Origin of the sequence: Paenibacillus sp. OK003 (genome assembly GCF_900109515.1) — a bacterium.
In the GTDB taxonomy this organism is placed as follows: Bacteria; Bacillota; Bacilli; order Paenibacillales; family Paenibacillaceae; genus Paenibacillus; species Paenibacillus marchantiae.
Genome location: NZ_FOBD01000003.1, coordinates 346,029 through 461,371 on the forward strand (window position 1 = coordinate 346,029; position 115,343 = coordinate 461,371).

General features: G+C 47.3%; 98 protein-coding genes, 1 pseudogene and 1 riboswitch (1 of these 100 only partly in view). Of the genes and pseudogenes, 21 read left to right on the top strand and 78 right to left on the bottom strand.

From position 1 onward, the window contains the following. The 6 genes from BMW94_RS06355 to BMW94_RS06380 form a co-directional block, all read right to left on the bottom strand. A protein-coding gene (locus BMW94_RS06355; protein ID WP_090995902.1) for a pyrimidine-nucleoside phosphorylase crosses the window boundary here: on the bottom strand, positions 1 to 492 show its 5' end (the start). The gene continues 810 nt to the left of window position 1, outside the view; the window shows 492 of its 1,302 coding nt (coding positions 1-492); its start codon is at positions 490 to 492; the stop codon falls past the left edge of the window. A gap of 242 nt (positions 493 to 734) precedes the next feature. After that, positions 735 to 1,442: a purine-nucleoside phosphorylase gene (gene deoD, locus BMW94_RS06360; protein ID WP_090995905.1), complete on the bottom strand. Its 708-nt coding sequence runs from the start codon at positions 1,440 to 1,442 to the stop codon at positions 735 to 737. 144 nt (positions 1,443 to 1,586) lie between these two features. Next, positions 1,587 to 2,765 (bottom strand): phosphopentomutase, encoded by a 1,179-nt coding sequence (gene deoB, locus BMW94_RS06365; protein ID WP_090995907.1) that lies wholly within the window; start codon positions 2,763 to 2,765, stop codon positions 1,587 to 1,589. A gap of 30 nt (positions 2,766 to 2,795) precedes the next feature. Continuing rightward, positions 2,796 to 3,986 (bottom strand): NupC/NupG family nucleoside CNT transporter, encoded by a 1,191-nt coding sequence (locus BMW94_RS06370; RefSeq protein ID WP_090995911.1) that lies wholly within the window; start codon positions 3,984 to 3,986, stop codon positions 2,796 to 2,798. A gap of 273 nt (positions 3,987 to 4,259) precedes the next feature. After that, the gene (deoC, locus tag BMW94_RS06375) at positions 4,260 to 4,910 is read right to left on the bottom strand and encodes a deoxyribose-phosphate aldolase (protein WP_090996294.1); all 651 of its coding nucleotides are present in this window, start codon (positions 4,908 to 4,910) and stop codon (positions 4,260 to 4,262) included. A 253-nt stretch (positions 4,911 to 5,163) separates the two neighbouring features. Further along, positions 5,164 to 6,102: a sugar-binding transcriptional regulator gene (locus BMW94_RS06380; RefSeq protein WP_090996297.1), complete on the bottom strand. Its 939-nt coding sequence runs from the start codon at positions 6,100 to 6,102 to the stop codon at positions 5,164 to 5,166. 184 nt (positions 6,103 to 6,286) lie between these two features. Here BMW94_RS06380 and BMW94_RS06385 point away from each other — a divergent pair, with 184 nt between their 5' ends. After that, positions 6,287 to 6,913: an FMN-dependent NADH-azoreductase gene (locus BMW94_RS06385; protein ID WP_090995914.1), complete on the top strand. Its 627-nt coding sequence runs from the start codon at positions 6,287 to 6,289 to the stop codon at positions 6,911 to 6,913. Between the two features lie 110 nt (positions 6,914 to 7,023). On the opposite strand, the gene BMW94_RS06390 is transcribed toward BMW94_RS06385, so the two are convergent. The 13 genes from BMW94_RS06390 to BMW94_RS06450 all read right to left on the bottom strand — a co-directional run bounded on the left by BMW94_RS06390 (position 7,024) and on the right by BMW94_RS06450 (position 23,286). Further along, positions 7,024 to 7,374, bottom strand: a complete 351-nt coding sequence (locus BMW94_RS06390) for a hypothetical protein (protein WP_063563897.1) — start codon at positions 7,372 to 7,374, stop codon at positions 7,024 to 7,026. 165 nt (positions 7,375 to 7,539) lie between these two features. Continuing rightward, on the bottom strand, positions 7,540 to 8,736 hold the full coding sequence (locus BMW94_RS06395; protein ID WP_090996300.1) for an MFS transporter: 1,197 nt from the start codon (positions 8,734 to 8,736) through the stop codon (positions 7,540 to 7,542). Positions 8,737 to 8,814: 78 nt separating this feature from the next. Then, positions 8,815 to 10,032 carry a M24 family metallopeptidase gene (locus tag BMW94_RS06400; RefSeq protein ID WP_090995917.1) on the bottom strand — a complete coding sequence of 406 codons (1,218 nt, stop codon included), beginning with the start codon at positions 10,030 to 10,032 and terminating at the stop codon, positions 8,815 to 8,817. After that, the gene (locus tag BMW94_RS06405; protein ID WP_090995921.1) at positions 10,029 to 10,868 is read right to left on the bottom strand and encodes an ABC transporter permease; all 840 of its coding nucleotides are present in this window, start codon (positions 10,866 to 10,868) and stop codon (positions 10,029 to 10,031) included. The genes BMW94_RS06400 and BMW94_RS06405 overlap by 4 nt, the downstream gene beginning before the upstream one ends. Then, positions 10,861 to 11,778, bottom strand: a complete 918-nt coding sequence (locus BMW94_RS06410; protein WP_090995925.1) for an ABC transporter permease — start codon at positions 11,776 to 11,778, stop codon at positions 10,861 to 10,863. The genes BMW94_RS06405 and BMW94_RS06410 overlap by 8 nt, the downstream gene beginning before the upstream one ends. After that, complete coding sequence (locus tag BMW94_RS06415; protein WP_090995928.1) at positions 11,775 to 12,908, bottom strand: ABC transporter ATP-binding protein; 1,134 nt, start codon at positions 12,906 to 12,908, stop codon at positions 11,775 to 11,777. Before BMW94_RS06415 ends, BMW94_RS06410 begins: the two co-directional genes overlap by 4 nt. A gap of 70 nt (positions 12,909 to 12,978) precedes the next feature. Beyond that, on the bottom strand, positions 12,979 to 14,115 hold the full coding sequence (locus tag BMW94_RS06420) for an ABC transporter substrate-binding protein (RefSeq protein WP_090995931.1): 1,137 nt from the start codon (positions 14,113 to 14,115) through the stop codon (positions 12,979 to 12,981). 75 nt (positions 14,116 to 14,190) lie between these two features. Next, the gene (locus tag BMW94_RS06425; protein ID WP_090995934.1) at positions 14,191 to 16,164 is read right to left on the bottom strand and encodes a hydantoinase B/oxoprolinase family protein; all 1,974 of its coding nucleotides are present in this window, start codon (positions 16,162 to 16,164) and stop codon (positions 14,191 to 14,193) included. Beyond that, positions 16,161 to 18,206: a hydantoinase/oxoprolinase family protein gene (locus BMW94_RS06430; RefSeq protein WP_090995937.1), complete on the bottom strand. Its 2,046-nt coding sequence runs from the start codon at positions 18,204 to 18,206 to the stop codon at positions 16,161 to 16,163. The genes BMW94_RS06425 and BMW94_RS06430 overlap by 4 nt, the downstream gene beginning before the upstream one ends. A 16-nt stretch (positions 18,207 to 18,222) precedes the next feature. After that, a complete protein-coding gene (locus tag BMW94_RS06435) occupies positions 18,223 to 18,975 on the bottom strand; it encodes a FadR/GntR family transcriptional regulator (RefSeq protein WP_090995941.1) in 753 nt (250 codons plus the stop codon). A gap of 260 nt (positions 18,976 to 19,235) precedes the next feature. Then, on the bottom strand, positions 19,236 to 19,898 hold the full coding sequence (locus BMW94_RS06440) for a class II aldolase/adducin family protein (protein WP_090995944.1): 663 nt from the start codon (positions 19,896 to 19,898) through the stop codon (positions 19,236 to 19,238). Positions 19,899 to 19,951: 53 nt separating this feature from the next. Further along, complete coding sequence (locus tag BMW94_RS06445; RefSeq protein WP_090995947.1) at positions 19,952 to 21,454, bottom strand: rhamnulokinase; 1,503 nt, start codon at positions 21,452 to 21,454, stop codon at positions 19,952 to 19,954. A gap of 41 nt (positions 21,455 to 21,495) precedes the next feature. Beyond that, positions 21,496 to 23,286 carry an L-fucose isomerase gene (locus BMW94_RS06450; RefSeq protein ID WP_090995950.1) on the bottom strand — a complete coding sequence of 597 codons (1,791 nt, stop codon included), beginning with the start codon at positions 23,284 to 23,286 and terminating at the stop codon, positions 21,496 to 21,498. A gap of 409 nt (positions 23,287 to 23,695) precedes the next feature. On the opposite strand from BMW94_RS06450, the gene BMW94_RS06455 reads away from it, so the two are divergent. Then, positions 23,696 to 24,706 (top strand): LacI family DNA-binding transcriptional regulator, encoded by a 1,011-nt coding sequence (locus BMW94_RS06455; protein ID WP_090995954.1) that lies wholly within the window; start codon positions 23,696 to 23,698, stop codon positions 24,704 to 24,706. Between the two features lie 138 nt (positions 24,707 to 24,844). On the opposite strand, the gene BMW94_RS06460 is transcribed toward BMW94_RS06455, so the two are convergent. The 3 genes from BMW94_RS06460 to BMW94_RS06470 form a co-directional block, all read right to left on the bottom strand. Then, positions 24,845 to 25,738, bottom strand: coding sequence for an NAD-dependent epimerase/dehydratase family protein (locus BMW94_RS06460; protein ID WP_090995957.1), 894 nt, complete (start codon positions 25,736 to 25,738; stop codon positions 24,845 to 24,847). Between the two features lie 95 nt (positions 25,739 to 25,833). Next, on the bottom strand, positions 25,834 to 26,550 hold the full coding sequence (locus BMW94_RS06465; RefSeq protein ID WP_090995959.1) for an SAM-dependent methyltransferase: 717 nt from the start codon (positions 26,548 to 26,550) through the stop codon (positions 25,834 to 25,836). A gap of 24 nt (positions 26,551 to 26,574) precedes the next feature. Further along, entirely contained in the window at positions 26,575 to 27,555 is a 981-nt protein-coding gene (locus BMW94_RS06470) for a Gfo/Idh/MocA family protein (RefSeq protein WP_090995962.1), read from the bottom strand. A gap of 174 nt (positions 27,556 to 27,729) precedes the next feature. Here BMW94_RS06470 and BMW94_RS06475 point away from each other — a divergent pair, with 174 nt between their 5' ends. Then, positions 27,730 to 28,326, top strand: a complete 597-nt coding sequence (locus BMW94_RS06475; RefSeq protein ID WP_368086898.1) for a bifunctional transcriptional activator/DNA repair enzyme AdaA — start codon at positions 27,730 to 27,732, stop codon at positions 28,324 to 28,326. Further along, positions 28,323 to 29,141 (top strand): SPL family radical SAM protein, encoded by an 819-nt coding sequence (locus tag BMW94_RS06480; protein ID WP_090995967.1) that lies wholly within the window; start codon positions 28,323 to 28,325, stop codon positions 29,139 to 29,141. The genes BMW94_RS06475 and BMW94_RS06480 overlap by 4 nt, the downstream gene beginning before the upstream one ends. 77 nt (positions 29,142 to 29,218) lie before the next feature. Here the strand turns inward: BMW94_RS06480 and BMW94_RS06485 are convergent, their stop codons facing one another. The 24 genes from BMW94_RS06485 to BMW94_RS06595 all read right to left on the bottom strand — a co-directional run bounded on the left by BMW94_RS06485 (position 29,219) and on the right by BMW94_RS06595 (position 60,416). Beyond that, on the bottom strand, positions 29,219 to 30,325 hold the full coding sequence (locus BMW94_RS06485) for a Gfo/Idh/MocA family protein (protein WP_090995970.1): 1,107 nt from the start codon (positions 30,323 to 30,325) through the stop codon (positions 29,219 to 29,221). A 114-nt stretch (positions 30,326 to 30,439) separates the two neighbouring features. Continuing rightward, the gene (locus BMW94_RS06490) at positions 30,440 to 31,168 is read right to left on the bottom strand and encodes a ThuA domain-containing protein (RefSeq protein WP_090995973.1); all 729 of its coding nucleotides are present in this window, start codon (positions 31,166 to 31,168) and stop codon (positions 30,440 to 30,442) included. 102 nt (positions 31,169 to 31,270) lie between these two features. Then, positions 31,271 to 32,443 carry a Gfo/Idh/MocA family protein gene (locus BMW94_RS06495; protein WP_090995975.1) on the bottom strand — a complete coding sequence of 391 codons (1,173 nt, stop codon included), beginning with the start codon at positions 32,441 to 32,443 and terminating at the stop codon, positions 31,271 to 31,273. A gap of 265 nt (positions 32,444 to 32,708) precedes the next feature. Further along, the gene (locus BMW94_RS06500) at positions 32,709 to 33,755 is read right to left on the bottom strand and encodes a LacI family DNA-binding transcriptional regulator (RefSeq protein WP_090995978.1); all 1,047 of its coding nucleotides are present in this window, start codon (positions 33,753 to 33,755) and stop codon (positions 32,709 to 32,711) included. A gap of 440 nt (positions 33,756 to 34,195) precedes the next feature. Continuing rightward, positions 34,196 to 35,272 carry a class II fructose-bisphosphatase gene (glpX, locus tag BMW94_RS06505; RefSeq protein ID WP_090995980.1) on the bottom strand — a complete coding sequence of 359 codons (1,077 nt, stop codon included), beginning with the start codon at positions 35,270 to 35,272 and terminating at the stop codon, positions 34,196 to 34,198. Between the two features lie 653 nt (positions 35,273 to 35,925). Further along, on the bottom strand, positions 35,926 to 36,090 hold the full coding sequence (locus tag BMW94_RS30395) for a hypothetical protein (RefSeq protein WP_175480599.1): 165 nt from the start codon (positions 36,088 to 36,090) through the stop codon (positions 35,926 to 35,928). A gap of 166 nt (positions 36,091 to 36,256) precedes the next feature. Next, the gene (locus BMW94_RS06510) at positions 36,257 to 36,787 is read right to left on the bottom strand and encodes a (2Fe-2S)-binding protein (protein ID WP_090995983.1); all 531 of its coding nucleotides are present in this window, start codon (positions 36,785 to 36,787) and stop codon (positions 36,257 to 36,259) included. After that, complete coding sequence (gene pucD / locus BMW94_RS06515) at positions 36,784 to 39,117, bottom strand: xanthine dehydrogenase subunit D (protein WP_090995986.1); 2,334 nt, start codon at positions 39,115 to 39,117, stop codon at positions 36,784 to 36,786. Before pucD ends, BMW94_RS06510 begins: the two co-directional genes overlap by 4 nt. Positions 39,118 to 39,185: 68 nt before the next feature. Next, positions 39,186 to 40,100 carry an FAD binding domain-containing protein gene (locus BMW94_RS06520; protein WP_090995988.1) on the bottom strand — a complete coding sequence of 305 codons (915 nt, stop codon included), beginning with the start codon at positions 40,098 to 40,100 and terminating at the stop codon, positions 39,186 to 39,188. A gap of 308 nt (positions 40,101 to 40,408) precedes the next feature. After that, positions 40,409 to 41,053, bottom strand: a complete 645-nt coding sequence (locus BMW94_RS06525; RefSeq protein ID WP_090995992.1) for a nucleotidyltransferase family protein — start codon at positions 41,051 to 41,053, stop codon at positions 40,409 to 40,411. Next, positions 41,019 to 42,194: an XdhC family protein gene (locus tag BMW94_RS06530; RefSeq protein ID WP_090995995.1), complete on the bottom strand. Its 1,176-nt coding sequence runs from the start codon at positions 42,192 to 42,194 to the stop codon at positions 41,019 to 41,021. Before BMW94_RS06530 ends, BMW94_RS06525 begins: the two co-directional genes overlap by 35 nt. A 128-nt stretch (positions 42,195 to 42,322) precedes the next feature. After that, entirely contained in the window at positions 42,323 to 43,645 is a 1,323-nt protein-coding gene (locus BMW94_RS06535; RefSeq protein WP_090995998.1) for a 5'-deoxyadenosine deaminase, read from the bottom strand. 107 nt (positions 43,646 to 43,752) lie between these two features. Continuing rightward, a complete protein-coding gene (gene ggt / locus BMW94_RS06540) occupies positions 43,753 to 45,351 on the bottom strand; it encodes a gamma-glutamyltransferase (protein WP_090996000.1) in 1,599 nt (532 codons plus the stop codon). After that, complete coding sequence (locus BMW94_RS06545; RefSeq protein ID WP_090996002.1) at positions 45,345 to 46,586, bottom strand: pyridoxal-phosphate-dependent aminotransferase family protein; 1,242 nt, start codon at positions 46,584 to 46,586, stop codon at positions 45,345 to 45,347. Before BMW94_RS06545 ends, ggt begins: the two co-directional genes overlap by 7 nt. A gap of 6 nt (positions 46,587 to 46,592) precedes the next feature. Next, a complete protein-coding gene (locus BMW94_RS06550) occupies positions 46,593 to 47,894 on the bottom strand; it encodes a Zn-dependent hydrolase (RefSeq protein WP_090996005.1) in 1,302 nt (433 codons plus the stop codon). After that, positions 47,891 to 49,297 (bottom strand): allantoinase AllB, encoded by a 1,407-nt coding sequence (gene allB, locus BMW94_RS06555; RefSeq protein ID WP_090996008.1) that lies wholly within the window; start codon positions 49,295 to 49,297, stop codon positions 47,891 to 47,893. The genes BMW94_RS06550 and allB overlap by 4 nt, the downstream gene beginning before the upstream one ends. A gap of 40 nt (positions 49,298 to 49,337) precedes the next feature. Next, positions 49,338 to 49,718 (bottom strand): hydroxyisourate hydrolase, encoded by a 381-nt coding sequence (gene uraH / locus BMW94_RS06560; RefSeq protein WP_368086895.1) that lies wholly within the window; start codon positions 49,716 to 49,718, stop codon positions 49,338 to 49,340. Continuing rightward, the gene (pucL, locus tag BMW94_RS06565; protein WP_090996015.1) at positions 49,715 to 51,220 is read right to left on the bottom strand and encodes a factor-independent urate hydroxylase; all 1,506 of its coding nucleotides are present in this window, start codon (positions 51,218 to 51,220) and stop codon (positions 49,715 to 49,717) included. The genes uraH and pucL overlap by 4 nt, the downstream gene beginning before the upstream one ends. A gap of 296 nt (positions 51,221 to 51,516) precedes the next feature. Beyond that, positions 51,517 to 53,139 carry a PucR family transcriptional regulator gene (locus BMW94_RS06570; RefSeq protein WP_090996021.1) on the bottom strand — a complete coding sequence of 541 codons (1,623 nt, stop codon included), beginning with the start codon at positions 53,137 to 53,139 and terminating at the stop codon, positions 51,517 to 51,519. Between the two features lie 256 nt (positions 53,140 to 53,395). Beyond that, entirely contained in the window at positions 53,396 to 56,140 is a 2,745-nt protein-coding gene (locus tag BMW94_RS06575) for a CHASE3 domain-containing protein (RefSeq protein ID WP_090996024.1), read from the bottom strand. A 176-nt stretch (positions 56,141 to 56,316) separates the two neighbouring features. Further along, positions 56,317 to 57,705 (bottom strand): class II fumarate hydratase, encoded by a 1,389-nt coding sequence (fumC, locus tag BMW94_RS06580; protein ID WP_090996027.1) that lies wholly within the window; start codon positions 57,703 to 57,705, stop codon positions 56,317 to 56,319. A gap of 226 nt (positions 57,706 to 57,931) precedes the next feature. Beyond that, the gene (locus BMW94_RS06585) at positions 57,932 to 58,942 is read right to left on the bottom strand and encodes an aldose 1-epimerase (RefSeq protein WP_090996030.1); all 1,011 of its coding nucleotides are present in this window, start codon (positions 58,940 to 58,942) and stop codon (positions 57,932 to 57,934) included. 213 nt (positions 58,943 to 59,155) lie between these two features. Further along, positions 59,156 to 59,965 carry an MBL fold metallo-hydrolase gene (locus BMW94_RS06590; RefSeq protein WP_090996033.1) on the bottom strand — a complete coding sequence of 270 codons (810 nt, stop codon included), beginning with the start codon at positions 59,963 to 59,965 and terminating at the stop codon, positions 59,156 to 59,158. A 184-nt stretch (positions 59,966 to 60,149) separates the two neighbouring features. Continuing rightward, positions 60,150 to 60,416 carry a hypothetical protein gene (locus BMW94_RS06595; protein WP_083678844.1) on the bottom strand — a complete coding sequence of 89 codons (267 nt, stop codon included), beginning with the start codon at positions 60,414 to 60,416 and terminating at the stop codon, positions 60,150 to 60,152. A 214-nt stretch (positions 60,417 to 60,630) separates the two neighbouring features. On the opposite strand from BMW94_RS06595, the gene BMW94_RS06600 reads away from it, so the two are divergent. The 4 genes from BMW94_RS06600 to BMW94_RS06615 all read left to right on the top strand — a co-directional run bounded on the left by BMW94_RS06600 (position 60,631) and on the right by BMW94_RS06615 (position 64,926). Continuing rightward, a complete protein-coding gene (locus BMW94_RS06600) occupies positions 60,631 to 61,863 on the top strand; it encodes an aminopeptidase (protein ID WP_079696003.1) in 1,233 nt (410 codons plus the stop codon). A gap of 83 nt (positions 61,864 to 61,946) precedes the next feature. Further along, the gene (locus BMW94_RS06605) at positions 61,947 to 63,179 is read left to right on the top strand and encodes an aminopeptidase (RefSeq protein ID WP_090996036.1); all 1,233 of its coding nucleotides are present in this window, start codon (positions 61,947 to 61,949) and stop codon (positions 63,177 to 63,179) included. Between the two features lie 210 nt (positions 63,180 to 63,389). Further along, entirely contained in the window at positions 63,390 to 63,980 is a 591-nt protein-coding gene (locus BMW94_RS06610; RefSeq protein WP_063563940.1) for an RNA polymerase sigma factor, read from the top strand. Beyond that, the gene (locus tag BMW94_RS06615) at positions 63,958 to 64,926 is read left to right on the top strand and encodes a hypothetical protein (protein ID WP_090996039.1); all 969 of its coding nucleotides are present in this window, start codon (positions 63,958 to 63,960) and stop codon (positions 64,924 to 64,926) included. Before BMW94_RS06610 ends, BMW94_RS06615 begins: the two co-directional genes overlap by 23 nt. A gap of 1 nt (position 64,927) precedes the next feature. Here BMW94_RS06615 and BMW94_RS06620 read toward each other — a convergent pair whose 3' ends face one another. Beyond that, complete coding sequence (locus tag BMW94_RS06620; protein WP_090996041.1) at positions 64,928 to 65,419, bottom strand: hypothetical protein; 492 nt, start codon at positions 65,417 to 65,419, stop codon at positions 64,928 to 64,930. Positions 65,420 to 65,709: 290 nt separating this feature from the next. On the opposite strand from BMW94_RS06620, the gene BMW94_RS31245 reads away from it, so the two are divergent. Together BMW94_RS31245 and BMW94_RS06630 are read left to right on the top strand one after the other, a co-directional pair. Further along, positions 65,710 to 66,117 carry a helix-turn-helix domain-containing protein gene (locus BMW94_RS31245; RefSeq protein WP_368086899.1) on the top strand — a complete coding sequence of 136 codons (408 nt, stop codon included), beginning with the start codon at positions 65,710 to 65,712 and terminating at the stop codon, positions 66,115 to 66,117. Next, on the top strand, positions 66,014 to 66,496 hold the full coding sequence (locus tag BMW94_RS06630) for an IS3 family transposase (RefSeq protein ID WP_175480601.1): 483 nt from the start codon (positions 66,014 to 66,016) through the stop codon (positions 66,494 to 66,496). The genes BMW94_RS31245 and BMW94_RS06630 overlap by 104 nt, the downstream gene beginning before the upstream one ends. 7 nt (positions 66,497 to 66,503) lie before the next feature. Here BMW94_RS06630 and BMW94_RS06635 read toward each other — a convergent pair whose 3' ends face one another. Continuing rightward, complete coding sequence (locus BMW94_RS06635) at positions 66,504 to 67,196, bottom strand: SDR family NAD(P)-dependent oxidoreductase (protein ID WP_090996050.1); 693 nt, start codon at positions 67,194 to 67,196, stop codon at positions 66,504 to 66,506. A 127-nt stretch (positions 67,197 to 67,323) separates the two neighbouring features. On the opposite strand from BMW94_RS06635, the gene BMW94_RS06640 reads away from it, so the two are divergent. After that, entirely contained in the window at positions 67,324 to 67,926 is a 603-nt protein-coding gene (locus BMW94_RS06640) for a TetR/AcrR family transcriptional regulator (RefSeq protein ID WP_090996053.1), read from the top strand. Between the two features lie 675 nt (positions 67,927 to 68,601). On the opposite strand, the gene BMW94_RS06645 is transcribed toward BMW94_RS06640, so the two are convergent. From BMW94_RS06645 to BMW94_RS06675, 7 genes are all read right to left on the bottom strand, one after another. Continuing rightward, entirely contained in the window at positions 68,602 to 69,567 is a 966-nt protein-coding gene (locus tag BMW94_RS06645; RefSeq protein WP_076288624.1) for an ABC transporter ATP-binding protein, read from the bottom strand. Continuing rightward, complete coding sequence (locus tag BMW94_RS06650) at positions 69,560 to 70,543, bottom strand: ABC transporter ATP-binding protein (protein ID WP_090996056.1); 984 nt, start codon at positions 70,541 to 70,543, stop codon at positions 69,560 to 69,562. The genes BMW94_RS06645 and BMW94_RS06650 overlap by 8 nt, the downstream gene beginning before the upstream one ends. Positions 70,544 to 70,552: 9 nt before the next feature. Next, positions 70,553 to 71,494 carry an oligopeptide ABC transporter permease gene (gene opp4C, locus BMW94_RS06655; protein ID WP_090996059.1) on the bottom strand — a complete coding sequence of 314 codons (942 nt, stop codon included), beginning with the start codon at positions 71,492 to 71,494 and terminating at the stop codon, positions 70,553 to 70,555. Between the two features lie 13 nt (positions 71,495 to 71,507). Next, a complete protein-coding gene (locus tag BMW94_RS06660) occupies positions 71,508 to 72,464 on the bottom strand; it encodes an ABC transporter permease (protein WP_063563946.1) in 957 nt (318 codons plus the stop codon). A 101-nt stretch (positions 72,465 to 72,565) separates the two neighbouring features. Continuing rightward, positions 72,566 to 74,290, bottom strand: a complete 1,725-nt coding sequence (locus tag BMW94_RS06665; RefSeq protein WP_090996062.1) for an ABC transporter substrate-binding protein — start codon at positions 74,288 to 74,290, stop codon at positions 72,566 to 72,568. A gap of 322 nt (positions 74,291 to 74,612) precedes the next feature. Then, positions 74,613 to 75,521, bottom strand: a complete 909-nt coding sequence (locus BMW94_RS06670) for an ArsR/SmtB family transcription factor (RefSeq protein WP_254790138.1) — start codon at positions 75,519 to 75,521, stop codon at positions 74,613 to 74,615. A 158-nt stretch (positions 75,522 to 75,679) separates the two neighbouring features. Continuing rightward, positions 75,680 to 76,996 (bottom strand): hemolysin family protein, encoded by a 1,317-nt coding sequence (locus BMW94_RS06675; RefSeq protein WP_090996065.1) that lies wholly within the window; start codon positions 76,994 to 76,996, stop codon positions 75,680 to 75,682. A 379-nt stretch (positions 76,997 to 77,375) separates the two neighbouring features. Here BMW94_RS06675 and BMW94_RS06680 point away from each other — a divergent pair, with 379 nt between their 5' ends. Then, the gene (locus BMW94_RS06680; RefSeq protein ID WP_090996068.1) at positions 77,376 to 79,232 is read left to right on the top strand and encodes an alkaline phosphatase; all 1,857 of its coding nucleotides are present in this window, start codon (positions 77,376 to 77,378) and stop codon (positions 79,230 to 79,232) included. A gap of 217 nt (positions 79,233 to 79,449) precedes the next feature. On the opposite strand, the gene BMW94_RS06685 is transcribed toward BMW94_RS06680, so the two are convergent. The 9 genes from BMW94_RS06685 to BMW94_RS06725 all read right to left on the bottom strand — a co-directional run bounded on the left by BMW94_RS06685 (position 79,450) and on the right by BMW94_RS06725 (position 88,890). Beyond that, entirely contained in the window at positions 79,450 to 81,021 is a 1,572-nt protein-coding gene (locus tag BMW94_RS06685) for a sigma-70 family RNA polymerase sigma factor (protein WP_090996071.1), read from the bottom strand. A gap of 215 nt (positions 81,022 to 81,236) precedes the next feature. Beyond that, a complete protein-coding gene (gene gerQ, locus BMW94_RS06690; protein WP_231952753.1) occupies positions 81,237 to 81,638 on the bottom strand; it encodes a spore coat protein GerQ in 402 nt (133 codons plus the stop codon). 108 nt (positions 81,639 to 81,746) lie between these two features. Continuing rightward, entirely contained in the window at positions 81,747 to 82,169 is a 423-nt protein-coding gene (locus tag BMW94_RS06695; RefSeq protein WP_090996074.1) for a cell wall hydrolase, read from the bottom strand. A gap of 159 nt (positions 82,170 to 82,328) precedes the next feature. Further along, complete coding sequence (locus BMW94_RS06700; RefSeq protein WP_254790139.1) at positions 82,329 to 84,014, bottom strand: hypothetical protein; 1,686 nt, start codon at positions 84,012 to 84,014, stop codon at positions 82,329 to 82,331. Positions 84,015 to 84,218: 204 nt separating this feature from the next. Then, a complete protein-coding gene (locus BMW94_RS06705; protein ID WP_090996080.1) occupies positions 84,219 to 84,968 on the bottom strand; it encodes an SDR family NAD(P)-dependent oxidoreductase in 750 nt (249 codons plus the stop codon). A 184-nt stretch (positions 84,969 to 85,152) separates the two neighbouring features. After that, positions 85,153 to 85,545, bottom strand: a complete 393-nt coding sequence (locus BMW94_RS06710; protein ID WP_062319566.1) for a DUF2500 domain-containing protein — start codon at positions 85,543 to 85,545, stop codon at positions 85,153 to 85,155. Between the two features lie 215 nt (positions 85,546 to 85,760). Next, positions 85,761 to 86,909: a collagen-like domain-containing protein gene (locus BMW94_RS31120; protein WP_090996083.1), complete on the bottom strand. Its 1,149-nt coding sequence runs from the start codon at positions 86,907 to 86,909 to the stop codon at positions 85,761 to 85,763. A 358-nt stretch (positions 86,910 to 87,267) separates the two neighbouring features. Further along, complete coding sequence (locus tag BMW94_RS06720; protein WP_090996086.1) at positions 87,268 to 87,477, bottom strand: hypothetical protein; 210 nt, start codon at positions 87,475 to 87,477, stop codon at positions 87,268 to 87,270. Positions 87,478 to 87,612: 135 nt separating this feature from the next. Beyond that, positions 87,613 to 88,890, bottom strand: coding sequence for a VPS10 domain-containing protein (locus BMW94_RS06725; protein WP_090996089.1), 1,278 nt, complete (start codon positions 88,888 to 88,890; stop codon positions 87,613 to 87,615). Between the two features lie 314 nt (positions 88,891 to 89,204). Between BMW94_RS06725 and BMW94_RS06730 the strand changes: the two genes are divergently transcribed. Beyond that, positions 89,205 to 90,134: an L-lactate dehydrogenase gene (locus BMW94_RS06730; RefSeq protein ID WP_090898036.1), complete on the top strand. Its 930-nt coding sequence runs from the start codon at positions 89,205 to 89,207 to the stop codon at positions 90,132 to 90,134. 321 nt (positions 90,135 to 90,455) lie between these two features. On the opposite strand, the gene BMW94_RS06735 is transcribed toward BMW94_RS06730, so the two are convergent. From BMW94_RS06735 to BMW94_RS06755, 5 genes are all read right to left on the bottom strand, one after another. Next, the gene (locus BMW94_RS06735) at positions 90,456 to 91,388 is read right to left on the bottom strand and encodes a tyrosine-type recombinase/integrase (protein ID WP_090996092.1); all 933 of its coding nucleotides are present in this window, start codon (positions 91,386 to 91,388) and stop codon (positions 90,456 to 90,458) included. Between the two features lie 27 nt (positions 91,389 to 91,415). Continuing rightward, positions 91,416 to 92,489: a hypothetical protein gene (locus BMW94_RS06740; protein WP_090996095.1), complete on the bottom strand. Its 1,074-nt coding sequence runs from the start codon at positions 92,487 to 92,489 to the stop codon at positions 91,416 to 91,418. Between the two features lie 311 nt (positions 92,490 to 92,800). Continuing rightward, a complete protein-coding gene (locus tag BMW94_RS06745; RefSeq protein ID WP_254790152.1) occupies positions 92,801 to 94,168 on the bottom strand; it encodes a branched-chain amino acid transporter BcaP in 1,368 nt (455 codons plus the stop codon). Between the two features lie 614 nt (positions 94,169 to 94,782). Next, on the bottom strand, positions 94,783 to 96,150 hold the full coding sequence (locus tag BMW94_RS06750) for an amidohydrolase family protein (protein WP_090996100.1): 1,368 nt from the start codon (positions 96,148 to 96,150) through the stop codon (positions 94,783 to 94,785). After that, positions 96,083 to 96,820: a CGNR zinc finger domain-containing protein gene (locus tag BMW94_RS06755; RefSeq protein ID WP_090996103.1), complete on the bottom strand. Its 738-nt coding sequence runs from the start codon at positions 96,818 to 96,820 to the stop codon at positions 96,083 to 96,085. Before BMW94_RS06755 ends, BMW94_RS06750 begins: the two co-directional genes overlap by 68 nt. A 141-nt stretch (positions 96,821 to 96,961) precedes the next feature. Between BMW94_RS06755 and BMW94_RS06760 the strand changes: the two genes are divergently transcribed. The 6 genes from BMW94_RS06760 (at position 96,962) to BMW94_RS06785 (ending at position 102,484) form a co-directional block, all read left to right on the top strand. Further along, positions 96,962 to 97,162 carry a hypothetical protein gene (locus tag BMW94_RS06760; protein WP_090996106.1) on the top strand — a complete coding sequence of 67 codons (201 nt, stop codon included), beginning with the start codon at positions 96,962 to 96,964 and terminating at the stop codon, positions 97,160 to 97,162. An 83-nt stretch (positions 97,163 to 97,245) separates the two neighbouring features. After that, positions 97,246 to 97,397, top strand: a riboswitch (FMN riboswitch). Positions 97,398 to 97,541: 144 nt separating this feature from the next. Then, positions 97,542 to 98,522, top strand: coding sequence for a DMT family transporter (locus BMW94_RS06765; protein WP_090996109.1), 981 nt, complete (start codon positions 97,542 to 97,544; stop codon positions 98,520 to 98,522). 136 nt (positions 98,523 to 98,658) lie between these two features. Continuing rightward, entirely contained in the window at positions 98,659 to 100,164 is a 1,506-nt protein-coding gene (locus tag BMW94_RS06770; RefSeq protein ID WP_090996112.1) for an amidase, read from the top strand. Positions 100,165 to 100,276: 112 nt separating this feature from the next. Beyond that, entirely contained in the window at positions 100,277 to 100,900 is a 624-nt protein-coding gene (locus BMW94_RS06775; RefSeq protein WP_244192882.1) for a DUF1989 domain-containing protein, read from the top strand. Between the two features lie 112 nt (positions 100,901 to 101,012). Then, positions 101,013 to 101,639: a LysE family transporter gene (locus tag BMW94_RS06780; RefSeq protein ID WP_090996115.1), complete on the top strand. Its 627-nt coding sequence runs from the start codon at positions 101,013 to 101,015 to the stop codon at positions 101,637 to 101,639. Positions 101,640 to 101,722: 83 nt separating this feature from the next. Beyond that, entirely contained in the window at positions 101,723 to 102,484 is a 762-nt protein-coding gene (locus BMW94_RS06785) for a YqcI/YcgG family protein (protein WP_090996117.1), read from the top strand. 18 nt (positions 102,485 to 102,502) lie between these two features. Here BMW94_RS06785 and BMW94_RS06790 read toward each other — a convergent pair whose 3' ends face one another. The 4 genes from BMW94_RS06790 to BMW94_RS06805 form a co-directional block, all read right to left on the bottom strand. After that, on the bottom strand, positions 102,503 to 103,855 hold the full coding sequence (locus BMW94_RS06790; protein WP_090996120.1) for an amino acid permease: 1,353 nt from the start codon (positions 103,853 to 103,855) through the stop codon (positions 102,503 to 102,505). 392 nt (positions 103,856 to 104,247) lie between these two features. After that, the gene (locus tag BMW94_RS30400) at positions 104,248 to 104,535 is read right to left on the bottom strand and encodes a hypothetical protein (protein ID WP_175480602.1); all 288 of its coding nucleotides are present in this window, start codon (positions 104,533 to 104,535) and stop codon (positions 104,248 to 104,250) included. Between the two features lie 285 nt (positions 104,536 to 104,820). Next, positions 104,821 to 107,250, bottom strand: a complete 2,430-nt coding sequence (helD, locus tag BMW94_RS06800) for an RNA polymerase recycling motor HelD (protein ID WP_090996123.1) — start codon at positions 107,248 to 107,250, stop codon at positions 104,821 to 104,823. Positions 107,251 to 107,567: 317 nt separating this feature from the next. After that, complete coding sequence (locus BMW94_RS06805; protein WP_090996125.1) at positions 107,568 to 109,007, bottom strand: MFS transporter; 1,440 nt, start codon at positions 109,005 to 109,007, stop codon at positions 107,568 to 107,570. Between the two features lie 136 nt (positions 109,008 to 109,143). On the opposite strand from BMW94_RS06805, the gene BMW94_RS06810 reads away from it, so the two are divergent. Further along, positions 109,144 to 109,947: an AraC family transcriptional regulator gene (locus tag BMW94_RS06810; protein WP_175480603.1), complete on the top strand. Its 804-nt coding sequence runs from the start codon at positions 109,144 to 109,146 to the stop codon at positions 109,945 to 109,947. Between the two features lie 71 nt (positions 109,948 to 110,018). Here the strand turns inward: BMW94_RS06810 and BMW94_RS06815 are convergent, their stop codons facing one another. The 5 genes and pseudogenes from BMW94_RS06815 to BMW94_RS30865 all read right to left on the bottom strand — a co-directional run. Next, complete coding sequence (locus BMW94_RS06815) at positions 110,019 to 110,864, bottom strand: AraC family transcriptional regulator (protein ID WP_090996131.1); 846 nt, start codon at positions 110,862 to 110,864, stop codon at positions 110,019 to 110,021. Between the two features lie 677 nt (positions 110,865 to 111,541). Further along, positions 111,542 to 112,732: a glycoside hydrolase family 5 protein gene (locus BMW94_RS06820; protein WP_090996135.1), complete on the bottom strand. Its 1,191-nt coding sequence runs from the start codon at positions 112,730 to 112,732 to the stop codon at positions 111,542 to 111,544. A gap of 192 nt (positions 112,733 to 112,924) precedes the next feature. Further along, positions 112,925 to 113,257 (bottom strand): chaperone CsaA, encoded by a 333-nt coding sequence (csaA, locus tag BMW94_RS06825; protein ID WP_090996138.1) that lies wholly within the window; start codon positions 113,255 to 113,257, stop codon positions 112,925 to 112,927. 57 nt (positions 113,258 to 113,314) lie between these two features. Next, on the bottom strand, positions 113,315 to 113,860 hold the full coding sequence (locus BMW94_RS30860) for a DMT family transporter (protein WP_254790153.1): 546 nt from the start codon (positions 113,858 to 113,860) through the stop codon (positions 113,315 to 113,317). A gap of 6 nt (positions 113,861 to 113,866) precedes the next feature. Continuing rightward, positions 113,867 to 114,226, bottom strand: a pseudogene (locus BMW94_RS30865) (DMT family transporter); the annotation flags it as partial. Between the two features lie 161 nt (positions 114,227 to 114,387). On the opposite strand from BMW94_RS30865, the gene BMW94_RS06835 reads away from it, so the two are divergent. After that, positions 114,388 to 115,293: an AraC family transcriptional regulator gene (locus BMW94_RS06835; RefSeq protein ID WP_090996144.1), complete on the top strand. Its 906-nt coding sequence runs from the start codon at positions 114,388 to 114,390 to the stop codon at positions 115,291 to 115,293. Positions 115,294 to 115,343: the final 50 nt, after the last annotated feature.

Genomic DNA, 115,343 nt, shown 5'->3' on the forward strand with positions numbered 1-115,343 from the left:
GAGCTTTTTGTCTGCCGGCGTGAGGTTGCCACTTTGACCGATAACGGCAACTTTATGTTCGTTAACGAGGCGGATGAACTCTTCTTTCTCAAGCTCCACGTGGAAACCTGCAACAGATTCCAGTTTGTCCGTTGTACCACCAGTGTGACCCAATCCACGTCCGGACATTTTGGCAACTGGAACATCCAGAGCAGCAACAAGCGGTGCCAGTACCAGTGTTGTAGTATCGCCAACGCCTCCTGTGGAGTGCTTGTCTACCTTGATACCTTCAATTGCGGACAGATCAATGGTTTCGCCCGAGTTCACCATGGACATCGTCAAATCTGCGCGTTCCTTATCGGTCATATCCTTGAAGAATACAGCCATCGCCCAAGCGCTGACTTGATAATCCGGGATTTCGCCTTTTGTGTATCCTTGAACAACAAAATCAATCTCGGCTGTTGTCAGTTCTTTTCCGTCGCGTTTCTTAGCAATAATGTCTACCATTCTCATGATGATCTCTCCTCGTGTAAGTGATTTGTATAGAACACTTTGTTGTTGGTCCGTTCCGGCTCCGGATCGTTCTTTCGATCGCTGTTGTCTCCAAGTTTTTTTGATCCATTTTGTAATGGAGAAAACTTGGAGACAAAGGCGAACGCTTCGCTTCTTCAGAATCGATTCCGTTTCCTTCACTACATGCTCAAAACAAAAGTTTCGATCAAAATCAATTGATTATTGAATATAAAATGCAACAATTACAGCGTAATTGCTGTTTCCAATGCTACTACCATCATGTCGTTGAACGTTTTTTGGCGCTCTTCGGCGGAAGTCTCTTCGCCTGTCAGCAAGTGGTCACTTACAGTCAGGATCGTCAGTGCGTTCACGCCAAATTTGGCTGCGAGTGTGTATAGTGCTGTTGTTTCCATCTCCACGCCCAGTACGCCGTGCTGCATCAATTTTTCAGTCACGGAACGGTCGTCACGATAGAAGGAATCGGAGCTGAATACGTTACCGACGTGAATTTTCATGCCTTTGGCAGTTGCGCGGTCATAAGCTTCTTTCAGCAGGGAGAACGTCGCAATTGGGGAGAAATCATATCCACCAAATACGAGCTTGTTCATGCTGGAATCGGTACATGAAGCTTGAGCAAGGATAACATCACGAACACGAACGTGTTCTTGCATACCTCCGCAAGTTCCTACACGAATCAGGTTTTTCACACCGTATTCGCTGATCAGTTCATTTGCATAGATGCTGAATGATGGAATCCCCATGCCCGAGCCTTGCACCGAGATACGGTGTCCTTGATATGTACCCGTGAATCCGAGCATTCCGCGAACTTCGTTGTAACAAACGACATCTTCAAGGTACGTATCTGCAATAAATTTTGCACGCAATGGATCTCCTGGCAAAAGGATTGTTTCTGCGATATCTCCGGGTTTGGCTCCAATATGTGTACTCATGATTAAATCTCCTCCAGTTATCCATATGATTGAATGAAGGCCAGTAACCGGAGCAGCCGAAGCTGCCCTTGTGGTTATCCTGTCCAACTTTGTGTTTCGAAAATAACAGCTTTCCCCAAGTTGAGTTAAAGATAAGAATGTTGACTATTTCAAATCCTTCAGGAAGCTTGTGCCATATTCCGGCAGTTTCACTCCGAAGTTCTCAGCTACTGTTGCTCCAACATCCGCAAACGTGCTGCGCAGTTCAAGCTTTTTGCCCCCACTGAAGCGTGGAGAGTACGCAAGCAGTGGCACATACTCACGTGTATGGTCGGTGCCACGGTAGGTTGGGTCATTACCATGGTCAGCTGTGATGAGCAGCAGATCATCGTCTGTCATTTTGCTGAAGATCTCCGGCAGACGAGCATCATACTCTTCAAGTGCCTGAGCATAACCTTGCGGATCACGACGGTGACCGTACAGGGCATCAAAATCAACCAGGTTCAGGAAGCTGAGTCCAGTGAACTCTTCATCCATTGTTTCGGACAACTTGTCCATACCATCCATGTTGGAGACGGTACGAACAGCCTTGGTTACACCTTCGCCATCATAGATATCTGCGATTTTACCCAAAGCAATCACATCAAATCCGCCATCTTGCAGTTCATTCATAACAGTACGACCAAAAGGTTTGAGCGCATAGTCATGACGATTCGCAGTACGCTTCCAGTCACCCGCTTCACCTACAAATGGACGTGCAATAATGCGGCCCAGCATATACGGATCTTCAAGTGTAATTTCACGGCAGAACTCACAGATCTCATACAGTTCCTTCAATGGTACAACGTCCTCATGTGCCGCAATTTGCAAAACCGAATCCGCGGATGTGTATACGATGAGCGCGCCAGTTTCAACATGCTCTGCACCCAGCTCATCCAGAATTTCCGTGCCGCTGGCCGGTTTGTTACCGATCACTTTACGGCCTGTTTTTTCCTCAATGCGTTGAATCAACTCATCCGGGAATCCGTCTGCGAACACGCGGAATGGGGTATCAATGTAAAGACCCATCAGCTCCCAGTGACCTGTCATCGTGTCTTTGCCTCTGGATGCTTCCTGCATCTTGGTGTAATACGCTTTAGGTGCATCCGCTACAGGAACACCTTCGATTTCTTTAATATTGGACAGTCCAAGACTGGCCATGTGAGGCATGTTCAGACCTCCGCGTTCACGTGCAATGTGACCAAAGGTGTCCACATCAAAATCATCGAATTCTGCTGCATCCGGCGCTTCGCCGATCCCTACAGAATCCATAACGATCAGATGTACTCTTTTGAATGTTGACATAACTTAAGCACTCCTTCCAATAATCCGGCTTTACAAGAACAGTCCGGCGATGATCGCAGACAGCACGCTGACAAGCGATGCACCGTAAAGCAGTTTCAGACCGAAGCGGGCCACCACATTACCTTGTTTCTCATGAAGTCCCTTCACCGCACCGGCAATAATACCGATCGAGGAGAAGTTGGCGAACGATACGAGGAAGACGGATACGATCCCAGTTGTTCTGGCAGACAATGTAGTCTGTTTGGTCAGATCAAGCATGGCAACGAATTCGTTGGATACCATTTTGGTAGCCATAATACTTCCCGCTTGAATCGCCTCTTTCCAAGGAACACCCATAATGAAGGCAAAGGGTGCAAACACATAACCAAGCAGTTCCTGGAACGAAATGCCGAGCACTGCACTGAAGATCCCGTTAACCAGTGCGATCAGAGCAACAAAACCGATTAACATTGCAGCTACCACGATGGCAACTTTGAAACCATCCATAATGTACTCGCCCAGCATTTCGAAGAAGGATTGTTTTTCCTCTTCCTGTACTTCCAATATATCTTCTTCCGGGGTAACCTCATAAGGATTCACGATGGAAGCGATGATAAAACCGCCAAACAGGTTCAGCACAAGTGCCGTAACCACATATTTCGGATCAATCATGGACATATAGGCACCGACAATCGACATCGATACCGTGGACATTGCCGAGGCACACAAGGTGTACAGCCGATGTTTAGGCAGCAACCCAATTTGTTTTTTCACAGAAATGAACACTTCAGATTGCCCCAATACAGCCGAAGCAACCGCGTTATATGATTCCAGTTTGCCCATTCCGTTGACTTTGCTTAATACCAGACCAATATATTTTATAACAAAAGGCAAGATTCGGATATACTGCAATATCCCAATGAGCGCTGAGATGACGACGATCGGCATCAATACAGTGAGGAAGAACGGCGCGCCCCCACTGTCTGCACCAACCGTAGTCAAGCTACCGAATACAAATGAGATACCGTCATTCGCATAGCCAAGCAAACTTTCAAATACGGTCGCGAAACCGCCAATCAAAAAGGTACCTATTTCTGTGTTCAACAAAGCGTATCCCAATATAAGTTGCAGAACAATCATGATGATTAGTGGACGATATCGGATCTTCTTCTTACCGTTGCTGACCAGATAAGCTAGTCCAAATACAACAAGTATACCAAGAAGGGCAATTAGGAATTTCATTCTATCTCTCCTTTGAAGGTAGTTAAGCCGGATGTTCATTCAGCTCAAAGGTTTCCCATATATGTGATGAATTAACCTTTCAGAAAACGGTTGAAGCGCTTACAATAAACTCGGTTTTTTATGATTTCGTTCTAATTAAAATATGGAAAAGATGGATCGGATTTGAAACTTGTTCTCCACATCCCTTTAGAGATATGAAGAACAAGTTAAACCCTTTTAAAGCATACAAGCATTCCATCTAGTGAAATTTATCGAGCTAAGTTACTCACGAAATTAATAATTAGATGCAGATTGTTCGCCTTGCATGATTTTCACACCAGAACTTGCGCCAATCCGAGTTGCTCCTGCATCGATCATTTTTTGCATATCTTCCAGACTGCGCACGCCGCCGGAAGCTTTAACGCCTACATCCGGACCTACGGTACGACGCATCAAAGCGATATCTTCTGGTGTTGCTCCACCCGTAGAGAAACCTGTGGACGTTTTGACAAAATCAGCTCCAGCTTTTACTGCTGCCTGACATGCACGTACTTTCTCTTCATCCGTCAACAGACAAGTTTCAATAATGACTTTCACCAAAGCTTTACCCGCTGCGGCTTCAACAACTGCACGGATATCCTGTTCAACAACGTCATCTTTGCCGTCTTTCAAAGCACTAATGTTGATGACCATATCTACCTCAGTAGCACCTTTAGCGATGGCGTCTTTCGTTTCGAACGCTTTGGTCTCGGAAGTGGAAGCTCCCAGAGGGAAACCAATTACAGTACAAATATCTACGCCAGTACCTTGAAGCTGTTCAGCAGCATAAGCAACCCAACCCGGGTTAACACATACAGAAGCAAACTGATATTGTTTCGCTTCTTCAGTCAATTTGGCCATTTCACTTTGTGTTGCATCTGCACGAAGCAAGGTATGATCGATCATTTTGGCTAATTGTGGTGTAGTCAATTAAATCTCCCCTTATCTGAACTCGTTATTTTCTATATCCCTACCCTATCATGAACATATGTAAAAATCAATATGAACTTTTGTTCAATCTTGAAATTTAAACACATTCCATAGAAACTTCATTAAACAAATGACTTCGCTCACTGGGATAAAATCGTATAATATAGCTTCTGCCTAACAAAGCAAAACATCCGCCCATGTCGCGTGGCAGATGTTGTCATCCATTGAATTATAATCGAAGCAAAGCCTGAGCTGTGTATTGATCTGTTACCAAAATGTTGGCGTAATGACCTTTGAGCGCAGCATGAATGGCTTCTATTTTACGTTTTCCCCCGGCCACGAGAATCGATTTTTCCTTATTTCGGAGCTCGGCCAGATCAATCCCGACGGTTCTGTTGTTAATTTCTTCACTGATCAATCGGCCCTCGGCATCAAAAAAACGTGAACAAATGTCACCCGCGCCTGAATGCATCAGCAATTGCTGTTCTTCTTCATTAAAGTACCCCAGTCTGAACAAAAGTGCATCTTCCTTCACTGTACCTACGGTAAACATGGCAATGTTCGCCTGTCGGCCAAGCTCCACAATCCTGCCAATATGTCGGTCTGCTTCTACCATTTTTTTGACTTCAATGTTGTCGAAGATCACGGGCAAAGGTAAATACCGGGGAACCGTATGGAAAGCTTCCGCAAATAAATGAACAATTTCTGCTGCATACGTATTTACATGGGAATGGCTTACGCCTCCCTTAAGTTGAACCACTTCCACGCCTTTGACTTGCTTGGGACGAAGCTGACGGGCGACGGCGTTCATGGTTGTGCCCCAGGTTACGCCAATAATGTCCGCATCCTGCACCGTATCTTGTAAGTAATCTGCTGCTCTTTTGCTAATATGTTTCAAAATTTCTTCGTCACTCTTCAACGGGGCAAAACATACAAGCGCAGTATCCAGATTATATTTGGCCTTCAGTTCCCCGGCGATAATATCGATATCCTCCAGTGGGTCCATAATTTCAATGCGAACGTAACCGCGATCTTTCGCATACTGAAGTAACCGAGATACCGTTGGACGTGACACACCCAGCCTGACCGCAATATCCTGCTGGCTGTAATCCGACTGATAATACAATTTCGCTGCTTCAATGCTTAATCGTTGCTTCTCCAGATCCATTCCCATATGCGCTCATCTCACTCATTCCTATTATCGTTCGATTCACCTTACACCATTGTATTATACATCATTGGGTACCAGGTCACTATCCAGGTATAAAACGTTACAAACGATGCATACTACATCGGTCGCTTATTAATGTCGGCCCTTTTTGGCAAAAAACATCATAGAGAGGAAGAACCGTATGTCTACATTATTGTATATTACTGCCCATCCTCATGATCATGAAACATCCTTCAGCATGGCTGCAGGTAAAGCGTTTGTGGATGCATATCGTGAAAGCCATTCCTCGGATGAGGTTATTCATCTGGATTTGTATCGCTCGGATATTCCTCATATTGATGCAGATGTATTCAGTGGTTGGGGGAAGCTTCAATCCGGAAGCCAATTGACTTCTGAAGAACAGGCTAAGGTCCAACGTTTGAATGATTTATCGGATCAATTCGCCTCTGCTGACAAATATGTTTTTGTGACACCGATGTGGAACTTCTCTTTTCCTCCAATTATGAAGGCTTATATCGACTCGATCTGCGTGGCTGGTAAAACGTTCCGTTATACGGAACAAGGCCCGGTTGGATTGCTTTCCAACAAAAAGGCACTGCATATTCAGGCTCGTGGCGGCATTTATTCCGAAGGGCCTGCGGCTCAGATGGAATCCGGCCATCGGTATTTGAGCATTATTATGTCTTTCCTGGGTGTTCCGAAGCTTGAAGGCATATTTGTGGAAGGACATAACCAGTATAAGGAACGTGCAGATGAGATCAAACAGCAAGCCATAGAAGAGGCACGTACACTCGCCAAACAGTTTTAATCTTCATGTACACAAATACTGCAACAAACACAAAACCCGCATGCCAACCCCTGGATAAATTTCACAGGGCGGCACGCGGGTTTTATTTTTTTATGTTAAACAATTGAACTTTATTGATGTCCAGCGCTGGCACGGCTCATCGTTTCAAGTTTGCGAGTAATGGCATGGCGGTCCACTTTCAATCCCCAAATGGCTTCAATAATCTGTTCTTTCTCTTCAGGACCCTCGGCATTTTTCAGTTGCATTAACAGGTCATGCATCTGTTCGTTAATACCTTCAAATTGACTCCAAAGATCCTGTCTGACCTCGGTTGAATCCAGATGATGATTAGCATCCACTTCTTCTTTCAGAGCTTGCAGAATGGCCTCTTTCCATTCCTCATCACCTAGCTGTTTCGCTATGTTCAGGAGATCCAGATAATCGTCAACAAGAAGTGAGTTCAGTTCAGCATGTGTTTTCATCGTTTATTGCATCCCCTTTGCATCTATTTACCCAGTATTATACTCGGTATTTCGGGATATGCAAGACTTGTCGAAAAAAGTTAGTTATTGTATTAGGGACTATTGGATGATTATGGGCCAAAATGAGTGCTTTTTTAACAAACTTTTGATCTATGTTTCATTACGTTAAAAAGTAAGCTTGCTATGTTCCTGTACCCTTTCTACAAGCAACCGACACAAAATAAAGCCGATGACCACATACACACCAATCATGCAGACAATGCCCATCCAGCCCAGGTGGCTGTAAAGTAGTCCCCCTCCAGTTCCGCTGACACTTGATCCCACGTAGTAGAAAAACAAATACAAGGCATTGGCCTGGGATTTGTGCTGATCCGCCACGAGTCCAACCCAGCTGCTTGCGATGGAATGTCCGCCAAAGAAACCAAAGGCAAACAGGGCAAGTCCAATGATTTTGACCCAAAGTTCGGGGTGAATGGTACAGACTGCACCGGCCAGTATAATACCCAGCGCAATTCCAAGGACATTTGATCTTCCATACCGATCTGCAAGCCTGCCCATCCAGGTACTGCTCAACGTACCCATAAGGTACACGATAAAAAGGCTGCCGACAACAGACTGGCTTAAATCATAAGGTTCTCCTGTCAATTCAAAGCCGATGTAGTTAAACAACGTCACGAAGCCCCCCATCAGAAGAAAGCCCAGTCCATATAGGCAAAGTAGCCTTGGATTCCGACACTGTGACCACAAAAGAGGAATGATCTTTTTGAATCCTGGAGTCGCTTTGACAAAATGGCGGGAGGGCGGGATGACAAGCCAGAAGATAACCGCCGCACATAAGCCAAGAATACCGATAAAACCAATTGCAGCACGCCAACTGAACCAGTCTGTGATTACGCCGCTGATAAAACGACCAGCCATACCTCCAATCGAATTTCCGCTGATATAAAGGCCCATCGCATAGCCTAGACTGGAAGGCTCAATCTCTTCCGACAGATATGTCATGGCTGTCGCGGGCAGCCCGGCAAGTGCAACTCCCTGGAGAATGCGAAGCAGAAGCAGCTCAGTAAATCCGAGGCTAAACGCGCTAATTATAGCAATAAGAGATGAGACAATTAAAGCTGCTGTCATAATAAAACGTCTTCCCAATGAATCGGACAAGGAACCGATGAACAACATGGTCAGTGCCATGGCAATCGTCGTAACTGAGAGGGTAAGACTGGAATGTGCAGGCGAGATCGCAAATGCTTCGCTAATCTCGGGCATCAGGGGTTGGAGGCTGTATAGTAATGCAAAAGTCACAAAACCTCCGGCAAACAGCGCAAGGCTAATGTTACGAAACGTCTTCGTTCCCTGCTGAATCATGATACTCCAACTTTCTCGGCAGGTAAGCTCCATGATCTGCTGCTGACTGATCGCTTGGCTGAAGCCTTCCATTAATCATTATTTGATGAACAGTTTACGCTCCATATGGGTCAAAAACTCATATCCATCTGGAGTTACAACAACCGTATCCTCGATTTGGAAGCCACCAGCGCCGAGCTCATAATAAGGTACCTCCACACAAAGTACCATGCCGGGCTCCAGTATGCGCTGGTCACCAGGAGAGAGGGTCATATCGTCGTACAGTTCCAAGCCAATCGCATGACCAACATGCTGACGTCGGTAATGCGGAATTCCTTCACGCTGCACGCGAGACACAGCCGCATGAAATACGTCGGAAGCCTTGACGCCAGGGCGCACGGTTTCAAGTGCCGTCTCCCATCCGCTTTTCACTGCATTAAAATGCTTTTTCATCCAGGGAGTGGGCTCTCCTGCCACAACGGTACGTCCTGTATCTCCCCAGTATCCTTCCAGTTGCAAGCACAGATCAAAGCGGATCTGATCCCCTGACTCAATGGTATGAAAATAATTTTCGATGAGCGGCAGCGCACTGCGCGGACCCGCCCCTACCGCAGTCATTGCAGGTGTCCCGCCTGCTCTCATCACAGATAGCCGATAATGGTCGGCAAGCTGTTTCTCATGAACACCGGCTGCGATCAGATCAATCAGCTCTTGTTCAATCCGTTCATTGACTTGGGCAGCCTGTCGGAGCTGCTCAATCTCGAAAGGTGTCTTGATCAGGCGGATCTGGCGAAATAGCTTATACGCGTGAACAACCGCTCCTTGAGGCGCATCCTCCGTGATCCGTGCCAAAAGCTCAGGAGCGAATCGCATCTCATCGATTCCAATCGGTCGATTCTCGATGTCGAGCTGTTTCAGTGCAGCCTTAAGTGCTTCGATCGGCCCTGGATGAATGACTGTCGTTTGTAGCAGAGAGTAGAACAGATCAATGTCATCCGTAGAAGGTTTGCCTTCGATCGAACCTTCCACGAAGAATTCACTGTAGGCAAATATATCTACTCCAGTGATACCGAATTGGGCCACAACGCCCAAACGATTCGTCGGAATGACGATACATGGTCGAGCGGATCGGTCGGCAGGTAGAATGGCGTAAATCTGCATTGTCCAGTTGCTTGCGCGTAGCTGGGAGCCGATGACATAGTGAATATTTTCCGGAGTTGTTGCGATCAGGGCACGAAGTCCCTGAGTTTTCATTACGTCTTCCGCCCGGTCCCGGTTGAGACCCGAGCTGTGGGATATATGATTTGAATTGTTCATGATTCAGACCTCCTTTTGTTTTTCCTGCCCCCAAACAAACTCTCAAGTCCAGGTACTGAGCGCAATACCAGCTTGATGATCATGCACAAGGCCAGTGCAAAAGCGATAAGTACGACAGATACAACAGCGATCGTCGGGTCCTGCCACTTTTCCATATAAAGAAACAGTTGTATCGGCAGAGTGTAGCTGTCCTGACGAAGCAGCAGTAGTGCAGCCTCTACCTGGTCAAAAGTGAAGACAAATGCGATTGACCCTGAAAGGAGCAGAGATAGTCTAAGCTGTGGCAATGTGATTGTAAAAAAGATACGCAGTGGCCCTGCTCCAAGGTCTGCTGCCGCCTCTCGATGTGCGGGCTGCAGATTGGCCAACGCACTGCCCACAAGCGTCAGTACGAATGGAAGCACGATGACCGCTTCACCCAAAATAAGAGCAAACAATCCGCCTGCAATATGCATTTTGGAGAACAGAATTAGATACGCAATACCAAGCGTAATTTTCGGCATAACCATTGGGGATACAAAAAAGGCTCTCAAGATGCCAGCACCCGGGAAAGGGTAATGCACGATAGCCAGCGCCGCAAGTGTTCCGGTAATCAGCGCCAGCAGTACTGCTCCTGTGGAGGCGATCAGACTGTTCTTGAATGCAACGAGAAATTGAGTCTGCTCTCCCAGATTTGCATACCACTTCAGGGTAAGACCTTCCGGCGGGAATGTACTGGCCGATCCGGAACCTACCGATGTCAATAGGATCATAAGCAGTGGCAGTAGCAGATAAACCGCTACAGCCCCTGCAAATATATAGAGCAGCAGCTTGGTGAGCCTGTTGGACTTAACCATAAGCCTGACCTCCCTTCCGGGAACGACGGAACATCAGCATTTCCGCTCCTTTATTGACCAAAAGTGAAACGATGATGGAAGAAACGAGCAAAAATATACTTGCTACCGCCGCCATCGGCCAGTTGGTATCCAGTGTTCGCTGGTAAATAAATACAGGCAGTGTCATGACTCTGCCTCCGCCAATCAGTTGAGGCGTTGTAAAGGCCGTGAGGCATAGCGTGAATACAATCTGTACCCCGCTAGCAACACCTCTCGCTGATAAAGGCAGGGTAATCGTGAGGAATGTCCGCCAGCTTCCTGCTCCCAGATCCTGTGCAGCCGCTTTTAGCGAAGCGTCACTTTGTGACAATACATTCAGGATCGGAAAGACCATGAACGGCAGAAAAATATGAACAAGAGCGACGACCACACCAGTCTCGTTATATATCATACTGAAGCCTTCATCCGTGATTCCAAGCCGTATGAACAGCCAGTTCATGAACCCCTGTTTGGATAGCAGCAGCTGCCAGCCATAGGATCGCACAACCGCGCTGACCAGCAGTGGAAGAAACGTAAGCAGCAGCAACAATTGCTTCATGCCCGGTTTCTTGAGGCCGGCAATACAATAAGCTAGCGGGTATGCAAGCAGCAGGCTCCATAGCGTAACCTTGAAGGCAACGCGAAACGTGGTGCCGATCAGCTTCCAATAGTACGGATCGGATAGAAAAGCGCGATAGGCATCCCACTCCCAGCCGCGGATGAGCTTGCCATGTTCATAGATATCAAAGCTGTACCTGCCAAAGATGAGCAGACCACCCAGATACACGATACCCATCAGGGCAAGAGCAGGCAGCAGAAGCAGCAACTGGGTAATCCACCGGCGGTTTTTGGATGAATACAGATTCACGATCCGATCCGCAATCCGATTCATATCCCTTCCTCCAGTACCGGATTATGCAGCAGAGGTTCGGACAACAAGAGCGCGTCCTCCGGATCAAAGCCAATCTGGATTGGCTCCCCCGGGCTAAAACGTGTGGCTCCCCGCTGATGCAGTACACTGGCCTGAACCAGAAACCCCTCAGCAATCTGGATCGTGTAACGAATATTTGCCCCGCCATATACTGCTTCTATGACGCGTCCATCCAGCTTGTTCAGGCAAGGGTTCGCATCCTCTCCAAGTCGAATATATTCATTGCGAATGGACAACGAGTGCCGGGTTCCTACTAGGGAAACCGGGGTGTCCTCACTTGTCTTCACCAGCAGCGAATACCCGAAGCATTCAACCCGGATTCCATTCGTATCCTGTCCAAGCACCGTTGTAGCCAGAAGATTGGTATCGCCGATGAACTTGGCCACGAAGTTGTCTGCCGGTCTTTCATAGATTTCATCAGGCGTAGCATATTGCAGCAGCTTGCCAGCGCGCATGACGCCGATTCGGTCTGACATGTTCAGGGCTTCATTCTGATCATGCGTTACAAAGATGAACGTACCGCCGAACTCTCGTTGTATGCGTTTCAGTTCGCGCTGCATATCCAGACGCAGCTGCATGTCCAGTGCGGAAAGTGGCTCATCGAGCAGCAAAACTTCGGGTCTGTTAATTAATGCGCGAGCAATCGCTACGCGTTGAGCTTGCCCCCCGGACAATTGGGAGACAGCTCGTCTGCCATAATCTCCGAGCTGTACCAGCTCTAGCATTTCGTGTACCTGCCTCCTGATATCGGCTTTTGGTAGCTTCTTCACCTTGAGTCCATAGGCGATGTTGTTGAATACGTCCATATGCGGGAATAGCGCAAGCTGTTGAAAAATCATGTTGCTGTTGCGACCATAGGCCGGGATGCCGGTTACATCCCGATCTCCCAGCATAATGCTCCCCTGATCCGGCTGCTCAAGTCCGCCAAGCATCCGCAGTAGTGTTGTTTTGCCGCAGCCACTCGGGCCTAAAAGGGAAACGAATTCTCCCTTCTTCACCTGCAATGACACATGGTTAACCGCGGCTCGCTCTCCGTAGGTCTTCGTAACTTCTCTTGTTTCAATGGAAATGGGTTGTTGTTCACTGCTCATCTCTGTTTCCCTCCCGTCCATAACGGGTTCGAAATAGAACCCGTTATCGTGGTTTGCCTGAGACCATCATTTATTGAAGTTTAGTTTTGACGAGTCGGTCCCATAGTTCCTTCCAGGAAGAGCTGTTCTGAGCAAGAACATCCCAGTCCGGATTGATCCCGTTACTCTGTGTTTCCACGGAGAAGGAAAGATCGTCCTTGTACTTATCCGGAACCGCAGCAGTTGTGCTGGTTACCGGTGTACCTGTAGCTTCAGCGTATTGTGACAGCGCCTCTGCGCTCAGCAGTTCATTGATAATTTCGTTGGCTGCACGTGTCTGCTCAGGTGTTGACCCCTTCACAACCTGAAGTGTGTACGGGAAGGAAATGGCTCCTTCGCTCGGATACGCTACAGCGAGTGGAGAACCGCCATCAATCCATGTCTGTGCAACCTGTGCACTGAAAGGTGCAATCAGAGCATCTCCCGACTCCAGTAGAGCCTTCAACTGGTCATTGGAAGTAACCAATGTGCCGATCTGGTCACTGTGATCTGCCCAGAACTGGAATGCTGGCTCCGAATTATCATACGATGCGCCAAGCTCCTGTCCTTTGACTGCAAGAAGTGGAGAGATATAGGAATAGAACATGTAGTCCCAGAGTGCGGTTTTCCCTTTGAATTCCTCATTATCCCACAGATCGTTCCAGCTTGTTGGTGGTGTTTTTACAAGGTCTTTGTTATAGACGAGCGCGAAGCTCGAAACTCCCCACACGACACCCTTATTGTCAGGCTTGTGGAACTGCTCCGGGATATCCTTGATATTGGTCACGATGCTTGTGTCTAGTGGCTCCCACATATCATCGTTCATGCCTTTTGCCGTCGCATCTGCGTTGAAGTAACCAAAGTTGACAACTGGATTGTTGGGATCTGCCTGCTTGCCAGCTACCATTTTTGGATACATGACTGCGTTGGATGATTCCTCAAAGGTAACTTCGACGTTTGGATGCTCTTTGACGTAATTTGCAACCACTTCTTTTGGAACGACATCCTGATTGGAGCCAGCCCAGATAAACATGGTCAGTTTGACCTTGTCTCCGCTTCCTCCGGAAGAATCGGACCCTCCTGCTGTATTGCTGGAGCTGCTTGCTCCACCGCATGCAGAGAGAACCAGTGTACCGGCCAGTGTCAGTGAGGCGAGACTGAGAAAGCGTTTCTTGTTTGATTTAAACATGAGAATTTCCCCCATCGATTTAGTTGGTTTTATGAATTTGACAAAAATTAATTCGTTTTTCCTTCATGTACCTTATCAATGCAATCCTATTTTCTGACGCAATCCTTCCATAATGCCTGATATCTCATGTGGAGATACGGATACGGTCGCAGTTTGCTTCTCCTCCACGGCTCCCATGGTCTGACGCTTCAGGTAGTCTCTGAGTGCCAGCGGAACATTCAGCAGCGCCTGATTCAGCGATACTTGCATCTCGTCAGTCCATATGGCCTCGAACTGTTTCCTTGTCCAGCCATAATCGAATTCTTCCTGCTGCCGTTCCCGCTTGGCCCGCAACTGTCTGGTCTCACTCTCGTTCAGGTTCCAGCCTTCAATGACAACACCATACAGTTCAAGAGCTTTTTCCGTGGATACAAGCCCTCTTCTAACATCCTCCAGAACCAGCAGTGGATCCCGATCAAATGGATCGCCATATCCACCTCCACCCTGTGACAGGAACGTCACCGTCTCTCCGGGTTGAAGCAGCAACTCATCAATTCTTCCCAGATGATGTTCACTTGCACGTCCAGCATTGAGAATCGCTTCCCCATGGGTACCTACACCTCCGCCAAGCCTGCCCCACGGATGAAACTCCATACGCTCCATATTTCTGGCGGTCATTACGGTATCTGGTGTAAGAATTTTGACACACAGGTCGATTCCGCTTCCACCTCGGAAGGTTCCCGCACCAGCGGAATCCGCACGAAGACCATAATGCTCTATGAGCACAGGCATCTCGGACTCTACTGTTTCCGCAGGAATATTTCGAAGATGACCGACTGCAAAATCCATGCCATCAATTCCGTCTTTCATCGGTCTTGCTCCTGAACCGCCGCATATCGGCTGGATCACGCCAACCTTTTTCTTGCCATCTGACGCATCTGTCATCGCCATCATTACGATGCATGCCTGTCCGGCTCCTGCGGCGGGAACCTTGCTTGCCTGAGCTTTTCCAAGAGCGCCTGTGATGACATCCATTAGCCGAATAAAGGTAGCTGCTCGTGCGCCAACCGCTGCCATCGGCTCCGGGTTGAGCACTGAAGCCGGTGGTGCGTAATTTCGCACCATGCGAACCATGCCCGAATTCCACGGAATCGTTGGATCGAGCGTACGGAAATAACGAATGAGTGCAGGAACCAGCATATAATGCCCCTGCTGATTGTGGGTAGGAATATTGAACGAAGCTCTGACCTGAGGGTCGGTGCCGCTAAAGTCCAGATGAATATCACTGTCCGTGATTGTCATCTTGCAGCGCAATCGGATGGGATAACCGCCAGGACCTTTCTCCAGATAGTCCCAGAACTCATACGAACCGTCCGGGATCTCCTGTACGATGGCGCGGGCCTTCAACTCAGCGTATTCCAGCAAATGCTCAATGCCCTGCTGAATCCGCTCTACACCGTAGCGGCTGATAAGCTCCTCTAGTCGCTGCTCCCCCCGATTCAAGGCCGCCATCAGTGCCTTGAGGTCACCGAGGTTTTGCTCCGGAATGCGGCTATTGTCCAAAAACATGCGAAGGATCTGCTCATTAAGAACGCCTGCTTCAACCAGCTTGACTGGCGCAATTCGAATGCCTTCCATATGAATATCGTAGGCGCTTGGAGATACGCTCCCCGGTACCTTACCACCTACATCGGAAGAATGAACGAAGCACATGCCGTATGCGATGATTTCCCCTTTGTGAAAATAGGGCTTGATCAGATGAACATCCGGCAGATGTGTCACCATGCCTTTGGTGGAATAAGGATCATTGCAGATGACCAGATCGCCTTCCTTCCAGTCTGTAATGCTGTTTATGGTCGCCGCAGCAGGGATGCCAAGGGAAAGATTGTAACCCGTCTCCAATGGCGACCCAAACGTTTCCCCGGATGGTGACAAGAGGTAGGTTCCAAAATCACCCGTTTCTTTAACAAAAGCGGTGAATCCCGTGCGCAGCACGACATTGGCCATTTCCTCCACCGCAGCCTGAATCCGGTTGTTGAAAATTTCAAGAAAAACCTTGTCGCCAATCATTGCTCCACCTCCCCAATCACATTACCGTTACCATCCCGGTATACCGTAAATCCAGGCGGGATGAAAATGGTTGTATCATATTCCTCCACAATAATGGGCCCAAGAATGGGCATATCCAGTGGGATCTGTCCCCTCGTAAGAACTTTTGCTGTTCGCTGCTCGTGGTCAAAAGTGATGATTCGTTCTTCTGCTTCACTTTCATCGAATGGCAACTCTACCGGAGACGCCGTGCTTTGGGTGGGCAGGATGCCAACAATGGTCGCTCTCAGACTAACGAACATGACTTCAGCTTCCTGCTGGCTGATGCCAAACACATTTTGGTAGTACATATGGAATTTGATCCTTGCTTTCTCAGGATCGGCGATTTCTTCGGATGTGAGCGTAACCTCCAAATCAAAGGCCTGACCTTCGTAACGCATGTCGGCGCTGTATAAGCAATAGATATGTTCCAGTTTCACTCCGCCGCGGGCTTCCTCTTCAACCCAACTACGACCTTGATTCTCCAGTCTGGTGTAAAGAGTCGATAACTCACCAGGCTCAAGCGTCTGACTGCTTTTGTGCAAGGTATGAACGAAATCATTGCGAAGGTTGGCAACCGTGCAGCCCATGGCACAAAGTGTTCCTGGAGATGGTGGGATCAGCACTCGGCGGATGCCCACTTCACGCGCCATGAGAAAAGCATGCATTGGCCCAGCTCCACCATAGGCGAGCAGCGTAAAGTCCCGGGGATCAACCCCCTTGCGTGCCATGAGCGGAGAGAACTGGGCATACATATTGGCGGTGGCCACATCAAGAATGGCCTGTGCAGTTTGCGTGGGACTTAGTCCAAGCCGTTCGCCAAGATTGCCCAGAGCACGTTCTGCAAGCTCGGGGTAAAGATTCATCTGTCCGCCAAGGAATCGATCAGCCTGCAAAATGCCCAGTTGCAGATAAGCATCCGTTGTTGTTGGCTCTTCTCCCCCACGATGATAGGAGGCTGGACCTGGATTGGCTCCTGCACTTCGTGGTCCCACCTTGAGTACCCCTACGGAATCGAGCCAGGCAATTGAGCCCCCACCCGCTCCGATCGCGGTTACATCCACAGCGGGAATGATGACTGGAAAATCCCCAACCTTATTCTCGGTAGAATAGGCAGGCTCTTTATCGATGAGGGCAACATCAACGCTTGTCCCGCCCATGTCAAACGTGATGACTTGATGAATGCCGGCCTGCTCGGCAATATGGGTTGCTGCGATTACGCCGGAAGCAGGTCCAGACAGAAGAGTACGCACAGGCTCTTGGGCCGCTCTGGCCGCCGTCATGATTCCACCATTGGACATCGTGGACAGCAAATTGGCTTTCAAACCGTAAGCGCCAATTCCTTCTTGCAGACGAAGAAAGTATGATCCCATGCGTTCCCCAACATATGCATTCATGGCCGTGGCGAGTGTGCGTTCGAATTCACGCTGCTGTGGCCAAATGGCGCTGCTTCTGCAGAGAAACAGGTCCGGATGACGTTCCCTGATTAACAATTCCGCGAGCTGTTCATGAGCAGGGTTGACGTAAGCGTGCAAGAAACTGATCGCCAAGGCTGTAATCCCCTCTTCCACCAGCTCGTCTACTGCTTGAAACAGTTGTTCCTGATTCAGTGGTTGAAGTATGCTTCCGCTCGCAAGCGCCCGTTCATCGACTTCCCTGACAAGATGTCTCGGAACAAGCGCATCGGTCTTATCACCATACAGATTGGTTGTATCTTCGAGTCGAAGCCTCCGAATCTCAAGAATATCCCGGAAACCTTTGGTGACCAACAGTCCTGTAACTGCACCGTTACGCTCGATTAGTGTGTTAACACCAAGCGTTGTTCCGTGCACAAACAGATCGATCTCATGAAGATCGACTCCGCTTTCCTTGAGCTGATCAAGTGCATTAAAAATCGCCTGTTCCGGAGCTGCTGCAATCGATGGCGTTTTCAGTGCCGCAATCACCCTGCCATGATTGTCCATAACCAGGGCATCCGTGAATGTGCCTCCGATATCTATCCCTAATCGATAAATTGTTTTCACAAGCTCAACTCCTTTATCACCGGGTCTCATCCGAAGTTATATTAAGGTTCTGCATGGCAAAATATCGTTTGACATCCTCAATCATCTGGTTAATATGATTCACCATTGCCGCTTCAGCCTGTTCCGGGGAGCCCGCTGCTACTGCCTCAAGAATCCGCTGGTGGTCCACGACCAGTTCGCTACCTACTCTTTGCCTAATATAAGCTGTTTCCAGGAAATCACGGCTTGTCTCCCAGACGAGTTCAACCGCATGCAGCAGAATCTGGTTTTGAGCCGCATAAGCCAGCAGCCTGTGAAATTCCCGGTCCTCCTCATAAGGAATAATATTCTGGGAAAGCAATTGATGCTGGGTAGCAATGGAGGCTTCCAGCAGCACTATGTATTCTTTGGAGGCTCGTTGTGCTGCCAGGGAAGCAATTTCCCGTTCCAGAGCCCTTCTAGCTACAAGGACATCGAGCAGAGCCTTTTCACCGGAATGGTTTAGCATCTGAATGAGCTGGGAATTCACACTCTTTTGCTGTAAATCCTTCTCCAGAATCTTGATTCGCTCCAGCCCCTGTTCGGTCAGAACCCTTCCCTTCCGTCCCTCCAGGATCGTGAAACCTTCAACGTCCATCTCCATAAGTCTTCTTCCGATTGTCGCCTGACTTAGACCGTACGTTTTGCCCAGGGTATGAACCAACGTGCTGGCCCCGATGGGAGCGCTCGCGTCCCGAAGCTGCTTGAGCAGTTCGTATTCCAACTCCAATTCGTTTAGTTCAGGACCCACTAAATTCACTCCTCATATATAAATATTTGTATTTCTTTTATTGTTACTCACTGATGATTAACGATAGTATACCTTCAATTGTCAATATTTTCAATAATTCTCACCCAATTACTATGTATTTTTTTCGACCATGTACTACCCGTTTGATCCAAAATAAAAAAAGAGCAATTCACATCCTGTATTCCAGATTTTTCTGGAGGACGTAATCTGCTCTTATTGAAATAACCTTCTATATACTTCGTTTAATTATAAATGTTCAATTATGACTTGAGTTGTTGCAGCAGCTGTACGCGGTAGGCTTCACTTTCAAGAGATTGGATCTCCTTGTATTCTTCCGCAGTAAGCACTTTAGGCTCCCCTGCTGCCTTGGCGATCATGTACACCTTGGCGCTTTCCTCCACCACCTGGGTGCGGTAGTAGGCTTCGCGCAGGTTTTTACCTGTCGTGACCAATCCGTGGTTAACCAGAATGAGCGCTGTGTGCTCTTCAACCTTGGCAGCTACCGCATCAGCAAGAAGTTTGGTTGTGGGCAGAACATAAGGGACAAAGCCAATATCGCCTACCAGTGCCGATTGATCAGGGAACAAATGAGGCAATTCATCGAAAACGAGACTCAGGGCGATGGTGTATGCCGGATGTGTATGCACAATGGCTTGAATGTCAGGATTGACCCGATAGCTATACAGATGCATCAACACCTCGGAGGAAGGGCGTGTTGATCCGGCACGTGTCTCTCCTTTCGCAATATCAATCGAGATCCATTCGTCAGGCTCCAGATCCTCTAGTGCGTAACCACTCGGCGAAAGAAGCATCGTTCCTTCAAAACGTGCGCTCAGATTTCCCCCAGGTCCAACCACCAGTCCTTGAGCAACCGCTCTGCGGGCATATTTGGTCAATTCTTCCCTTATATGTTGTTCAGACATGTTCTGCTCCACTCCTTTGACTTTTCTTTTTAAGCATTTTACAAAATGCTCATCTAATTGGATTTGCTCGCCAATGTTTGATTCAGGTGTTGGTATCTTACGTAGGCTTCCTGCCATCTTGCGGTGTCTTCTGGCTCATAGGTTTCGGGAGAAAAGGAAGAAGCCATAACTTCTCGCACCTCGGACAAGCTGCTCACTTCGCCATGTGCCAGGAATTGCAGCATGCAATTTCCGGCTGAAGTTGCCTCGGCAGGACCCGCTATCACCGGAATCCCTGCTGCATTCGCCGTAAATTGACACAATAAGCGATTATGCACACCACCACCGACCATATGAATTACCCGTGGTCGGGTGCCAGTAACTAGCTCCAGTTCATCCAGAGTTTGTCTGAACTCCAGCGCCAAACTTTCGAGAATACAACGCACAATGGCTCCGATCGTTTCGGGTATGGCTTGCCCGCTGGCACTGCACTGCTGCCGGATTCGCTCTGGCATATCGCCAGGTGCCAAATACACTCCATCACCGGGCGATACATAACATTGATGAGCGGTTGCTGAATCAGCGAGCTGGACCATTTCCTCATGGGTAAAACGTTGATTCTCCCGTTCCCACTGCCGTTTGCACTCCTGCAATAACCACAGGCCTGACCGATTCTTCAAAGTTCGCACTTTGCCATTTACCGTACCCTCATTAGTGAACCCTAGTTGACGGCTGCGGTTATCCAATACAGGGCTGTCGCGTTCCACGCCCATAAGTGACCAGGTGCCACAGCTAATAAACGCAAATTCCGAATCTGTTGCAGGAATGGCTGCCAATGCAGATGCTGTATCATGTGAACCTACAGATATTACTTGCATCGGTCCAGTCCGCAACTCTGCACACAAGTCATCCGTTAACTGCCCCAGCACCGTGCCTGGCTGTACGAGAGGTGGGAATAACGTCTCCGGGATACCCAGACGACCAATCAACTGTTCATTCCAACGGGCCTCTCCAGCATGCAGCAGTCCGCTTGTACTGGCAATGGTGTACTCGCAGGCCTGCTGACCAGTTAGATAATAGTTAAACAAATTCGGCATCAATAACATGCGCACATCTGGCCGCAGACCTTCCGAGTGCTCGCGCACACTTCCAAGCAGTTGAAATACGGTATTGATCTGTTGTGGCAGGACACCGGACATCGAATATAGCTCTTCTTCATTCACCATCCGCAGGGCTTCTTCCATCCACTTCGCATTACGCGATTCCCGGTAATGGCGGGGGTTGAAGCATAATCTTCCCTTCCCGTCCACTAATCCATAGTCGACTCCCCACGTATCTACAGCAATGGAACGGACCGGTTGGGAGATGCCTTGCATGCCCTTTACAATCCCTTGCTTCAGTTCGTGGAAAAGTCGCAGGAAATCCCAGTACAATCCATCTCCCAGGTGTACAGGATCGTTACTGAATCGATGCACTTCCTCTAACGAAAGCTTGCTCGCGTCAAAAGTCCCACGGACCACCCGGCCGCTTCCGGCGCCGTAATCGGCAGCAAGCACATGTGTTGCTTGAGTTCCCATCTCTCATGCCTCCTTCGCTTCCGCGACAAGCCGTTTGGATGTTAGCGATACAACGGTCCAAAGACGCTGCATGCCCGGTAATCGGCACTTTCCGGTTCACTTGTACCGAACAGTCCCCAGGCACGTGGACGGAAAATCTCGGATTCCGGTACATTATGCATACTCACCGGGATACGAAGCATGGAGGCCAGTGTCAGCAAATCCCCTCCGATATGTCCATAAGAGATGGAGCCATGGTTCGCGCCCCATTGATTCATTACTTCATAAACTGAAGTAAAAGACCCTGATCCCGTCAGAACAGGTGCAAACCAGGTGGATGGCCAAGTCGGATCTGTCCGCTGATCCAGCGTATCGTGCACATTCTCAGGCAAGTCGACGGTGTAGCCTTGAGCCACTTGCAGGACCGGACCAAGTCCTTTCACCAAATTGAGACGCGTCATCGTAACAGGCATGCCGCCTTTGGTCAGGAAATCAGCCGAATAGCCGCCGCCCCGGAAATATTCGACGGATGCCGGTCGCCATGAGGTCGCTTTTAGGCAGTCCTGAACCTCTTCGTCTGTAATTTCCCAGAAAGGCTTGAGCACAGGCTCACCCGCTCTTGATTGTTGCCCTGTACCATCCAATGCTGCTGAACCGGAGTTGATCAGATGCAGAATACCGTCCTTTGCGTTTCCTTCCAACTGGTGCCCTGTCACGCGTTTTACCGAATCCGGGCTCCAATAGGTGCGTACATCTGCGAAGATCTGCGCGGTATGTGTAAGCAGGGAACCAAATAACATCGACACACCATTCAAGCTGTCATTCTCTGTTGCCACCAGATAAGGCGAGCGTTTGCCATTCCAGTCAAAGGAAGAATTCAGGATGGATTCCAGAAAATCTCCGTTGGGTGAATGATCCGTCCACTGTCGTTGTCCCTGAAACCCGGAAACAATGGCATGGTGGCCCATGGATTCCTCCGTGAATCCCAGCTCCGCCAGCTTCGGATTGCCAGCCATCAGATCACGTACGATCTGCGTCATTTTCACAACTGTTTCCCATTCGTACTCTTTGCGTTTGCGGTCTGTCTGCAGGTGGGCGGGATTGTTATCCGGTCCTTCACTACAGTTCTCCTTCACCCAAGCCAGTGCTAACTTATACTCCTCAGGATCGTAGATTTCTTCTTCTATACGACGAGTCAGTTCACTCATATCCACATATTCGTTCCGCATGCCCAGATACTCCTGGAAAAAAGAATCGTTCACGATGGAGCCGGCAATACCCATGGATACCGAGCCGATCGACAGATAAGCGCGTCCCTTCATGGTTGCAGCAGCAAGACCCGCACGGCTGAAGCGAAGCAATTTCTCACGAACGTCTTCCGGAATCGTCGTATCTCCTCCATCCTGAACATCCTCGCCATAGATACCAAAAGCCGGAATCCCCTTCTGTGCATGGGCAGAGAGTACTGCTGCCAGATATACTGCGCCCGGACGTTCAGTCCCGTTAAAACCCCAGATCGCCGTGGGAATGGATGGAGACATATCCATCGTTTCTGTCCCATAACACCAGCAAGGTGTAACGGTAATGGTCACGCCCACGTTGGAGCGACTGAATAGTTCCGCTGCTGCCGCTGCCTCGTTCACGCCGCCAATACAGGACTCGGCAACCACGCATTCTACCGGAGAACCATCGGGATAACGAAGTTCTGCTGAGAGCAGCTCGGCAACGGACGTCGCCATGCGCATCGTCTGCTCTTCCAATGATTCACGAACACCCTTGCGTCTTCCGTCAATCGTGGGACGAATACCAATCTTGGGAAATGCCTGTTTATAACGATAATCCTGATGTGTCATACGAAAACGTCCTCCTTCAATGGTTTCATAGAATAGGTACGAATTACTTGTGACTTGTCCGTGTGTATTTTGTTGGGGCAAATTAGGGATTCTGTTCCTTCTCTTCACCGATACCCGAGGTAACACACTAGCATTGCATGCCAACGGTCAGTTCTTTTTCTCATTATGAATGCGTTTACAAATAATTAGTTTAATAAACCGCTCTATATTATTTACTCCGTTATGCTGTCCTATTATGGAGTGTGAAGGAAGCGATGTGAGCAAAATGAAGAGCGGTGAGACTGAAATAAATCAACTTTTTTTATGATTAGGGTTATCGGTAACCCTAAGATAGCATGAGCCTATCTTGCTGTCAATCGGCATTATCCTATAGAATGGAAAGACTATGTTGCGGAAAGGTTAGATCCTATTGATTACCATTTATGATATTGCCAAAAAAGCCAACGTCTCCGCGATGACCGTCTCCAAAGTCATTAATCAAACAGGTCGTATTAGCCCGGCGACACGCGAGCGTGTACAACAGGTCATCGAAGAACTTGGTTACATACCCAACTCGAATGCGCGCAGTCTTGTGCTGCAACGGACTCAGATGCTGTCATTGTTGATTACGGATATTACGAACCCTTTCTATACAACGCTGGCCCGGGGGGCTGAGGATGCTGCCAATCTGCGTGGTTACCGTCTCTTATTCAGCAATAGCGACGAGGATTACGACAAGGAAAAAAATTATGTGGAAACCATTCTGTCTACCCGCGTCGATGGTGTGCTGTTTGCACCTGCAGGGGACCGCTCGCTGAGTCACTTGAAGCAGCTGCAGGAACGCAACATTCCGTTTGTTATTTTGGACCGAACTGTTCCGGGAATCACATCTGACGTTATCGCTGGAGACAGCCGAGATGGGGCGCTTCAATTGATTCGATATTTGACGAATCTGGGACATCGCTGCATTGCTCTGGTTAATGGTTCTTCCGAGGTTTCGACTGCGCGGCTGCGAGAAGAAGGATACATGGAGGGACTCAGGGAAGCCGAGCTTCCTTTTGATGAAGGCTTAATCCTTCGAACAGGCTATCGGGATTTCAGCGATGAAGTGGGTATCGACAGTTTACTTGCGCATCAGCAAAAACCTACAGCCATATTTGCAGCAAACAACATGCTCGCCATAGGCGTCATTCGACTTTTACGTAAACGGGGGCTGCGTGTGCCTGAAGACATCTCGGTCGTCTGTTTTGATGACCTGGATTTGGCTTCTGCCTTTGATCCCTTTCTCACGGTTGCTGCACAGCCTGCCTATGATTTTGGTGCCATCGGCATGCAAATGCTGATCGATCGAATTGAAGGCAAAGCACCTGAGGAACCGCAGACCGTCATTATGCCATCTGAGCTGCGTATTCGCGCTTCGGCCTCTGTACCTTGCGAATAAAAGGAAAATCAGTCGTAGACCAACCCTGACTTGAGAGAAACTGTTTTGTTGAAGCAAATACAAACAGGACGCATCGGAGAATATCCTCTGAATTGCGTCCTGTTTTTTTATGAAATGTACCTCTTATATATATGGATTCTAGCCTTCAGATTGAAGTGCCAGAGCGACTTCTCGAACTAGACCCGGGAACCAATCCATCAATGCTTCGAACGTATATCCCGCCTGCTCTGCTTTGGATGTATCCATTGTCCAGGATTCCGAAATTCCAAAGGGTGACATGTCTTCTTCGATCGTTTCCGTCAGTACCTGGGATTGCATGCCTGTTACCGTTTCGATCAGATGCATCATGGCGGAAAGTGTGATCGTCCCTTTGGACGCTGCATTCACAGGTCCTGTAATGGATGAATGTCCGAGCCAAGCGAGAAATCTCGCAGCTTCCGTGGAATTGATAAAACCAATCTCGGCGTTCGGATTGGGCATGCCGATGGGTTTTCCTTTTTGCACATGTTCAATATGAAAATGAAGTCTTCGGGTGTAGTCATCAATTCCGAGTACAATTGGAATGCGCATCGCCGCCACCGGAAAATCCGCTTCTTGGAAAAACACAGCTTCCGCTAAACGTTTACCCTCGCCGTAGGAGAAATCTTCGTGGCTTCCGTATTGCACCGGGTAGGTGTACGGATCGAAATCGGATTCGGTAAATCCAGGCTTAGGATCTCCATATACCGAAAGTGTTGATGTCAAAATGTATCTTTGGGTACGTCCAGCAAAAGCTTCGCAAGCCGACTTCGCCGCATCCGGCGAGTAACAGATGTTGTCATAGACAATATCCCACATGTCGGTCTGCGCAACCTCGGCAAGAGATTTGGGGTCTTCACGATCCATTTTAATCCGGTTGACCTCAGGCCCAAAGTCTACATCCGTTTTGCCGCGAGTTGCGACTGTGATCTGAGACTTTCCTTCCCACAGCAAATGATCAACCAGACGTTTGCCGAAGAACCGTGTCCCACCAAGTATAAGTACTTTTTTCATCCGATAAAACCTCCTAACCTGTTCTGGTCATGCGTATCTTATTAAAACCTTCATATAAATGAAGTGCTGTCTGTGATGTTGCAATTCAGGTATGTTTACCGGGATTTCACAATATGGAGCATCGTATGTGCTCCCCGCTGGAATTCGTATGAAGTTTTCTCTTCAGAAGTAATATATCCGCGTTCTTCCAGTATAGCCTTTAGTTCATCCATGTGCTCATAACGTTTGCCAGACAAGTCTACTGTAGGAAAAATCCGCAGCTCCCGTTTGGTCACACGCAACAGCTCAAGGATCGTCTGTAGATGGAATTCGGCATTCAGGCGATCTGCATACGTAAACAGGAAATGCGCAGACAATGTCAGATCGAATTGTTCATCGGTAAAAGGTAACTCCGGCAGTACAGAAGCCACATAACGGTCAGGAAAACGTCTCATATCCGCTACACAGTCTGTGATTGCACGTCTACGTTCTTCTTTCAAGCCTTGAATAGAACCGAAATCATCCCATCTATATTTGTCTTGTACTTGTTCCATTTGTTTCATCGTATGTTCAATATCCTGAAGTCCCTTCACTTCCAGTTGGCTGATCTCATGTTCATAGGCGATATCCGCTGCCATGGGATCTGCACCCCACTCTCGCGCATGGCTACTGAATGAACAAGCCCCACCCGGACAATCGAGAATGGACTTACCTTTAATTTCTTCCACGGTCAGGTTGAACATCTTCATATATTCCTCGAAGGTTCGCCCGATAAAAATAATCTGTGCCAACTTCAGGCCGGCTACTCTGCTCTTCTGCTCATCTCTGCTCATCTCGTCTCAGCTCACTTTCCAGAATTAATCATTAGGAAAAACAAGACCAATCTGCTGCCGGATCTGATCCATCACCTGCATGGTAACGTAGGAACGTTCATACGTGTTCATATCCGATTCCTTTTTGCCCTGCTGAATCAGATTGACAAACTCCTCCACCTCATAATACATCGACGGGTAAATTTGCTCGGCAGTGAGTTTTTCCACCGTACCATTATTGTAGCGTATCTCCGCATGTTCCGGTGAACCAATTTTGTCAATGAGGATGCTGCCGCGTTCGCCCATAATTTCACTTGGAACGTGAGAATTGGAGATTTTGGAGTACGTCACTACCGCTTCCATCTCATCATAATTCAGAATCACACTGCCTTGTCCATCTACCCCTGATTCCAGCATCAATGCCTGGGACTGAACTTGTTTAGGCTCGCCAAACAGCGTAATCAATGGATAGAGACAATACACACCAAGATCCATTAACGCTCCATTAGCAAGATCGGGTTTGAACGCATTCAGGACGATTCCTTCCTTATACTTGTCGTACCGGGAAGAGTACTGGCAATAACTCGCCACATATTTACGTACCGGGCCAATTTTATGTAGGTGAGATTGTACCATTTTGAACGAGGGAACAAGGGTCGATTTCATGGCCTCCATGAGCAGAACTCCATGTTCTTGCGCTGTATCAATCATACGACGAACCTCTGCTCCATTGGCGGCCAAAGGCTTCTCGCACAGTACATGTTTGCCGTTTCTCAGAAACAACTCTGCCTGCTCCGCATGAAAGGTATTCGGTGTAGCAATGTACACGGCATCAAGACCATCACTCGTCGCCATCTCTTCCAGGTTGGTGAATCGAAGTGCAGCCTGATATTGATCTGCAAATGCATTCGCTTTATCTTCAATTCTTGAGTACACGGCGGTCAATTCGAATCCTTCGACTTGTGCAGCGGCCTCAAGAAGCCTCTCTGTAATCCAGTTGGTACCTACCACGCCAAAACGAACCATTCAATCTACCTCTTTCGTAAATAAATTTCACAATTAAACAGCTTGCCATCCTGTACATTGTAGCCTATATTTCAACCAGATTGAAGGGATGTCCATTTCCAACATATTGATATCTTGCTTTTTTGTTTGAAACTTCGTCGATCTCCATAAATCAGGGGTATAATGAGACTTGAGGTGATTCTTTTGGAAAGTCACAACCCCGATCAAACAGATTCAGTTCCTATAGATGACAAACGGTGGAATGCCATTATCCACAACGATAGCAACTTTGATGGTAAATTCTATTACGGTGTCAAAACAACAGGCATCTTTTGCCGACCTTCTTGCAAGTCGAAAGCACCCAAATATGAGAATGTCTCTATATTTAACAATCCTGAAGAAGCTTTGGCGCGACATTTCCGTCCATGCAAACGGTGCAAGCCAACAGGTGAGCGAGTCCCCGATCAGGAATGGATTTCCGTTGTAACAGACTATATTGAATCTCATTTTGCTGAGCCCCTTACACTAGATATTCTCGCAAATGTGAGTCACGGGAGTCCGTATCATCTGCATCGGGTGTTCAAACGGATTACCGGCCTAACTCCGGTGGAGTATATTCAGGAAAAAAGAGTCACTGCAGCCCGGAAATTGCTTGAAAGCACCCGGCTTACCGTCACAGATATCGGTCGACAGGTTGGCATAGCCAATCCGGCGTATTTTATTACTGTATTTCGAAAACATACAGGATGCACACCTGCCAATTATCGTGAACAAAGGCGTGATCAATTATGAAGACCAGCTTGGTATACAAAGTACCCAAAACGTTGCTGAACAAAGGAACTGGGTTCCTTAATGGTTATACGCATACGCTGAATCCATACACAGGCTGCGCCTTTGGCTGTTCCTACTGTTATGTAAGGCAAATGCCCGTATCTTTATTTCGCAAAGAGCCATGGGGCAGCTGGGTTGATGTGAAACAGGAAGCCGCCAATGTGTTTGCCAAGGAGCTGAAGCGTGCGAAATCGAAAGGTAAAGTCACTATTTTTATGTCATCCAGTACAGACCCGTATCAGCCCGTTGAATATAAGGAGCAAATCACGCGGTCTTTGCTAGAAGTCATGGCTGAGCATCCACCCGATTTTATATTGGTTCAAACCCGAAGTCCATTGGTGACCCGAGATATCGATCTGCTGCAAAAGTTGGGTGACCGGGTCCGGGTTAGCATGACCGTGGAAACGGATCTGGATGATATCCGCAAGCAGTTCAGTCCTTCAGCTCCGCCAATCTCGGGCAGATTGCGTGCCCTGGAACAACTGCGAGATGCCGGTATCCCCACACAGGCTGCTATTGCGCCAGTATTGCCCAGCAGTGAAAGCTTTGCAGCCATTCTGAGGCCGCTTGTTGATCGTATATGCGTTGATGATTACTTTATGGGAGATGGCAGTGAGGGCAAGCGAACCCGGAGACTTGGCATGAAGCCACTTTACGAACAAGTGGGCAAGGAAGATTGGTTCAGTCCTGAAGCATACAAAATGGTAGTCGAGCGAATGAAGGCGCATTTTGAGGAAGATGAAATTTGGATTAGCCAAGCCGGATTTGAACCCTGATTATGCCTTGATATAAAATGAAAATAGCCCTGCTTCCCTCGTATCGGGAGTCAGGGCTATAGTTCTAGCTTAATCGATTATTGATCAAGTGTGTAAAGTGGAAGATCTGCCGGCAGTGCAGCTGGGCGCTGACATGTGCTGTCCATTTTATAGAAATTCTGCTCATCCGAAGAATCATGGAACGCCCACATCGCTTCAAGCACATGGTAAGCCAGCTCTCCACTTGCTCGATGAGCACGTCCGCTAGCCACTGCATAAGCCATATCCGCAACACCGATGCCACGTGTATTTTCCTGATATCCTGGAAGAAGAGGCACCTCAGTCCACTCCTGATCACCCATCAACCGGTAACGAACCGGACCGCCGAATGTGTTTGGATCAGGAACCTGTAGGGTTCCATGGGTGCCGTATACTTCAATCGGTGGCAATACACTTCCGCCAAATACGTCAAAACTCGTAATCAGCGTGCCGATAGCTCCCTGCTCAAATTGCAGCAATCCCGCTACATGCGTCGGAATTTCAACAGGGATGCTCTGACCCCGCTTTTTCTCACTCGTGATCGTCCGCTGCTCCATCGCTTTGCCCGTCATGCCAGCAATGGACTTGATTGGCCCAAGTAATTGTACTAGCGCAGTCAGGTAGTAAGGCCCCATATCAAACATCGGCCCACCACCGGCTGCATAGTAGAACTCCGGATCGGGATGCCAGTGCTCATGCCCACGGCTCATCATAAATGCAGTGGCTGCCACAGGTTTGCCAATGACACCATCCTCTACCACTTTGAGTGCAGTCTGTATGCCTGAACCAAAGAACGTCTCTGGCGCACAGCCTACCAGCAGACCTTTGCGTTTGGCCGTTTCCAGAACCGTCTGACCTTCTTCGCGTGTAACGGCGAGTGGTTTTTCCACATATACATGTTTTCCTGCTTCGAGCGCTCTCAAGCATACATCCGCATGAACGGCAGGGATCGTCAGATTGATAATCAGGTCGATCTCAGGGTCTGCCAAAATTTCATCTACCGTATATACGTTAGGAACAGAATAAGCAGCTGCCTGTTCCTCTGCTCTGTTCCGGTCAAGATCCGCAACCGCAACAAGATCGAGCACCTCAAATCGGTGACAGTTCTCCATATAAATACCGCTGATTTTACCGCAGCCAATAATTCCTACTTTCATTGTTTTCATGCTTGGACTCCCTTTCTGTTCCCACTGGATATAGCGCTTCCAAAATAACTCTAGATGGCTGTGATGTGGGTCAATATATTTATCTCAGGCGGATGTGAATTAGATTGAATTTAATTAGTGACTTTGGTTATCAGCCATTCCTGTGTACACTTCAGTCACTGCGTCCTTGCGGCTTTGCGCAAGAGCTTTGCCTGCGGCAGTCCATTTGAAACCACTACGCATCATTTCAGTAACTTGTTTCATCTCCACGATATCTGCATGATGTCCGAGCGAATTGTAGAACACACGGCCTGCACCCCAGCGTTTGGTCCAAACGACTGGCATATCTACTGGGCCGTTCGCTGCATGCGGACCGTTAACAATGGGGAAACGTGTTGTTGCCAGCACTTCCACAGCAGGGTCCACGTGCAGGTAGTACTGTTCACTTTTTACCTGGAAATCTTCAATATGATCCAAGAGCGGACTGGAACCACGCTTCATATTTACCGTGTACTCCACGCCGTCGTTCCCCGGATGTGCAACCCACTGTCCACCCGTCATGAACTGCCAGTCGACGTTGTTGCGGAACGCATCACACATCCCGCCATGAAGACCCGCAAGACCCACGCCGCTCTGAACTGCCGCAGATACATTGTTGACCAGTTCCTGTTCAATCTGCCCCATCGTCCACAACGGAACGATCAGATCCAAACCCAACAGTTTCTCTGCATCCGCATATGCTTCCAGTGTATCTGAGACTTCAACCTCAAATTGTTCTTCCTTCAAAATGCGTTCAAAAATCGCTGCTACCTGCTCTGGTTCATGTCCATCCCAGCCGCCCCATACGATTAGTGCTTTGCTCATCACCCATCACTCGCTTTCCGGAAGTTAAGTTATTGTCAATTATTTATTTCAAAAGCGTGCCAACATGATGTCCACTTCGCAATTCAGTGAGTGGTTCAATGCTTACATTTCTTCTAGCGACACCCAGCGGCGCTCTGTAACGGAACGTTCAACGGCTTCCAATACCGCTTGACAGGCAACGCCATCATGGAAACTTGGCTCAGGCTGCCGTCCTTCGGAGATCGCGGTCACCATTTCCAGCATTTCATGTGTGAACGTATGCTCGAATCCAATCGTATGTCCCGCAGGCCACCACGCCTCAGCATATTTGTGTGCGGGATCGGTCGCCAGAACACGGCGGAAGCCCTGTACATCTTCATCGTCCTTCGTAAAATACACTTCCAGTTCATTCATCCGTTCAAAATCAAACCTTACGCTGCCGAGACTGCCGTTGATCTCAAACGAGTTGGTACTGCGATGACCTGCTGCAAAGCGTGTAGCCTCGAAGCTTCCGAGTGCACCATCTGCAAATCGTGCCAGGAACAACGTGGCATCATCTACCGTTACTTCGCCCTTCGGAGCATCTGCGTTCGAACTGCCTTTGGCACTAAGTCCGGTCATTTCCGAAGCCAGCGGCCGCTCTTTAATGAACGTTTCGCTCATCCCGATCACTTCCTTGAATTCACCCACCAGGAAACGTGCCAAATCAATTAGGTGTGCGCCAAGATCGCCATGTGAGCCGGAACCGGCTACTTCCTTTTGCAGACGCCACACCAGCGGGAACGATGGGTCCATAATCCAATCCTGAAGGAAAAACGCACGGAAATGATAGATTTTGCCCAGACGTCCGCTTTCCACCAATTCTTTAGCCAGCTGTACAGCCGGAGAGAAACGGTAGTTGAATCCGACCATGTGTGCAACCCCTGCTTCTTCCGCAGCCTGGAGCATTTCACGCGAATCAGCGAGCGACAGTGCCAGCGGTTTTTCACAGAACAGATGTTTACCTTGACGAGCGGCTTCCAGTGCAATCTCCTTATGGGCATCACTTGGAGCGTTAATATCGATCAGATCGATGTCATCACGTCGCACCAGCTCGCGCCAATCCGTTACACTTTCAGACCAGCCGAACTGGCTGGCAGCCTCTTGAACACCCTGCTCGTTACGTCCGCAAATTACCGACATCTCGGGCTGCAGCGGGGCAGACGGGAAAAACATCGGCAGACTGCGATAAGCATTGCTGTGGGCTTTCCCCATAAATTTGTATCCAACCATTCCGACACGAAGACGATTTGACATGGTCATTTCCTCCTTTGGAATAAAGCTATACAGGTTGAACTAAAGAGTATTTACACTTGCCACTCCGATAACAGAACAACCTTCCGATCGCTGTTACCCCCAGATTTTTTTGATATCCTTTTAGAAGGGAAAATCTGAGGATAAAGGCGAAGCGTATGCTTCCGATGCAGCTTTCTTTCAGAAAGCTTTTAGCTTCGCTTCTTCAGGTTTTTTCTGTCCTCTCCGTTCTCGTGTAAATGTTTAGTTCATTCTATATAGCCATGTATTAATTACGTATTGAAGAAGCACGGATGATCAGTTCCGTAGGCAATAACTGCCGTGCAGTTTCTGCGGGGAGTTCGGTATTCACTGATGAAGCTGCTGCCCCCAATGATGCATGAATAAGCTTGGATGCAGCCAATTCACCCATTTCATAAAAGGGAACCCTGACGCTGCTCAGCGGCGGAACCGCCATCTCGGCTGCATCGGAGTCATCGTAACCCACAAACGCGGGGAAATCCTGAACCTTGATCCCACGCTCACGTAAACCATGCATAACACCGATCGCCATCCGATCATTCGCAGCAAATACAGCGTCAATCTCGTCAAGTCGGGCTGCGATGGTGGCAGCTGCCTCCACGCCGCTTCGCCTGCCGTAATTCCCCTCCAGCAAAAGGCTGGAGTCCAGTTCCATTCCCGCTTCATTCATTCCAATCTGGACACCCTGAAGCCGCTCCTGACTGTTGGAATAACTATCCGGACCATTGAGAAAGGCAATATTCCGATAGCCCTGATCGGTAAGGTGACGGATTGCCTGCCTGCTGCCATCCACATGATCAGCATCCACTTCCATGAATGATTCGCCTGCAAAGTGCTGGCTCATAATGCAAAAGGGATGTCCTTCCTGCTGAAGCTGCTGAAAGGCAGCCAGTTCCCCATGATCATCTCGCGCGCCGAGAATGATGCAAGCATCCACTTTCTGACGGCGGAACAGATCCGTATAATTCATCACTTCACCCGGTGTCCTGAACATGACCAGCAGGTCCATGCCGTTGTCCCTGGCTTTGCTCCCAATGCCACTCAGCATTTCCGAGAAGAAATACGCCGAGAACAAGTGCGCCTTCGGAACATAGGGCAGCACCACGCCAAGGTTACCGCTTTTACTTCTCGCAAAGCTGCGGGCCAGTGCGCTGGGCACGTAACCCAACTGCTCGGAAGCTTCAATAACCTTGCGGCGGGTTTCCTCTTTAATAGGACCAACGCCATTAAGAACTCGGGATACTGTAGCTTCCGAAACACCGGCAAGATCAGCCACTTCTTTACGGGATGCCATGGATCTCACCTCCTTCATGTTTCCTGAACACCTGCCAAACCGATGCAGTGTATCAAATAATTATGTACGCGCGTACATCTTCTCATGTGTTGTAACCGTTGTCAATGCTTTTAACACAAAAAAAGGTGGGGATTTGTGTAAACAAATTCCCCACCTCTTGAATACTATATAAACTGAACCAAAGAACATTTACACTTGCAACTCCGATGACAGAACAACCTTTCGATCGCTGTTATCCCCAGATTTTTTGAATTCCCGTTTTCAAAGGGAAAATCCGGGGATAAAGGCGAACGCTACGCTTCTTCAGGTTATTTCTGCCCTCTACGTTCTCGTGTAAATGTTTAGTTCAATTTATATATTTTCTTGTAACTTGTCATATAGTACCTTCTGCTTTCACATGGGCTCATGTTGGGGCAGACCAACTACAGTGCAGACCTATATCAGGTCGTCACGCCGTTACCAACGGATGATTGACTGAACTCAGCCTGTTCCAAAATGGTAATATTAGCTGGAATGCGATCCGAAGGCTCAAGTGTAGATTGAAGCTGCCGCACTTTGTGCAACACTTCCTTATTCGGAAGGAAATGCTGAGAACGGATGAAACGAATCGTTTTGGTTTTGGCACGCATGACAATGGAATCGGTCTCTGCCCGGTCATCTGCGAGGTAACGCACTCCCCCAAGAATTTCACCAGGGGTAACACCAGTTGCTGCAAAAATAACGTCCTCCGTGCCGATCATATCCTGCATCGTTAATACTTTGTAAGGATTGTCGATTCCCATTTGCAAGCAGCGCTGGAATTCGTCTGCGTTCGCAGGCATTAGGCGACCTTGAATCTCGCCTCCCAGGCAGGACAAGGCTGCAGCAGCAAGCACACCTTCCGGTGCTCCGCCTGATCCGACATACAGATCAATTCCCGCCTCTGGAAACGCAGGCGCCATTGCACCAGCAACGTCACCATCACTGAGGAACTTGATCCGCACACCAACCTTGCGCAATGTCTTGATCGTACTTTCATGTCGTACACGGTCCAGAATCATGACAGTCAGATCTGAGATGTTTTTGTTCAATGCTTCAGCAGCTTTTTCCAATGTCACTTCCACCGGGTCTTCGATACTGACCTTGCCCACCAGAGCCGGCCCTACAGCCAGCTTCTCCATGTACATATCCGGTGCGTGGAGCAGGTTGCCTTTTCCCGCCACTGCAATAACCGATAAAGCGTTGTTCAGACCCTTGGCCACAATCTCTGTACCTTCCAAAGGATCTACAGCCACATCAACCTCGGGTCCCTCAGCGTTGCCGACTTCCTCGCCGATATACAACATGGGTGCTTCATCCATTTCTCCTTCACCGATTACCACCGTGCCGCGAATGGACACGGAATCGAACATGGCGCGCATAGCCAAAGTAGCCGCCTCATCTGCACTGTTCTTGTCGCCCCGCCCCATCCAGGGTGCAGAAGCTAACGCAGCCAATTCTGTTACTCGGACAATTTCCAACGCCAGTTCGCGTTCCATTTTTCCCACTTCCTTTCCAGTTTCCAAAAGCATACATTGAAAGCGGTACTAAATCCATCGCAAATGCATATGAAATTGATCTAAAACGGGCGAGATAGCCCGATTTTGAGAAATTAGTTCATTCTGTCCCTCGTCGATAAATGAACACATTTACACATCATTGAACATGCCATTTTACAAGTCTATTCCACCGGATAAAACAGGTTTGAAGCAGTCGATTCATCTTACATTTTCAGAAAATTTATATTCATCGCATTGAGAGTGAAGAAAGAAACAACTCAGAGCATTTAATTTCATATAACAAGCATTTTAAGATAGTAATATTACATTCACTAAGAGAAATATCATCCATTCTCATGCTGACCGAAAACGATTTACTATAAGGTCGTTACAATCAATCCTACACTGCCAAAGTAACAATTTGAAGACGTTATAAGAGGAGCATTTTATTCAAAGATTCAAACCGAAAATCCACTCAAATCCTGCTCTATCCGCCCCTTAGAGATCGTTAGCAATATAGATACAGCTTATAGAGGTCATCGAAAATAATAAGTTTACATAATAAATATTACGTTTAATAAATACTCCAATTTTCAATGTTGTGTCTCAAAAGGTCAATTCACCCCCCATCTTTATGTACCACATACACATAATCAGGTTGTTGATCCAAACTTTTTCCAATGACAGACAGATGATGCCTCCATTAATTGAATAGAAACTTTTGGCGCCTGATCTCCCTGTAGGGTCTGACAACCCGTTAGCAATAGGATAACAATTAGCAGCAATAAACGTGTGGCTGGTGGAAACCGTTTGGACATTTGAGTTTCTCCTTATCGATTCTTTTGTATAAAAGAGTTTGCTCTTACTACACCTTTCATTCTATTATAAGTTACTTTTCCAAAATGGAAATCATTAGAAAATAAAGACCGAGCGAAACGGAGATATGTCCTCCAGCGCCCGGTCTTCTTCAATTCCGTTGTTCAATTACAGGTCAATTACTTTCTTCTCTTCCGTTGCTAAAATAGATGATGATAAACAGGTTTCTCCAGCGGTACGAACTGCACGAAGAATGCCTCCATATCCGGTACAGCGGCACAGATTACCGCATAACCCTGTTTCAATCTGTTCCTGATTAGGCTGCGGATAGCGATCCAGTAATGCCTTGGTGGAAATGACCATCCCGGGCGTACAATACCCGCATTGGAAGCCGCCCTCCTCCACAAAAGCCTGTTGAATCGGATGCAGCTTGCCTTCCTCTTCACCGTGTAACCCTTCTATTGTCGTTATCTCGCTTCCAATACATTGATAAGCCATAACGAGACAGGAATTGACGGGCTCGCCATCCATCAGTACCATACATGCACCGCAGCGGCCGACTTCGCAGGAAACTTTTGTTCCGGTTAGATTCAAATGCGAGCGCAGTACATCCACAAGACGGGTCGTTTGTGCGATGTGCAATGGTTTCTTTTCCCCATTCACAACGGCTGTCCAGAAATTGCCCAAAGGTTCAGTCATGATGATCTCACTCCTTCCTGAAGCGAGACGCCCAGTGGTTTGATTAATTGATCGCGCGGAACCGGTAAACGATTAACCCACACACCTGTAGCCTGATGAATCGCAGCAGTAATGGCCGGAGCAAGCGCTACCGAACCAATTTCACCAATCCCCCGTGGCCCAAACGGATCGCCCTCTGGCAGGTCTTCAATTGCCTCCACCTCCAGGTTGGTGTGAATGTCGCGAATCGTCGGAATCAGATAGGTGTCCAGATTGGTTGTCATATAGCGACTGTCTTGCATCAGGGCGTCCTCGGTCAATGTAAAACCCAGAGCCATTACGCTCCCGCCTTCGATCTGTCCGATAAATCCCATTGGATTGATGACAGGGCCAGCAGCTACCACATGCCTCGTATCCAGCAATTTGGCTTCTCCGGTTAGCGTGTTTACCTCCACCTCTGCTGCTACTGCCGCATACGTATACAGATAATGCCCACCCACAACATGGTCCGGCGTGGTCGGATATTCAAATTGAGTATCAAAAATCCAATCTTCTGCTTCTCCATGCTTCGCTAGATCAACATAAGAAACAAGAACTTTGGAATTCATCGTCGGTTCATTCGCTGTAACTTCTGGAGAAAGCTGATCCTTGCGCCATACTCCCTCTATTCCAGTAATCAGTTCGTCAGCCGGAATTCCTGACAAAGCAGAGGCTGCCGACAAGATTTTGGAGCGGAATGGTGCCTGTAATCGCTGAAGAGCCATCCAGGCCATCGTCGTTGAACGCGAAGCGGTGCTTGAACCACTGTGCGGCACTCGATCGGTATCCCCAATGATGATGCTCAGATCGGAGGTTGAGCACTGGAACAGATCACAGAGAATCATTTCCAGCGTGGCAATGAGTCCCTGACCAAATTCTTCGTAGCTGAATGCCACTTCAATCTTACCTTCGGCATTCAGGGATAAACGGCCGCCCGCCGGATCGGGAATACCATAACCAAGCCCTGCTCCGTGCATGGCGATGGCTGCACCCACACCACGTTTAATCCAGGGAGGCAGAGTGGGATCTGCCGGGGGATGCTGATGTTTTTGCCATAACTCCGAACGCTCCATCGCCTCCCATACTTGCGACAGTCCATCCGTGACCAGAATACGTTGATTCAATGGTCCAAGAGCATGCTTTTCCCTCATATTGCGTCTCCGAAATTCCCAAGGGTCCATATCCATAATCTCGGCGAGTCGATCCATCTGACCCTCCATTGCAAAGATTGCCTGATTCCCGCCAAATCCACGAAACTCTCCCGACACCCCATTATTCGTATATACCGAGACGCCCTCCACATCTACGTGGGGAATAGAATAAGGCCCGAGACAGTGTTCTGTGCAAAAATTCAGGACAGGTGCCCCTAGCGTCGCATATGCTCCGGTGTCTGCGGTAATGCGGACTCGGTGAGCCTGAATCATGCCCTCACGGCTGATTCCGGTCTGCATTTCAATTTTCATCGGATGGCGCTTCAAGCCTGCACGTACGGATTCTTTGCGTGAATTGTGCATTTTCACAGGGCGCCCGGACCTTAATGCAAGAAGCGCCCCATAAGGCTGTACATTCAGCTCATCTTTCCCGCCAAAAGAACCGCCTATCGGAGACGAGACCACCCGGATATCCTCTTCGGAACACCCAATGATTCGGGCAAGCTGCATCCTGTCCTTGTAACCATGCTGTGTGGCCGCGTAGACATGAAGTCTCCCACGTTCATCAGGAACAAATAACCCGCCTTCCGTCTCCATATAAGCATGCATCTGGCGAGGGGTATAATAAGTCTCACTCACAATATGTTCGCATGCAGCAAAGCCCTCATCTACATTGCCTCGTTTGATTTCGGTACGGTGCAGAACATTGCCGGGACCATGTTCATGGAGCTCAGGTGCACCGGGCGCCAGTGCAGCCTCCGGGCTGTCCAGCGGAGTCCATTCTTCGTACTCAACCCGGATTGCATCCAGAGCGAGCGCTGCACGTTCCGGGGAGTCCGCAGCAACTGCGGCAATGGCATCACCGACATAACGAACGACATGCTCGCAAAATACAGGCTGATCCGGAGTTGCAATGCCAAACAGGTTCAAACCGGGCACATCTTTCGAGGTGAGTACGGCAAATACACCCTCTATAGCCTCCGCTCCGGTTATATCGATAGACAATATGCGGGCATAGGGGTGAGAGCTTCGAAGGACCCTTCCATGGATCATATCGGGCAGCGTCATGTCTGTCAGATATTGAAGCTGTCCTGTTACTTTGCCTACCCCATCTGGCCGCAGATGCCAGCGTTTCCCACTACTATCCCGATTCAACAGCATACTCTCTCTCCCCTTTCTCCCTAAAAAAACGTTAGGCTCACGCTTTACTTCTCCAAAATGGTTTTCATCTATGAGCAAAGCGCTTCCCAGAGTCCGGCACCGAGCATATTACCTGCCGTTTGCTTACGGTACTGTTCTGTAGCAAATGCATCGCTATAAGTCACGAATTCCGAAGCTGCCGAGGCAGCTAGCGATGAAGCTTGCATAACAGAAGCCTCCACGCCAAGAAGCAACTTTTCCGACTCCGTAAGTCGCATGGCCATGCCTGAACCTCCACCTGCAGCGATCGCTATTTTATTCCAGCGGCCATCTGCATCCACTTCTCCGTGAAATGCAATCGTCACCAGCGATGCTGTAAAGGTCTCCCGCCGACCCAGCTTGCGGTAAAATGAAATTTCACGCGTCGCAGATGCCCGCTCGCTGGTGACATCAGGGAAAGGCGTATGTTTCATCGGAATATGAATGGATATTAACACATCATTCGGATTGCGACTGCCGTCACGGCCGCCGTTCAGCCAGGACAAAAGACTGAACATCTCCATGCCGTTGTCCGTCATCCAGTACAGCTGAGCATCGTAGACAAGCAGTGCGGGGATGGAGTCGCCTACTCCCGATACAATATTGCCACCGATGGTCGCCACATTCCGAATAGACGGAGCGGCTATAGCATTCATTGCAGACTGTAACAAGGGTAGCTGTTGCAGAAGAACGTCGGTGGCACAATGACTTAACCGCGTCAGTGCTCCAATGACAAGTTCATCCCCATCCACATATACGCCGTTTGCACCTGGAATACGGGCAAGACTGATCATATGCTCAGGTACAGGAACAAGGCCGCCCTCCCACTGAGTACGCAATAATGTGGCCCCTGCTGCAAAACAATATTTCCCGGACAGTTCACTCTTTAAAGCTTGAAGCTCATCTAGATTAACGGGCTGCCAAACGGTTGGCTGCGCTCCAGATCCATATGCCGGCATGACCATCCTTCCATCTCCCTTCTCTACCTGGAATCTGTCTGCGGGGTGTTGGATATGATCGAATGATCCAAATAATTCTTCAAATCATATGTGACTGCAACACTAAGGTCAATTATCTTGCCATCATTTTGGATAAATGTATAAATACATTGTTTGATTTGTGCCTGATGCATTGTTTACTGCGACAAGCTAACACAAGCCATTTCATAACCAATTAGATCAAAACAATAAAGAGGCCAACCAGATGGTCTGGCTGACCTCATTACTTCGAGAAATAATGCACAAGGTATCGCTCCTTCTGCCTTGATTTTCATTCATCTTATGCCATTCACATAATCCAAAATACGTTCCAGCTCTGGTTCGGTATCCGCATCCCAAAAGCTAAAATCAGACAAATATACATGCGTACCTGTATACTTGGCATTGCGCATGATTTTTCGCGCCCCTTCATCTCCGCTGAGCGACAAAAGAGGCCCCAGCATATGCTCACGAAAGGCAACTGGAGGCTTGCCTCCACCGCCATCCGTAGCTGCTGCATAATCACACAGTTTGTTGGCAGCTAACGACTCCGCAACCCTGTTAATATCTTGTGCCTGCAATAGCGGCTGATCTGCCAAAATCATCATCACACCTTCTGGCTTGTATGCTATAGCAGACAGAAGGCCACAGTGAAGGGACATGGCCATACCGTATGCATAATCGGTACAGATTGCTATTTGAAGCCTCGTCCTCGTATCTGGAGTACAACCATATGATGCTGCATTGAGCCACATGGAGGGCATCCATGCCAATGAATCCTCTGGTTTGACCACACAAATGACTCTCTCCAAATCGGAATTCAAGGCGGCTTCCAATGTCCAAGCGGCCAAACATCTTCCGTCAGGCATGACGATAGACAGTTTATTCCGCCCCATTCGGGTGCTCTTACCTGCCGCTAGCACGATGCCCGTCAGTCGCATGTGCAATCCCCCTCTGTACGTTGCGACGCTCTGCGGTAACAGCTGCACGTTTACAGGCAATAAGTTCTGCTGTAATACTGATTGCGATCTCTTCCGGTCCGTCGGCACCAATGGTCAAGCCGACGGGTGAATGCAAATGTTTTAATGGAGGGAGATTGTTCAGCAAACGTGCTGTACGTGTTCTGGAGCCCATAATGCCAAGGTATGCATAATTCCGAGCCTCAAGTAATTCAAGAAACTCCCGTTCTCTAAGAAATTGATGACTCATCAATACGATATAATCCCCGCTTTGGATATCCAGTACAGGCATGATCTCACGAGGGAAACCGAGGACAAGCTCAACACCCGGAAAGCGTTCAGCGGTGCACAAAGTTTCTCTCCAATCAGCTACAACCACGCGAAAGCCTGCTGATTTGCCCAGACGGGCGACCGGGATCACATCATTTCCGGCTCCAATGATAATCAGACGGGGTTTGGGCACGTATTTTGCAGAGATCTGTAAAGGGATATCCCACTTCTCCACCTCAGTCAATCCATCCCTCTGAATATCACTCTCTCCAGAATTAGATGTGAGATCATCAGCTTCAGACGAATGAATAACGACCAATGATAGTCGCGGTGTGTCGTCAGTAATCATTGTATTTATTGGATTTAGAGAAGCTCCCTTGGCAGCTGGAGAAGGGTATAATACGGTCTGGCTTTCTGCATCCTCAGCAGGCTGAATCACATAATGAATCCGTGTGTATTGATTGTAGAATGAACGGGTTAGCTCCACAGCTGAGCCAGTTTGAAAATACGCATGCATATGAGACAAGATCGACCTGAGTTCACCACATACCGGCTCAAGCAGCACTATAATTAACCCGCCGCAGCCAATCGTTTCCCCCCAGGACAGATCATCTTCCGGACGCATATCATACTCCACGAATTCCAACTGCTGTGTATCCAGCACACGGTCCACTCTAGCCTGTAGATCACTCTCCAGACAACCTGGACTGATACTGCCATACATCACACCTTCTTCGGTCAAAAGCATAGAGACTCCCTGCTTACGGTAAGCATGACCTTCTACCTTAACCGCTGTTGCGAGAACACAGCGCGGTTCCCGCGCTGCAATTGCACACAGATCATGCATTTCCATCGTGTCTCCATCCTTTCAGGGATTTGAATCCGAATCCGAAGAAGCGACTCAGCACTTCTTAGCGAAGAGTGAATGTCCAACATCTGCTCAGACCGTTCATTGGATGAGTTTCATCCGCTTGCATTCGATTAGATACGTTTCATCAATCTTGCAATACTTTTATCCGATTCACGAAGCACGATGCTACGATCAATCGTTTGAATCTTCCGGTTTTGGAGCACGATGCTTCCATCGATAATAACGGTGTCTACACAGCTGCGTGTTGCGGAATAGACCACTCGGGAGTACACATCGGTCTCATAGGAAGGGTACGTATGAAAATCATCCAGATCCAGCAGTAACATATCTGCCTTTTTACCCACTTCCAGACTGCCGATTTCCTTGGACATTCCGAGCACTTCTGCTCCACCCATCGTCGCCATACGCAGCACCGTACGGGCGTCCATCACTGTTGGACCATGAGGTACCTTTTGAATGAGCGCGGTCAGGCGCATTTCCTGGAACATATCCAGATTGTTGTTGCACGGCGCACCATCGGCACCAATCCCTACCGCAATCTGGCGATTCAGCAGATCAGGAATATCCGCTATACCCGAGGAGAGTTTCATATTCGATCCAGGGCAGTGGGTGACTTTTACACCGCGTTTGCGAATAATCTCCTTCTCTTCCTCACTCAGCCACACACAGTGGGCAAGCACCAGTCTTGGAGTAGCCAGACCGATATGATCCAGATAGACAATGTTGCGCATGCCACGTTCGTGTTCTACCAGTTCGATCTCGCCACGATTCTCAGAGGCGTGGGTGTGCACTTTCACATGGTACTTATTCGACAGGTCACGCACCTCAACCAACAATTCCTCGGTGCACGAGACGACAAAGCGTGGACAAAACGCATACTGAATGCGGCCACCCCCGAATCCATTCCATTTCTCCAGCAAATCGACACTTTGTTGCAGCGAGGTAGCCGTATTTTCACGCAGCGGTTCAGGAACTTCATCCCCGTGATCCATCATCACTTTACCGGAAATCACCCGAATGCCGCTCTGTGCCATCGCCTGAAAAGCCGAATCGGTATGATGCACGGTCTCCATATCCAAAATGGTTGTTGTCCCGCTGGAAATCAATTCGCCCAAGCCGAGCATCGCCGAGTAATAGACAGACTCTTCATCATGCGCTGCCTCAAGCGGCCAGATGCGTTGACGAAGCCAATCCATCAGCTCCAGATCGTCCGCACGTCCACGGAACAAGGTCTGACATAGATGAATATGCGTTTGGATAAAACCTGGAAGCAGTACTTTGCCTCGAGCATCAATGACCTGATCTGCCTGAACATCGATATGCTCTGCAATTTCTTTGATTTTATTGTCCTCGATCAGCAAATCTCCCGTAAATACATCCTCTTCTGCATTCATTGTGACGAGCTGTGCACCTTTTAGCAGGATCGTTCCCATGATAATCTCCCCTATCCGTATCTATCTGCGTAAATTTACTTATTCTGATCCTGCATTTTAAGGATGATCTTCTTTGGATCCATGCATGATGCTTTACATAAATCACGCTACCACCCGATAGCCATGCCATCTCCCCTGGGATCTGCTGCCCCGCTAATCATGCCATCTTCACGGATGACAATCCCTTGTGACTGCCCCATAATTCCGTCCCACGGCGCTCTGGCTTCGACGTTATGTCCCCATCGGGCAAGCGTGTCACATACGTCGTCATGATAGCGGTTCTCTACTCTCAGCGTGTCACCCTCTTCACCCCAGGTACGCCCATACACCCAACGCGGTAGCCCAATGGCTTCCTGAATGTTCAGACCATAGTCCAGCACACCCGTAAGAACTGATAACTGTGTCTGGGGTTGGCCCTCACCACCTTGCGTGCCTACGAGCATATAAGGTTTCCCGTTACGAGTGACAAGACCCGGCATTAGGGTGTGGAATGAGCGTTTATTCGGTTCCAATACGTTGGCGTCCTTCGGATCAAGTGAGAAAAAAGAACCGCGGTTCTGCATGATCACACCCGTATGCCCCGGCACATAAGCAGCGCCAAAATCAAAGTACAGGCTCTGAATAAACGAGATGGCATTGCCTTCATTGTCCACAACCGCTGCGTAAGCCGTATCCTGACCCATCATTTTGGACAGAAAAGGCTGTGCCACAGCAGGTGGAGCGGACTGAATCTCGTTCCATAATTCATTTCCATAAACCTTGGATAACAGATTTTCCAGCGGAATATCCCTGAACTCCGGGTCTGTGAGATAACGATCACGGTCACGAAAAGCCTTTTTGACCACTTCAGCCATCAGATGATAGAACTCGGGGGACGTCCGCGCAACGGAAGAGAGATCAATATGTTCCAGCATATTCAACATCATCAGCATCGAGAAGCCCTGTGAATTCGGCGGCATCTGGTGAACTTGATAGCCACGGTAATCGGTAGTGATCGGCTTCACCCACTTTCCCTTGTGAGCCGCGAAATCCGCTGGGGCAAGCATGCCTCCATCCTCACGAATAGCCAAAGTTAGCTGCTCAGCCAGTTCCCCGGTATAAAAAACATCACGTCCACCTGCCTGAATCAGGCGAATGGAAGAGGCAAGCTCAGGCTGCAAGAGTAGATCGCCTTCCTGCAAAAGTGTACCAAAAGGGGCAAATACCGCTCGCAGCGGTGTATGCCCCATAATGAAATCCTCATCACGTTCCAGCCACAGGCGCAGATTTCGGGATACAGGGCATCCCTTTTCCGCATATTGCGCAGCTGGTTCAAGTAACTGTTCCCACTTTAACTTTCCGTAGCGGGACCAGACTTCCCACCATGCATCTACCATTCCAGGAACCGTAATCGCACTAAGCACGCCTCGTTGAGGAATGGCGCTCATCCCCATCGCTTTGAACGTATCAGCATGAATGCCTGCTGCTGAACGACCACTTCCGTTGTAGGCCGTTATATCACCACTTGTTCCATCGTGAATTAGAAAGAAAGCATCTCCGCCAAGTCCTGTCATGTGTGGGTAGACTACACCCAGTGCGGCACTTACAGCGACAGCAGCATCATAAGCGTTACCACCTTGCTGGAGGATTGCGCTGCCAACCGCACTCGCTAAATAATGTGGGGAGGTAACCATCACCTCTCTGGATATCGGCATCTGGTTCAACATAAGACGCCCTCCTTCCCGGCATACACATCCAGCGCTGCCTGCACGGCCTCGCCTGCTGGCAAGGCGTGACGATGACGCAACAGTACAGCTTCCAGTGCGCCCAGCACATGAAGTACATTTTTGCGCTGGCAACTGAATCCCATCGTACCAATACGCCAAATCTTGCCTTTCAGTGGTCCAAATGAGCTGGCAATCTCAATACTGAAATCGTTCAGAAGCATGCTGCGTACCGACTCACCATCCATACCATCCGGAATTTCGATACAAGTGACTACCGGAAGTTTACTGGACATGTCTCCATACAGTTTGAGCCCCATGCCCTGAACCCCAGCGACCAACGCTCGTTCATTGATCCGATGTCTCTGGAAACGGGCATCCAGACCTTCCTGAAGCAAAATTCGCAGTCCCTCGTGAAGACCGTAGAGCATCGAAGTAGCCTCTGTATGATGGTTTAACCGTGCCGAACTCCAGTAATCCTGCAATTGGCTCAGGTCAAAGTAATTACTGGCAATCGTGCGCCCTTCAGCCCGAGCACTTGTTGCATCGCGGAGGCCTCGTTCCACGGTTTTGCGGCTCTTCAGTTTCTTCTCCACACGGCTGTTATACGTTAATGGCGCCATCCCGGATGGGACGGACAAACATTTCTGCGTTCCTCCCATGACTGCATCCACATGCCAGGCATCTGTCTCCACAGGTGTTCCGCCAATTGTGGCAACCGCATCAACCACAAGTAAAATATCCAGTTCACGACAGGCTTTGCCAATCTCGGCGAGTGGCTGCATTTGCCCGGTTGATGTCTCACCGTGAACCATCGCAACCAAACTCGGCTTATGTGCATGGATCGCCTTAATAACTTCTTCGGGATCAAATACCGTTCCCCACTCTGTTTCAAAAAAGATAACCTCGGCACCACATCGCTCCGAAATTTCAACCAACAGATGTCCGAAACGTCCATAGATGGGGACGAGCACCTTGTCCCCTGGCTGAATCAGACTGACCAGCACGGCTTCAATCCCTGAGCGGGATGTGCCATCTACTGGATAACACCACTCATTGTCTGTCATGTATAGTTCACGCAGCATGGCCATCGTCTCATTCATCAGGGAAGTGAACTCCGGATCAAACTGCCCCAGGATCGGGAAGGATAATGCCCTCAGCACTCTTGGGTCGACTTCAACTGGCCCCGGTGTCATGATCGTCCGCAAGGACGGGGACAATTCTTTATAGTTGGACATTTTCACTCAACTCCCGTAACCGTATTTATAGAGTAGCTGGACGAGAACCCGGCAACCTTTCATCAGGTCCTCTTCAGCTGTATATTCAAGGGGATTATGGCTAATGCCATCCTGGCTGGGGACAAAGATCATTGCCGTGGGACAAGCCGGCTGAAAGATCTGCGAATCATGTCCTGCGCCGCTTGGCATGTGCATATAGGATAACTGCTCCACTTCACATATATCTCGAATGTCTGACGTCATCTGTTCGTTCATCGGAGTAGGGGTGACAGACAAGTGCTCCTCCCAGTTCAGTCCGAGCTGTTGCTCGGCTGCGATTCTGCTAAATTCCTGTAGCATATTGTGCCAGCATCGATCGATGCTCTCTTGCCTGATATGCCGGATATCGAGCGAGAATACGGCTCGGGATGCCACGACGTTACCGACGCCCGGATCAGCTGTTATTCGTCCGACTGTGGCTACAAGTGGTTCTCCCGCTTCAAGCGCAATGCGTCTTACGGCTGTAATCATCTCGGCTGCACCTGCAAGTGCATCCTTACGCCAGGACATCGGTGTAGTTCCGGCATGATTGGCTTCGCCACTTACTGTAATGCTAAAGCGCTTCTGGCCTACAATATCAGATACAATACCAATTGAATGGCCCAATCGTTCAAGGACCTGACCTTGCTCGATATGAAGCTCGATAAACGCAACATATGTGTGTGAAGCTGATCTATAGCTGCTATCTGGTCCAAAGCCTGCATCACGTATCGCCTGTGCAAAGGTAATGCCTCCTTGATCCTTCAAATGCTGAACGTCTTCCAGCCCGCTTACCCCCGTTATACTCCGTGATCCCCAATAAGCGAAGGGGAATCGACTACCTTCTTCTTCACATAGGGACACGACTTGAAGCGTTCGTTTCGGTGCCCCGAAATGTTTCTGCAGATACTCTAGCGCGAGCACTCCTGCAACTACGCCATATGCACCGTCATACTTCCCACCATGTACCACGGTATCGATATGGGAACCCGTAACAATCGGCGCCTCTTCCATTTCTGTTCCTGAACCCGTACCTTGCAATGTTCCATACAGGTTGCCCGATTGATCGAATTCAGGAGCCAAACCTTTCTCCTGCATTTTCGCCGCGAGCGCATGCTGTGCCTCACACCATGCCTGGTCGTACAACAGACGTGTCACACCTCCTTGGGGATCAGCGCCATATGTAGACAACCAGTCAAGCATGCCTTTCAGCTCTACCTGCTCCAATTGCGGCAAAGGCTGGATGGGACGTTCCGTACCAGAAGGCGCGTGTACTTCAAAATCCGTCATGATTCCCCCTCCGTTCCTTCAACACCAACCGGAACAGATGAGTTAGCACGGATAAACCGTCCTGCAGGTTCATCCGACAATCCTGTTTTTGAACTGTATACTCGTGCGCCCCGGCAGTACACCTCAGCAATGCTGGAGGAAAACGTACGTCCCACATAAGGGCTCTGTTTATGTGTGTAGTGCAGGTCATCCTCATTTAAGGTGGTACTCATCTCCCAATCAATCAGTACCAGATCCGCATCCTTGCCGATGGCAATCTCACCTTTGCTCTCCAATCCAAGCCTTCTGGCAGGTTGCAGAGCCAGGACTCTTCCGAGCAGCGGAAGGGCTACATTTCGCTGAAGATGTCCTTCCTCCAACATGAGCAGCAGCGTGCTTTGTGCCCCGGAGATGCCACCCCAGATTTCAAAGAAATTATCGGATTGTTTCATCGATGGCGGACAGGGGGAGTGGTCAGATGCAATAACATCAATCAGACCCGCTGCCAGCGCATCCCATAACTGATCTTGCTCAGCCTGACTACGTAATGGCGGTGCACACTTCGCTACAGCTCCCAACCGGACAACATCCTCATCTGTCAGAGTCAGGTAATGCGGACATGTTTCAGAAGTTACATCCAGCCCGCGCTGTTTCGCCGCTGCAATCAGATCAAGCGCTTCCCGTGTACTGATATGAACAAAATGCAGTGCACATCCGGTTTGCTCCCCATATTGCAGCGCTCGTGACACCGCCCGAACCTCTGCTTCTGCTGGGCGAGATTGCACATAATCCATCGGGCCGATTCGTCCATCTGCAATACTCCTTGCCCCAAGTTCAGCAACCATCGCTTCGTCTTCCGCATGAAGCGCCAGTACATGGTTTAGCTTTGCAATCTCGTACATGCCATTCAAAAGTGTATCGTCATCCGCTCTGGCAAAAATGTCTTCCCCTTCTCCGCCAGGTTCAGACATAAATGCCTTGAATCCCGCCGCACCCATATCAGCCAATGGCGCAAGCTCGGCCTGATTACCCGGAACAAGTCCTCCCCAGAACGCATAATCAACATAGGATTGACCGTCGGCTGCTTTCATTTTCGACTCCCAAGCCTCCGGTCTAATCGTTGGGGGGACACCATTAAGCGGCATATCGACATACGTCGTAATTCCACCAGCAGCCAGCGATGCTGATCCCGACTTAAATCCCTCCCAGCTCGCCAGTCCGGGTTCATTGAAGTGAACATGAATGTCCACCGCTCCCGGCATCACAGTAAAGCCATTTGCTTCTATTATTTGTGTGTCTTCATCACCCACCAAGTGTGAGGAAAAAGCAGATATTTTTTCACCGGTAATTCCAATATCCAGTTCTTCCACGCTATCTCTCAATACAACCCGGGCCCCCCGGATGATCGTATCTAATCTTGTCATATGGATGACCCTCCTCTGATCAGAACCGGATTCGTATATTTCAGCTTCCCCGGTATGTACTGTAACCTCCTGGCGCAATCAACAAAGGAATGTGATAGTGACTTGAAGCATCGGATACGGCAAACCGAATCGGTACAACCGTCCATAACGCCTGCCCCAATTCTTCAAGAGATCGCTGTGCGTAATACCCCTCAACGTTGAAATGAAGCTCGTAGACCGCTTGCTCAAGCTTCCCGCCTTCAAGCAACGGAGCATCCAGACGGCCATCGCTATTAGTCACCGATTCAGCAACTTTCATTTTGCTTTCCTTCTCGCCATCTCTGTGTAATACAAAAAGTTCAACCCGCACGCCTGCGGCCGGAACGCCCTTGGAAGTATCCAGCACATGCGTAGTAATCCGTCCTCCAGCCACCGACATCATGCCTCTCCTTCTCTCTTCGAGCCCCTATAGTCAACCTCTAGATCATCTCTTGTCATTGAAAAGCCTTGGAACCCATAAGGAGGTCTGGCCTCGGTGAATACTTTGCCCTCTCCTTCTTTTACTTCCTCCAGCACCGTTTCCCATGTCCGATTGTTGGATTCGAATGAAACCTCACTGAGCTGTCCAAATCGACGCAAGAGCCTTAAACCAATCTGATAAATCAGATGCTGAATGGATGCCGAACGACACGCATGGAACACAGCTGCAGCAACATCTCTTACCTGCTCCGCCGCTACATAACGTCCGCGCTGATCGTCCATGCCATCTCTCGGGTCTTCGTAACGCCAATTGATATTCAGGAAAATGAACAGTGGACGGTCCCATGTCTCGGGTAAGGTGGTGTACTCATCCTTGACAAAACCGGCAAATTCACTGCCTTTGACCTTGATCAGTCTGATATCTGCAACACCACTGAAATGATTGCTCAGCTCGACCTGGTTTCCTTTTCGCTGCGCTTCAATGGCAGCCGTCGCCCGATCATTCTGGGAATAACGGAATACCAGATCGCTTGCACGAAGGCTTCCCTCTCTGCGAACAGGCACATCTTCAAAAGGTATCTGATCTGCCGTCATCTGGACTTTGGTCATCTGCGGATATGTCTCCAGAAAACGTCGGCTGACGTCAGCGAGAAAACCTTCCACCGTAGCTCCGTAGTAATCCGCAGCATGTTTTAGGATGAAATTCTTCATTAAATCCGTTGCAATTACGCGAGAGTTATCTCCTTCGATAAAAGAAGGCAAAAATTCGTCGCCTTGTACGGCTACTTTAATGTTTAATCCGAACAGGATATTATTGCGTCCGGTAAATGGAGATTCCGGGATCGCCTGAATACCCGTCAAAGGTTTGGCATATGAACGGTACATCCATACATCCCCTTTGCCGTAATACATGGTCCGCTGCTTTACGTCGGAGGGATTAAATTCAAATTCATGTTCATGACCAACCTGCACCAGCCACTGCTCCAATCGAATGGAAGCAATTTTGAACACTTCCTTCAAAGCAGTCTGGAATTCTTCCTCTCTTCCCCTCTGATTGCGCCTCCGCATGGACTCCAGGATGGACTGAGCTGTGTGACCTTTCACGGCCAATATAAAAGGAAAGCCAAATTGGCTTGTATATTCTTTATTTAACTTATTAAGTTCGTTATATTGCTCCGCCGAAAGTGAATTCAGCCCTGCACCAGCCTGTTCCTGAACGGAATTGCTGCTCATGCTGATCCGCGCCCCGAGATCCGGGTGATTGCAAAGCAACTGCAACTGGACCTTTTCATCAGATGTCTGCACTACGTTTATCATCACATTCATCATGTGTTCAAAAGAGTCAAATGGCCGCGAAGGCCAGGAACGCTCCGCCACCCAAGGTGATTCTTCGAATAGTCCACCAAACGTATGCACGAACTGTGTGATAGACCAGCTGTTAACGAGTTTAATGAAGTCGCCCATGTTAGAACCTCCGGTCTTCTGTGGATTGTTGTTCTTCATTTTAAGTGCCTCAGCGCACTGCGACAACATTATTTACGCAAATTTGTAATATAACATAACATCAGTTATGTGATTTGTTAGCAATGCACGGGATTCGGTTGTTCAAATGTAATGAAAAGCGAAAAAAACCGTACTTCCTCAAGGGAAATACGGTTTTATCTGACATGCCTGCTTCATTGTCATGCTGCACAACATTTGTTCTGAATATGATTATGATCATGAAAGTATTTACGTATTAAATGGGCCCACTCTTCCGATTAATGATGCTGCGAATACGGCCTTGCCGTAGTTTTATCCCGCACAAACTTGCGGAAGGTGAACACGAGCTTTAATTTCAACAGATCATTAGTCTTCTTAAAATCCATTTGCAGCAAACTTCCGACTTTCTCCATCCGATAGGTAACGGTGTTCCGATGCACAAACAGCTGCTTCGCTGCTTCGTTAATGAGTCCATCATTCTCGATAAAAGATTCCAGCGTATTCATCAGTACCTGATTGGGATCGCCGTCCCTGGCCAGTAAAGGCTCAAGTACTTTATTGCAGTAATTCTCCATAATATGATCCGGAACATGTTGGAATACATAGGCGAATTCCAGCATCTCAAACTGGAGAGCCCGATCCTTCATACCGAATCGGCGAGCCAGTTGACGAGTATCCAAACATTCCTGATAGGCTTCACGCAGCGACTTTGGCTCATGTTTCATTTTGCTGATCCAGAACCGCGGTGCAGATGCTCCCTTAGCTTCCTGTGCTGCAAGAACATCCCCGAACCGATTCAGCAGGAAGGCTGATAGCTCCTCTCCATAATCCCGTCCTGTTGGACAGGTATAGATGGAGAGTATGCCATCTTCGATCTGAAAATGCTGTGAGGCCGTGAATTGCATAAGCGGATTGTACTGCAACTCGCGGTGGATCTGCTTCAGCAGCTTTCCTTCTGCAAAAACAGACGGTTCCAGCGTGATCAACACGCATTGATAAGTCCCTTGGAACAGATGAACGCCTTTATTCTCGCTGAGCTTGGTGAGTTCAGCTACCGTCATTTTGTTATCTAGATATTGGGTTAGCAGTGTACGCATCTCATCCTGAACGGTGGGATTAATGTGTTCTCGATAGGTCATATCCATATAGAATGCCAGGACATCCGCAGCCTGCTGAAACAATTCTTCCTCCGCTCTAAGTGACAGCGCCGAGTCTGTGAAGACGAGCAAAAATCCGTATTCTTCATCATTCTGCTTAATGGGTACCCGGTGGCAGCTTCCCTGATTCCATTTCACCCGGTGCATGACGGATTTCCAGGGCCAACCCTGTACTACTGCATCTCCCGCTATGCCTTCGCTTCCATACAGCACATGGCCGCGGGAGCCAATAACCGCAAGCGGATAATTCAACACGGTTGCTAGTTCGGCAAATACATTCCGATGCGGTTGCTGCTGCAAGGCAAACTGCATCAATTTTTTCTGTTTTTGCACCACCTCATGCAGTAACCGATTGCTGCGTTCATGTTCAGCCTTAAATAACGCATTCATCTGGTCGGAAAATGTAAACTGAAACGGCAGTTCCAGCAGCGGTAACCGCAGCCGATCTGCTTCCTCGATAATCCCTTGCGGAATAGCCTGCCAGAAGCGGCCCAATTTAATGCCAAGCCCGGCACAACCGCGTTCGTTCAGACGCCGCATCAGACGAAGCGCATCCGTCTCGTTGTCTTTCATAATAAATGCGGTTGTGAACAGCAGTTCTCCGGATTTAATCCAATCCGCTATATCTGGAGCGTCCATGACGTTAACGGATTTCATCATCCGCGAAGTCCCTTCCCCACCTGCAACCAGTCTGGCCTCAGACAACGGGTATACCTGTAAAGCCTCTTTAACCGTGAGCTGCATGGACATTACCTCCCATATATATAACGCATGAAGCCGTTTATATCTCTTATTTGGAATTGAACAAAGGTTCCATACTTGTTTTTAACCATTTTATTGAAATAAACCTTGATTGTTGTTAAGTATTATAACATCATTTTTATTTTAATAGCTTACATGAGAAAAAAATAAAACCCATGACACAATTGCAGCAATCGTTGCGCAACTGGCATAGGTTTTATTTTTGAGTTGATACATGTTGAATGACAAACGAAAAAGATCAGATTCCCAATGTTTCATGACTAAGCCATAATTTCATCCGGGAGAGTACCTCTTTCATATTGAGCGGTTTGCTAATATAATCCGAGGCTCCTGCTGCAATACATTTATCACGATCTTCTTTCATGGCTTTGGCAGTCAAAGCAATAATAGGGAGCTGCTTGAGATTCAATCTATCACGGATTTGGCGAGTGGTCTCATATCCATCCAACTCTGGCATCATGATATCCATCAAGATAATATCCGGATTCGCTTCTCCGCTCTCTAACATCTCCAGACACTCGTAGCCATTCTGAGCTGTAATCACCTTCATGTCATACTGCTCAAGGGCATTAGCCAAGGCATAAACATTTCGAATATCATCATCGACAACGAGAACCTGCCGACCATTCAATAATGATTCTTCCAGTGGAGTCAGTAACATCTCGATTTTGGTTGAATTCATTCCTGAAGCACTGTCTATTTCAGGAGCAGTCACGGCAACCTCGTTCAAGAACAATCCGGGGTTCTGCATAACCTCAGGCTCTTCCCTTCTAAGCGGTAGGAATAAAGTAAAGACACTTCCTTGTCCTTCCCGACTCGTTGCTGAGATTGATCCTCCCAACAAATTGGCGAGGGATTGAGAGATTGACAGTCCCAATCCGGTTCCGCCGTATTTTCGCGCTGTGGCTCCGTCTGCCTGCTTGAACGCATCAAAGATCTGCAGCAGTTTGTTCTCAGCAATGCCAATCCCGGTATCACTTACCGAGAAGGCTATAACATCCTTCTCTGCCCCGTTATCTTCAGGATTGGCCAGACTCACTCTGGAGATGGTTAAGGCCACTTCACCTTCATTGGTAAACTTGAATGCATTGGAGAGCAAATTCCGCAAAATCTGGTGTAACCGCATCTCGTCGGAAACAATCGTTTCCGGCAGAGGGCTTTGAAGCTGAATCCGGAAATCAATTCCTTTTTGCTCCGCCGTTTTCAGGAAATATTGATTCATCGCTTCCGGCAGGCTTCCAAGATAGATATCATCCAAGTCCACTTCCATCTCCCCGGCCTCCACTTTGGAAAGATCTAGAATATCGTTAATCAGATTCAACAGGTCCTTGCCTGATGCATGGATCACCGAAGCATATTTCTGTTCTTCACTGTTTAAGTGCTGATGCTTGTTCTCAGCCAAAATTTCGGAGAGAATGAGCATACTGTTCAGCGGAGTACGCAGTTCATGTGACATATTCGCCAGGAACTCAGACTTGTAACCAGAGCTTGTCCGCAGCTGATCCGCTACTTCTGCCAGTTCACTGGCAGAGGTCTCAGCCGCATTTTTCTGCAGTTCCAGACGCTCATTTAACATGTACAGTTCTTCTGTCTGCATATGTAATTCTTCTGTCTGGGAGACCATCTCCTCGGTCTGTGCCTGCAGTTTCTCCGATTGTGTCTGCAATTCTTCGTTCAGTACTTGGGATTCATCGTACAAATGCTGTAATTCCATGCGTGTTATAGTGGAATGAAGCGAGACTCCGAAGATTTCGATCAGTTCGGTTAGCAGCTTTGTTTCCTTTGATTCGATTGGCTTCATGGAAGCCAGTTCGATTACAGCTATCGTTTTACCTTCAAATACCACCGGGGCTACCGTGAGTGATGCAGCTGATGCATCACCAAGCCCCGATGAGATGCGAATATAATTTTGAGGCAAGTCGTTCATTTGCAGAACCCGCTTCTCCATTGCACTCTGACCAACTAACCCCTCACCCGGAGCAACGGACACTTTACCAAGAGAACGCTCTTTCTCGCCATCTGCTGCATACGCAGCTACACGAATGAGACGATTCTCTTTCATCGCATATAACACCCCATAAGGGGCTTCCAGCAGGATCGCGACCTGGTTTAGGAACAACCGTGACAGTCCCTCCAGACTTGTCGGGTTCTGCAGGAGCGTGGCGATATTGGCGACCTGATCCTTAAGTCGATTCTGTTCCTGTACCGTGTCCAGCAATAAGTTCGTCTCTTTACCTAAATCACCGACCTCATCGTGTGTACGGACAATAATACGCTGTGTGAGATTGCCGCCTTGAGATATGTCGCTGATGGTATGTTTGACTTGACGCAGGGTTTTGACGATATTGCCCGAAATGACGAACGCTGCGGCAACAGATAGTCCGGCAACGGCAGCCCATAAAGTGTACATAATCGTAAGCAGTGTGGAGCTTCGCGCTGCGAGCTCGGCCACCCGGCTCTCCGTAAGCCGCAACTCTGTGCTGCGGAAATTCTCGAACTGAGATCTTAACAGATCAATTTCGCTTTTCCCCGGATCGGAATGAAAAAACTCAATAACCTTCTCCTGATCTCCTTGTCTTTTTAGGGCTACAGAAGCTGATCCGGCAACATCAATCCAGCGGACAATATGTGTTTTGATGCTTTCCAGAGTACTCTGCTGGGAGGGATTATCGCTAACCAGCTCATACAGTTCGGTATAATTGGAGTTCCACTGGGTTAACGCTTGGTTGTATGGCTCCAAATAACTTTCTTCCCCGGTAATCATGTATCCCCGCTGTCCGGTTTCCATATTCAAAACATTTTTCTCAATGGCATTGGTCAGGTTATGCACTTCCAGGTCGTGGTGGCTGATAAAATCGATTTCCTTCTGCGATGCATCAATTTGGGCAGATAACACCAACAAAACTGCACCAAATAACAATACAACCACTAGATAGCCCAATAATATTTTGGAGCGTATCGTGAATCTTCTCTTTTTCGACAACGCAGAAACCTCCAATGAAATAAACAATTCCGATCAATTAAAAAACAGTCGCATATGTAGTTTATATGTATACGTATAGACTGACAAGCATTAGTTCACAAACCTCACGAGCAAAAAACGACCTGCGTATGCAGGTCGCTTGTTTAATGGTATGAAGTTCGCAGAATAAAGAATGATTAAGCTTTCGGGGCAATCATTTTCGCTGGATCAACATACTGATCGAATTGCTCTTCTGTAAGCAGACCTGTCTGCAAAGTGGCTTCTTTCAGAGACAGTCCTTCCTTATGCGCAAGCTTGGCAATTTTGGCTGCATTCTCATAACCGATGTGCGGATTAAGAGCAGTAACCAGCATAAGCGAGTTATTCAGATTGTGTTCAATCTGACTGAGGTTGGGCTCAATGCCCACCGCACATTTATCGTTGAATGCAACGATGGAGTCAGCAAGAAGCTGAACAGATTGCAGGAAGTTATAAATAATGACCGGTTTGAACACATTCAACTCGAAGTTACCCTGACTTGCCGCGAAGCCAATCGCCGCATCGTTCCCCATCACTTGCGTAACCACCATGGTCATCGCTTCGCTCTGGGTTGGATTCACTTTACCCGGCATAATGGAACTGCCCGGTTCGTTCTCTGGAATACGAATCTCTCCCAGACCACTGCGTGGACCGCTAGCCAGCCAGCGAACATCATTGGCAATTTTCATCAAGTCAGCTGCAAGCGCTTTAACTGCACCGTGAGCGTAGACCACTTCATCATGACTTGTAAGCGCGTGGAATTTGTTTGGCGCGGATACAAAATCCTTGCCCGTATGCTTGCCAATTTCCTTAGCTGTATAATCCCCAAAGTCAGGGTGTGCATTAATTCCGGTTCCTACAGCTGTACCACCAATTGCGAGTTCTTTCATATAATTAACACTATCCCGGATCATGCGTTCACTCTTATCGAGCATCGCTTCCCAGCCGCTGATCTCCTGACCGAGTGTAATTGGCGTTGCATCCTGAAGATGAGTACGTCCAATTTTGATAATATCTTTGAATTGTTCCGATTTGTCTGCAAAAGTGGCTTTCAGCACCGCGATTGCCGGCAAGAGCTGATCTTCAACAGCAAGTACGCCTGCAACATGCAGAGCCGTTGGGAATGTATCATTAGAGCTTTGGGACATGTTCACATCATCATTCGGATGCAGACGTTCTTCCTTGCCCTTTTGTTCAAGCAGCTGGTTACCCAGATTGGCTATGACCTCGTTTACGTTCATGTTGGACTGTGTTCCACTACCCGTCTGCCATACCACGAGCGGGAAATGATCATCAATCCGGCCTGCAATAATTTCATCAGCGGCATATGCGATCGCATCCGCTTTGGCAGCGGACAATTTACCTAATTTATGGTTACTGGCAGCAGCGCTTTTTTTCAAAATGGCAAGAGCACGTACAACTTCCATCGGCATATGCTCGCGACCGATCGGAAAGTTCTCCTTGCTGCGCTGCGTCTGAGCTCCCCACAGCCTGTCGGCTGGCACTTTCATTTCACCTAACGTATCTCTCTCAATGCGGTATTCCACTTGCTTTTCCTCCTCCAAAAAGATGGTTTGGGTCTCTACAAAAATACGTATACATTCTTTTCTTCACAGCATCTTGCATCTGTTGATTCCGAAGTCACCTTTGGGCTTTATGTGCAAAATGCTTTTATGAGCAAAGCTTGTGTATCTTGTCATATTATACATGATTGCCTGACCGGTTTTCACCTTTTCGACAAAAATGTAAGCGTGACGCAAAATGTCCGAGTATTTATTTTTGCGGTTTAATCGGATAAAGACGGCTGGTTTGCTCAAATAATTCGCCCGGCTCAAGACCAATTAGACCGATCTCTTCAGCAGGAATGCCTTGTACATTCGGGGCATTAACCAGGTTCATCTGTGGCTCAGGACAGAAGAATCCGCCAGTCATATTGTTATTCCAGATCATCCAGTGCTTGTATGACGTGCCTACATCGTATACCAGCTTGTCACCGGTACGATGATCGGTAAGCTCCATATAGTTTCGCCCATTCTGCGGTTCTGCAGTGTAATGGTTGTCCATGGCTGCAAAAAACGGACTAACACCCTCACCCTTTAATTGCTCTTCCTCTGGTGTAAGCGGTTGAAATTGTCCCGTAGGCAAAGAGCGTTCATTTAATTCACGACGCTGACCAATCGTTATTTTGGCCGTATAATCGGATGCATGGCTTTCCGGTGCAAAAGGTACGCTAATGGCTGTATGGAATGCGAACAAATTCGGCATACGTTCCTTCCCATTATTGCGTACATTCAATTGCTGCTGAAGTCCGAGGCTACTCAGCGAATAACGGAGCGTTACTGTAAAGGTGAATGGCAGGTATTTGTAGAACATATGTCCTTCCTTCACTTCCTGACTAAGCAAAACATAACTCTCCAGCTCGTCAGATCCGTAGCCCTCAACTTTCCACTCGGCATCATGCAGGAATCCGTGCAGATGGTTGCCTGTAGCTGGTTCGTTTATAGGTAGTTGATAGACTTCGCCGTTCCAAGGGAATCGACCATCCTCATAGCGATTTGGTGGGGAAAGAATAGGAATACCGTATACGGCAGGTGCAGCCATAAACTCGTCCATATGTTCCTGGTCCGGCTCACGCAAATAACGGAATCCCTGCTCTGTATCACGGAAAGCGACAAGGTTGGCACCCACGCTCGGAATAACAGCCGCTTCGAATTGATTGAAACGAAGCCAGACGGCTGGTATACCTCCAAATTGTTCTTCGAAAGCTGCATTGTGCTGTGTCATCGTTATATGTACCTCCTGCATACTAAGGTTATATTATACGGCTCGACTATATCATGACCGGGCACAAAATACCAATCTATGATAGAGAACAAATTCATGATGGAACGACAAAAAAGACAGCTACGAAGTTCCGTGGCTGTCTCCATCCGCTGATGCTGCCGCAATGAAGTCACTCCAGATTTCATTGGAATGCCATGCAGGACATCGGCTCTATTATTCCACATATTTGCCGTGATCCGGGACGGCGGTCTGTTCGAAATCAAGATCGAGCCGCTCCAGCGAATCTCTCAGCATTTCCCCGGTTAAGGAATGACCATGCCCGGTAACAGCAACTATGGGCTCCAGTCGTCGAATGTGCTGAACTGATCGATGAGCCGCTTGCCAATCCGTTGTGAAATAGGCGGGTGGACCGTGCAACTGTTTGTCCTGAAGCAGCACACTCCAGAGCGATTCCTGTTTCACAGTGACGATCGCATCACCCGCAATCAGGATACGGTCTTCTTTCCGAAATAGCGATACATGGCCCGGTGTGTGACCGGGAGTATGCAGCCATTCCCATCCAGAAACACCTGGGATTGAATGATCATCCGGCAGACTGAATATCCGATCATCGAGATTAATAGCTTCATTAGGGTAAGCAAATGACAGCCGTGCCATCAAACCGCCACCTACAGTAGGGTCCGCCGGAGGGTAATCCTTCACACCTGTCAAATAAGGCAGTTCCAGCGGGTGTGCATGCACCGGGACACCCCAGAATTGTTCCAGTTCAATGACGGTCCCTACATGATCAAAATGACCATGTGTCAAAATAATCGCAGACGGTGGACCAGGAAAGCGTTCAGCTGCAACATGAAGAATCTGATCAGTGAAACTGGCCATTCCAGTGTCCACGAGCACCCAGTTCCTGCTTCCAGGCTCCCCGATGAACACAACATTAACGAACAGTGTACGCAGACTGAGGATATCGTGCGCGACTTCTTCAAGTCCCGTCATTCCTGCTGTAATCAGATTGTCAGATGCCATTCACGGTTACCTCCCATTCAGGCGGATTGTCTCTCTGGTTCCATTCATCTGTCATAGACTTCCCTTTTCTGGAGTAACTATTCCTTATTTCCAGTAAAATAGACGGTGGACGCCCTGTTTCAGGCATACACCGTCTAGTATAATCAGCTGCATTCCATATTAGAACAAGAACCTCTCGGTCCTATTATGCCGGGAAAGCGTCCAGTGCCGCATCAAGCAGCTGATTGTACATATCGTCATCATTTTCCAGCAGCTCGTCCATACGCAGCAATTCATCTTCATCACCGGATTGTTCAGTGAAATGCAGACTATAATCCCAATCCTTGCCGTTCTTGCTCATAAACGTAATCTCATAAACCGACTTTTCGCCTTCTGCACGAAAAACCGTATTACCTACATAATTCTTCTCATCTTCACGACGCATCTCTGCACGAATAATCTCAATATTCACAATCGTTATCTCCTTTAATCTCTCATCAGTTCCAGGTCTCCATAATTTATGGTAAACCTAGTTTGGTAATTATTATTGGTTAATTGTACAATATATATCGTAGCAACGTATACCTTATTCAATGAGGGAACCATTCTGACTCCTTACATACTTGTAATGAGGACTATAATAACAAACAGCTACGACATTATACCAAACAGGAGGAACAAATAGCATGAACAATTTTGAAACGAATTTACAACAATATGCCGAACTGGCAGTCAAAGTGGGTGTCAATGTCCATCCTGGGCAGACGCTCGTGGTAAACGCACCCATCTCCGCAGCACATTTTGTGCGCCTGATCGTCAAAGCCGCTTATGGCACAGGTGCCAAGTTGGTCAAAGTAAACTGGAGTGATGAGGTTATTACACGTCTTCACTATGATCTCGCACCAGAGGAATCCTTCTCCATTGAACCAAAATGGTTTGCAGGGGAAATGACTGAACTCGTAGAAGAAGGTGCCGCCATTCTGCATGTTATTGCAGAAAATCCGGACCTGCTTGCCGGTGTTCCTCAAGAACGGATCGTGACTAGTCAGAAAGTTCGCGGTAAAGCGATGGAGAAATATCGCTCCTATCAGATGGCAGACAAATTCAGCTGGTCCATTGTGGCAGTTCCTTCCCCTGAATGGGCAGCCAAAGTATTCCCTGATCTTCCGGCTGAGCAGCAAATTGATAAATTGTGGGATGTCATCTTCAAAACCGTTCGCATTGGTGAGAAGGATGCTGTCGCAGAATGGAAAACGCATTTGCTGAATCTCGACTCCCGCGCAGATCTGCTTAACGAGAAGAAATACAAAAAACTTCATTATACTGCCCCTGGCACAGACCTGACGATCGAGCTTCCTGAAGGTCATCTGTGGGTATCCGGCGGCAGCATCAATGAGCAGGGACACGTCTTCGTTGCCAATATGCCTACAGAGGAAGTGTTCACCGCTCCACTGAAAACCGGCGTTAACGGTACAGTTCGCAGCACTAAGCCACTGAGTTATGGTGGCAACCTGATCGACGGCTTCTCCATCACTTTCGAAAATGGTCGAATTGTCGATTATACTGCTGAACAAGGACTTGATTCATTGAAAAGTTTGATTGAAATGGATGAAGGCGCACATTATCTGGGCGAGGTAGCTCTCGTTCCACATCAATCACCAATTTCGGATACGAATATTTTGTTCTACAACACCCTCTTTGATGAAAATGCATCCAACCATCTGGCTATCGGTAACGCCTATGCCTTCTGTCTGGAAGGCGGCAAAACGATGTCCAAGGATGAATTGATCAGCCATGGGATGAACTCCAGTCTCACTCATGTGGATTTCATGATTGGATCAGGAGAAATGAACATTCACGGTGTCACTTCCGAAGGTAGCGAAGAGCCAATCTTCCTGCAAGGCAACTGGGCTTTCTAATTTAAAACGGTGTAAATGAGAGAGAGGGTCACTCCTCTCTTTTCCTGCGTAAGCGGGGAATTCATGATATGGAGGAACTTGATATGTTGAGTTTTGAACAAAAACTGGATCGTTATGCTGAACTGGCTGTAAAAGTTGGAGCCAACGTTCAGCCCGGACAAATCTTCGTGATCAGCGCGATGATTGATACAGCTGAATTCGTGCGTTTGTTGGTGCGCAAAGGCTACGAGGCCGGAGCAAAGAAAGTTATCGTCAAATATGGAGACGAAACTGTCAATCGGCTGCGGTTTGAAATGGCACCCGAGGACTCCTTTCAAGATCCGCCGAAATGGCATGCCGCTGAACTTGAGGAGCTGGCAGCGAACAACGCTGCGTTCTTGACCATATTGTCATCCAGCCCGGACCTGCTGAAAGGCGTCGATCCTGAACGCATTTCCACCCACCAGCGTACATACGGACAGGCGATGTCCAAATACCGACAGTATCAGCAAGCGGACAAAATGAGCTGGACAGGAGTAGCCTGTCCTTCGCCGGATTGGGCCGCCAAGGTATTCCCTGACCTTGCCCCTGCTGAGCAGATGAAACAGCTCTGGGAAGCCATTTTTGCTGCTGTAAGAGCTGATCTGGAAGATCCTGTAGCGGCTTGGGAGCAGCATATTGAGCGTTTGGAGCACAAAGCAGTTGCCCTGAACAGCAAAAAATATAAAGCTCTGCATTTTGTCTCACCGGGAACCGATCTTACCGTTGATCTTCCTGAAGGGCACATTTGGGCGCAAGCGGGCAGCATTAATGAACAAGGCACTCGTTTTGTGGCCAACATCCCGACAGAGGAAGTATTCACAGCACCAGCCAAATATGGGGTGAACGGCAAAGTGTCCAGTACCAAGCCGCTCAGTTATGGTGGAAGTATCATTGATCGCTTCTCTCTTACGTTCAAAGACGGACGCATCATTGATTTCCAGGCCGAAGAAGGACAGGATACACTAGAAAGACTCATCAATATGGATGAAGGCTCGCATTATCTCGGCGAAGTCGCTCTGGTACCCTTCCATTCTCCAATCTCGGAAAGCGGTATTCTCTATTACACAACGCTATATGATGAAAATGCCTCATGTCACCTCGCTATCGGTAGTTCCTATGCCTTCAATATCGATGGTGGCAAAACGATGTCAACCGAAGAGCTTGCAGCTCGCGGCATGAACTCCAGCATTACTCATGTAGACTTCATGATGGGATCGCCGGAAACGAACATTTACGGCGTGACAGCGAATGGCGAGCGTGAAGCTATCTTCCTGAACGGCGACTGGGCATTCTAAGCCAGATTCTATTATTCTACGATTATTAAATAACACATAGAGGCCGCCCTACTGACCATAATTTACTGGTTAGCGAGACGGCCTCTCTTTATTTCGGCTATACTTTTTCTGCTTCTGTCGGACGAACCTCCCATTGTATCGCTTCCATATAATGTTGTAAAATGAAATGATACCAATGTTTGTGGATTGTTCACCAGAAAGGAGAACATCATGGCCAATCGGCTCCAATTACTCTTAGCCTCAGATTTCCATAATTTGGGCCCTCAGCTTCAAGAAGAAGTGTACTACGAATACTATAATATGGTACATGGTCTCATCGTTTACATTATCAAAGAACGTGCAGCAGCAGAAGATATCATCCAGGAAGCTTTTATCAAAATCATTAAAAACAAACCTCTCTTCGACAACGAAGTCAAGCTGAAAGCATGGCTGAAGGTTGTCACACGGAATACCGCCATTAATTATCTGAGAAAAAATAAAAATAACCGTAACCAACTGGATACGGATAGTGTTTTTATAGATATGGAGACAATTAATCAGACGGCAGCTTCCGTAGAGAGCACGGTGGAGACTCAAATGATGCAGGAATCCATCGAGTTCTATCTGGAACAGCTTAAGCCGGAATACCGTGTACTTGTGGAGCTGCGCTGGAAAGAGGGTCTTTCCTATCGGGAAATGGCCGATCTGCTTGATACATCCGAAGAAATTGTAAAGCAACGTTTGTTCAGAGCCCGCGGAAGTATCAAGAAGAAATTACATAAGGAATGGGGTGGAAGTATTGAGCAAAGGCAAGTCCGATAAGCAAATGGATTCATTCGATTCAGAGCTGGAAGACGATTTTTTTGATGCCGCGTTTGATATGGCTTTTGACGAAGCCTTTCATCAGGCTGTATCTGCCACCCCTGCTTCCCACACCGAACCCATGCGTCAATCCTGGCTCCGAGTTCAAAAGGAAATTGCCCGGGTTGGCGTACGCAAGAAAAGAATGCACACCATACGTTTATCTGTCATTGTTGCTGCGTCCGTGACCATCGGCGCCGTCATCTTCAGTATGCCTACCGGGACGCAAGCCGTCTCCCCTTTTGTACAATCCATCAAGGACTGGGGCAATGGTATGAAATCCATTGTTATCGAGGATCGTACTACTCATTTGGGGGCTGATCCGTCGACAGCCAAGACCCCTCCACCTCCTGAACGAGGAGTTAATGAAGCTCCCAAATTCTATTCTGGAGACGAACCACAAGAGGATGAAGATATTGTTCTCCCCTTCTATGAGACATCACATTTACTTGAAGCGGTGGTTGTAACCAAGGAAATAGCACGCTCGGGATTTATGGGTGATTTTTTGTTATCAAAAGCGATTCCCGAGCGGTTTACAAAGATCAAATTTGAGCTCATGCTGGATACTCTCAATCCCGTCAATCCGGAAGATTATTACGAATCTCAACGCATGAGGGTTCGTTATAGCGGCGAAGGCAAAAATGGTGAAGAAGAAGTCATTCAGTTTGATTATGCCTATGTTTCGCCTGGTCAGATCATTGAGGGGCCCATGCTTCGCGAAACAAGTATCGTCAAATTGGCTGATGGCAGCGATGCATTTATGTACCTCGGTCCCCCCTATAATACCTTTCAATGGATGATGGGTTCTGTCAATATGAGCTTATTCGGAACCGTCTCGGAAGAAGAGATGACTGCCATTGCCAATGACCTGCAGGAACAAAAATTTCCAGGTAGTACTCGCAAGTAAATTAAAATAATACGTTGCTTGAAATATGTGTTGTCGTCTCAAGCTTGACCCCGTCGTCGGCCGTGTGAAGACTGACGACTCGATAGTAATATCCGGTTATAACCGTCCACTTCGATTGGGCATTAAGGGTCTGCGTTTGCGTTTTCTTCTTGGAACCGGATTGATAGAGTATCCAGGCCGATCCCGTCCAGCGCTCAAGTCGATAATCGACTTGCAGCGATTTCATTTCCGAGAAGGTCGTTGTTATTGTATTTACAACCGCAGTCAGCCCCCCTCCAGGTGTAACAGTCCCCTCTGCCTGATAAATATAATTTGGGGAAGACAACATATTAACACTTGGTTCCAAGGGCGGTGGTGGTGGAGTAAGCGCGTGGGGCTGGATACTTGGACTGGCTACAGCTACCCCGGCGGTTGGTATGGCAAGAATTATGGGTGACGATAGTGCTGCAACAATCATGACTTTCAGCATGGACGTTATTCTAATTTTCCGCATATGTATCCACCCTTCATTTTCCAAATTTTATTTTGTGTAAATATTAAACGGATGTAGTGGTTAGAAGGTTTCAAAAAAATAAAAGACGCTCCGACTTACATTTGATATGCTCCCATCATAGTAGACGGTAGAAAAAACAAAACTTTCTACGTCGATATGATGGGAGTTTTTCTAATGTCTAAACGAAGTCAGGTGTCCCTTGAAGCGAAACTACGTGCGGTCAAGCATTGCATTGCATTTAAGTCCAGTCCGAACCAGGAAGCCAGGCAATTTATACCCTCACACATGAACTGGACTATCAGAAAGCGGCCCAGAAGTATGACGTGTCTTATTCGCAAGTATATGCATGGGTTCGGAAATACCAAACGGGTCAAGAAGAGGCTCTCCGAGATCATCGGGGACATAAAAAGCCTGTAGAAAAACGGAACGAGCAGGAACGACTCAAGCTACGCATCAAGGAACTGGAAGCCCGGAATGAATACCTGGAGATGGAGAATGCCTTCGCAAAAAAAGTTGGCAGAGATCGAGCAACGAAAACCACGTTAACCCTGGTTCGACATGTAGAACGGTATCAATCGATACAAGAGCTACACCGTGAAAAAAGGATACGCTATTGCATTGTTATGTGCACTGGCTGGAATTGCACGATCTGCCTACTACCGATGGTTAAAGTGGACACCTTCTGCCCGAGAACGTGAAATATATAAGCTGGCAAAAGAAGCGAAGCGTCGTTATGACAAGCGAGATGGGATTCTAGGCTATCGTCAAATGCGTACCCAGTTAAATCGAAAGTTGAACCAGAAGTACAACAAAAAGCGCTATTACCGAATTATGTGCGCTCTGGGGCTAAAAGCAGTCATTCGTAAAAAACGGCCACATTACGTGAGTGCTACAGCCATCCATGTGGCTGAAAATAAAATGAACCGCAACTTCGATGCCCCTGCTCCGAATGTCAAAACGTCTACCGATGTGACAGAACTGAAGTATGGAAATAGACGTAAAGCTTATTTAAGTGCCATTATTGATGTATACGATAACTCTATTGTTTCATGGGTACTCCGTGATGTCGCATCCTAATAAAGTATCACCATGGAATTGTGCCCTTGCGATCCGTGAAGGTTCCCGTAGGTCCGTCTTTACCAATAGTAGCCATTCTAACGATGGCATCTGTACCTTCCTGGACTGTCTGATGTCCTTGCCCAGAGAGGTCTGTTTTGGTGGGGCCAGGGTCTACAGCATTGACCCTAATATCAGTCAAGCCTTTCGCATATTGCACGGTGAGCATCGTTACAGCTGACTTAGATGAAGTATACGAAAGAGAGTTAATTTTCGATTCCAATGTGTCTGGGTTTGTAACCATACCGAAGGACCCTAAACCGCTACTTACATTGACGATAACGGGAGATTCCGAATTGCGTAGTAAGGGAATAAACGCATGCGTAACACGGACAATACCAAAGACGTTGGTCTCATAAGTCTGGCGGATATCATCAACTGTGATATCTTCAGGCTTTTTGTATGCTCCGGTGATTCCCGCATTATTGATAAGAACGTCAATGCGCCCCTCTTTTTGCATGATTTCGGTTGCGGCTGCATTCACAGAATCGGTGTCCGTCACATCGAGAAGAACATAACGAGCACCAAGTTCTTCGGCTGCTTTCGTTCCGCGCTCTGCATCTCGGGAGCCGATATATACGGTATGTCCTAGTTTAATGAGGCGTCGTGCGGTCTCAAAACCAAGTCCCTTATTACCACCGGTTATTAATGTAATTGTCATTTTAAAATAACTCCTTTGCTTTTCCCATAATGTAAGAACTCTCTTACATGATAACAGATTGAATGTAAGATGTCTATTACATTTGGGTGTGATAATAGTGTACAATCATATTGAAGGAAGTGATAACATGTCCAATAACGAACGGAGTTACCATCATGGCGACCTCAGAGAAACACTAATTCGAACTTCATTAATATTGATCTCGGAAGCTGGACTTGCCAACTTCTCTGTTTCTAGGGTAGCAAAACGAGCGGGGGTGTCCTCAGGTGCTCCCTATCGTCATTTTCCAGATCGCGAGAGTCTTCTTCTCGCTACTGGGATTGCGTTCCTAACCGGGCTTACCTTGAACATGCGAACAGCAACGGATAAGGCTGGTAATGATCCGGTTGACCGTCTGGCTTCGACAGCTGGTGCCTATGTTCTGTATACAATTGATCAATATGTAGGTGTTGAATTATTTATTGCATTGCAAGGGGCTCAATTCACAGAATTTCATGAACGGAAACGTGAAATGATCGATTTCCTATTTTCCTTAGTACAAGAAGCTGAGCCACATGCGACATGGAGCCAAATCGTTGAGTTATTAGAAGCGCATTTAGCTGTTAGCCAGGGCTTTTCTGATATGTATCAACAAGGCATGTTTTCCCACATGAAACTTTCAAATGGAGAAATTGCAACAAGGGCGACAGTTGCTGCTCGCCATCTAATAAAGGGTTGGGGTATGAGGTGAAGCGGAAGGTTCTTCTTACTTCCGGGGCAATTCCAACTTTTCCTTAGCATTTGTTTTGTTAGCCCAAAGAATTCAATTAACATCGAAATTCCTCGGGCATTAGAATTAACTTGCCGTTACAGACAGCGCGGAGAACCGTATCACAGTAGAGAATTACGCTAACACAATAGTTCAACTTCGAAGGGGCTATGGTGCGGTCACCCCTTCACTCTGCTAATGGACAGGATTTTCAAAAAAGTCTGGTGAATAACATAAGTATCGAGGAGTTCTCAGTAATTTTTTGTATCGACAAGATGAGCGCAGATGGGAGATGCAATCATGCAACTTGTAGCATATCTTGCCAATACGACTCCATGAAACCTACAAACCTAATCAGCAATGCTGATCAATGGACTTGCGTTAGTGTGTAGAGCTTACCCAAGAGCGACAATAACCATTCACGAATCATTCCTTCGTTTGAGAACGAACGGGATAATTTCTTCAAATAGAAACAGATTATAAAAGTCCACCATCGTTTTGCTTTCGAAGGTGGACTTTTAAGCCAATTTATTGCTGATTCCCATGTTTTTAAATACTCCTCTTAAAAAACAGAACACTGGGCTCCAGTTGAAGTATGGATTTACAAAGAGCATGACTCGTGTAAGTCGCTGTTTGGACAATCAGTTCTCACATGCCTCAGACCAAATGGCAGGCTACAAAATGATCCGCTCCTACATTCCGATATGCTGGAATTTGCTGCTTGCAGATATCTTCTGCCCATGGACAACGTGTATGGAACTTGCAGCCCGTTGGCGGATTCACCGGACTGGGGATATCCCCTTTAAGCACAATTCGTTCCCGTTTCAATTTGGGAATCGGCACAGGTACTGCTGATAGCAAGGCTTTCGTATACGGGTGCAGTGGATTGCCGAACAACTCATCTCGCGAGGCCGTCTCGACCATGGAGCCCAGATACATCACTCCAATGCGGTCACACAGATGTTCCACCACACTCAGATCATGCGAAATAAACAAGTAAGCAAGGCCACGCTCTTGCTGAAGCCGTCTGAACAGATTGATAATCTGAGCCTGAATGGACACATCCAGTGCAGACACCGGTTCATCTGCGATAATCAGTTTGGGATTTAAGATCAAAGCTCGCGCAATCCCTATCCGCTGTCGCTGTCCACCAGAGAACTCATGGGGAAAACGATCAATATGATAAGATGACAATCCGCAGGCTCCGAGTACCTCCTTGACGAGATCACGTACTTCGCTTGCGGTCGCCAACCCGTGATCCAATACAGCCTCCCCAATCGCATCACCAATGCGTATGCGCGGATTCAGTGAACTGTAGGGGTCTTGGAAAATAAGTTGAAGCTGAGGACGAATCTTCCGTACTTCCTGCATAGATAACTGATGCAAGTCAACACCTTGAAAACGAATCTGTCCCTCCGTTTTCTCTGTTAAGCGAACGATGGTTCTTCCTACGGTGCTCTTGCCACTACCGGATTCACCCACTAATCCAAACGTCTCGCCTTCATGGATGGTGATGCTAATATCATCGACCGCTTTTACATGGGCAACTGTACGATTCAATAAACCTTTGCGAACTGGGAAATAGGTTTTGAGATGTTCAATTTCCAATAGAGGTTCAGACATGACTCAACGCCTCCTCATACAGCCAGCATGCAGCCTTCTGTCCGGGCCCAAGCTGCTTCAGCGTCGGCATTTGCGTGGTGCATATCGACATACAGTGCTCACAACGATCAGCAAAATGACAGGAATCTTTTAAGGACAGTGGATCAGGTACATGTCCGGGTATCGAATACAATTCATCCTGCCTTTGATTGATAATCGGCTTGGAGCGAAGCAATCCCTGGGTATATGGATGTTTGGGAGACTCGAACAATTGCACAACTTCCCCCTCTTCCACCACTTTGCCTGCATACATTACAACGACATAATCCGCCATTTCGGCTACAACGCCAAGGTCATGCGTGATCATCAGAATGGAGGTTCCTGACTGGGACTTGATATGTTGTAACATATCCAATATCTGCGCTTGAATGGTCACATCCAGTGCGGTTGTTGGTTCATCCGCGATTAACAGCTTCGGGTTACATGAGATGGCAATGGCAATCATAATGCGCTGCAGCATGCCTCCACTCAGTTCGTGCGGATAGCTGTTTGCAATCTGTTCCGGTCGTGAAATACCAACTTCGGCGATCAGTTCAACCGCTCGTGCACGAGCCTGCTTTTTACTCATTTTCAAGTGTACAATCAGCGGCTCCATTAATTGCTCACCGATTTTTAGTACGGGATTCAACGAGGACATCGGTTCCTGGAAGATCATAGAGATATCGTTGCCCCGGATGGCACGAAGCGAAGATTTACTTTCACGGAGCAAATCCCGTCCACCAAAACGGATCACACCGCCTACCACCTTGCCTGCCGGTTCTTCAATCAATCCCATGATCGACATAGCGGTTACACTTTTTCCACAGCCCGATTCACCAACGATGCACACCGTCTCCCCTTCACGCACATTCAGGCTTACGCCGTCGACGGCTTTGACATGGCCTTCTTCCGAGTAAAAATGAGTTTCAAGTTGTTCAATTTCAATCATATTCTGCATGAGGCGTGCTCACCTTCTCTTCTGTTTGGGATCTAATACGTCTCGAAGACCATCACCAAAAATGTTAATCGCAATAACGGTCACGAAAATGGACAGCCCTGGCGGAATCCATAACCACGGATGCTGTTGAAAATCAATCATGTTGTTGGCCGCATCGATCATATTGCCCCATGTAGGCGTTGGCGGCATGACACCGAGTCCAAAAAAGCTGAGTACCGATTCGCTGAGGATGGATCCTCCGATATTCAGAGTCGCCATGACGATGAGCAGCGGAACGATATTGGGCAGAAGATGGTGAAACAGTTTGCGACGGTCACGCAAGCCAAGAACAACAGCAGCCTGCATGAATTCCCGCTCCCGCAAGCTTAACATCTGTCCCCGTACCATTCGGGCCATACCGGGCCAGTTGACAAAGCTGAGCATCAGCATGACGATATACATTCTGGAATCCGGTGGAACTTTCCAATCCGATAACAACGCGCCGAAAATGAACAGCAGCGGCAATCCCGGAATCGTAAGCAGCAAGTCGGCAATCCGCATAATGACCTGATCAACAATGCCACGATAATATCCGGCGATGGCTCCAAGCAAGGAGCCGATAAATACGGATAGAACCATGGAAGCCAAACCAACAGTGAGCGAGATACGACCAGCCATCAGCACACGGGTAAGCACATCCCTACCAAGCGCATCTGTACCAAGCCAATGATGAATGCCTGGACCTTGTTTCATCGCTGTCATATTGATCTTGTTATCGGTATAAGGTGAGAACAGCGGTCCAATGAAACAAGCCACAAACATCAACAAAACCACGATGAATCCGCCAACGGCAAGTTTGTTCTTGAGCAGTCTTCGGAGCGATAATTTCCACAAAGAAGACTTGGTAGGAACCTTTAAAGGTAACGCAGCTTCTGTGGCATTTCTCGTTACAGACGATGAAGAGATTGTCATGTTCATAGCCCCCTTATTGCAAACGGACACGCGGATCTGCGATGTGATAGAGCACATCAGACAGCAGCGTTCCAATGACGGTCAGAATGGCGATAAACATCGTAAAGCCCATCAGCAGCGGATAATCCCGTAGCGAAAAAGACTGCATATATAACTGGCCGATACCCGGCCAGCTGAATATTTTCTCAATAATCAGTGAACCGCCGAATAAGGACGGCAGCTCGAATCCAATCAGTGTAATTGCAGGTAAAAGAGCATTGCGCAAGGCATGGGTATATAACACTTTGCTTTCTTTTAAACCCTTGGCTCGCGCTGTTCGAATATAATCCTGCTTGATCACATCAATCATGTTGCTGCGGAAGTAACGGGTAAGTGAGCCTACCCCAAGCAGGGTCATGACAATTACAGGCAAGGTCATGTGCTGAATCACCTCTTTGACATAGGCCAGGCCGGTGGCATTACTTCCTGTAGTCATCATGCCGCCTGGAGGCAACCATTTTAAGTCAACCGCCAGCAGTTTAATCAAAAACAATCCGATAAAGAAGGATGGCACGGACATGGCTGCAAATATGCCGATCATCACGAAGGTATCGAACCACGAGTACTGCTTATAGGCAGCGATCACACCGATAATAACCGCGATGAACCAGGTCAGGAACGTGGTCACCGCAGCTAACAGGAATGAATTCCAGATATATTCGTTGAACAGCGAGAGTACTGGCTTTTGTTGTGCCAATGAATATCCGAAGTCCCCGTGTACAGCATTTTTCATCCAGATGAGATACCGTTCGATAACTGGCTTGTCCAGTCCGTATAATTCGCGCAGTTCGGCCTTGCGCTCTGGACTCAGCTTAATGTTGCTGGAGATGTAGTCGCCAGGGGTAAGTGCATACAGGCTGAAAATCAGAACGGAAGCGGCCAGCAAAATAAGAACCATATATGTCATCCGTTTCACAATGTAAGTGCTCATATCAGGCTCCTTATCAATGCGTCCCCTGCATCTGCGACATCGCAAACACAAGGGACGTTTTGTTTATTTCGGTATGGATGTTTATTGATTCATACCACCGCTTATTTCAGAGACCATTCCGGCAAGCTGGTTGCAATCCCGCGGTATGGACTGACAGAGAGCCCATCGATCCGACCGTTATAGGCATAGACTGTTTTTTTGTAACTAGTGAAAATGACAGGCAGCTCGTCGTTAAGCAACTGGTACAGCTCTTTGTATACTGCCTTGCGCTCCTCAATGTCAGTCGTAGCCAGTCCTTTGTTATAAAGCTCTTTCACTTTAGGATTGTCGTACCCTTTCAGCTCACCATCCACAAATTGCAGTACCCCGTCTGAAGGATCCGTTAGCATCGGTGTGGAGAAGGAAGCCACGTCGTAATCGCCGCCCTCCACTTTGGAGACAAGTGAGTTGAAATCCGCGAAGACTTCAGGCTGGAACTGCACGCCAATCGCTTCGAAGTTTTCTTTGGCTACAGCAATGAAGATATCCGTGGCCGGACTCTTCGTTCCGAGGAAATGCAGGGACAGCTTCTTCCCGTTTTTCTCACGGATGCCATCCGCTCCAGGCACCCAGCCTGCGTCGTCCAGCAATTGATTGGCTTTGTCCGGATCATAGGCGTATGGATTAATGCCTTCTTCCGTATAAGACCAGGAAATAGGTGAAGTCGGGATGTTGGCAACAGAGCCTGCCCCTTGGTTGGCGTCCACATAGATGGACTGACGATCCAGGCCATAGGTGATGGCTTGCCGTACTTCTTTTTCCTGAAGCTGTTCATGCTCCAGATTAAGCTGTAAATATCCGTATGTACTTGGTGTGTAAGGCAGAAGGTTAAGGTATGGGATATTTTTCAGCTTATCAATATTCTCCTGGGTAGCCGTGAACGAAGTGAAGTCGATCTCTCCGGTCTCAATAAACTGCCAGGTGTCTCCTTCCGATGTTTTATATATGAAGTGCTCGGTTTTCGGTTTGCCCTTGTAGTAGAATTCGTTGGCAACGAATCGTACTTCCTGACCCGGAATGAACTTTTCGAGTCTATAAGGACCATTGCCTACAGGTGTTGCATGAAGATTTTTAATGTATTCGAGCTTGCCGAATTGATAGTCTTTGCCGTAGTAGGCTTTGGACAACACCTCTGAGCCCAATGTAAGCAGAGCAGTTGCGTTGGGCTGTTCCAGGGTGACCGAGATCGTTAACGGATCAATGACCTTAATACCCTCGATGTGATCTGCCTTTCCTTCGGTATATGCTTTGCCGCCTTTCACCTTGGTGGAGAAAATATCAAATCCACCGTCATACGACTTGTCATGCAGAATGGTCCATGTGAAAGCGACATCATCTGCGGTGAGCGGGGAACCGTCACTGAACTTGGAGTCTTTTCTCAGATGAAACGTGTATGTACGCTGGTCGTCGGACACATCCCAGCTTTCAGCGAGATCGGGAACAGGCAATCCTTTCTCATCTACGGTCACGAGCGAAGCAAATAGCAATGAAGCCACGTTGCCATCATATCCGCTCTGATGGAAGTACGGTGTGAAAGCCCCGCTCGGATCCGTAAGTCCCACAATAACCGTATCCGTCCGTTTTTTTGCCGTCTCAGGTAATTGATTCAGGTCCGTCGCCTGAAATGGCGCATCCAGTGCTGCTGAAACCGGTGTCGCTTGAGTGGACGAATTCGTTGTCCCGCTTCCAGCAGTGGTGGTCTTTGCTCCCCCAGCTCCAGCACATGCCGATAACACAATCGCACTACTAATGATTAACGATGCCACGGATAAACCTTTCACTCTCATAAAATCCTCCCCAATTCATAAATGATCCATATTTTTCTCGCTCAGCCGTTCCTAATTCCCGAAATAATCCAGAATATATACAATTCCTATGAAATTAGTAAGGTATAAGTTCGATAAGCCCTATTATAAGAACCGCATTCAGTTCTGTAAATAGAGAACCACAAAAAAATATTTATATTAAACCCATTAATATCCACTTTAAAGCGATAAAATAGCCGTATGTTTTGCGCGGATTTCCTGAATAAATTTCAGTTCGGCCACAACAAACATACGGCTGTATCAGAGGAATACTTTTTTTCTAAAAACCACATTTTGACAAACGTTATTGCTCCAAATAATTCATGACATTCGGCAAAATTTGCTCTAGTGCATGAAGACGAAGTGAATACTCAACCAGACTCTCTCCTTCAAAATGCGCATAGACCAACCCTGCTCCACGAAGCTTGGAAAGATGGTCATGAGTAATTCCTTTGGAGAGCTTCAAGTGACGAACAATTTCTATAAACGAACGTGGTCCCTGATGCAGAAAACGCATGATTTTCAGTCTGTTCTTCTCTCCCAAGCTGCGGATTACACGCAAATGATGGGTCGGAATATATTCGTGATCTCCCATATACAATCTGGAGGAATAATGGCACAGCAGCGTATCCCCAAAATGCAGGATGACATTTAGCGGCTGAAAATGAAATTGTGGCACAAGCAGTAGTCTATCCAGCCCCTTCATGTCCCGGAACATCAACCCATTGGTCGCATCGTCGAGTACTTCTTCCTGGGGAGATTGACTTAACTGTTCCTTGCGGTTCAGAACCTCCTTGCGCAGATGTTGTAAGATTAGGGGATCAAGCAAGCGAAAATATTGATCATTCCAGCCGGTTAAGACATAGGTCATCTTGGTCTGGAAAGCAGCGATATCATTCGTATACGGGAAACTGTATCGGGCAAAAATATCGCTGAGCTCAAGCACTGTTCGTTGGCTAAACCATTCAATAAAATCCTCCGGCTCATCAGCTTCCACTTGCAAACATACAAGCAGATACATCCATTTCCAATCATCATCCACGTTCATATTTTGCAAAACAGCAGCAAGCTCAGGGGTTAGCTGCCCTTCTGTTTCTTGCGCCCAGGCTATAGATAAATCAATTTTTTTATGCGATTTCCGGCAAATATATGTATGCAAACTGGCCATGAATTCAAATACAGTTGTAAATCCAAGCTCAATGCGATAGCTCAATCTCAACCTCTCCTATCTTGCAAAGTCGTTCCATTATACCCTGTTTGCAGCCGTGCATGCTACGATTATAGGGTAAACAAAAAGCCGCAAAGTGAAATATTTCACCGTACGGCTTCTCGATAGACCGGATCTCCTATCTCCAAAAATAATAACTTGGATCAGGCTCCTTCGCCTTCAACCATCAGTTCCAGCTTAATCACATTCACACGTGAAATCCGCTTATGTTCCGTCTCTTGAATAACAAAGACATATCCACCATACTCTACCGATTGCCCCACTTCGGGTGGGATGGCCTCTACTCTGGAGTATAACCAGCCGCCGATCGTGTCATAATCCGCTCGGTCCATATCCAGCCCAAAGCGTTCACTAACCTCTTCAATCAGCATGAGGCCGTCAATGGAATATTCCATCTCATCCACTTTCTCAATGGATGGACGCTCTTGGTCAAATTCGTCCTGAATCTCGCCCACAATCTCTTCCATGATGTCTTCAAGCGTTACAAGGCCGGAGGTTCCTCCGTACTCATCAATCAGGATGGCAATCTGTGTCTTGCTGCGTTGCATCCGCTTGAGCAGGTCACTGATGGGAGTGGAATCGGGTACCGCGAGAATCGGCCGAATCACCGAGATGGTATCTGTAAGCTGAGATCGCATCAGGTCTTTAATGTGAATAAAACCGATAATATGGTCTTTGTCACCGTTATAAACCGGATAACGGGTACGCATGCTTTCACTGGCAATTTCCAGATTTTCCAGCATGGACTGATTGGCATTCAGGCAGATCATTTCCGTCCGTGGAATCATAATTTCACGGGCGGTTGTTGCCGTAAAATCAAATATATTATCAACAAGCGCCAATTCAGTATTGTCAATTAAACCGCTCTTATTGCTTTCTTTCATCAGAATGCGTATTTCATCTTCACTATGCGCTGAGTCATGCTCCGAGGCCGGTGCCATGCGAAACACTCTCAGCAGGCTGTTCGCCATACCATTCAATGCCCAGATAAAGGGATACATTAATTTGTAAAAGAACGTAAGCAGCGCCGCAGACCATAACGTGATCGTCTCTGATTTGCGGATAGCCATCGTCTTGGGAGCAAGTTCCCCGAGTACAATATGCAAAATCGTTATAATAACAAAGGCAATCGCAATGGAGATTCCGTGTACGTATACCGGACCCATTCCAAATGCAGTAAACATGGGCTCTAACAGGTGAGCAATCGCTGGCTCTCCCAGCCAACCGAGTCCAAGTGAAGCGAGCGTTATACCCAATTGGCACGCGGATAGATAAGCATCCAGGTTACGTACAATATTGGAAGCATAAATCGCATTTTTATTACCTGTTTCCACCAAAGCTTCAATCCGGCTGCCACGAACTTTGACCATCGCGAATTCTGCTGAGACAAAGAAACCATTCATCAATACAAGCAAAGCAATTAAAAATAAATTTAATATACTCGGTAAGGGGTCACTCAAATTATCATCCTATTCGCCGTCATTCTTCGGCAAATAGGTCCACCTCCTTCGAAAATGTAGGATATTTGCCATTCTGCCGCTCATATGCAGTTTCAACTTCCCAATGCGTTCACCTCCACCTTCTTCTGTCGAATAACAAGGATATGCTTCTTTTATTATATAATTCTACACTACACAGTCAATCCGTGTCCTATGACAACGAAATGATGCATACAGGCTATTTCGTTAACAAATGTACCGAATGCGCCGTTTTTTTTACGATTTACTAACAAATATATGCATCTTCTTGCGTACGGTTTAACTTATCTCTTACGCTCAGTTAATCATTCAGCGATATACTTCCAAATAGAACAACAATTTGATCACGGAGGTATGTACATTGAAAAGCCATCATGCTATGAAATGGAATGCTCTACTACTCAGCGCAGCTGTTGCGATCACAGCCGTGCCCTGGCAGGTCCATGCTGAACCCGTATCTGCCCAGCAGCAGACGGCACCCGCCGCATTTACCATTTTACCTATCGACCGCGCTCAGATTCTCGCAGGCCAAAAGCTGGATTTCCGGGTTGAGCTGAACGGTGCCAAGCTGAAATCGCAAGATATTAAAATCCAGATTAATGGTTTGTCACCGGACAAATACTTTGGCAAGTCCGGAACGTGGACAACCAGCACCGACCTGAGCACAGAATACACCATCCGGGATGTTGCCTTCAAAGAGAGTGATTCTATTGTGGTAACCGCCGAGACGATTGCTACAGGCAAGCGTACATATTCACGGGTCGTATACCAAGTGTTCGATCCTTCCAAAGACACAGCCACACTAACAAATGGTGAGCAAGCCCAAAATGTCGTTCTGATGATCGGCGATGGCATGAGTGCCAATATTCGTACCGCCGCACGTGTTGTATCCAAGGGTATTAACGAAGGCAAATTCAAGGGCTGGCTGGAGATGGAACAAATGGATGCCATGGGCATGGTCACCACGTCTGGCATGGATTCCATCGTCACTGATTCCGCCAATAGTGCCTCCGCCTACGCAACCGGTCACAAAACAGCTGTTAATGCCGAGGGTGTCTACCCCGACAATACACCAGACCCTTTTGACGATCCGAAGGTGGAAAACATCGTTGAGCTGGTGAAACGGACACGTGGCATGGCTACCGGCCTTGTAACGACTGCGGATGTGACAGATGCGACACCTGCTGCGATGGCTGTACATACACGTAAGCGCGGGGAACAAGAAGCGATCGCCGGCATGTATCTGAGTGAAGCCAATCGACCGGATGTAATTCTGGGCGGTGGACTGGAGTGGTTCCTTCCAGCAGCTGACGGCGGAAAACGCAAAGATGGACGCAATATTGTGGAGGAGTTCAAAAAAGAAGGATATACGTATGTTACAGATGCAACGAATCTGGACAAGTCTGCCTCTACCAAATCATTGCTTGGATTATTCCGCAAAGGCAACATGAACGTATATTATGACCGGGAGTATACTCAACCTAACAATGCAGAAATTGTGGGCAAGGATACGGATCAGCCAACGTTGATGGAAATGACCGACACAGCTCTTCAGGTACTGGAACAGAACAAAAACGGATTTTTCCTGATGGTCGAAGGTGCATCGATTGATAAACAGGCTCACACGATGGATTTTGAACGTTCCGTATGGGATGCAATTGAATTCGATCAAACGGTTGGTCGGGTTAAGGAATATGCGAAGAAACACCCGGATACGCTCGTGATCGTCACATCCGACCATGGTCATTCCCTTACCCTCAACGGAACGTATAACACTGAAGCCGCCAAAGGTAAATCGGGCGACGAACTCCGTGAATTGATCGGCACATATGCTGATTCCAAGTTCCCGACGTATGTGGATGCAAACGGAGATGGCTTCCCGGACAATCCGGATTCCGAGTGGAAGATTGCTGTTGGCTGGGGCAATATGCCGGATAACAATGAGGACTATCTTGCTAATCCGGTACCAATCAGCCCTACCATTCAGGACCCTAACGTGAAAGACAAAGCATGGTATATCGCTAACCCGGACAAAGATCCGGACGGTGTTCACTACACGGGTAACCTGCCTCATGATGAAGGCCAGGAAGTCCACACATTCGACGATGTGCCAATCAATGCCTCGGGACCCGGGTCCCGCCTGTTCTCCGGTTATCTCGATAATACGGATGTGTTCCGTAAGATGGTAACTGCATTGAAGCTGGATGCGTCCAAGTAGAATAACGGTTGAACTAACAAAAGAGTATCCTAGCTCATGCTCAGGCATGGCGGGATACTCTTTTGTCATAATTTTATCGATGATGAGGATTAGCTAGCATGTTTACTTAACGCTTCGCTTTACTGCTTCAACTGCTTCTACTTCTACTACTTCTACTACTTCTACTACTTCTACTACTTCTACTGATTTTATTCTGTTTCTGATGCCATCTCATTCTCTATAGGATCACTACGTTCCCATTAACGTTGTCCCAGCGCCACGGCGTGTCTTCCCCTTTGCCGATCTGAAGACCGCCAATCCATGATGTATCATGTCTTAGTCGTGCCCAATCTGCTTCTCCGCTCAGCACCTGAATACCGAGTTCGGTCAAAGAGAAGACACCGTGGCGGAATTCATCATGATGCTGCTGGAAGTTAGGAAAAGCTTGTACACCACTTATTTGAAGTAAAGCATGAGGTTCCTCCGTCATTCTCTTCAGATGAGCCCAGTACTCCAGATCACCCATTCCCAAGATATGCAATTGATCTCCAACATGCTTAAACAATGGATAAGGGCTATCCACGCCCTCTCTTACGGCCTCCAGTGTGGATTGCTCAATTATGCCCAGTCCGTTCGATACAGAAGGCAGACGGGACAGGTGGGCCTTGAATGCAGCCTGTGCAAAAGGCAGCACCGATGTATTTTTCAGCAAGTAGTCCTTGTGATCCTGAATGTCAGATGATGCATACGCTCCCCAAAACTCGCTGCCAGCCTGGATTTCCTCTGCCCCCATCACATGCCAGGTACCTGATAAACGTCCGATCTGTGAGGGTGTAAGTTGCCCAAGTCCCCGAAAATGTTCAATATCTGGATAGGCATCGATGCATAACAGATTCAGCTTTGTATTCTTCAGGTCCTGTTCCTTGAAATAGTGCAGCAAATACGATAACATCGCCTGATCATAGAGGTCATACTCAAACCACAGGACGATCTCTTCGTGCTGATGGAATGACTTAAGTGTCTGCTCAAGTTCCTTAATTTTCAAATATTCAGTCTGTGGGATACCCAAGTGCTGCTCCAAATATTGTGCACGTCCACTTCGATCTTTCTCATTCCTCATATTTCTTGTTATCGGTCCAAATGTATAGAGTTCTCGCCAGACCAGAATTTCACCTTGAATCCCGCTTTGTCTTAATCGATCAGCCGCATGGTCACCATTCATAATGTGAAGCATCCCTTTTCCTCCTTCGTATAGATCACTAAATACTGAAATCACATCCGCCACAGGCAATGAACGTCTGAGCCTGGATCTGGCATCATACAACCGTTTCTTTAGAGCCGGAATATTAACCCCGAGGAATTCCGACATTTCCTTGAGCGAGTAGCCCTGAAAATAAAACAGTTCAACAGCAAGCTGCATGGAAGTTGGCAAAATGGAAATCGAATCTCGCAGGAGGCGATGCACCTCTCCTTTCAAAGCTTGTTCTTCAGGATTATGAGCCTGATCCTCTTCCTGAATTACATCCTGAATCTCCAGGACCGGAACGGTGCCATGCTGCTTAAGCCTCATTAGACGGTAACACTGTCTCTCCACGATAACTTTGAACCACCCGGGAAAAGCATCAGGGTTGTCCAGTTTGGACAAATTCGCAAAGGCCTCTGTGAACGCCTCTTGAACTACATCTTCGGCCAGAAACGTATCCCCTAATTTTTGATAGGCGACAGCCAGTGCCATCCCGCGAAACTGCGTCACCAGCTGTTCATATGCCTCGGCTTCGCCCTTAATTGCTCCATCGATCCAATTCTTCAATATGTTTTGCTCCTTCCTGTGCGCTTGCTGCTTGATGTATTTATCTTTAAGTGCCCTGATTGGAGGAAAAGGTTACTTCTGCTTATGTTTTATTTTCTATTCGATTATGCTCTATATCATCATATAGGAAAAGCTGCCCCGTTTGCGGAATAACATCCACATTCGAGACAGCCTCTGTATGGCCGTATTATATTATGTTCTTTTTCCCCTACAGATTAACGTCTGCTCGGTTGTTGCGGATAGTTTCCGATCACACCTGGATATTGATACAACAACGGCTCATCGAATGTAGCGTAGTCGAAATTGACCATCAGAAGCATGATCCGTTTTCCGCTGTTCGGGTCACTGATGATGATATGGTCACGACCCGCGGCTTCCAGAATGCCTTGGAAAATGCGTGCATTCCACTCTTTGTTGCCTTCGTATGTCATGTAGAATGTTCCACATTTGCCCAGGTTAAGCCGTAAAATATTTTCGATGTAGGATTGTTCAAACTGTGGCGCAGTTGTGGTTACAACTCCACCCGTAGGTGTCATTGGAGCACCGCTTGATACGAGCGGAGGCACGCCTGTGGAGCTAGGTGAAACCATGCCTGGTGTTGGGGACATCATCGGCATCCCGTTACCGATTTTATATGATGTTCCTTGGACTTGCGAATTGGCCTGTTGGCCCATAACCTGTGTTGGTTGATAAGGCTGGTTAATCATCATGATTCCTCCCAAAATTTAATATACGGTTGGACAGTCTTCGCCTGTCGGACTGAAGAAACAATGCGCCTTGAAGCGGCCTGTATTTTGCTGGTTATACCAGGTTGGCGGACATTCTCCCACCGGACGGAAGAACCACAGGGAGTTGCTGGCCGGCCAGAAGCGTTCACCATTAATGACACGCTGTGCCAAGCGTATTTCCGATTGTCTTGCCCGTTGGTAGAAATATCCTTTTTGCGTAGACTCGAAGCCACCCGGGTTCTGAAACACCATTCGATTAATGTCCCGAATATCACCGAAATCCAAGCAATCGCCGAGCACCCGGTTTACCCCTACATTGCCTACAAGCAGCATGCCTTGATCGCCGTCACCTTCAGCCTCCGCTCTCATCAGTCTAGCGAGCAGCTTGACGTCTTCCGAGTTGGCTTTAATAACAGCCATATCCTGTTTCCTCCCTTGTTGAACCTCTTCATCACCGTATATCGTATTGTGCAGATGCCCATTCGGTGACACGATTTAATTTTTTACCATAAAAAAAAGCCCGGAACCTCACCCTATGTGAAGTCCCGAGACATAACATTTCCTATATAACCTGCCTATTCAGGGCTTGGCTTGAATCCAGTAATCGTAAGCATGTACGATATTGCCTTTGTATGCTTTATACTCGCTTAACAGATCGGGAAGCAGTGCCAGCTGGCGTTCCATTTCCGCTGCTCCCTTATCATAAAATGAAATATGTCTACCTTCAAAATTCTCTTTCATCTCCACCGAGATCAACAGTGGTTTACCCAAACGATCCGCAATTTTCATTTCCTGACTGACGACGTCGGCAATTCCATTGGAGCCTTCAGCAATGTTACGGAATGCCATCAGAGAGATGTGATCCAGCGTTGTGATCATGTATTCACTGACAGACATGTCTCTTCCCGGTAACGGGAACGTATCGAGCCAAACGGCCAGATCGGCACTCGTTTCCAGATCGCTGTCCTTTTTCGTCTCTTCATGGAAATAAGCAATGTTGGCAGCCCATTCGGTCAGGAGCGTATCCCGATCATTTTCCCATTCAGGTAAGGTGTATGGCTCAATATCAAGATGGATTCCCTTAAAACGTTCATCCGGTTCGGATTCGGCGTTATAATTTTTCACATAGTCGATCAAGCGTTGTATCCGTGGCCGATTTTCCTTTTTACCCCAGATTGGATGGCCGCCCATGGCATGAACCTCAATCCCTTGAGCCTGTGCACGTTTCACAAAACTGCGATAGCTGGAGTACGGTTGATCCAAATCAAGCCGGACGTATAACCAATTGATGTTTTGCGCTTTGGCGAACTCCAGAATGTGATCTCCACCGTCATTCGTAACTTGAGAAGCCTGCCAGATATAGGTTCCCCTGATTTCCGGTTGATTGGATGGAGTCTCCGGTAGTGGTTCTTCCTCTGGTTCCAGCTGTCCCCAGTACACGATGTCATGCACAGCTGAACCTGCGTAGGAAGCATGATCTGTGAATGCAGACGCCACTTCCTTTATGACACTCTCCAATTGCGCTGCGCCTTTGCCGGCAAACGTCGTGAACTCTTCCCCAGGCATAGGCTTGGTATTTACCCCAACGGTAATAGAACCATTTCTGGCGTCCGCCCATATCATTTCCTGTTCTACCAAACGTATAATTCCATTGTTTCCTTGCGCGCTGTCACGGTAAGCGAGCAGCGTAATATGATCAAATTGTCCGATAAACCAGTGTGACAACGACTCGTTATCCGCATCGTCAGTTGTTCTACCACCCGTTACAGTATAAGAATCGAGCCAAAAAGGTAGGTCGACATTCACCTTAACCGCCCCAGCCTGCTTCACCTGTTCCAGCAAGAGCTTCATATTGACAACCCAGGATTGGACCAGCGGCTTGGCATCTTCTTTCCACTGTGGCAGTACATAAGGTTTGATATCCAAATGAAGGGCGTCAAATCGCTCTTCGCCCTTTGCAGCCAGGTTATACTTGCTCACCCAGGACGCGAGCTTGAGCATCGGACCTTCACGGCCACTCACTGCCCATGACGGATCTCCGCCCAGAGCTTCAACTGCAATTCCAGCCTTGCTGGCTTTGGATATAAACGTATGATAGACCTCCTCTGACAGATTCATATCCACATTGACATACAGTCTGTTAATCTTATGTTTAGCTGCATTCTCCAGCAGCTCGTTTCCTCCATCACTGACAGACTTGGCCTGCCATACCCAGGCTGCTCGTATATCTGCGTCAGCATCAGCAGTAGATTCAAAGCCTGTCATTATAATCCCTCCAATCAGCAGTAATAGCCAAAACACTTTCCGGGATGAGTTCCCGAACATATTCTCCCTCCATTCCTGTACTGTGGTAAAATCACATTTATTATAGCAACCGAGTTACCAAAAACAAATAAGCCCAAGTGCTTAACTTGGGCTTATTTCTGCTATGTTTTCAAAAGTTTACAAACATCCGGAGAAATCCCGGTACTAGTCCTCATATATCATTTTTCGGGTCATGCCCCCGTCAATAATCAGGTTGGTCCCTGTGACAAAGGTATTGCTCGGATCGGACAAATATAAACAAGCGCGGGAGATATCCGAAGGAACGCCCACACGTCCTGCCGGGTGTTGTTCATGGTCCTCTGGCTTCAATTTCTCCACATTTCCTGTCTCAATCCATCCCGGACTGATACAATTGACCCGAATTCGGTCCTTACCCAAGGAGACGGCCATCGCATGTGTTAACGCTACGATCGCACCCTTGGATGCAGCATAGGCCTCTGTTTCCGGTTCTGACATCAACGCACGTGTTGAGGCCATGTTTACAATCGCTCCACCATTTTCGTTGTGTTTCATATGTTTGGCCGCTTCCCGGCTTGCGAGAAAGCAACTTCGCACATTGGTATTGAGTATATCGTCCCACTCTTCCAGCGTTAGCTCATAGGGAGACTTCCATCTGGAGACACCTGCATTGTTTACGAGCACATCAATCTGTTTGAATTCATCCATTGTCGTTTGAATGAGGTTTGTTATATCCTTCTCTTGACGTACATCACACTGGACAAAAATCGCTTCTCCGCCTTCATTGCGAATCGAAGCTGCCGCAGCAGCCCCTTCCGCTTCCTGATAGTCAGCAAGTACGACTTTAGCCCCTGCAACCGCATAGGCCTCAGCTACACTTCGACCGATTCCTTGGGCTGCTCCCGTCACAACCACGACTTGATCTGTAAATGACATCATCATGTCCTCCTCTATTGAGATGATCCTTTCATCATATAAGTCTACATACAGCTCACCCAACATGGACCATAAATTGAATAAAGTCTCTTCTTATATAAAAACACGTTAACCCCATTAAGAAACGCTTGTCCGTAAAAGAATTTAAAAAAAGCTTACGCCACTACGGCGCAAGCCAGCCGGTTTATCCGCGTACACGCTCTGAATACAAACGATTGTAGCGTTCAAAGCCTACGTAACGCGTTCCCTTGAAAGAGAGTCGACCTTCATCTCCCTCGGCGCACAAACCGTACTCATCACCATTCACTTTGAATTCGAGCCGATCCCCGCTTTCCACTTCAAAAGTGATGTAATAAAGCGTACGGGCTGTACTTCCTGGTTCGGAGTGCGACTGACTCATCTGCATTCTCCTGCTGGTAATACGTGAAGGTACGGTAAGCAGGGGCTCCGAGTTATTGCGTCCCCATCTCCATACTTCTTTCCCTACCGACAGAAGAACAATACCTATAATCAGGACAAATACTACCGGAAAGACGGTTCCAAAAAAATCAAACATCCAGGATGATTCAATGCCCATGTCTCTCCCCTCCGTTCATCAAACCTAGGACAGCCGGAGTCTTGACCCGTCTTCTGTAATATATATGCACGTTAACAGGGAACTTGTTATTCGGATTCAAATCCAATATGTATTAACATATCAAAACTCCTCTTCCTATTGAAATCCTCGGCACCAACTAGGATAGCGCTTTGATGAATGAGCGTTATCCCAGTTTGAGGTACCCTATCCCCTCTCTATGCTAATTGAGTAATAACTATATGTGCCGATACAGGTCTTGTTCCGCCTGCAAGAGGAGTCATGGTTAGTGCCGTTGATTCTCCAGCTGGATTTCGCACAGTCAATATGGAGTTAATGACTGTTGTTTGCACGATTGCCATCCCAGGAATTTGCGTTGTACCTGTTGCCCGACCGATTACGGTATAGGCGAGATCAGCGCCATTGAGTGTCAAGATAAGTTGCCCAGCCTCGTTCATACTTCCTTGAAACAATACAAGATAAGAGCCTATTGCTGCTAGATTAAATGAGCTAGGTCCGGTTCGAGTAATTGTCGTTCCACTCGTAGGGCCATCTTCCGGAAAATTGACATCTGCGCCTGGAGCAACTGTTGCCGGATTATCAGGAGGCATCAGCGCAAAGAAATCAGCAAATCCCAGAACGCCTCCGGCTGCACCTGTAGCTCCAGTAACTCCCGTTACTCCGGTGACGCCTGTTGGACCAACAACACCTGTTGCACCCGTCACCCCAGTGGCACCCGTTGAGCCTGCCACTCCTGCAATACCCGTGGCTCCCGTGGCTCCGGCTGGACCTGCTACACCAGCTGCACCTGTCACTCCGGTAGGCCCCACTGGACCTGCCACTCCTGCAGCACCCGTAGCTCCCGTAGCTCCGGTGGCTCCTGCTGAACCTGCAGCACCAGCTGCGCCCGTGGCCCCAGTCGCACCGGGAAAGCCTTGCGGTCCAATAGCGCCAGCTGGGCCCGGCACACCCTGCGGTCCTTGTGGACCTACAAGTCCTTGTTCCCCAGGAATACCCTGCACGCCCATCGGTCCAGCTGGCCCAGCCAGCCCCTGTGGACCCATGGCTCCCGCTGGGCCAGGTTGACCTTGAGGTCCTTGTGGACCTGGAGGGCCTCCGGCTGGACCCTGAGCTCCGGGTGGTCCTTGCACCCCTTGCGGGCCTTGAATTCCCTGTGCGCCCTGAGTACCTTGTGGTCCAGTTGGACCCGTAACCGTAGGCGTAATAATATTCACTTTAGGCGGCGGACATTTTACCTGAACTAATTTTTTAGTCACCTTCACTTTGCAATTTTTTCTTTTGGATTTGCAGGGATATACCGTTACCTTTTTTCTCCTAGATCGCTTCTTCTCTTCTGAACTGCTCATCGTGTGGACACCTCCCTATAGACATAGTTTAACGTACGTATGGGGTTAGTTTAGTGTATGGACGAAAAACCATATTCAACTAAACTACAACCTATATTTAGGAAAAAGAGGCTATTAACATCGTAGATTAGCCCGATTATAATGATTAAAATTAAAAAAAAGGCTCTGATCGTGATAGTATATAGTTTTGATTTATTATGTTTTGACCAATTATGTATCTTTCTCTTATAGATTTCTTTTGTGATTTTGATTCCATAACCAAGAGTCAATCCGCACAAAAAAGAAACATCCCCGCTTGGAGATGTTTCCTAACAATCGGACTGTCATATTCAGAACACTTAATATTCTTCCTATGAGTCTAAGCGTACATCAGATCCATGAACCCTCGGGTTACTTCTCCACCATTCGTCTGCTCCTGTTCATCTGCCTGTGCGTATTTCGCCATGCAGGCTTTAACTTCTTCCTCGGTGGTACAACGGTTGGCATCATCACATGTGTAGCATAATTGGAGCATATATCTGGTTAACTCGTCCGCCTGCGTGAATTGAGCTTGTTCATTCGTTCTCATGTTCATCACTCCCATCTCTTCTTGAATTCAATATAACATCATTTGAAGGGATTTATTGTGATTTAATTCACAAAGTGATTAAAATGAAAAGAAACCCGCAGGTTCCTCCTCTAAAGACGTTTTATGCTAACGCAATTATAGTACTTTCCAACGAACACCGCCGTCTACGGTTTGCAGCAACAGGGATCTTTTGGCATCCGTATTTTCGACCAAAATCCAGCCTAGTTTCGAAGAAACCATTTGGAGCTTGACGATCTCAGGGTACTCTTTAAGAATGTTTTCCAATACTTCACTTGTAGGAAGTGCTTTCCAAGTCTTGCCGGCATCTTTCGTGTAATAAGTCTTGCCTTTCTGCATGACCCAGCCTTCCAAGGGATTTAGAAATGTAGGAGTCAGACCGCGATTGATTCCGGTTTGTTTACTTAAACTGAACGTTGATAACTGCCAGCTCTCCCCGCCATTGATTGTGAAAAACCCGTTGAATTTGGTGCTTTCTCCCTGAGAACAGGAGATCGACATCCAGGCCGTTTGAGCTTCCCGTCCAAAAAACTGTGGCGTGCTGATGTTAAAATTACCACATCCATTAAATTTGTTTCGGTCAAAGAACGACGGTCCCGCCTTCCAATGCTGGCCACCGTCCGCTGTAACGTACAATTTCGGCGTACCAAACTCTAGAGCGGTCAAGAACCCGTGATCCGAGTCAGAGAAAGTCATACCAGTGGTATACCCCCGTGTAGGAATCTCCGCAGATGCTGGTTTGCCGTCCTCGTCACTCGAAGACATCTGATCCCAGGTAATACCGCCATCTTCCGTAAGATACAGTTTCTTGTCTTGCTTGCCAATGGAAGTATCCACTGTTGTCAATATCCAGCCTTTTTCAGGAGAAACAAATGTAATGGCCGTCACCTTATCCGTCTTCGACAAAGAGGACAGGCTCCAGCTCGCTCCTCCGTTGTTCGTGCGCAGCACCATCGTATCTGTTCCGCCCATTCCTTCACGAACAATCCATCCATGTGTACTATCTACAAAATAAATGCTTTGTCCATATTGCGGATTAGCCGGAAACTGTACATTTTCCGAAGGTGAGATGTTGGTCCAGGTACTTCCCTGATCCTGAGTATAATACAGACGCAGGGCGTTACGCGTAACTCCCCATGCTAATCCGCCATTACCATTAAGCAACTGGAAATCGGTTAAACGGGTCTGAATTTGATATTTGGCTGTATCCGCAGCTTGTGTACTGTTTGCGGGAGGAACAACAGTTAATGTCTGGCCCATATTCCCGTTATCTTCTTGCTCCTGCGGCGGTTCTGCCACCGGGGTCTCTCCCGAATCGGTGCAAGCCGCCAGCAGAGCAGCTATACCGATAGACAGCAGTGCTGTCTGCGCGATTTTAATCCATTGCGAACGCAAGTGGTTTCCACCTCTCTCATCCAATAAGCAGGCGCGCATGCCTGTCCATTCTTGTTGTTTTTACGATTCATCTGAATCCACTTCTCCTATTCTACCACAAACGATGTCGAAAAGGTTCATCTCCACTCTCTGGAAGCAGGCAGCGATGGTTTTGCTGCATCTGTTTCTTCTACTGAACACAAACCAAAGGTTTTCGACGATATCTTGCGCAAATAGACATGATATGTGAAAAAGTTTATAGACATGGCTCGCTTTTCGCCCACTTATCCCTTAATATGGATGGAAGTATACCCCAAAAAGGAGAGGATATGAAAATGGTAAACAGTGCAGCACTCAAACCAAGTCGTGTCGTTATTGTAGGCATGGGTGCGGTAGGAACAACAACGGGATACACGCTGATGTTAAGACAGCGTTCGTCCGAGTTGGTATTTGTGGATGTGAATCATGATAAGGCTACCGGCGAAATGCTGGATATGAACCACGGTCTCCCATTTACCGGAGGCGTTAAAGTATGGGCAGGCGATTACTCCGACTGCAAAGACGCAGACATCATTATTATTACTGCGGGCGCTTCCCAAAAACCAGGAGAGACTCGCATTGATCTTCTGAAGAAAAATGCAAGCATTTTCAAAGAGATCATTGAACGTATTACTGAGGTTAATTCCCATGGTATTCTTTTGATTGCAACGAATCCTGTAGATATTTTGTCCTATACCTCCTGGAAACAAAGCGGTTGGCCCGCTTCTCGCGTGATTGGTTCTGGTACGTTACTGGACAGTGCACGTTTCCGTTACCTCATTGGTAAAAACAAAGGAATCGATCCACGCAGCATTCACGCTCATATTATTGGGGAGCATGGCGATTCTGAAGTACCCGTATGGAGTCTCGCCAACGTTGCAGGAACGAATCTGGAGCTGGATGAAGAAACTCAGCAGGATATCTTCGACCGGACCAAAAATGCAGCTTATGAGATTATTAATGCCAAAGGTGCCACTTCCTATGCAATTGCGCTCGCTTTGGACCGTATTGTGGCTGCCATTCTGGGCAATGAAGGCTCCGTACTGAACGTTTCCACATTGCTGGAAGATTACAATGGCGTATCCGATGTATATCTGGGTGTTCCATGTGTAGTTGATCGCAACGGTGTGCGCGAGATTTTGCCACTTCCTTTGAATGAGACGGAGAAAGTCGCTTTCCAAGCCTCTGCCAACAAATTGAAGGAACAAATTGCCGGACTGGAGTAAATCTGAATCAAGGCATTTGACTAATCACGTGATTTTATAATGAGTGCATAGCTTTGAGGTTGTGTAACTAAAGGACCATCTGTATCTTCATTGCGAAGATGCGAGTGGTCCTTTGGTCTTAATGGAAATATTGATACCAAAATAAGTTTACATAATAATTGTTCCGTAAATCAAATACGAAGTTATTTGTCAATTTCTGATTACTACTTATACTTCCATTAAATGTATTAATATATTTCTACATCTAATTACAAAAAACCTGTCACGTGGACAGGCTTCTCTATCATTACTTTCTTCTATTATATAAACAAAGCTTATCTTTTACATATCAGCCACAAACGCCGGAAGCTTAACATCCAGCAAGGCCATCGCTTCTTCTTTCTCTCTGCTGGTTACGTGGGTGTACACCGTAGTGGTTTGAATGGAGGAGTGACCCAGCAGCTCCTGAACCGTTCGCAGATCTGCTCCACGTCTAAGCATCATGGTCGCAAAGGAGTGACGCAGCTTATGACTGGAGTAGTTCACACGCTGATTGAAGGTTGATTCCTGCTGAAAGCGTTCAAAGGTTTCGGTCGATATAAGCTGAATACTGCGAATCGACAATCGTTTCCCCTTTTGCGAGACAAATAGTGCCTCTTCTTTCGCTCGCCATGGCTCCAGCCGCTCCTGAAGAGCCTGGGATAACAGTTCAGCAACCGTCTCAGGCACAGGCAGTGTACGCCATTTGCGGCCCTTACCGAATACGTCCAGCGTGCGCCGTTCCGCATTATAGTCTTTGCAGTTCAAGGCATGCACCTCTCCGACCCGCAATCCCATGTATCCCATGAGTAGAAAAATAGCCAGGTTTCGTGTACGATATTTGCCCTCGACCGATTGTAAAAATCGTTCCAAGCCGCTTTCGTCAAGGAAGACGGGGGCCCGATTTTGCTCGGTTTTGGATTTCTTGATTCCAAAAGCCGGGTTATTGGTCACCAATTCAAGCTCAATTAATGACTTATAAAAACAGTTCACCGCTGCGTGTTTCCGATTCCGTGTCGAGTCACTTACCCCTCGTTCCCGAGCTCGAGACAAGAAGGATAACACATGAAGTTTTTTGACCTGCTCCAGTGACTTTCCATGAATAGAGACGAGAAATTCAGCAACGTCACCTGTGTATGATTTTACCGTATGTCCCGTGTAGCCCGCATCTTTCATCCATATGTGAAAAGCTTCAAGCTCATCGGCGTATTGCTCCTGAATTTCTTCAGTCATCATCTGTGTTCGTCACCACACTTCTATTTATTAGTCTATAATTACAACGTCGATGAGTGGGATGATCGCCTCGGGCTGTCCCTCACTGCGGGTGAGTACAAATGAAGGCAGTGGATTTTCGTGCAGTCCATTCACTGATTCACAGATTTGAACATACAAGTCCATACGCAACGTCTCCCCTTCACCCGCAACATCGATTACAGGCCATGCTTTCTCAGTACATGATGGCCAATAAGCCAATTCATTCACCGGTACGATACTTAATCGTTTACTTTCAGGATGCACACGGTATATTCCCGTAATCTGAGGTTCATCACCCAGTTTGTCTACCGAAAGTATAGTGCTCGAATGTTCATCCGGAGCTGAATATATCGAATAACACCATGGTGTTACTCCCCAGGCAATCGCCATGAGGCCTTCCTCAAGCAAGGTGTCCGAAAGGTCACCCTGACTGAATTGTTCAATCAGATTATGGCTTCCAGAACCGATTAGATCTTCTACACGTTTCGCCATACGAGGCAGATCTGCGAGAATAAAGCCACCACTGCCGTAGGAGTCAAACACATGATTATCCCGTGTCCACACCGTCTCGGGTACTTCGTTCATCTGTACAACTTCGGCTGGAAACAGACATATCGCTACAGTGACCACCTGAGCATATTTCACCATGGCATGCTGCTCGGGCTCCAGTGGTCCCTCTGCGATGCGGGGTGTTTTGACGTGCAGTGAAATTCGCAGCTCGTACTCCCCTTCTGCAAAGACTCCCAAATTCAATACGATTGGATGATCTATTCCTTCAATGGGAGTGAGTGAGCATGTGCTGTCTGGTCGCAGGGTAACTGCATATTGTACAAATCCCAGCTCCTCCCCATATATGATAATGGCATCTTGCCGATCCAGCGGTGCATCCATATGCTGTGCAACTACCGATACTTTGCGTCCATCCTTCAAACGGCGCTGCGGATCAATATCCAATTGAAATTCGTATGTATCCTCTGAATGTGAAATGATTAGCTTCGCCTCGGCAAGTACAGATGAGTCAGCCAATGCAAAACCGAAATTCGAATTTTGGTGATGTTGATTGGTATGTATTGGTGTGTTCATGATACATCCCCTCTCCTATGTCTGATGGCATGTCACACCCCCAAATATATGTCATATTTGCCCTGACCGCAACCCCGGTTCCACTCACAAGGATAGATGTATTACTTATTAGATACCCAAATATATCCTTATCCATGTCTGCTTTTTTTCGCATTACACGAACAGCTCACAAAAAAAAAACCCCATACCGCGCCGCTTTGGCGATGCAGTATGAGACAATGCAGTTGACTCTATTAACGTATAGTTTCAGTGTGACAACTTAATTTACCAACCTTTCAAGATCTCTAAAATATAGGAATCAGGAATGACAGCTATTTCCCCTTTGTTGTTTTGAACGTGTCCGATCTACGCCGTGCCGGATTCAAATGACTGTGATGACGACCGTAGGCAAAGTAGATGACTAAACCAATAATCAACCAACCGAAGAACGTAATCCAGGTCAGAGCTGCAAGACGTGTCATGAGATACATACAGCCAACAGCACTTAGAATAGGAATCAGTGGAACGAAAGGCACGCGGAATCCCCTTTTCAGTTCCGGGTTGTTTTTCCGCAATACGATAATCCCCAGACTCACAACCGCGAAAGCAAACAGTGTTCCGATGTTCGTCAACTCCGCCAGATGACCAAGTGAGATGAATCCCGAGAATAAAGCGACGATGATCCCAGCAACCCAAGTCCCCGTAGCAGGTGTTTGGCTTTTGCCACTGACTTTGGAGAAAACCGGAGACAACAGTCCGTCCCGTGACATGGAATAAAGCAAACGTGTCTGACCATACATCATAACAAGCAATACCGTGGTAATTCCCGTAATCGCTCCAAGCGAAACAATCCAGGACAATCCTTTCAACTGCACAAATTCAAAGGCAAAGGCAACCGGATCACTCACATTCAGCATGTGATAAGGCACAATCCCTGTCAGGATTAATGATACAACGATATAAAGCACCGTACAGATTGCAAGGGATGCAATAATACCGATTGGCAAGTCCCGTTGAGGACGTTTCACCTCTTCCGCAGCCGTAGAGACCGCATCGAACCCAATGTAAGCAAAAAATACCGTTGCCGCCCCTGCGGTTACTCCTGAAATACCAAACGGAAGGAACGGCTGCCAATTATCCGGCTGCACATAGAACACACCCACACCGATAAAGATCAGCACCACGATAATTTTAATCGCTACCATGATTCCGTTGGCACGAGCAGCCTCTTTCACCCCTCGGGTGAGTAGGAATGTAATGATTAACGTAATCACCGCTGCGGTGACATCAAAATAGGTTCCTTTTTCGGGACTAAATGCACTGGTGAGCGCATGGGGGATTTGCAACCCGAATCCGGACAATAACGTTTGAAAATATCCAGACCAGCCGCTGGCAACAGCCGCACTCGCAAATCCATACTCCAGAATAAGATCCCACCCGAGAATCCAGGCAATGACTTCGCCAAAAGCGGTATAGCTATACGTATACGCACTTCCTGAAGCAGGCACACTGGATGCAAACTCCGAGTAACATAATGCAGCGAAGGCGCAGATAATACCTGCCAGCAGAAATGACAGTACCAAACCAGGACCTGCATATGTTGCAGCAGCAACTCCTGTTAATACAAAGATACCCGTACCGATGATCGCACCTACCCCGAGAGTCATCAGATCAAGCGGACCCAGAACCCTCTTCAACATGTTGCTTTCGTTATCTCCGGTAGCAATCGGCTTTTTTCTAAACAGGGAAGATCGATTCTGGTTTTGATTCATACACAGTTTCCTCTCGTATTGAAAATGATGAATGTGTCTAATTACTTTACATTTTTTTATTTACTTCATCTGTTCTATGAAAAAGTCGTTTGTTCTATCTTACCGATCAACTACAAAAATCTATCGATTTCTACACTTTGTCGCGTTGCTTTGTTAAATTTATTTTTCGGATGAAGGTATATTTTGTGCGTTCTAGACGCAATTTATCATGATCTGTTGGACAGGGGAGAATATGAAAATCGATTTAAAAGAAAACTGCGTATAATTTATATTATGCGCAGTTTTTTAACCGCTTTTTTCTTTAACAAAACATCATAAACTCGTTGTTACATGCAACCACGGAAATGCAGTGCCTTTTCGCCTCTTTTTGCGGTTTATCGCTTGCTCCCCTGTCATGTTAAACGATAAACAGGTACGCCAAAGAGCCGCATATTCCTATGCGGCCCATCACTTGTAACGCTATTAGATCTATAAGCCAGATGAGAGCATCCGCTCTACATTCCGGAAGAGAATCACTCTTTCACTCATATGGATCATCTAACTTATGAAAATACAATTCGCTCTGCATCCGACATCCGATATTGAGATAGCAGATATTCCTTGCTGTCCAAAGCCTTCCGACGGACCTCGTTCAGATCGACATGCAGCAGCTTGCCTTCACGCTTCACTGGCCGACCTGCTACAAACACGGTATCCACGTTGGACGGATTGGCAAATTGAACGACGGCTCCAACCGGATCATGCACCGGGAACAAGTTAAGGTCGGTGGTTCGGATCATAATCAGATCGGCTTCTTTACCTGGCGTAAGTGTGCCAATCTTCCGCTCCAATCCCAGAGCCTTCGCCCCAGCAGAAGTTGCAAATCTCAGTACTTGACTGGATTGCAGATTAAGCTCCCCAGGCATTTCACCCTGTAGCAAAAGTTGTTCATTGCCTCTGGAACGCTCGGCCTGAAGTGCAAATTTCATCTGGGAGAACATATCCCCACCTGTTGATGTTACAACATCCACTCCGAGCGTTGGAGTTCCTCCATGTTCAAGAAAGTACCCTGTTGCCGGATACCCGTGCCCCATCATCATCTCTACTTCCGGTGTGACGGACAGTGAGGCGCCGCTATCAGCCAGCATTTTATACTCATCCGTATCCATTGTATTTCCGTGTACGACGTTCAGACTTGGGCTCAGTAAACCAGCCTCATACATTTTGCTTATCGAACGATCTACAGATCCCCAGCTTCCAAAGCCAACATGCATTGAACATATCGCATCCAGCTCTTGGGCAAGCTGAATTTCCTTCACTGTGGTATCCCAATGGCTGAACTCCGGACCACGAATAGCAAGGCCGAACGTAAGTAACTGATCCCGTGAAGAAAAATACTGTTCCTTGATTCTTCTCACATCATTCGAATACGTCAGCTGGCTCTCTCTGTTCCAGTAGGGCGTCTCACCCGGTACACCATAAGCAAAAACCGACCGAATACCCGCATCCTGAAGTCCGCGAATCAGTTCATCCGTGTGCTCTGGTGAATACGGCATACTCCAGTCAAGTACCGTGGTTACTCCTGCGTTAAGCGCTTCCAATGAACCTAGCAAATTGGCGATATAGCTATCTTGTGGCCGGAGTTTACTTCCCATCGCTCCATAGTAGAGATTTTGCAGATAGACCGGCAGTGACCAGTTGGTTCCCGCTGTCTTTACAAGCGACTCCCACACATGCCGGTGCGTATCTACAAGTCCAGGGAGTATGATCATGTCCGATGCATCTATCACTTCCGCTTCCGTGCAACTCAGATCAGGCTGAATAGCAGTAATAAGAGAATCCTCAATGAGAACGTCCGCCCGTTTATACTGACCCACCGACGAATCCATAGATAATACACAACCATTTTTCAGTAGATAACTTGTCCCCATAAGACACATCTCCAATCATCGTTTTTTTTGTTAAATATACGCTTGAATCCCGAGTGTTGATCTCTGACTGAATTGACTGAACTACTAACTGAATTATTTTAAGTACATATATATTATATAGCAGTTGTTGGAAACATGCAATTTCTGGATTTGCATATTTTCTTTGGAGTATTTTCCTGTTGTCATCACAATATTTCTGGGTTCTACTGCGCGTATCGTCATAGAAAATCCAGCGACAATCCGCATTGTCACAGATACGTATCCTCCTCCCATCCCCTTCAACTACTGTGATGGCAAAATCGGCTGCGACCTCTGCCATGACCTGCTGCCATTGAGTTCCTACAGGAATAAGTGAAAGTTTCAGTCCCTCATCTCCAGCATTCAGTCTTCTTATGACTTGACCTTCCTCCATCTTGGCGTTAAGCCATTCCTGATCTTTGCTCGATAATGGATTTCCTTCAGATAAACGAGTTGCAAGAGCCTGCAATTCATTTCGAAAGCTTCTCAAGGCTCCCTCCTCTTCCGGAGAAGCAGGTACAGATGCATTCAGTTGCCATTGTTTGATAAATCCTTGCTGCCATTCGGTTTTGCCAAGCTTGTCCTCTGAACGATCCCTACCACGCCAGTCGTGGTAATCACTGTTCACAAAATCAGTCCATAGTCTATCCATACGTACCTCCGCTATATTGTATAATCATCGTTTGTTGTGTCGCATTCAGGGCAAAACACCCTCCGAACACCTTCAGAAAACAATGAATCCACCTTTGGAGATCCTGGCGACCCTTCCGATACCGCTGGCTGGAGTGTACTTGTGCAAAATACAACGCAATTAGCCGGACAGCTTCGTGATCAGCTCGCTTCATTAGAAGGATCTGATCTTGAAGCCTCTTACATGAATACGGATGAAAAATGGGCACATGCCCTTGCCCGCTGGCTGCTCCACGATGCGTATCATGCAGGACAGATTGTATTACTACGCAGACAACAGGGAAGCTGGAATATCATATTCTAAAAAAACACTTGAACTGCTAGCGCTTACAGGAATAAGATGGACTTATTAATGTTACAGCTTGTTCAATACACAATATAATTGAATAGGATCTTCGGGGTAGGGTGCAATTCCCAACCGGCGGTGATGTTCTTCGGAACCAGCCCGCGACTCGCTGTTTGACCCGATGTAGGGATTCAGCGACTGACTTGGTGTGACTCCAAGGCCGACGGTACAGTCCGGATGAGAGAAGATCAACACATTAACATGCCGTTAACGAATGGCTTATTTTCGTACGACATGTCAATGATTGAGCCCCCGTTTATTTGGTGTATACCAAAACGGGGGCTTTTGTCGATTTTGCCAACTGAAGATTCCGTGTTCTGACGAAGGAGTCCTGAATATGGAAAAGACACAACCTGCATCAACGGTTTACCGCAAGGAACGAAGCAATACCGGATTCTGGCTCGTCGTACTCGGCGCCGCCCTCTGGGGTGTAGATCCGCTGTTCCGCATTATTTTGCTTAAAACGATGACCTCCACTCAGATTGTACTGGTGGAACATATTATTGTCAGCCTTGTAGCGATTCCCGTGTTATGGAAGTTCAGGGCTGATCTGAAAAACCTGCGTGCACGCCACTGGATTGCCGTGATTTTTATCTCCTGGGGAGGATCTGCTCTCGCCACGGTATTGTTCACCCTGGCGCTTACGCATAACGATCCCAACACTGTTTTGTTATTGCAAAAGATGCAGCCACTATTTGCGATTGTTCTGGCTAAATTTTTATTGAAAGAAACATTGCCTCGCCGCTTCGGTGGACTGTTTATCATTGCCCTTGCAGGAACATACCTGCTTACGTTCGGATTTACCCTTCCCCTTGGCAACTGGGACAATTGGGTTCATGCAGGCAGCCTGTTATCACTGGGTGCAGCTGCCTTGTGGGGCGGTTCAACGGTTATGGGTCGTCTGATGCTGGGGCAAACCCGTTATGAAACGGTTACCTCCCTGCGCTTTGTCGTAGCCTTGCCACTGCTGATCTTTATGACGTGGAACGAAGGTGCTGACTGGACATTGCCTTCCGCTACAGGCGAACAGGCGGCTGTGGCACTTAATATTCTGGGTCAGGCCTTACTGCCAGGCTTACTGAGTCTTCTGTTATATTACAAAGGCCTCTCTTCCACCAAGGCCTCAGTTGCAACACTTGCAGAGCTAAGCTTCCCGATGGCCGGTGTACTGGTAAACTGGATTGCATTCCGTACATTAATTACCTGGGAGCAACTGGTGGGCTTCATCCTCATCTGGATTGCCCTTTTCGCCATCTCCAAACAGCAAGAGCGCTCAGCGACTCTGGCTGACGGCGCACCAAAGCTTCGTACGGATTGATTATTATATAAACGCAAATCAATTAAGGCACTGTGCATCCTTTGAGATGTACAGTGCCTTTTGTCTTTTCACTATTCCGGTGGTACGATGACATATGGAATAGTAGATCAAGTCAATTCAGAGAGGAACGATCATCATGTCTTCATCTTCATCATTTTCATATACATCCTACGATGGCATAGGTTTGGCTGAATTGGTTCGCGCACGGGAGATATCCCCTGTGGAATTGCTGGAAGCGGCGTATGCACGCCTGGAAGAAGTGAATCCACAGCTTAATGCAGTCATTCGTACATATGAAACACGCGCCCGTCAGGAAGCGAGTAGGGTTCGCCCTGGAGAGCAGCCCTTTGCCGGCGTGCCCTTGTTATTAAAAGATATCTCTCAAGCCCTGGAAGGTGAAATTCTCACCTCGGGTTCTCGTCTTCTCCGTGAGCATCGTGCACAGCGGAATTCCAATTTCGTTTCCCGTCTGCTTGATGCAGGCTTCATTATCATTGGACATACCAATACGCCGGAATTTGGCCTGAAAAATATTACCGAGCCCCGTCTTCACGGTCCAAGTCGAAATCCATGGAATATTAATCACTCGCCAGGCGGTTCAAGTGGAGGTGCCGCTGCCGCAGTAGCCTCGGGTATTGTACCCCTTGCGGGAGCCAGTGACGGTGGCGGTTCCATCCGAATCCCTGCTTCATTCAGCGGCCTGTTCGGACTCAAACCTACACGTGGGCGGACACCTGTTGGACCGGGCGTTGGCCGTCAGTGGCAGGGTGCATCGATTGATTTTGCCTTGTCCCGTTCCGTTCGCGACAGTGCTGCTTTGCTGGATACACTGCAAGTGATTCAACCCGAAGCTGCGTTTCATGCCCCCCTCTTTCCAGGCAGCTACTTGGCTGATATGCACTATCCTCATCAACGCAAATTGAAGGTTGCATACACGACAGCTTCACCTGTAGGTACACCTGTGAGTGATGAAGCCAAAGAAGCCGTTTATAAGATGGTTCGTTGGCTGGAAGAACAAGGTCATGAGGTTGAAGAAAAGCTGAGTCCGGTTAATGGTGTCAAACTGATGGAGAACTATTACATGATGAACAGCGGCGAAATGGCGGCGATGATCTCTTCCATGGAACGTTCTATGGGTAGAGCTTTAACCTCTGATGATATGGAGATCGAGTCCTGGGTTCTGGCTGAAGCCGGCAAAAAAGTATCCGCTGCCGAGTTCGTACATAGTTTGGCCGAATGGGATGTTGCCGCAGCTCAGATGTCCACATTGTTTGAACGTTATGATTTTTATGTCACACCTGTCAATGCTTTTCCAGCACCCAAAATCGGCGAATTGACGCCTCATGATGAACAGATTCAACATCTGATGCGTATTAGCCATTTGGACAAGATCCAGCAGCAGCAGTTGATTTATGAGATGTTTGAACCAAGCCTAACCTACACTCCGTTCACTCAGCTCGCGAATCTGACGGGTCAACCAGCCATGAGTGTTCCTGTGCATCTGACTCCTGAAGGCCTGCCGATGGGTGTACAGATTATGGCAACGAAAGGCCGTGAAGACTGGTTGCTTCATCTGGCCGGTCAGCTGGAAACATCCGAACTATGGGTCGGCATGAAGGGTAATCCACTGTTTCCAGTATAAAAACTGAATACAACCTATATCATTTTCAATGTGAGCCTTATGTTTGCCAAAGTGCATGAAAGCCATGTCAGCTCCGCATACTGAAAGCAAAAACAGCGGAGGAATGTGACGAATGAATATGAATACAACGGAACGCCATAAGCAGTCTGTTCGTATCCCGGCCAAAACGGGTTATGCCGTTAAGGTAAATAAAGGTTCATTAATTCGGGTGACCGATTTGGAGGGGCAGCAGGTCGTTGATTTTGTTGCATATGATGCTCAAAATGCCAATAATCGACTAGATCCAGGTGTAACGATGGACGTTTTGCGCTCCTACCGGATCAAACCAGGACAATCCGTGTATTCCAATCAATATCAACCATTGCTTAAGATCGTTCGTGACACGGTTGGTGTTCATGATTTCTTCAACTCCGCCTGTCGTCCGGAGATGTATGAAGTATTATATGGCAAAAAAGATCATGCCAGCTGTTATCATAACCTAAATCAGGCTCTTGAACCGTTCGGGATTTTGCCACCGGATCAGCATTATCCATTTAATCTGTTTATGAAATCGGTTGTAGATGATCTGGGCAAGATTGATGTCGTAGCTCCAGATTCGCGCGCCGGTGATTATGTGGAGATGGAGGCATTGACCGATCTGGTTATCGGTTTATCCGCCTGCCCATGTGAAGAAAGCTCATGCAACGGATATCACTGCACAGCCATCCAGCTGGATGTAGAGCCGATAGCAGATTAAGTGATACACGGCTTGTTCTAATTTGCTCCAGACGGGAATACGATGACTTGTACCCATATGTGTGTGACTTACCGGTACAATTCGTCGAACCCGTTAAGGAGTGAACGCGTATATGTCTGTACTGTTTAGTTATATTATTCTGGGAATCTCACTATCAGCTCCAATTGGTCCGATTAATGCCGCTCAGTTGGATCGCGGAGCCCGCCACGGATTTATGCATGCCTGGATTCTGGGACTTGGAGCTATGTTTGCCGATTTGGTGTACATGCTTCTGATCTATTTTGGAGTTGCCCATTTTCTGGACACGCCGTTCATGCGCTCGTTTCTTTGGTCTTTTGGCAGCTTTATTCTGGTGTATACCGGTGTGGAAACACTGTCCAAGTTAAAAGACGGCATTCAGACCTCTTCTACAGCAGAAGCAAGGGTTGGAAAATCCTTTGTATCTGGTTTTCTCATGGCCTTGTCCAATCCCCTGAATATTTTATTCTGGCTCGGCATTTACGGCTCTATCCTTGCTACAACCGTGAAGCATACCGACACCGCTCATCTGCTACTATACAGTTCTGGTATTTTCATAGGAATCCTTGTCTGGGATGTCATCATGGCTGGCATGGCTAGTCGATTTCATAAACGCAGCAACGAAACCGTTTTGCGCTGGATTTCCATCATCTCAGGCATTTGCCTGATCGGTTTTGGCCTGTACTTCGGGCTTGAAGCAGTACGATCCATCTTTTTTTGACTTAAAAACTACACTGGACAGTCACCCAACGCCTTCCGCATTAATACGTTAACGGTATCATGTGGAATGGAGTTGGGGAATTCATGGCAGAGCTGTACAGTGCCGATGAAATAAGTGCATCATTCAATGGTCTGCCCGAATGGCAGCAGGACGCATATTCAAAATTTGCCAATATGATTGCAGATGAGGGTAATACGTATCCTTGTGTACCCGGACGCATGGGTTTTCTTTCAGGACATCTGAGATACGGATTCACAAGGGACCCTCGTACACAAGCTTCTGCTGAAGACATGGCGGAATTACTTCGTCAATATGGTCCTGTTTCTCGGGATACGGGACATTACGCTTCTTTGGTTGTCATTTGCGAGACACCGGATGATTTGAGAAACAACACAACGGTGGAGCAGTATCAGTCCTTGTTCTGGGAGATGCTTAACCGGGTAAGTTCACTCGATACTGCCTCCTGGCCTGAACATATTTCGACTGATCCGCATGAAGCCACATGGGAATTTTGCTTTGGCGGGGAGCCTTACTTTTGTTTCTGTGCCACTCCTGCGCACGAGCTTAGAGCCAGCAGGCACTTTCCTTATCTTATGTTTGCTTTTCAACCACGATGGGTGTTTGAATCGATTAATGACAACACACCTCTTGGCCGGAAAATGAAAACCTTGATTCGCAAACGCTTGGCAGCCTATGATGCTGTTCCGGCTCACCCTTCGCTCATGTGGTATGGACAGCAGGATAATCTGGAATGGAAACAATATTTTCTGCCCGATGATGAGCAGACCCCTTCCAAGTGTCCGTTCATGCGCATGAATCAGGCTATTAGCAAATTGACGAAATAACTGATACGAGACACCCATTCAGGGCTTTGATGGTTCAGTCGATGGTGAAGGTCGCGGTTTTCGTACTTTGTTTACAATGTAAGTAATTAAGGCAATCAATACAACAAGACCTATACTGGCCAGCAGACCTCTTCTGCTGGCTTTTTCCATAGCCGTCCCAGCTACTGCTGCAAGGATAAGAACTATGGCGATCCATACTTTAATGCGATTCCAACTTGTTGGCTTCATTTTCTTGATGTACGTGATGCAAATCAGAAGCCAGGTATACATTAATACCAAGCTGCCTGCGGTTGTTACATATTCGAATAGGCTCTTAGGCATCCATAACGCCATGAGAGTAGAAAGGATTAATCCGGCCGCCGTGCATCCTAATGCATAGAGGGGCATGTTCTTTTTTCCCCAAGTCTTCGTAAACATCTTCGGTGCATCTCCGTCTTCACCCAGTTTAACCAGCATGGATGTAATTGCGTAGATTGAAGCGACCATTGTGGAGAACCCGGCGATAATCAAAATTCCATTGAGAATATGAACCACTACCGTAAATCCAATGGATGACATCGCTTTGACAAGAGGACTCTCGTCCGGTGTTAACTTCGCAGCGGGGACCAGTAGCAGGATCAAGGCGATCGCCACAACATACAGCGTACTAACGGTTAACAACATCACTCTGCCTGATTTCACTGCATCCTTAGGTTCTTTCAGCTTGGCTGCCATTAAACCCATGACCTCAATCCCGGCAAAGGCAAAAAAGGCATAAATAAACCCGGTCCACACGCCTTTCATTTGGTGAGGGAACCATTCATTCGTTATTTTCTGCGGCGTAATCTTCACATCTAACCAGCCCAGACAAGCCGCTGCTGCAATCGTGATAAAAGCAACCGTTGCAGCTAGCTTGATTACGGCGAGCACATTTTCTGTTTTAGTTAAACCTTTGGCTCCCAATGCGGCGATGAACAATCCAATGCATGCGTATACCGCCACAAACACCCATAATGGAAACTTGGGAAACCAAAATTGAGAGAACAATCCGAGTGCCGTTAATGAACTCCCCATAATCAGCATTTCGGAAGACCAATACATCCATCCGCTTCCGAAACCGGCCCATGGGCCGAACGCTTCACCAGCATAAGTTCGAAAAGCCCCTTCCTTCGGATCTTCTGCCGTCATCTGAGCCAATGCTCCAAATACAAAATAGGTCCCCGCAGCAGCCAGCACCAAAAGTACAAGCACGGATAAACCGGACCAATGAATAGCCAGACTTGTTCCGAGGAAAAATCCGGTTCCTAGCGTACATCCTGCTCCAAATAAAGAAAGACTAATCCAGCTCAGTTTCTCTTCTTCTTTTTGCTTTTGATCAACACGACTTTTCATATGTATCCTCCTTCATGCGTACCCCATTACGGTTTACATATGATGGAGGTTTTATGTCATTAAGGTAAAAAGAAATGAGACTGATTTCATTTAGTTTACATAATAATAATTACGTTAAATAATTCTATTTCTTGCCTAACAACTGTTGAAGCTCATCAAGTTCTATCTTGGCTTCCGGTTGGAATTCCTCACTATTTACATATTGTGAAAGGCTATAAAGTAATTGCCGCCCTTCCGTCTGGCTAATCAATTTATCATAATTTAGGGGCCCAAACAGGCCGCGAAAAAGTCTATCTTTGGAAAAACGTACGCCACAGTAAAAATCTTCTTCCTCTAGAATAAGCGGAGTGAACTGAAAATTGTTTGAACCCTGGGTGTACAGATGGCGTGGATCAAATGCTCTGTACCCTCGCATAACCTGTAAGCGGGAAGATTAGACCATCATGTTTTCTGCGAAGAAATGTCTTCCGACCGTTGATAGTAAAAGCATCTCCATTAGCTTCAAAATCTCGCAGCCCTGTTATGATTTCGGTTGTATCCAGCACATCGTGGTAAAAATGAAGCTCCAGCTTCCCGGTAATTCCATTCCAGTTGGTTTGAGTATCGACGGATGTAAGATGCCCGCCTTTCGTCGGATAGTCCGTATTATCGACCCGGATGGTGAGGCTGTGTTTTCCCACCGATAGCCCTTCCGGCAAGCTATACACATGGGGGAGTGTTGAGACTATCCTGCGCTCCAACTTCTTGACCATCGACCCATAAATAACTGTAATCTTAGTCCACCCATATAATAAAATTTATGCTGAGTATAACAATATGGAAATGATGCAAAGGTCATCGGTGACAAGTTCGTCCCTATAATGACTTAGAAATCCAAAAAAAAGTCGCCCAAAAGGCGACTAGTGCTACTTATTTTAATTGACTGAATTTCGCATACGCTGCTAGATCAGAGAATGCCGGCATGTTTACTCCGCTTTATAGGCCTCCGATTCCTCGTACAAATCTGCTGGCAAGGCCTGCACGAAAGGCGACCAATCGCCCGCCATGTACAGATGAAGGCGATGCATAGCTCGCGTACAAGCCGTATAAAGGAGTTTGCGTTCATTGTCGCGGCTATAAGCTCCAGACGAAGCATCATAGACCAAGACTGCATCGAACTCGACACCTTTGGCAAGGTACACAGGAATGACCATTACACCTTTTTCAAAGTTGAACGTTTCCTTTGTAACGAGCTGCAACACTTCGCCTCCTTGAATCTGTAACGATTCATAGGCCTTGTGGCTTTCGGCGGCGGTCTTCGTAATAATAGCGATGGAATCAAAGCCCTCGGCTCTTAGTGACGCGATATCTGCGACCATTTGTGCATCCAACCTCTCCCTGTCGTTGCTTCTCGTCAGCAGGGGCTTTAGGCCTTTTCTTTCAAAAGGTACAATTTCATCTCCGTCTGGAAGCATCGCTCTTGTAAATTCAACGATCTCCTTCGTAGAACGATAACTGCGTACCAGGGAGAAAAGACTTGTTTCGGCTTCACCGTAGAGACGGACCAGTGGTGAATCAGCTGCGGCCAAATTAGTAGCCTGTGTGAAGATCGCTTGCCCAAAATCGCCGAGCACGGTCATACGGGCTCGGGGAAACAGCTTTTTGAGATATTCATATTGAAATGTTGAATAATCCTGACCTTCATCAACGAAGACATACTTGATTTCCGTGTTGGTCCGGACACCTTCAATTAATTCTTTTACATACAAGTAGGGAGTCGCATCCTCATGGAACAACTCGTTCCGGAGCAGGCTTTCCTTGGTTTGACTGCATATCTCAGGCCATAGCGAGGGGATAACCATAGCATTCGTTTTCTGCCGATAAGCGGCTTCGTCAACAAACAAATCGCCATATATGCCTTTGATATCAACAAACGAGAATTTCTTGATACCTTTTCTTAGTGGGCTAAACCGTTCTTTCACGATCTTGCGGCCGAGCAGTTCCTCCTCCTTCTGGGCAAAGTCAAAGTCACCTTCATCTTCTCGACGCTTCTTGCTTATTTTCTCACGAATTTGGGCGTACTGTTCCGCGATATCAAATACTTCCTTATCTTTATGCAGCACTTCGAAGATATCCGCATACTGATCATTGTCGAGATAATTCAATTCTTCCTGTACCCACGATTCTTCACGTTCCATGCGTTCCAGGGAAGCCAGCTCTTTCAGCAGCCATTCCTGCAAGAGTACAACGCGATTTAACAAGGGCAGGGAACGATCATAACCGTAAAATTTGGCTCTCATTTGCTCCGCAGTAATCAAATCACGATTTCGAAACCGAATGCTGTTGAATCGCATGCCTTCCTGTCCCAACCAGTTTCCATAGTTCTGCAAGGCCTGCAGAAAAGCTTCGGAAGCTTTATATTCGATCCCCCGAAGCCGAGCCTCATAGCCTGGAGCTTCATGCGCGGTCAGCACATATTCAATCTGATCAAAGACATCCTCCGGACGCAACGAAGAGCCGAGCCAATAGTCGAGAAATTGTTGAAAAGTGGTCTGCTGCATATTATCTTCACCGAGCTCCGGAAGGACAGTGGAAATATAACTGCCAAACATCGGGTTCGGTGAAAAAAGGACGATCTGATCAGCACTGATCGTCTGGCGGTGTTTGTACAATAAGTACGCCACTCGCTGCAAGGCTGCGGAAGTTTTACCGCTACCGGCTGCTCCTTGTACGATAAGCATTCGGCTTGTGTCATTACGGATAATGGCGTTTTGTTCCTTCTGAATGGTTGCCACGATGCTTTTCATTTGTGAATCCGCACCTTTGCCGAGCACTTGCTGCAGCAATTGGTCTCCAATCGTTTCGTTTGCATCAAACATATTGCTTATATGTCCGTTATGGATCTGAAATTGCCGTTTGAGCTCCATTGTGCCATCGATTCTTCCGATCGGCGTCACATAGGACGCTATGCCGGGGGAAGAATCGTAGTACATGCTCGCGATCGGTGTACGCCAATCATAGATCAGAAAGCTCAATCCATCTTGGTCCACAAAAGAAGATACGCCGATATAGATCTGATCGGTGTGGGCCAGACCTTTCTCCTGAAAGTCGATGCGGCCAAAATAAGGGGACGGGAGCAAACGTTTCATGTTATTCCATTGCTGCGTCAACCGCATGTGACCCCGTTCCCGCTCGGCCAATACCGCGGACTGCTGGTTAATGGTGTAGAAGGTCTCTTCGAAATCTTCGTGGGTGCTAGTGTTGATCGTCACCTCTTCCCAAAAGCGCTTGCGAATTTCCGTAGCCTGGTCCCACATCCCGGCAACCTCAGGCTCCAATTCTGTGATTCTGGCCTGTAATTTGTTCCTTACAGAGTCCAGCCTTTCCTGTTCCAGCTGCCACTCTTTTGTTTGCATCTCTCCGAACCACTCCTTTTCCTATTTTTGGGATGAAAAAGAGCATTGACAAATCAAAATTCCAGATGTAAAATTAAAGTAGGGATAAAAAAGTACATACTTTGATTTTGTTTGTCAATGGCGCTAACGATTATATCATAGCGTTATTTTTCGTTCAATTCTTTTTTTCGTTTATTTTTGAATTGCTGATATCCTTGTCTTAATTTGTCGCTTGTTCCTCCATCCTATTTACTCCATCATCACCTGCCAGTTAGAAATAAAAAGGCAACCGATCGCATTGATCAGTTGCCTTTTTGTCTATTATTTAACGAAGATTACTAGTCCTTATTTCGCTGCAGAAATAATGAAGCAAAAGCTGATAGTCCGCTAATTACGCCGCATGCAAGGAAAGCTGCATGATATCCGGCCAGCTGGGAAGCTGCGCTTATACCACTTTCATTCGTTTGTCCCCCTGCCGCTATATGGGCCACGGTTACAAGTACCGCAATTCCGAGCGCTCCTCCGAGCTGGCGGGCTGTATTTTGCAGTCCTGCGGCGATGCCGGAGTCTTGCGATGGAATACCTGCAAGCACGGCATGAGTAGCCGTCATCAACATCAGCCCTAAGCCACCGCCAATGAGCAAGCTTGGAAGAAGTAATTGATTAACATAGTTCGGATGTATTGGCAGTTCATTTAACCAAACGAATCCAGCTGCAGCCAGAATACCACCAAAGAATGGAAGCTTATGAAAGCCTGCATCTTCCAGTCGACGGGAAAGAATGGCGGCAACAGCTAGAGTAATGGCCATCGGCAACAAAGCAAGACCTGTTTCAAACGGAGTATAACCTTCAATCTTTTGCAAGGTAAGTGAGAGAAAGTACATATTGGCCGTTAAGGTTGCGCCAAGTCCAAGAACCATTATCATGCCTAAAGGTACGTTGCGATGCAGGAAAATGTGAAGACGAATCAAGGGCTGCTTGGAACGTAGCTCTATCCAGACGAATATAGCCATTAGGACCAGCGATGCTCCAAGTGCTTCAAGAACAATCGGTGATGTCCAGCCTTGATCGACCGTCTGTGTGATGCCATAGATAAATGCAGCGACAGAGAGCGTAATGGCGGCCGCGCCGGGAAGGTCGAGTTTATCCGGTTTCCTATCGTTCGACTTCTGCCGGAGACTGAAAGCAATGATGATGCTAAGCGCAATGCCGATCGGCACATTTACGAACATTACCCACCGCCAACTGGCGAAGCTTGTTAACATCCCTCCTATGATGACACCAAAAGCAGAGGCCAACGATGAAGAGGCTGCCCACAGCGAAATAGCACGTTTTTGCTTCTCCCCCTTCGGATAGGCGGCAACGATGACCGCAAGTGTGGATGTCGCCAGTGCCGCGCCACCGAAGCCTTGAATGGCACGTGCCGTCAACAGCACGGCCCCGTTTGTGGCAAGACCTCCAAGCAGACTGGCACTCGAAAACAGTACCAAAGCGGTTTGCAGAATAACTTTTCTCCCATAGATATCGCTGGCTCGGGAAGCAAGCAGCATAAAGCCGCCGAGGACTAGCAAATAAATGTCCACCACCCATTGTTGATCCGTCGCCGAAAGACCAAGGTCAGCGCTCATCGATGATAAGGCAACGTTTACGATAGAGCTGTCCATGACAACCATAAACGCGCAAACGCAAGCGACGGTTGATGCAATCCAGGTAGGGACACCGGGTCGTAGCAGCGATGTTGAGCCTACAGTTGTGTTTACAGAAGATGCCGAGTTCATAAAATTCTCCTCTCATAATGTGTTACGCCTCATAATAGACATTTGGCATTTATTATCTTACAATAGGAATGGAATGGCATGATAACGCTATTCGGACAAAATATATTGAGAAATGGCCACGGAGGAATCAACTGGCATGAAACAGGAGACTATTGATTATAGTGACCGGCTGGACGGCCCTTCTCTAATTGCATTCTGGGGTAATGAAGATCCAGCCAATGATTTTCAGTTAGGCACCCGTGAATACGATTGGCACAGTCATAAGCGCGGACAGATTTTTTGCGTTGAGAACGGCCTTATACATGTTCGCACCGCTCAGGGTTCATGGCTGCTCCCCCCACACCGGGCAGGCTGGATACCACCAGATGTACGACATAAGGTTAGTATCAGCGGCGCGATGAGTGGATGGTGCGTGCTCGTACTCCCTGACACCAGTCGCGATTTGCCATCCAATCCATGTGTAATCAGTACTTCGGAACTGATGTACGCTTTGGTGCGTCGAACAGTGTCTTGGTATGACCAGGACTTTTTAGAGCCTCAGCAGGAACGAATAGTCGCTGTACTATTGGATGAAATCGTTCGAGCGCCGTTGGAGCCTCTGCACTTGCCTATGCCTTCCGAATCCCGTCTCTTGCGAATTGCGAATGAAATCCTGAAGTATCCTGAGGACAATCGAACGCTGGATGATTGGGCTGCTTGGGCCGCCCTTTCCCCGCGTACCTTGCGGCGTTTGATTCTGGCTGATACGGGATTAACCTTTGCCCAATGGCGGCAACAGGCCCGTTTGACACATGCTTTGGAGATGTTGGCACAAGGGGATTCCGTCGGAATGATTGCTGATGCACTTGGGTACGCCTCGCCAAGTAATTTTATTGCTATGTTTCGACGTGCTTTCGGAGATTCTCCGGCTCATTATCTAGCAACAAGACAAGAAAAATAAAATCGCCCCTGAAGAGTTCCAAGGGCGATTCGTAACAGGCGAAGCACTGCTGGAAGGCAGTATATAGCATTTTATTTAATCGGAATCCAGATTTGCGGAGGATGACCCGGACCTGGATATACTTCTAGTTCGGGTATACCCGCATGCTCATATGGATTCGAAGGGAACCATTCGGAAATAATTTGTTTCCATAGGCTCTGCATGCTCTCGGGCATCGGCCCTTGTACTTCAAATACACTCCATTTGCAAGGAGGAATCGTGAATAAGGCTAGTCCTTCCGGCACTTTACCATCATAGGCTGTAGCTATCCAGTATTCCATTTGCTTCTCCTCGATTTCACTCTGATCCACACACACGCCAAGTAATCCTTTGATACCACCATTGTTCAATTCAAATAAACGATCTTCCATACCACTCGTATATGCTTCTTGCCACATCTGCCCGATTCCTCGTAAATGTTCACCCTCTACATAGGAGAATGTTTGCTTTATTCCAACTAACGTAATTCCGGGATGTTCAACAATTTTGTAATTCATGGGTTCTGCTCCTTTTAGACTGACTTGAATAACAAGACGATTATACGCTTTGACGGAGGTACTATTTTTACGTGCTTCACTAGGTGAAATTCCATGTAGTCTCCGAAAAGCTTTGGAAAAAGATTCAGGAGTGTCATAGCCATATTTGTTCGCCAGATCAATGATTTTTTGATCGCTCAACAGAAGATCATTTGCGGCCAAGGTCAATCGTCTCCTCCTTATATACTCACCTACGGTAACATCCGTTAACAAGGCAAACGTACGTTGAAAATGAAAAGGAGAGATATGCGCTTGAGCTGATATCTGCTCGATAGACATATTTTCCAGTAAATGATCTTCCATATATTGAATAGCCAGTTGTAACGATTCAATCCAGTTCATATAGTTAATCACTCCTTAATTTCAATAATAGATGAAGACGTATCCAAGAGCCTGTCAAAATGTGCTTTGATTTGTCCGATAAGGGTGTATATATGGGATGAACATAATTTTAATTATAACTTCATTTCTTCACGAAAAACGGTTAACTGCAAGTTAAAATCCGCTAGATCATCGCAAGGAATGAAGAAAAACATTTAGGATGGGATTATGCTGTATTGGGTCCGTTGCTTAGAATCTGTTGAAAAGAAGTTTTACTGGAAAGGCTATTCTTCATATTGATTAGCCTGCTCAACCTTTAGTTGAATAAAGGCAGCCGATCAGTATCGATCGTCTGCCTTTATTTTTTACAATATATTCTAATTTAAAACTTTCTTGAAGTTTTGGTATAAACGCTACTTTACCGAAAGAAGGCTGTCCTAAATAAACTTCAGTTGGCCTTCCAATGATACAATGTCGTTGTATGTGTCTCACCATAGATGATCTCACCGCCACGACCAAAATTATGGCCGAATACAAACAGCCCCTGGCATACGGATTCAATATAGAGACTGTGCGATCGCATACCCTGACAAAGCGCCGACTACCGGAGCGTCCAGAACAACAAAGTATCCTGTCGAACGCAACAGGAAATTTTCTGATTAAGAGTTTTCCAATCTCGCCAATCTCCAATATCAGGTTCACTTCGTCAGGCTTTCCTTGATCTCATTCCAGATCGGATTGTCTGCCGTACCGCGTACTGGCTGCTCTCCTTTTTCAATGGCATCCCAATACTTCCAGTTGGGCTTCTCACTGCCTAATTCATAGTCCATCCCATCCCATGTATCTTCACGAAATGCATAGAAAGCCCAATGCCATCCGTATTCATTAAAGATAGATATCAGATCTGCCATGTAGCGATCTGCACCTTGAACCATTCGATTCGTTCCGAATTCCGAAGCTATAATCCGGTTCGCAGGTATGTTATGATCAGAAGCCCACTTGGCGACAGGCTCGACAAATTGTTTCAGAGCCTGACGGTTAAACTCTTTTTCCGTCTCATCATCTCCAACCTTTACGCTCCCCGGATAAGAATACGTAAATCCTTTTTTCTTGTTCTGGCTTGTCATCTCATAAGGCTCATACATGTGAAAAGCATACAGCACGTTAGGATCATCAATCGGTTTCAGATACGTAAAAGCCCAAGGTGTTGCGTAGAGCCCCGAATCCAGAATGATGGGAGTTGTCTGGTCTACCGTCCTGATCTCTTTGGTTATCGTGTCATAGAGTGAATTCAGGTCAGCTGCGGTATGTTCCACTTTGGCATACCACTCCGAATAATCCTGCGTCCAGAAGTCATGAAAACCCGTACCCGTTTCCGGATGAGGCTCATTAATCAGGTTATAGCCGATGACGGCAGGATGATTCTTCAATCGTTGTGCAAGATCCTTCCAAAACTGAGCGGCCTGCTTGTGATATTTAGTATCATTCCAGATCCGATCATCATTCTTGGCCCCGTTGAACTGCCGCCAGCGATCTCCTGGTAAGCTAAGCACCGTAATAATCACTTTCATCCCTTTAGCCTCGGCGGCATCGAGATCCGCTTTGAGTCGGGCAAAATCCGCTTCCACGATACCTTCGTACTTATCCGAGCTGCCTATCAAAAAATCTGCGTTAATATGTTTATCCGGCTTATCATTGAACAAAAAATCTCGATCCTTACTCCACTTATCAGGCGCAAGCCGGACGAACTCAATACCCTGTTCCTTGGCTGCTTCATAGTTGTCAGGCAGGGATGTGGAGTTCATAAAATTAGTCCCTTTTCGCTGTTCATTCCAATAGCTCATTTTCTCCGAAGGAACGGCCTGCTTCTCCTCCTGACTGCTGTTCATCCCTGAAATCTCCAATAGCTTTGGAGAAGCTGAGTTAGAACTGCATCCAGCTAGTGCAATCAAAATGGCCGCTGAGAGTAAAACATTTTTTCCGATAGGCCAACTCGATTTGGTTGATATTTTCTTCAAAGTCAATCACCTCGATAGCCATCTTACCCGTTGTCTGTTACGCCAATATGACAAAACGAGCTATTATCCAATCGAAGTTCCGTCAGGCAGTACGATATCTGGTTTTAACAGAACGACATCCCCTTTTTCGGGTATTCCTCCCAGAACCAATACTTCTGATTTAAACCCGGCTATCCGGCGCGGTGGAAAGTTCACTACCCCTATGACTTGTTTTCCGACCAGTTCCTCGGCTGCATATCTTTTGGTAATTTGTGCACTAGACTTTTTTATTCCAATCTCTTGTCCAAAATTAATCTCAAGTTTGATCGCAGGCACTTTCGCTTCTGCAAAAAACTCAGCTTTTGTAACGGTTCCGACGCGAATATCCAGTTTCAAAAAATCATCAATGGTAGCCATATATATATTCTCCTCTTCTACTTGTCTAATGGTTAGAATAATTCCTGTAAATTCATGTCAAGTTCGATACTCAGAAACGTTAGAAGTGGTATAACGCAATGATTTTGCCCAAAAATAAACCCCCATGCCGAGTACGGTCATCATCCCGCCTATAAACTGAAACAGAGAGATGGTTTCTCCCAGAAATACAAAGGCGAGTATGATGGCAAGAACAGGCTCTCCAATAATACCCACAGATAAAGTCGTTGCGCCTAAAGATTTCAATAATAGATTTATTAGTAATTGTCCAAAGATGGTTGGAATTATGGCAAGCAACAAGAAATACATCCAATCTGAAGTGTTATATCCGGTCAGGGAGATATGATTGAATAGACTGTAGATAAGCAAGACACTTCCCGCAAGGAAGAAAACAATAACGCTGTACACATTTGCCTCGATTTTATGACTTACTTTTTGTCCAGCAAGCATATATGCCGAAACCGCGATTGTACCTAATAAAGATAATCCATCTCCGATCAGTGCCTCTCTTGACACCCCGATGTCGCCCCATGCGATAATGACTGATCCTGCAAGAGCAGTGACCATGCATAGGATGGTAACCATGTTTGCTCGTTCCTTGAAGATGAAGTATGACCCGACCATTACAAATAAGGGCTGCAACGATAAAATGACCATGGAACTTGCAACAGAGGTATGCACCAATGACTCCATCCAAAATAAGAAATGTAACCCGAGAAAGAGTCCGGCTAACAACACAACACTCCAATCTTTTTTGTTCATCTTAAGGTTTCGAAGACTTTTCCAGGGAACAAAAGGAAGCATTAGTATTACGGTTATGAATAATCTGTACATCCCAGCTACAGAGGTTGGCGTCTCTGAGGACTTTATCAATATGGAAGAGATCGAGATGGACAAAATGCTGATAAAAAGCAGCATGTACGGATGAGGCGGATTCAACGATTTATTCATTTCTAAACTTGCTCCTTCAACATGTTCTATCCAAATTCTGTGCACAGGATTATAGTGATAAAACAAAGATTGGATATAATAATATCATCGTTAATGTTTTAATTGTGTAACAATATCGCTATATTATATATAAATATCATCATTCGAAAGGACACATTTAAATGTCAAAGCAGCTTCACGAGACGATTCTTTTCCCTGATGCTTCATTTCCATACATTATGTACACGGCTAATTCCGAGAAAATTATTCCTGAAGGTAGAGGATTCAATGACCTGCATTGGCATGAAGAACTACAGATTACATTGGTTACTCAAGGAAGGTTAGTTATACAGGTAAACGGTGTTGATCATGAGCTATTGGCTGGTCAAGCTATCCTAATTAATAAGGGAGTCCTGCATGTTACGACGCATCTGACCCACAACGGTCAATATGTGAGCTTTAATTTCCCTGAAAAGCTGTTAGCCTTCTACGCGGATAGTGCCATGGAGAAAAACTATGTATTACCTTATACGGACTCTGCTCTAGTGTCGCTGATAATCGAGGGTGATGTAGAGTGGCAACAGATCGTGCTAAATATGTTATGGGATATGAAAAAGAGATTTGATATGAAAAAAAAGTGGGGATGGGAATATGAGGTTTCCATTAAAACCGTACAATTGTGGCTAATATTGATTCATAATATTACGCTTTCCTCCGAGGAAGCGCCCAAATATGTAAAACTTCAGCAAGAGCGCCTTCAACTCATGCTCAGCTTTATCCATCAACAATATTCAACCAATATAACGCTGCAAGAAATTGCTGATGCAGCACATCTAAGCATCTCGGAGTGCACCCGGAGTTTTAAGAAAACCATTCATATGACACCGTATGATTACTTAATTAAGTACCGGATCAAAAAGAGCATGGAGCTATTAATTTCAACTGATTATACAGTAACTGAAATAGCTCATAGGGTTGGTTTTAATCATGTAAATAACTTCATTCAGTCTTTCAAAAAACATCAAAACCAAACACCTAAGGGTTTTCGGAATTCGAGTAATGAGATCAAACAACAAAGAATGAATTAGTCTGTTTTCTCTGTTGTTCTGCTCAAAAGAACCAATCCGCTTTCCGGATT

Excerpts from the sequence above, each read along its gene's own strand:
- BMW94_RS06390 (WP_063563897.1), bottom strand. The coding sequence starts at position 7,374 with ATGAAAACACATGCTGAACTGAACTCACTTCTTGTTGACGATTATCTG.
- BMW94_RS06545 (WP_090996002.1), bottom strand. The coding sequence starts at position 46,586 with ATGTCCAACTATAAAGAATTGTCCCCGTCCTTGCGGACGATCATGACA.
- BMW94_RS06790 (WP_090996120.1), bottom strand. The coding sequence starts at position 103,855 with ATGAAAAGTCGTGTTGATCAAAAGCAAAAAGAAGAAGAGAAACTGAGC.
- BMW94_RS06520 (WP_090995988.1), bottom strand. The coding sequence starts at position 40,100 with ATGGTCATGCCGGCATATGGATCTGGAGCGCAGCCAACCGTTTGGCAG.
- BMW94_RS06480 (WP_090995967.1), top strand. The coding sequence starts at position 28,323 with ATGAAGACCAGCTTGGTATACAAAGTACCCAAAACGTTGCTGAACAAA.
- uraH (WP_368086895.1), bottom strand. The coding sequence starts at position 49,718 with ATGATGTCGGTGGCTGGAGGACGGATTACTACGCATGTGCTGGATACT.
- BMW94_RS06650 (WP_090996056.1), bottom strand. The coding sequence starts at position 70,543 with ATGCAGAATATGATTGAAATTGAACAACTTGAAACTCATTTTTACTCG.
- BMW94_RS06710 (WP_062319566.1), bottom strand. The coding sequence starts at position 85,545 with ATGGGCATTGAATCATCCTGGATGTTTGATTTTTTTGGAACCGTCTTT.
- BMW94_RS06380 (WP_090996297.1), bottom strand. The coding sequence starts at position 6,102 with ATGGATCTGGAGAAGCAACGATTAAGCATTGAAGCAGCGAAATTGTAT.
- BMW94_RS06635 (WP_090996050.1), bottom strand. The coding sequence starts at position 67,196 with ATGACAATTACATTAATAACCGGTGGTAATAAGGGACTTGGTTTTGAG.
- BMW94_RS06775 (WP_244192882.1), top strand. The coding sequence starts at position 100,277 with ATGAATATGAATACAACGGAACGCCATAAGCAGTCTGTTCGTATCCCG.
- BMW94_RS06605 (WP_090996036.1), top strand. The coding sequence starts at position 61,947 with ATGTTGAGTTTTGAACAAAAACTGGATCGTTATGCTGAACTGGCTGTA.
- deoB (WP_090995907.1), bottom strand. The coding sequence starts at position 2,765 with ATGTCAACATTCAAAAGAGTACATCTGATCGTTATGGATTCTGTAGGG.
- BMW94_RS06740 (WP_090996095.1), bottom strand. The coding sequence starts at position 92,489 with ATGAACACACCAATACATACCAATCAACATCACCAAAATTCGAATTTC.
- pucL (WP_090996015.1), bottom strand. The coding sequence starts at position 51,220 with ATGGGCGACTTCATTAAACTCGTTAACAGCTGGTCTATCACACAGTTC.
- BMW94_RS06815 (WP_090996131.1), bottom strand. The coding sequence starts at position 110,864 with ATGAACTGGATTGAATCGTTACAACTGGCTATTCAATATATGGAAGAT.
- BMW94_RS06415 (WP_090995928.1), bottom strand. The coding sequence starts at position 12,908 with ATGAGCAGTGAACAACAACCCATTTCCATTGAAACAAGAGAAGTTACG.
- BMW94_RS06445 (WP_090995947.1), bottom strand. The coding sequence starts at position 21,454 with ATGGGAACTCAAGCAACACATGTGCTTGCTGCCGATTACGGCGCCGGA.
- BMW94_RS06405 (WP_090995921.1), bottom strand. The coding sequence starts at position 10,868 with ATGGTTAAGTCCAACAGGCTCACCAAGCTGCTGCTCTATATATTTGCA.
- csaA (WP_090996138.1), bottom strand. The coding sequence starts at position 113,257 with ATGGCTACCATTGATGATTTTTTGAAACTGGATATTCGCGTCGGAACC.
- allB (WP_090996008.1), bottom strand. The coding sequence starts at position 49,297 with ATGACAAGATTAGATACGATCATCCGGGGGGCCCGGGTTGTATTGAGA.
- BMW94_RS06535 (WP_090995998.1), bottom strand. The coding sequence starts at position 43,645 with ATGGGAACGATCCTGCTAAAAGGTGCACAGCTCGTCACAATGAATGCA.
- BMW94_RS06645 (WP_076288624.1), bottom strand. The coding sequence starts at position 69,567 with ATGTCTGAACCTCTATTGGAAATTGAACATCTCAAAACCTATTTCCCA.
- BMW94_RS06510 (WP_090995983.1), bottom strand. The coding sequence starts at position 36,787 with ATGACTGAACCTTTGGGCAATTTCTGGACAGCCGTTGTGAATGGGGAA.
- BMW94_RS06585 (WP_090996030.1), bottom strand. The coding sequence starts at position 58,942 with ATGACACAGCACAATGCAGCTTTCGAAGAACAATTTGGAGGTATACCA.
- BMW94_RS06835 (WP_090996144.1), top strand. The coding sequence starts at position 114,388 with ATGTCAAAGCAGCTTCACGAGACGATTCTTTTCCCTGATGCTTCATTT.
- BMW94_RS06750 (WP_090996100.1), bottom strand. The coding sequence starts at position 96,150 with ATGGGGACAAGTTATCTACTGAAAAATGGTTGTGTATTATCTATGGAT.
- BMW94_RS06735 (WP_090996092.1), bottom strand. The coding sequence starts at position 91,388 with ATGATGACTGAAGAAATTCAGGAGCAATACGCCGATGAGCTTGAAGCT.
- BMW94_RS06485 (WP_090995970.1), bottom strand. The coding sequence starts at position 30,325 with ATGAAAACAATGAAAGTAGGAATTATTGGCTGCGGTAAAATCAGCGGT.
- BMW94_RS06765 (WP_090996109.1), top strand. The coding sequence starts at position 97,542 with ATGGAAAAGACACAACCTGCATCAACGGTTTACCGCAAGGAACGAAGC.
- BMW94_RS06785 (WP_090996117.1), top strand. The coding sequence starts at position 101,723 with ATGGCAGAGCTGTACAGTGCCGATGAAATAAGTGCATCATTCAATGGT.
- BMW94_RS06755 (WP_090996103.1), bottom strand. The coding sequence starts at position 96,820 with ATGGATAGACTATGGACTGATTTTGTGAACAGTGATTACCACGACTGG.
- BMW94_RS06820 (WP_090996135.1), bottom strand. The coding sequence starts at position 112,732 with ATGAACAGCAGTCAGGAGGAGAAGCAGGCCGTTCCTTCGGAGAAAATG.
- BMW94_RS06550 (WP_090996005.1), bottom strand. The coding sequence starts at position 47,894 with ATGACGGATTTTGAAGTACACGCGCCTTCTGGTACGGAACGTCCCATC.
- BMW94_RS06450 (WP_090995950.1), bottom strand. The coding sequence starts at position 23,286 with ATGACACATCAGGATTATCGTTATAAACAGGCATTTCCCAAGATTGGT.
- BMW94_RS06770 (WP_090996112.1), top strand. The coding sequence starts at position 98,659 with ATGTCTTCATCTTCATCATTTTCATATACATCCTACGATGGCATAGGT.
- BMW94_RS06805 (WP_090996125.1), bottom strand. The coding sequence starts at position 109,007 with ATGAACTCGGCATCTTCTGTAAACACAACTGTAGGCTCAACATCGCTG.
- BMW94_RS06730 (WP_090898036.1), top strand. The coding sequence starts at position 89,205 with ATGGTAAACAGTGCAGCACTCAAACCAAGTCGTGTCGTTATTGTAGGC.
- BMW94_RS06525 (WP_090995992.1), bottom strand. The coding sequence starts at position 41,053 with ATGCGACTGACGGGCATCGTGCTAGCGGCAGGTAAGAGCACCCGAATG.
- BMW94_RS06495 (WP_090995975.1), bottom strand. The coding sequence starts at position 32,443 with ATGTCAAATCGTCTTCGTGTCGGAATGGTTGGATACAAATTTATGGGG.
- BMW94_RS06465 (WP_090995959.1), bottom strand. The coding sequence starts at position 26,550 with ATGAGCAGAGATGAGCAGAAGAGCAGAGTAGCCGGCCTGAAGTTGGCA.
- BMW94_RS06490 (WP_090995973.1), bottom strand. The coding sequence starts at position 31,168 with ATGAGCAAAGCACTAATCGTATGGGGCGGCTGGGATGGACATGAACCA.
- BMW94_RS30395 (WP_175480599.1), bottom strand. The coding sequence starts at position 36,090 with ATGTCCAAACGGTTTCCACCAGCCACACGTTTATTGCTGCTAATTGTT.
- BMW94_RS06425 (WP_090995934.1), bottom strand. The coding sequence starts at position 16,164 with ATGATTGGCGACAAGGTTTTTCTTGAAATTTTCAACAACCGGATTCAG.
- gerQ (WP_231952753.1), bottom strand. The coding sequence starts at position 81,638 with ATGCCGATGATGTCCCCAACACCAGGCATGGTTTCACCTAGCTCCACA.
- BMW94_RS06620 (WP_090996041.1), bottom strand. The coding sequence starts at position 65,419 with ATGCGGAAAATTAGAATAACGTCCATGCTGAAAGTCATGATTGTTGCA.
- BMW94_RS06460 (WP_090995957.1), bottom strand. The coding sequence starts at position 25,738 with ATGAAAAAAGTACTTATACTTGGTGGGACACGGTTCTTCGGCAAACGT.
- BMW94_RS06610 (WP_063563940.1), top strand. The coding sequence starts at position 63,390 with ATGGCCAATCGGCTCCAATTACTCTTAGCCTCAGATTTCCATAATTTG.
- opp4C (WP_090996059.1), bottom strand. The coding sequence starts at position 71,494 with ATGACAATCTCTTCATCGTCTGTAACGAGAAATGCCACAGAAGCTGCG.
- BMW94_RS06440 (WP_090995944.1), bottom strand. The coding sequence starts at position 19,898 with ATGTCTGAACAACATATAAGGGAAGAATTGACCAAATATGCCCGCAGA.
- BMW94_RS06745 (WP_254790152.1), bottom strand. The coding sequence starts at position 94,168 with ATGTTGAAGAGGGTTCTGGGTCCGCTTGATCTGATGACTCTCGGGGTA.
- BMW94_RS30860 (WP_254790153.1), bottom strand. The coding sequence starts at position 113,860 with ATGGTTACCATCCTATGCATGGTCACTGCTCTTGCAGGATCAGTCATT.
- pucD (WP_090995986.1), bottom strand. The coding sequence starts at position 39,117 with ATGCTGTTGAATCGGGATAGTAGTGGGAAACGCTGGCATCTGCGGCCA.
- BMW94_RS06705 (WP_090996080.1), bottom strand. The coding sequence starts at position 84,968 with ATGTCATTTACAGATCAAGTCGTGGTTGTGACGGGAGCAGCCCAAGGA.
- BMW94_RS06395 (WP_090996300.1), bottom strand. The coding sequence starts at position 8,736 with ATGATTCAGCAGGGAACGAAGACGTTTCGTAACATTAGCCTTGCGCTG.
- ggt (WP_090996000.1), bottom strand. The coding sequence starts at position 45,351 with ATGTTGAACCAGATGCCGATATCCAGAGAGGTGATGGTTACCTCCCCA.
- BMW94_RS06720 (WP_090996086.1), bottom strand. The coding sequence starts at position 87,477 with ATGAGAACGAATGAACAAGCTCAATTCACGCAGGCGGACGAGTTAACC.
- BMW94_RS31120 (WP_090996083.1), bottom strand. The coding sequence starts at position 86,909 with ATGAGCAGTTCAGAAGAGAAGAAGCGATCTAGGAGAAAAAAGGTAACG.
- BMW94_RS06700 (WP_254790139.1), bottom strand. The coding sequence starts at position 84,014 with ATGACAGGCTTTGAATCTACTGCTGATGCTGACGCAGATATACGAGCA.
- BMW94_RS06590 (WP_090996033.1), bottom strand. The coding sequence starts at position 59,965 with ATGGCATCTGACAATCTGATTACAGCAGGAATGACGGGACTTGAAGAA.
- BMW94_RS06665 (WP_090996062.1), bottom strand. The coding sequence starts at position 74,290 with ATGAGAGTGAAAGGTTTATCCGTGGCATCGTTAATCATTAGTAGTGCG.
- BMW94_RS06640 (WP_090996053.1), top strand. The coding sequence starts at position 67,324 with ATGTCCAATAACGAACGGAGTTACCATCATGGCGACCTCAGAGAAACA.
- glpX (WP_090995980.1), bottom strand. The coding sequence starts at position 35,272 with ATGGAACGCGAACTGGCGTTGGAAATTGTCCGAGTAACAGAATTGGCT.
- BMW94_RS06410 (WP_090995925.1), bottom strand. The coding sequence starts at position 11,778 with ATGAATCGGATTGCGGATCGGATCGTGAATCTGTATTCATCCAAAAAC.
- BMW94_RS06600 (WP_079696003.1), top strand. The coding sequence starts at position 60,631 with ATGAACAATTTTGAAACGAATTTACAACAATATGCCGAACTGGCAGTC.
- BMW94_RS06500 (WP_090995978.1), bottom strand. The coding sequence starts at position 33,755 with ATGGCATCCCGTAAAGAAGTGGCTGATCTTGCCGGTGTTTCGGAAGCT.
- BMW94_RS06400 (WP_090995917.1), bottom strand. The coding sequence starts at position 10,032 with ATGAACAATTCAAATCATATATCCCACAGCTCGGGTCTCAACCGGGAC.
- BMW94_RS06660 (WP_063563946.1), bottom strand. The coding sequence starts at position 72,464 with ATGAGCACTTACATTGTGAAACGGATGACATATATGGTTCTTATTTTG.
- helD (WP_090996123.1), bottom strand. The coding sequence starts at position 107,250 with ATGCAAACAAAAGAGTGGCAGCTGGAACAGGAAAGGCTGGACTCTGTA.
- BMW94_RS06695 (WP_090996074.1), bottom strand. The coding sequence starts at position 82,169 with ATGGCTGTTATTAAAGCCAACTCGGAAGACGTCAAGCTGCTCGCTAGA.
- BMW94_RS06570 (WP_090996021.1), bottom strand. The coding sequence starts at position 53,139 with ATGCAGCTCACGGTTAAAGAGGCTTTACAGGTATACCCGTTGTCTGAG.
- BMW94_RS06780 (WP_090996115.1), top strand. The coding sequence starts at position 101,013 with ATGTCTGTACTGTTTAGTTATATTATTCTGGGAATCTCACTATCAGCT.
- BMW94_RS06810 (WP_175480603.1), top strand. The coding sequence starts at position 109,144 with ATGAAACAGGAGACTATTGATTATAGTGACCGGCTGGACGGCCCTTCT.
- BMW94_RS06470 (WP_090995962.1), bottom strand. The coding sequence starts at position 27,555 with ATGGTTCGTTTTGGCGTGGTAGGTACCAACTGGATTACAGAGAGGCTT.
- BMW94_RS06385 (WP_090995914.1), top strand. The coding sequence starts at position 6,287 with ATGTCTACATTATTGTATATTACTGCCCATCCTCATGATCATGAAACA.
- BMW94_RS06530 (WP_090995995.1), bottom strand. The coding sequence starts at position 42,194 with ATGGAAATGCATGATCTGTGTGCAATTGCAGCGCGGGAACCGCGCTGT.
- deoD (WP_090995905.1), bottom strand. The coding sequence starts at position 1,442 with ATGAGTACACATATTGGAGCCAAACCCGGAGATATCGCAGAAACAATC.
- deoC (WP_090996294.1), bottom strand. The coding sequence starts at position 4,910 with ATGATCGATCATACCTTGCTTCGTGCAGATGCAACACAAAGTGAAATG.
- BMW94_RS06420 (WP_090995931.1), bottom strand. The coding sequence starts at position 14,115 with ATGTTTAAATCAAACAAGAAACGCTTTCTCAGTCTCGCCTCACTGACA.
- BMW94_RS06370 (WP_090995911.1), bottom strand. The coding sequence starts at position 3,986 with ATGAAATTCCTAATTGCCCTTCTTGGTATACTTGTTGTATTTGGACTA.